Origin of the sequence: Selenomonas sp. WCT3 (assembly GCA_900100835.1) — a bacterium.
Classification (GTDB): domain Bacteria; phylum Bacillota; class Negativicutes; order Selenomonadales; family Selenomonadaceae; genus Selenomonas_A; species Selenomonas_A ruminantium_E.
This window is the reverse complement of sequence record FNCM01000007.1, coordinates 20,180-131,425: the sequence shown is the minus strand read 5'-3', so window position 1 is coordinate 131,425 and position 111,246 is coordinate 20,180. Positions and strand designations below refer to the sequence as shown.

Below are 111,246 nucleotides of genomic sequence, written 5' to 3'. Positions count from 1 at the left end.
TGAGGATAAAAATTTCGTTCTTCACGAAAAACATCAAACGCTTCGTTTATGGCACTGTCCCTAGCGGTGGCTGAGTCTGTGGCAAGTTTCGCGGGGCTACCCCCTCCGAGGGTGCAGCAATTCGTGCCGGCTTTAACCTAGGCGGCGGGGGCCCCAGTACCATAAGCGGAGCCTTGACGTTCCGCGTGAAGCAAGAAATTTTTGCCTGCGTTCTCGTTGGAAAAGCAGTTTCGTCCAAGCGAAGCGCGTTTAACTGTTTTCCAACTCTTAATTAAAAGGCAAAAATTTCTTGTAGCGGGTTGTCACCGGTGGAGCGTTGGTACTGGGGTCCCCGCCGCCGGCGACTTACCTCTAACACGAACGGGTACTACTCCCCTGCAAACTGTAATTTTCTTATACAAAAAGACCCGCTGTCTTTTCGACAACAGGTCTTTTCTATCGCAAACTGCTTTTATTTGACTTTTATCACGCCGGGCTGGATGATTTTCCAGGTTCCCTTGCGATTTTGAAATTTTGCCGGCAGGCGGACTTTGATTTCCTTACAGATGCCTGATTCATAATTTGAGGCAAAGGTCTCTTTCATACCGCCTTCCGTATGGAGCTTTTCATCGTAGTCATGGAGTGGATTCGGCACAACAACGAAGGCTCCCCCCGTTTCGGGGACCGCCCACGCCCAGTAGTTGCTTTCAGCCAACTGCTTGACCTCGCCAAACTTTGGCGATATCATGCCATTTTCCTGTGCGGCATGGTCAAGGCAAATCAAAAACGTAAGCTGGTGGGTGCCGGCAAAGGTTTCGCAGGCCTCCAAAGCCTTTGGCACATCCATGCTAGCCGCCAGATTGTTATAATCCTTCAAAAACTCCGCCCAGATTTCCTCAGCTCCTGTCGATTCCAACGGGTCGGGCTCCGGCGGCACAATCGCCACCGGCTGCGATTTCTCAACCGGCAGCTGCTTACTTTTTAGTTCCTTGATTTCCTGCTGGAGTTTTGCGATATTCTGCTCCAAGACTTCAATCTTCAAGAACTGCCTGCGACCACTGATAAGTATCGAACTGTTATAAGCACCTACCACTAAGCTCACAATTCCAATGACGCCCACCAATACCAACATCACCTGCGCCACTAACGGCGGGAATAACTCCATGAAATTCGCATCCTTTCTGAGGGAATTTTATTTTGTCTTGCCATTCAAACGATCCGCCAACTCGAGAATATTGCGGATACGCATGGCCTCGGTGGCCGTCAACATGCGGTCATCGTTCGAACCATTGACGCCGAGCATACTGATTTTCGCAGCCAGAACCGACGCGACTTCGCGCATGGCCTTGCCTGTCTCTGCATCGACGGGCTGGTCACACCATTCCATGATACCCGTATCCGTCTGGGTCGTTGTCACCGCCCCCTGGGCCCGGATATGGAACAGCTGGTCATCGGTGGGCTGCAAGTCTACCCCCTGGAACCCCATCGGCCGGCCGCCGCGATGGCGCAGGATTACATGCATGACGGCCACGCCGTCAGCCCCGCGAATCAGATAGGGCTGGAAGAAAATCCCGTCTTCCTCCGGGTCTTCATAGCGGTATGTGGTGGAGCCATCCGCTTCCTGTGTGACCTTCATATCGGCAATAAGTCCCCGGATGACCTGATCCGGCTCCTCACTGCGCCCCAAACGCTGGTCGAGAAGTTCCTGTTTCCGGCGGGCCTTCTCTCTGGCCGCCGCTTCCTTGGCTTCCCGTTCCTGTATGGCCGCCAGTTTTGCGGCCTCTTGTTTGTCCTTTTCCGCCTGCACTACCGCCCGGGTTTCATTGTAATGAATCGCTGCGACAGCGCCTGCACCACCGGCCACAGCTATGACCAGTAATCCCGCTACTGCATAGGATATCTTGCCCATGATGCCTCCCCCTTACCTTTACATCGAAATCTTCTTGCGAAGAAACTACTTTCCCATACTCTTCCTAATTCTCATATACGACAAACAGAAATTTTTTCCTGCTCATTCGGTAGATTTTGCTTACGCTTGAATCGTGCGGAAGCCGCTGGCCTTGTGGAGGCGGTTCATGATAGCCAGCCCCAAGCCATCGCTTGCCGTCCCTTCTCCCAAAAGGACATCCGCTGGTTTGTCATCAAAGCTTCGGAGGGCTTCATAGATATTGGCGGCAATGGCCGGCAAGTCCTGCTGATGGCCGTAATCGGCCATCAGGTCGTCAGCCACCACGCCTTTTAAATCCTGTAATACTTCGTGGCTGGCCACGATACCAACGATGTGTCCCTCCTGCTGGAGTCGTTCGATTTCCCGCTGGAACGCCCTCGCCATGCGGGTAGGCATGCCCTCAATCAGCGTCATTGGGGCCTTAGGGGCATAATGCGTGTATTTCATGCCCGGTGCCTTCGGTACCACTTTTTCTCCGACCAGCGCCGGGTCAAGGGTAACATTTTCCTCGCCGAGAAGTTCGGCGAGCATTTCCCGTGTCACCGCACCGGGCCGCAGGATAACCGCTTTTCCTCCCGTGCAATCGACAATCGTCGATTCCACGCCAAACCGGCAGGCCCCGCCATCGAGGATCAGCGGGATGCGTCCATCCATATCACGGGCAACCGATTCAGCGGTAGTCGGACTCGGCCGCCCCGAGATATTCGCCGAAGGCGCCGCCACCGGTACGCCAGCCTCTTTTATCATCGCCCGCGCCACATCGTTTTCGGGCATGCGGATACCAACGGTGTCGAGGCCACCCGTAATGCGGTCCGGCACGATGCTGCGCCGTTTCAGGATAAGCGTGATTGGCCCGGGGCAGAACGCCGCCATAAGCTTTTCTGCCATCGGCGGAATGACCGCCGCAATCTGATCCACCATCGAACGGTTCGCCACATGAAGGATCAGCGGATTGTCCGACGGCCGCCCCTTGGCATCGTAAATCTTGGCACAGGCATCGCCATCAAGCCCGTTGGCCCCCAGCCCATAGACCGTCTCGGTCGGGAAGGCCACCAGTCCGCCCTGCCGAAGGATTTCCCCGGCTCTTTGCAGGTCCTCTTTCTGTTCTTTTATCCGTTCAATCTTTACGATTTCCGTCTGCAAGTCACTCACTTCTTTCTCCACGCCACGACTACGCGGTCAATGCCGGCATAGTCCTTGATGATTTCCGTCCGCTCAATCAGTGGATGTTCTTGGGCAAGATTGGCTACCGCTTCGGCCTGATGAATCCCCACCTCAAAGGCCATAAAGCCGCCTGCCAGCAGCATATCCGGGGCCTCGGCACAGAGGCGGCGGTAAAAGTCTAAGCCATCCGCCCCGCCGCAAAGGGCTGTCATTGGCTCTTTGCAGCGCACCTCTGGTGCCAGCGTCTCAATATCTGCCTGCGGGATATACGGCGGATTGGAAAGAATCGCCGTGTAGGTCTTATCCTTGATCGGCTCCAGCAAATCTCCCGTATGGAAGGTGATGCGCTCCGTCAAGCCCAAGGCCGCCGCATTCTGTTCGGCCACCGCTCGCGCCCCCGGGCTGATGTCAACGGTATCCGCCTCGGTATTCTCCGTAAAGTGCAGGACCGACAGGCAAATCGCCCCACTGCCTGTGCCAATATCCGCAAAGCGATGAGCCTCCGGCGGCATCCCCTTCAAGGCGTCAACGGCGGCCTGAACCAGTATCTCTGTATCCGGTCTTGGCACCAGCGTATCCGCCGTGACTTGGAACGTCAGCCCCATAAATTCCTTCTCCCCCAGGATGTAGGCTACCGGAACATGCGCCACGCGTTTTTTTATCATTTCGCGATAGGCAGCCAGCTCCTCCGCCTGCAAAGGTTCATCAAAATGAACATAGAGATAGATTCGCTGTTTCTTGAGCAGATGGGAAAGCAGTACCTCTGCATCCAGGCGCGGAGATTCCACGCCTTTCTGCTCAAAGTACTGCTCGGTCCACTTGAGTATCCTGCCAATCGTCCATATTTCGTTATTTGCCATATCTTATTTCACCTGTTTCAGCCGTTCTGCCTGATCTGCCGTGATAAGTGCGTTTAAAATCTCCTCGAGTTCCCCATTCAGCACGGCATCGATTTTGTGCAGGGTCAAGCCGATGCGATGGTCCGTGACACGCCCCTGGGGGAAGTTATACGTGCGGATGCGCTCACTGCGGTCACCGGAACCGACCTGGCTCCGGCGGTCAGCAGCCACAGCATCCTCCTGCTCCTGGCGCGCCTTGTCGAGGATTCGCGCCCGCAAGACCTTCATGGCTTTTTCCTTGTTCTTGAGCTGGGATTTTTCATCCTGGCACTGCACGACGATACCCGTCGGCAGATGGGTGATGCGAATGGCCGTTTCCGTACGGTTTACGTACTGGCCGCCGGCACCAGAGGCACAATATGTATCGATGCGAAGCTCATTCGGGTTGATGTCTACCTCGACGTCCTCGACCTCGGGCAGTACGGCCACGGTAACTGCCGAAGTATGAATACGCCCACCGGACTCCGTAGCCGGCACGCGTTGGACGCGATGGGTACCGCTCTCGTATTTGAGGCGGCTGTAGGCGCCAAAGCCCTTGACCATAAAGGACACTTCCTTGAAGCCGCCAATTTCCGTGGCATTGGCATCGAGGAGCTCCGTGCGCCAGCCCTGTTTCTCGGCATAACGCGAATACATGCGGAACAAATCGCCGGCAAACAGTGCTGCTTCCTCGCCGCCGACACCGCCGCGAATCTCCACGATGACATTCTTATCGTCGTTGGGGTCCTTGGGCAGCAGCAGAATCGGCAGTTCCTGGTCGAGCGCCTCTTTTTTTCCCGTAAGTGCTGCCAATTCCTCTTCGACAAGCTTGCGCATTTCATCGTCCAGCGCTTCTTCAAACATCGCCTTGTCTTCTTCGATGCCCTTTACCACCTGCTTGTACTCGCGGAACTTTTCCACGATGGGCGTAAGGGAGGCATGCTCCTTGTTGTAGCGCTGCCAACGGTCAATATCTGCAATAGTGGCAGGGTCGCTTATCAGCGACTCCAATTCCAAATATTTATCTTCAACGGCCTGGAGTTTTTCCAGCACGAAATTCACCTCTTCTTCAGGGTACTAATACTTCTTCGGTTTTCCGGTATTCCCCGGAACCGGCTGTGATTTCCTCAGCGGGCAGTACGGCCTTTAACGACTCGATTGCCACCTCTACCATCTCATCCTCCGGCGGACGCGTGGTGAGGTACTGGAGCCACAATCCCGGCTTGATTGCCGTCTGGATGATGGCATTTTGACTGCGTCCTGCCAGGCGGATAATCTCGTAGGAAATTCCCGCTACCACTGGCAGCAGCAGGATGCGGCTGGCAATGCGCTCCCACAGGGAAGGCCAGCCTAAAAAGGCAAAGACAAAAATCGAAACCAACATGACAATGAGCAGAAAGTTGGTGCCACAGCGCGGATGCAGCCGCGAAAACTTCTGCACATTCTCCACCGTCAGCGGCAAGCCGGCCTCATAGCAATGGATTGTCTTGTGCTCAGCGCCATGATATTGGAACACCCGACGGATATCCTTCATGCGCGAAATTCCCCAGATATACAGCAGGAAAATCGCCAAGCGCAGAAATCCTTCCATGAGATTCAAAAAGAACGGATCCTCCGTGATGTCATGGAACAACTTCGCCGCTCCCGTGGGAATGGCGATAAAGAGAATGCTGGCCAATACCAGCGCGAACACAATAGTCCCTGCCAATTCTTTATCGGTCAGCTTCTCATCCTCTTCGCCAGCCATCTGGGCCGAATAGGAAAGGGATTTCATGCCGATTATCAGCGACTCGACCAAGGAGACCGAACCGCGCAGCATCGGTTTCTTGAGGATGGGGAAGCGCTCGGTGATGGAATGCACCGGATTCGCCTCGACCTGAATCTCGCCCTGCGGGTCACGAACGGCCGTAGCCGTCAGCTTGGGCCCGCGCATCATAACGCCTTCTATGACGGCCTGGCCGCCAACCATCAATCTATTCTGCAAAGGTAATTCCTCCTATCATTTTCGGAAGTACCGATTATTTCACTAATCTTATGAATTGCCTTAATCGGCTCACATAATAAAATAAGCAGAACAGATTGCTCTGCTCTGCTTACTTGTCGTTCGATTATTTCTTTGCGAGACGCTTGTTGAACTTCTCGATACGACCACCTGCCTGAACGTCACGCTGACGACCCGTGAAGAACGGATGGCATTTGGAGCAAACATCGATACGAAGATCTGCAACCGTAGAACCCGTTTTGAACGTGTTGCCGCAGCCGCAGGTTACCGTAGCCTCGTGGAATTCCGGATGGATACCCTGTTTCATTATTACACCTCGCTTTCACCCCAAGAAACTGGGAATTGATACAAGCTCACTATGCGCAAGCTTGGTTTAGACCTAGCTCCCCGTCGGGGTAAAGCCAGTCAATCTTTGACTTGGAAACAGACGTCATTACGTCCATTACTGGATTATTATATCACGGTGCCGTATACTGTGCAAGGGAATTTCAATGTTTTCCGCGCCCAGCTGCCTTCTGGCAATCGGGGCAAACGCCAAAGAAATAGTATTGATGATCCGTAATCGCATAACCAGTCTCGACGGCAGCCTGCTGCTCCATCGCCTCCGAGGACAAATCCTCCATGATGTCATCCACACGCCCGCAGCACGTGCAGCGGATATGCGGATGATGCGACGTGTTGGCATCGTAGCGGAAGGCCTCTTCCCCCAAATTGAGTTCCTGAGCCAGACCCACTTCGCAAAGAATCGCCAGCGCCTTGTAAACCGTTGCCAGACTCATCGTCGGATAATACGGCTGAAGCTCCTGATAAATCGTCTCCGCATTGGGATGAGCTGTCGTATGAGCGAGCACATCATAAACAGCCAGCCGCTGCGGGGTGACCTTAAAACCGCGTTCCCGCAAAAGAGCCGTCACTTCTTTGGGTTTCAACATTGTCTTCATGACAAAATCCTTTCTCCATGACATGATAACAAATAATGATTATCCATTTGTATTTATTTTATCCGATACCTGGCTCTTCTGTCAACAAAAAACACCACCGCCGGTCCCCCGGCAGTGGTGCTTCAGCGGCTCACAAAAATCAAGCAACCGCTGGTTTCTTATCGGCCTTCGGTTCAACTACAACGCCAGCATTCCGCAGCAGCGCAGCTGCGCGGCGAATCTGTACCGTGCGCTCAAAAAAGACGCACTCTTTGTTCCAGTTGATGCTAGTACGGGTCTTTTTCATGATAGTCTCTCCTTTGCGATAAATAAAGTATAAGTTCAAGATAACTTTATGGTATTGTAACACACTTCTTACGTTATGTCACCATAAAAATTAGTAATGGAAGTCGGCTTCAAACATACGATGCCACGGCAGGGAAACCTGCAGTTTATCCAGTCCCGGGTAAGGCGGCAAATTCCGATAAACGAACTGCCGCATGAGGCTTGTGATGCGATGGCTTACCCCCTGCTCATGATCGCCGAGATTTTCGTAGACATCGTTTCGGCGGAACAAGGCCACACTGTCAGCCACAGCAGTACGCACGTTAGCCTGATAGCCCCAGTCTTCCAGATAGCGGCGAGTCAGCAGCCGGTCACAGGCATCATTTTCCATGCGATTGGCCAAAAGCCCCGTTCCGATGACAAAGCCCGTACTGTTCGTCGGCGTATTCCAGCCGGAGTATGCCCGAATCTTATAGAGCAGATCTTTGTCCCGCAGCTGATTCATCAGGGCATTATCCGCGCCGTTGGCAAAGGCAATATCGGCAATGCCTACGGCATAGCCCTTATCCACATAGTTCGTCACCAGATTCACAAAGCCCTTGGTGGTGTTGCGGGGCGCCCCGTTATTGCGCAGGGGCACGCCTGGGGCCACGTCGTTGGCTTCACCAGTGCGGCCATTCTTATTGGTGTTCACCAGCAGCACGAAGTCCGCTTTCTCCGGCTGGGTCACCATCATGCCGCCAGCTACCAGTACCGAAGCGCGAATGGTATCGCCAATGGGGTTATCGGAATAACTGGGCACGGTGCCCGCCCCGGTTCCTTTATTATATTTGACGTAAATAAAGGGAATCTGATGCTCCAAGTCATTGACAGCACGGCTCAAAAGCAGCATGCCGAATTCATCAATGCCGGCCAGCATCTGAAATTTCGTTTCGGGAATATCCTTGGCATAGGCCTCCAGCTGGCGGCTTTCGCGATGGGTCTGGGAAAGGGGGGCATTATCGTCCTTGCCGATGACCAGATAGCTAAACGTCCCCTGCCGGGTCAAATCCAGCAGCTTTTTGGTAAGGACGAGATTTTTCTGACGGCGGGCTTTCCAATCCTGCCAAACCGCCTTAGGAACAGCTACCTTATGCCGTTCCATAGCCGCCATTTCGTCACTGCTCAGCCCTTGGACCTCGGCCTTGTCCTGCAGCGACGTCGCTTGGAAAATGTCGCCGCCATACTGCTGATAGTAGGCCGGCTCCTCATCGCCAGCATGGGCACCATCTATCGGCGTACGCATCAGAGAACTAAACACATAGAGCTTGAGCCCCGGATTTTCCCGATGAATCCTTTCAAATTCCTGCACCCGTTCTGCAAGTTTTTCTGCGGGAATCTCATGCTTACGGGAATTGATGAGTCCGCCGTATAGCAAAGCATCGGAGGAAACCATCGCCGCCTTGGCCCCGCGGATATTCGCATGAGTCCACTGCCAAAGCTTATCCGGATCCCCCGGCTGGTTGGTCCCGCGATTTAAATATTCCTCTGGTGGCATTACCACCTCATAACCGAGACTGCGCACCACATCGGCTGTCTCTTCCCCCGAAATGGGACGGTTATCCTGCGGGATAAAGAGCAATTTGCCCTTGGCCGCCTCAGCATTATGCCCCGGCCATACGCAAAACAGCCCCCACAGGAGCATCCCCAAAACCATTATGATCCGTTTCATTCGTCCACCTCTTCTGGCGAAACAATCTAACGCCGCTAATTATTCAGTAATTACACCATCGCCACTAGCCCGGCAATCCTCAGCGCTCCAGCTGCTTCCGTGCGTAGATGTCCGTCGCGAAGTCAATCATTTCCTTCCAGCTGCCAAAGCGGGTGTTTTTTTCTACATGCCGGTCCATCTGCTCTTCCGGCAGGTCTTCAAAATCCTGCTGGGACTCGATGCAGAATCTTCCCCCTTGCAGGAACTTTTCAAAGGTGCGATAGTTCGTATACTTGCGCATAAATGACTTGTCAAATAAATCCGCAAAATCCACCGGCTGTGGCATCGCCCCCGGCAGCTGGTAGTAGCCCGTCAGTTTTACCAATCCAATCACCTCAATTTGTGTTTATCCTTATCTTAACGCAACCACTGCAATCCCGCAATCAAAAAAGACTATTCGCTGCTATGAGCCAATAGTCTTTTTATCGCTATCGTTTATTCCACCAATACCGTGGGTTTGCTGCTGCCCTTGAACATCAGGAAATCATAGTCCTGGAAGTTGATGCAGCGGAAGGTTACTTTGTATTTTTCTGCCTTCGGCAGCTCGGCCAGGGGAATAATATCACTGGCCGAAGTCGAGCCCCCCGGCGCTACGAGCTGCTGGGCCTCAACGCTCTGGAAATCCCGTCCCGTTACGGGGCTTTTCAAGGGTTCGCCGACTTGATCCAAAGCCCGGACGGAAAGCTCAATGCTGGCAATGCCCTTTGGCATCTGGTTCGTGTAGAGCAGGCAAAGCTGCGGATGGCCGGCGGCATCCATGGTAATCTGTGCATCCTTGAGCATCAGGATGAGCTCATTGGTCTCGTTGTTGATGAGCTTGCGGTCCTTGTGCTTGAGGGAAAGCACTCCTGCCTGCGGCGTTTCGACCGCCGGTTTATCCTTGCCCTTTTCCGCTGGTTCTGTCTGCGTCGGCTGGGGCACATCGTTGGCACTGGAAGAGTTATGCACCGCCATAATGCCAAGGCCCAGCACGGCCACTACGCCCAGCGTAATTGCCACAATCTTGGCCGTCGAAGAACGTCTCTGCGGCTGCTGATAATAACCGCCCTGCATTCCCATCTGTGCATTTGGCGGCATCGCCATCCCACTATTGGGCTGCTGCGCCGCCCCCATCGGCTGCACTGGCTGCTGGGCCGATTGCTGAACCGACGGCTGTACCGGTGGCTGAGCTGGCTGCTGAGCAGCGGCACCAGGTTCCGGCGTTACCCGGGCACCACAGTTCTTGCAAAAGGTCGCATTATCCGGCAGTTGGGTGTTACAATTCTTGCAAAACATAATATAATCCTCCCTCAATCCATATCGTCCAATAGTTCCCTTCGTCCTCTAACGCGATTCCCATCCATAATTCTCAAAAAGTATTGCTGATTAAGCCACCGCCATCATGGTAGTGTCTGCGCGCCGCCAGCCGCTTTAGCCTGCTGTTGTATCGTCGAAATCTGCCGCAGCCCGGCATGGAGCATGACCAGCAAAAAAATCCACACAACAGCCATCAAACCGACCTGGGTGATAAGCGGCATGATATGCGACAGAAGCGGCATATCCCAAAGTCCATGAAGCACAATACTGACGGCCAGGAACTTCAAAAAGCGCATATCCATCAGATGGTCTATCCGCAGGGGCTTATCCCCTTTGACCATGGCCAGCGCCGCTCCCGTAAGTCCGGCCCAGGCCACATGGCCGCCCAGCGCCAGGGCGCCGCGCAGGTAGAGCACCGTCAAACTGTTGCTCTTGGCGATATATCCAGCCGTTTCGAATACGGCAAAGCCAGCGCCAACGGCAGCTCCAATCAGCAGGCCATTTAAGATATACTTCTTTTCCTGCCCCCGCAGGAAGTAGGCAATGACCATGACTTTTCCCACTTCTTCCGCCAGCCCCACCAGGAACGTGCTGGTATTGTTGAGCTTGTCAAAACCGATAAAGCCATAGACAAACATCGTCATAATCAGTGACATAACGCCGCCGATAAAGAAAACCTGGGTCGTCTCAAAGATACTGATATTTCGCGGTGCATTGACCTCAAAAAAGAAAATCAAGGCCGAAAAGGGTACCGCCAGCGCTCCGATGAAGATTACGCCCGGAGCCGCCAATTTATTGCCCAGCATCTGATTCATAAACAACAGGCCCAGCATGGTTACCGCCAGCACCAAAAACACCCGGGAATAAAGCCACGGATGCGGCCAATCGGTAGAAATCTGTTCCTCCGGCGGCGTGGTAGCCGCCGTTCCGTAAATGAAGATTTGTTCCGCTTCCTGTTTCGTATGCTTGCGAAATACATTCTCCACCAAGTCTTTCATCTTTAACTCAACGTGTTCCGTTCCACCGGTCATACGGTTGACGTTATCGATGAGGGAATCCAGTGTTCCCTTCTGCGGCGGCAAGCGCCGCCCATAATAGGGCCGCTGATACATCGGCTGTCCCCGAAACCCTGCGGCCATCCCCTGCATTCCCATGGGTGGTGGTGCCACAACCGGCTGACCACACTTCGTACAGAAGCGTTCATCCCCCGCCAGCTGTGTCCCACAATTCACACAGAACATGGTTCATCCCTCCCTAATTTCCATATTCTGATAGATACCATATCATGTACCCCAAACAAGTTCAATCCATTCTAATCCGATTTAACTGAGCTCTAATTGAAGATTAACGGACATCAAACAATTCATGGGTAACATGGATAAAGAAGACGTATGTTTACCTTGCAAAATCCGGTATCGGCATTAAAGATACCTAAATGAGAAATGAGGGATTTTATGTTTTGCATGAAATGTGGAAAAGAGATGCCAAACGACTCGAAATTCTGTATAAACTGCGGCGCACCAGTTGAAACATCCGAACCGGCCCCACCGCCCAAAACGGAGGAAGATGCGCCTGTCCGGGCACAGCAGCCTACCCCACAGCAGCCTACCCCGCAGCAACCGGTTCAGTTTGCAGCCGCTGCCCCCGGACAGAATTACTCCATGCCCTACGGTCCGTCAGCCAGTGGAATGGCACCGGGCTATATGAACCTGGCTCCTGACTTCACCCCGGAAGAAATCGCCTTGGTAAACAAGGGCTGGAACTTATGCAAGGCAGCCACTATTATGCCTATTGGCTACGGCTTCCTGCACGGCTTTTTTGACTTGCCCGACATCACCCGGGTTCTGTCGCTGGTTGCAGCTATCCTGCTCTGCATTGACAAGAGCTATCTGAGCCGCGTGGCCATCCCCATGTCCTCCTGGTACTATGTGGCGATTTTCTTCTGCCCGCCCCTCTACCTCTACAACCGCGAAAAATTGACCGGTCACGGCCACGCACTTTCCATCGTGTACGGAGCCCTTTATGCTATCGGCATCTTAGTCCTTCTGACAGCCATTGCCAAAATCTCTTAAAAACAAAAGTAATGAAAAACCTGCCGCCAGCTCGAAGCTGGCGGCAGGTTTTTCATTGAGGAATCACGGCAGGCGAAGCTGCTTTCCCGCTACATAGCGGGCCGTAATATCTTCCGGAGTACCATGATAGATAAAATGCTGCCAACGCTCCTGAACGGAACGCTCCGCCAAGGCTTTGGGAGTCTTTACCACCAGGAAATCGGCGGCATAATCCGGCTCAAAGCTGCCTACCTTGCCAAAGAAAGAGCCACCGCCCTTAGTGGCCAGATAGAAGGCTTCTGGCAGCGTCAGGGCTTTTTCCTCGGGATTGTCCATTGCTTGCACCTTGGAAACCTGTATAGCCCGCACGATGACATGGGGCATAAAGAGGTCATGCCCTGCCCCCACATCACTGCCCAGAGCCACCTTGGCCCCTGCCTGCAAGAACTTCCGGACCGGCATGATGCCGCTGGTAAGATTCAGATTGGATTCCGGACAAAAAACAGGATATACGCCCCGGCTGACCATCTCTTGGATTTGGGCATCGCTCATATGAATGCAATGTGCCATCAGCGTCGGCGTGTCTCCATAAAGGCCAAAATGTTCATATACCTTCGGGTACTCACGGATTTTGGGAAAGAGCTCTGCTACCCACTGGATTTCCGCCTTATTCTCCGATAAGTGCGTCTGCACCGGAAGGTTTTCCCGTTTTGCCAACGCGCCAAGGTCCTGCAAAAGCTTTGGCGTCACCGATGGCGCAAACCGGGGCGTGAGGATTGGCCGCACCAAATCCGTCCAGACCGGCGCCTTAATAAACCGCTCCGTTTCCGCCAACGAATCGGCACTTGTCTCACGCAGATAATCCGGCGCATTGCGGTCCATATTTACTTTGCCCACATAGGCCCCGAGACCGCGCTCTGCCAGTTTCTTGGCGAGTATTTCCGCACCCTGGCGATGAATGGTTCCATAAACGGCCGACCGGGTTGTACCGCACTTGGCCAGCTCGGCTGCAAAATCCCCATAGACCTGTTCGGCATAGGCAGTATCTGAAAATTTCCGTTCCTCGGGGAACGTATACTTCTCCAACCACTCCAAAAGGGCCTCATCCATCCCCAAGCCAATCTGCCGGTATTGGGCAGCATGGACATGCAGATCGCAAAAGCCTGGCAGGATGAGCTTTCCGCGGCAATCCTGTTTTTTCCAGCCCTCATAGTCCTGCGGCAGCTTATCATAAGCACCTTGTACCTTTCCTTCTTTTACCACCAGGTAGCCCTGGGGCAGAATCTTGGCCTCCCCGCAGGCCGGCGTATAAACGATATCGCCCTGCACGACATAATTCCGCGGTGCCGCGAATGCTGCCGAAGCCAAGGCCAGCCAGCAGACCAAAAGAACAAACAAACCTCCCGTAATGTGCCGCTTCATATCTTTCCCTCCCCCATATTCTGACCAATAAAAGTTACTCTAATATTCACGAAAGGCTGTGCATTATCCTGCACAGCCTTTCGTGTTTTTATTCTATTATCCCTTGGCCGAAACCTCGTTATAAACATCCTTAAGCAATGTTTCTTTGCGGAGGTCCAGGCACTCGCAGTGGCGGTCATTGGCATCGACATTGCGAATGGTCTCGAGGATGATTTCGCCGATCATCGGGGCATCGTCGTAGAAGATGTCCGACATGTCCTTATGGGACCATTTCTCGCGGATTCCTTCTCCATAATTTACCGTGAAGTAAAGGCCAGCATAGCAGGCACCAATTTCCCGGGCCAGATAGACCTCCGGGGCAATGCTCTGGCCGACGATATCGGCATGGCCGTTCATCATGGCGACTTCGGCGGGACTCTCGAAATGACGGCCATCGGTTACGGCATAAGTGCCGCGGATAAATACCCGGCCATCGAAGCGCTTCTTCGTCGATTCGATGAGGGCCTGCCGCATCTCGGGGCAGAGCGCATCCCGCATGATTAAGAGATAGCGGCCATCCAGCATGACATCCTTGCGGACCGAAAGGTCGAGGTAATCATCGGGAATGATGAAGTCCCGTAAATCCAACAGCTTGTTGACGGTGCCGACACCACCTTCGGAGATGATGCGCTTGACTCCGGCCTCGCGGAAGGTCCAGAACACCTGGCGGCTGGCATCGGCCCGGGTGACCCCCGAGCGCCAGCCATGCATCTTGACGGTCAATACCCGCTTTTCCCCCACCCGGAACAGGCGAATGGCCGGACTCGTGCCGTAGGGAGTCTCAAAATGCAGGTTGTCCGCTAAAATCTCCACATCTTCATCCGGCAGATTGGCCGGGAAATTGCTTGAAAGGGTACCCGAACCGCCCACCACGGCATAGTCGGCTTTCGGAATCTTGATTTCACTCATAATTTATCTCCTCAAAACCGGCGGATTACGTTGTATTCCGTATCGCGCTGGGCTGGCTGTTTGCCAGCGCCGCGAATCAGGTCCGCCATCTTGTTGATACTCATCTCATAGTTCGTGCCAGCGGCGCGCACAACGTTTTCCTCCAACATGATGCTGCCCAGGTCATCGGCACCAAAGCCCAGTGTCAGCTGGCCGATGCGCTCGCCCTGGGTGACCCAGGAGCCCTGGATATGCTTGATATTATCCATATAGAGGCGCGTCATCGCAAGGGTTTTCATGTAGTCCCAACCGCTGGTCTTTTCGCCCCCCAGCTCCGTGTTGCCTGGCTGGAAAGTCCAGGTGATGAAGGCGCGGAAGCCGCCGGTCTTGTCCTGCAGGCGGCGGATTTTTTCCATGTGCTCCATGCGCTGGGCCATGGTTTCCCCGAAGCCAATGACCATCGTAGCCGTACTCTCCATGCCAATGGAATGGGCACACTCCATGACATGGAGCCAGTCCTCGGTCATGATTTTCTTCGGGCTGACCCGCTGGCGGACTTCATCCACCAGGATTTCCGCGCCGCCTCCCGGCAGGCTGTCAAGGCCTGCCTCCTGCAGCCGCTTTAACGTATCCAAAATCGACAGGCCTGCCTGCTGGGCAAAATACTGGATTTCCGTCGCCGTGAAGGAGTGAATCGTAATGGAGGGATAGTTCTGCTTGATGAGCCTCAACATTTTCTCATAGTAATCCAGTCCTAAATCCGGATAGAGGCCCCCCTGAATCATGACCTGAGTTCCACCGCATTCCACCGTTTCCCGGACTTTTTCCAGAATTTCCTCATAGGTCAGCAAATAGGCATCTTTATGTTCCTTACGCCGGAAGAAAGCGCAGAACTTGCACTCATTCTTGCAGACGTTGGTATAGTTTATATTGCGATCCACGATGAACGTGACCGTATCGTCAAATAGCTTACGGCGCGCGGCATCTGCCTGCTGGCCGAGCTCAATCGGGTCGCCATGCAGCAAAAGCTCTTCGCCCTGCTTCGGAGTCAATCGCATCTTTATCCCTCCGCAATCTCGTGGTAAAAGGTATCGCGCTCTACCGGCTCGTACCCCGTTTCCCTTATCATCTTTTCCAGCATAGGCCGGGTAATGCCCGTATTGGTCTTGGCCCCTGCCGCGTGGATGATTTTCTCCTCACCGATGGTACCATCCAGATCATCAGCACCAAAGCCCAAGGCCAGCTGAGCAATGGGCATCGTCAACATAATCCAAAAGGCCTTGATGTGGTCGATGTTGTCGAGAATCAGGCGGGACAGGGCCATCATCTTCATATCCTCCCAGGACCCCACCCGTTTTAACTGCTGTTCCTCCCCCAGCTTCGTATTGCCCGGATGGAAGGGGAATAGCATAAAGGCCTGAAAGCCCTTGGTCTCATCCTGAATGTCCCGCAGCGTGAAGAGATGCTGCAAGCGTTCCCTTATGGTCTCCACATGACCGTACATGATGGAAGCATTGGTGCGAATGCCAAGGCTGTGGGCCGTCTTCATGGTCTCGATCCATTCAGCCGTGGTGGCCTTTTTCGGACAGATAATCTTCCGGACGCGGTCGGAAAGAATCTCAGCGCCGCCGCCCGGCAGGCTGTCCAGACCAGCCGCCTGCAGGATTTCCAGCACTTCGCGGATGGACTTGCCCGTCAGCTTGGAGAAATTCACGATTTCCACCGGCGTAAAGGCCTTCACATCAACCTGGGGCAGTGCCGCCTTGACCTGCCGCACCACTTCCACGTAATAGTCAAAGGACTTGTCCGGATGAAGGGCTGAGACGATATGAACCTCGGACAGGTTGCGGACTTTTTTGGCATCCGTCAAAATCCGGTCGATGTCCTCAGTCTCCAGTGTAAAACCGCGCTTATCCCCGGACTCAACCTGAAAGGCACACAGCGGGCAATTGGCACTGCAGATATTCGTGAGATTGATATGACGATTGACGGTGTAAAATACTTTTTTACCGCTCTTTTTCTCCTTGGCCTTCCGGGCGCACTGCGCCAAAAACAGGATATCGTTGTCTTCATATAAGGCCAGCGCATCCTCCAGCGTCAGGCGCTCGCCAAACGCCGCCTTGGCGCGGGCCGTTGCTATTTTCTCGTTCATGCCTATTCCCTCTTCGCTTTCTCCCGCTACCGAGAAAGCCTGTTACTCGTATTTCTTGATAATATTGAAGTTGCAATCACAGGACGCCGGAATTCTCCCCGCCTCTTTAACGATGCGGATAATCTGGTTCTCCGACAGGGCCGTCGGGCTCGTGGCTCCGGCATCGTGCAAAATGGTTTCCTTGTGGACTGTGCCATCAATGTCATTGGCACCAAAGCCCAGTGCTACCTGAGCCACTGGAACCGTCAACATGACCCAGTAGGCCTTGATGTTGGTGAAATTATCCAGCATCAACCGAGAAATCGCCATGGTGCGCAAATCATCCCACATGCTGGTCTGCTTGACCGACTTGCCCAGCTCCGTATTCTTCGGCAAGAACGGGAAACAGATAAAGGTCTGGAAACCGCCGGTTTCGTCCTGCAGCTCCCGCAGGCGCAGCAGATGGTCCACCCGCTCCTCTAACGTCTCGATATGACCGTAGAGCATGCTGGCATTGGACTTGATACCGAGCTTATGGGCCGTGCGGGCCACCTCTAGCCATTGGTCAGCCGTTGCCTTGTTCGGGCAAAGCTCCCCGCGAACCCGATCGGAGAGGATTTCCGCACCGCCGCCCGCAATGGCCTGAAGACCCCCTTCATCCCGCAGGCGAATCAGCACTTCTTCAATGGATAAGCCGGAAATCTGCGCAAAATGCGTAATTTCAACCCCAGTAAAGCCCTTCATATATAAATTCGGAAAGGTCTCGTGGAGTGCTTTGACAATCCCGAGATAGTGGTCGAAGGTCCAGGTCGGATGAAGGCCGCTGACCACATGAAGCCCGGCCAAATCCGGGTCCTTCATGGCATCGCGGACAACTGCCAGCGCCTGCTCCTTGCTCATGGAGTAGGCACCTTTATCCTCCAGCTCACGGCCGAAGGCGCAGAACTTGCATTTCGACGTGCAGACGTTGGTGAGATTCACGTGACAATTGACATTATAGTAGACAATATCGCCGCATTTCTTCTTGCGGACATAATCGGCCATAGCTCCCAGCCAGGCAATATCCGGGCAGTGAAAAAGCCGGATACCATCTTCACGGCTAAGTCGCTCTCCCTTTAGGATTTTCTCTTCTATATCCCGGTAGTTTTCCGCTGCTAACACTACATTCCCTCCAAAATGTACAATTCATATCTCCTAATTATAGCATCTATCCGCAGTATTTGCAGTTATTTATCGCAATACTTAGGTCTTTAATCATAAAATAATAGTTTGCTTAATCAACTTTTAACAGCCTGCTTCTTGTTTTCTAAAACAAGCCCGCTATACTGTTAACTGTAGTCAGGAAGGACACAAACACCAGTCTCTACGGATGGAGGCGCTCATAAACAACGCTGTCGCCGGTAATCCATGAACCGGCCCCACAACAAAGGAGATGTGTGTAATGTTCAAGAAAAGAAGTCTAAAAGTCACGGCTGTGGCCCTGGCCAGCTTCGTAAGCCTTGGCGTATTCGGCGCTACGGCCTCGGAAGCCAGCCCCTTCCACAGCGGTCATGACTATGAAATCACCCAGCTGGCCCACAAGCATCACAGCTATCACCCGAAGAAATATTCCGAGGGTGACCGCAACACCGCTGCGATTGCCGGTGCCGTAGCAGGTTATTTCATCGCCAAGAACACCTGATTACAGTTTCCCCAACTTCCTATTTTCCCTAATTTTTTCCCTAAATTTCTCACTTTCCCAAAAAATAGAACAAAAATGTGCAAAAGACCGTTGCCCGCTTTCCCCGCGGGCAACGGTCTTTTCGTCATGCTATGACCTTTTTCCCACAGGACTTCTGTCCTAACTAGTTTACTTAATCAACTTTTAATCTTATTCCTATTGTTTTTTAAAACTGCCTCAGTATACTGTTACATGTAGTCAGGAGATACCTGATGCAAACACACTTCGGTAATTCTTCTTCCCCAGAAGGATTTACATACATTCGATTCCTAAATCTCTAATTCTCTCGAAAAAAGCGACATGCCCCCACAGCATGTCGCTTTTTTCTGTTTACAGATATGACTCAAAGCGTTCCATGTCCAGCACACGGATATGCTTGCCATCGACCGCCAGGATTCCCTCCCGGTGCATCGCCGACAGTTCCCTCGACAGGGAAGGCCGCGTAGCCGCCAGATAAGCAGCCATGTATTCACGGCTGATGGAAAGCTCCACGCTCCCATCCTGCCCCAGGTTCTGGAACAGGAAGCGGATTATTTTTTCCCGCAAGCTGCCACTGGCCAGCACTTTGATCTTGCCCTGCATGAAATAAGCCTTGCGGGCAAAAATACGCATGAGATTCTGCTGGACCATCAAGGCGCTTTTCGACATGACGCCACCGGCACCGAAGCGCAGCAAGCGGCTGGAAATCTCCAAAACCTTCGACGGAGCCACGGCCTCTACATACATATCGTAGGGCTGCTCCAAAACATCGTAGACCTCGCCAAACATGTCCCCAGCTTCGTTGATTTCCGACAGGAAAATCTGCCGTCCAGAAAAGGTATCCTTTAGGATATGTACCTCCCCAGCCAGCAGAATGTAGATACAGCGGGGCATATCCCCATCGTGAAAGACGATATCCCCCTTGCTGTATTCCCGGATGCGCACCTGGGAGGAATCCAGCAGCTCACCAATCTCCGCTGCTCCCATGCCGGCGCAAAGGGTGCATTTCTGCAGCACCGCAATCAGCTTCTCTTTATTCTGCCCCATTCTTATTCCTCGATGAGAATCTTTTCAATCTCGACCACATACATCGTATGATAGTCGTTGTTGTTCCACTTTTCATCACTGGCTTTGTCCAGGAAGCATTTCTGCTCCATCTCCTGTGCATAAAGCTTGCGGCAGAACATGGTTACCCGCGCTTCATCGAAATAGGTCATGCCATTTTCATGCTTGACCGTCAGCCCGGATTTTGCAATCTTGTCCTCATCCCGGCCCGATACCGTACCGAAGTAACTCATCATCTTGCGACGGTCCTCTTTGAAGACCGACAGGGTAAAGCCGTCGGCTTTATCCACAAACTGCTTCGTATAGCGGCTCGGACGAATGAAGACAAAGGCCACCGGTTTGCCCCAGAGGATGCCCATGCCGCCCCAGGAGGCCGTCATGGCATTGGATTTACCCTCGGCTTCGCCAGTGACCAGCATCCATTCCTTGCCGATAACCTGAAATACATTTTCGTTAAACTCTTCGGGTTTGATTTCTTTTACTGCCATTTGCTATTCTTCCTTTCCTCGTCAAAGCCATCATCCACATTTTTATACAAGAAATCCACAAAACATTGTAGTTATCCACAGTTCTGCCGTGGATATCCTCAACATTTTGTGGATAAGTTATTCTTATTCGGTATTATTTATCCGATTTCAAGGCATCATCCAAGGTATGCCATGCCAACACCGCACATTTAACGCGGGCCGGCATATGGGCGACGTTTTTAAGCGCCAGGGCCTCATCGAGTTCCTCCAGCTCCTCTTCGTCGGTTATTTCCCCCTTAATCATGCTGATGAACTTCTGCGCCAACCCACGGGCTTCTTCCACGGATTTGCCGCGAATCAGTTCGGCCATGATATCCGTGCTGGCCTGGGAAATCGCGCAGCCAACGCCGGTGAAAGCAGCCTCTTTGACCACGCCGTCTTCCACGTTGAGCTCTAAGGTGATTTCATCACCGCAACTGGGGTTGTGCCCCTTCATCGTGCAGGTCGCACATGCCAGGTGGTGTTTGTGGTCCGGGTTGCGGCTGTGCTCCCCCAGTACCTCGGTATATACATCATCAAGCGCCATAGCCAAGAACACCTCTTACTTTCTTTAATGCGGCAATCCAACGGTCGATATCTTCCCGCGTGTTATACAGGTAGAAGCTGGCGCGGCAGCTTGCATTCTGCTGGAGATAACGATGGAGGGGCTGGGCACAATGGTGACCGGCCCGGACGGCTACGCCGTCGTTGTCGAGAATCGTCGCCACATCGTGGGGATGAACATCCTTGATGTTAAAGGCAATGATACCCGTCTTGTTATCCAGCTTGCTGTCGCAGCCATAGAGTTCGATGTAGGGCAGCTCCCGGAGCTGCGGCAGAGCATAATCCACCAGATCCTTTTCAATGGCCTCAATGCGGTCGAAGGTGATGCCCTCAAGGTAGTCGATAGCCGCCGTAAGGCCAGCTGCACCACCGACATTCTGGGTGCCAGCCTCGAACTTCGCCGGCAGCTCAGCCCAGGTGGATTCCTGTTCCTGCACGTATTCAATCATATCGCCACCGCGCAGGAATGGCTCCATGGCATCGAGAAGCTCGTACTTGCCATAGAGAACGCCAATACCCATGGGCGAAAGCATCTTATGCCCCGAGAAGGCAAAGAAATCGCAGTCGAGATCCTGAACATCCACCGCCATGTGGGCAACGCTCTGAGAACCATCCACAATGCAGACGGCACCGACGCTATGTGCCTTTTTGACAATAGACTTCACATCATTTTTGAGGCCCAGCACGTTGGAGACCTGGGTCACGGCGACAATCTTCGTGCGCTCGGTGATCTTGGTCTCAATATCCTCCTGTGAGAGGTTGCCATCGTCCTGCAAATAGATGTATTTGAGCACAGCCCCCTTGGCCTTGGCCACAAACTGCCAGGGAACCAGATTGCTGTGATGCTCGGAAATGCTGATGACGATTTCGTCACCGGCCTCCACATTATGCAGGCCATAGCTGTAGGCCACCAGGTTCAATGCCTCGGTGGCATTTTTCGTGAAGATGATTTCTTCCTGGCGTTTGGCCTTGATAAACTGAGCCGTGCGCTTGCGGGCCGACTCGTAGATATCCGTAGCCTTCACCGACAGGGCGTAGGCCCCGCGATGCGGGTTGGCATTACAGCCGCCATAATAACCGCAAATCGACTGAATCACCTGCTGCGGCTTCTGCGTCGTTGCGCCATTATCAAGATAGGCAATATGCTTGCCATCGATTTCTCCGTTCAACAGGGGGAAATCTTTTAGAAAATCCTGTACCTCAGCCATTTGCCAGCCTCCCCATCAATACCTTGTCGATCTCCTCTTTGAGCGCTTCATCTTCGATGCGGTCAAGGACCGGACGGAAGGACGCCTCGACAATCAATCGCTGGGCATCCGCCATATCGAGGCCACGACTCATGAGATAGAACAATTTTCCTTCGTCAATCTTGCCTACACTTACCGCATGGTGACCATCCACATCATCCTCATGGGAGAGCATGACCGGAACACTGCGGTTGCGAACCGTCGGGGAAAGCAGGACTACCTCCTCATTCTCACGGCCCACCGAGCCCTTGGAACCTTCGAGGAAGTCCAGGGTACCGCGGAAAATCTTATCGCTGTTGCCTAACAACGCACCGCGTACCTGCATATTGGCATCGGTACGGCGACCCTTCTGACGAATGACGTAGTTAAGGTCGATTTTGCTATCGCCATCGCCGAAATAAAGACCCCAGATATCACTGACGCTGTCATCGCCAGCCATATCCACCGAAAGCTCCGCCGCCGTATGACGGGCCCCGGCCTCTACCGTAGTATAGCTGAATTTTGCCCCTTTGCCCACGTATACCTTTACGCGGCTGGTGGCAGCCTTATCATCGGGTACCAGCTGAGCATTCACCAGGTGCAGCTCGCCGCCATCGGCAATATGTACCTGTACCTCCAGCTGGCCGCCCTCGCGGTTTACCAGGACAACTTCATCCTTCTGTCCGGTTTCCACGAGAATCTGTTGTTTCTTTACGTTATCACTGAGGTTTTCCGGAACCCGGGCTTCATTGACGCCCAGCCAGCGCCAGGTGCGCATCGGAATCTCAGAAAAAATTTTATCATCCATTAGCCGATAGTCCCTTCCAACTCAATATTTACCAGGTTATTCATCTCTAAAGCGTACTCTAACGGCAGCTCCTTGGCGATTGGTTCCACGAAGCCGCGGACAATCATAGCCCGGGCCTCTTCTTCATCGATGCCGCGGCTCGTGAGGTAGAAAATTGCCTCATCACTGATGCGGCCGATTTTTGCCTCATGGCCGATATCCGCCTCATCGCCTTCGATATCCATAACCGGCAGCGTGTCACTGCGGGAAAGGTTGTCCAGCATCAGCGATTCACAGTTGACCGAGCACTTGGCAAAGGGTGCATTCTTCGTAACCTTGACCGCACTACGGTAAGTTGCCATGCCGCCAGCCTTCGAAATCGTACGGGTGTTGATATTAGCTGACGTATGGGGGGCGGCGTGGATGACGCTGGCACCGGTGTCGAGATTCTGCCCCTTCGAAGCAAAAGTAACGCCCGTGAATTCACAGCGGGCATTTTCCCCGTGCAGGACACTGCATGGATAGAGGCAGGAAATATGGGAACCAAAGGAACCCGATACCCATTCAATGATGCCGTCTTTTTCCACCAAAGCACGCTTCGTATTGAGGTTCATCATATTGCGGGACCAGTTCTCAATGGTGGAATAACGAAGTCTTGCCCCGTCTTTGACGAAGAGTTCCACGCAGCCGGCATGAAGGTTCGTGACATTGTGTTTCGGAGCTGAGCAGCCTTCGATAAAGTGCAGGCTTGCCCCCGGCTCCACGATAATCAGCGTGTGCTCGAACTGGCCAGCACCAGCTGCATTGAGACGGAAATAGCTCTGCAGCGGCATCTCCACATGGACGCCAGCCGGCACATAGACGAAGGAGCCTCCCGACCAAACTGCACCGTGCAGGGCTGCAAATTTATGATCCTTAGGCGGGACCAGCGTCATGAAGTATTCTTTGACGATTTCTTCATGTTCGCGGACAGCCGTTTCCATATCGGTGTAGATGACGCCCTGCTTGACCATGTCTTCCTGAATGGAATGGTAAACGACCTCCGAATCGTACTGCGCACCGACACCGCCCAAGGAGGTCTTTTCAGCCTCGGGAATGCCCAGACGGTCAAAGGTATCTTTAATATCTTCCGGTACCTCTTCCCAGCTGCCGGTCATCTTAGCGTCCGGCTGCACATAGGTGACAATGTCGTCCATGTGAAGTTCCTCAAGGCTTGGGCCCCAAGTGGGCAGCTCCAGGGAATTATATACTTCCAAAGATTTCAAACGGAAATCCAACATCCACTGGGGCTCATGCTTGCGCGTAGAAATGTCGCGGACAACGTCTTCCGTCAAGCCGCTGTGGGCTTTGTAAACGGAACGGTCTTCATCTTTGATGTCATAGAGCGTGCGCTCAATATCTTCAATATATGTTTTCTTCTTCTCTGTCATCAAAAACGCCTCACTTTGCCTCGTTCTGCGCGTCAAGGATATGGGTGAAACCGCGGCTGTTGATATCCTCGATAAGTTCAGCGCCGCCCTCTTCGACAATCTGACCGTTCATCAGGACATGAACCTTATCCACTTTGAGTTTCTCGAGGATACGGGTATTATGGGTGATAATCAGGCAGCTGTTGTCTGCATTGTGGAACTTAGCCACACCCTCAGATACAATCTGGACGGCATCCACATCGAGGCCGGAATCCGTCTCATCCAGCAGGGCCAGTTTCGGCTGCAGCATCAAAAGCTGCAGAATCTCGTTGCGCTTTTTCTCACCGCCGGAAAAGCCGACGTTCATGTAACGCTGCGCGTATTCCGGTTTCATCTTGAGCTCCTGCATCTGAGCCTTGAGCTCCCTGCGGAAGGGAACAAGTTTTACCTTATCTCCCGTGATGGTCTGCTTCGCCGTGCGAATCATATTCTCCACCGTGATCCCCGGAATCTCCTCCGGCGTCTGGAAGGACAGGAAAAGACCCTTACGGGCACGCTCAAAGGTCTTGAGGCCGCTCATATCCTCACCCTCGAACTCCATGGTTCCACTGGTTACCTGATATTTTGGATGTCCCATAATGATATTCATAAGGGTGGATTTACCGGAACCATTCGGTCCGAGGATGACATGTACTTCTCCTTTATTTACCGAAAGGTTCAACCCTTTGAGGATTTCTTTGTCTTCCACGCCAGCGTGGAGATCCTTGATTTCCAAAAGCTTATCTGCCATTATATAAACTCTCCTTTTAATGAAGCAAATTCCATTCGCGTTAATCCTTAGTGTTTTACTCGGGATTGATGCTTTCATTGTAGGTGGTTTCATGCGAAAAGTCAATAGCAAGCATCACATACTATAAATAAAAAGCATAATTGATAACTATTTTCACAGTAACAACAACCCCGGTGTTTTTTCCCTGACGGAAGGAAATAATCCCATTGACAAGAATATATCTTATAGTATTATTAGAGAGATTTTATTTTACCAATCAAATCCAACGGATAATTAGGAGTGATATTATGGGCCATGCCAAAAGATGGTATTGCCACATTACCACATTACTGCTCGTGCTGAGCCTTATAACGTTTATCTCCCCCACCGCCTCCGCCTATGAACGTCCTGTTCTGCGCGTAGGTTTTTCGCATACCATCAACTATCTGAGCCGTGACGAAAAAGGATTTTATCATGGCATGACCTATGAGGCGTTGGAAAGCATCGCTACCTATATGAACGTCACCCTGGAGTATGTGCCGGGAACACAGGCAGAAAACCTGCAACGGCTCCATCAAGGAACCATCGATCTCATCGCTTGTGAAGAGGTCTCCCAGAATTTACTCCCGCCCCCCGCTCTGACTACACCACCAGCTGGTACCGTCTCGATTCCGCTCGGTTATGGGATTGGCTGGCTGCTCCTCAGCGATCAGCGGCCAGAACTGGCAGAAAATATCCTGACGAATCAAAAAGCCCTCAACTCTATCGATCCCTTATTCGGGCTGCATTTATTAGAGAAATATCGCGAAACAGGTGGTGCCTCCCTCGAACTAACCGCCGAGGAAAAGGCATATCTGCAAACGCATCCGGTCATTCATGCGATGGCCTCCCCAGGACAGCCGCCCTATACCTTCTTCGACCAGGCCGGCACCCATCAGGGCGTCATTGCCGAAATCATGAATATCATTGCTGCCGATTTAGGCATCACGATTGAAATCGGTGCAGAAACCGACCAAGCGCAGATGATGGAACACCTTACGCGCGGAGAAATCGACTTCGTAACAGATTTCTATTCTGACTATAACTGGGCCCATCAGCATAATGCGAATCTGACGATACCCTATCTGACACTCAACTACGTGGCCGTCCTGCGCAAAGACCAACCGCTGCCAGAAAAACCGGTTGTTGCCTGCCCGCGCAATCATTTCTATACCCATGATTACATCGAGAAAATGTACCCGGCCTCACAATTGCGCTACTACAACAATGTGGCGGAATGCATGGCTGCCGTCAACAACCGGGAAGCCGACATGACGCTGGTCAAGGCGATTACCGCGCAAAGCGATATCTACCAGGGCAACTATTATAACCTTTACATCACCGGCAATGTCGTATTCTCTCACGATGTCGCCATAGCTGTCAGCGAACAGGCCGACCCGATGCTCCTCCATATCCTCAATAAGGAAATCGCGCATCTTTCCCAGCAGCAAATCTCCAGCATCATCAACCGCCAGATTTATGCAATCCAAGGCAAGGATACCTTCCAATCGCTGATCTATCGCAACCCTATCGGATCGCTGTTTTTCATCAGCAGCCTGCTCTTGGCGATAATCCTCACCCTGCTGCTCATCATGCATCTGCGCCATAAGCACAGCGAAGAGCTCTATCGCGAGGCGCATTACATCAAAGAAATCCAGATGTACAATATCCGCTGGTTTACACAAAAACTACCAGAAAACCTCGCCAAATATGACGTACAGCGGAAGCAGGGACAGCTGTTCCTGATGGTTCTATCCGCCCAACGCATTGCCTTCATGCATGAGCTTTACAGCCGCAAGACCTTCAATACCGCTTTGCACGAACTGATTGTCCGCATCCGGCAAGATAATCCCTGGCTGCTCATCGATGCAATTTCCGGCGATCTATTCAATTTGATCATCCTCTGCCAGCTGCCGTCAGGGCTGACAATGGAACAGGCCGCGCAGAAAATTGCAGCTGAAGCCAGCACCTGTATCATCAACGATATGCCAACTACGGTACATTATCATATTGGCCTTTACGCCATCCCCCCAGCTGGCTCACTTGACCCAGAACGCATCATCGACTGCGTAATGCTCGCCCATATGGAAAGTGTTGCCAGCCATGAAATCAAAACCTATAACGCCTCACTGCATAACGAACTGCTCAAACAAAAGCGGATGGAAAACCTCATGAACAAGGCCTTGAAAAACAAGGAGTTCCAAGTCTATCTGCAGCCGAAATACGACTTGCACACTCATAAAATCCTTGCGGCTGAGGCCCTTGTCCGCTGGCAAAGCCCTGAACTGGGCTTCCTGACGCCGGCAAACTTCATCGACCTCTTTGAACACAATGGGTTTGCTATCCAGCTCGACTACTATATGCTGGAGACCGTCTGCCAGTATCAGCAAGCCCGCTTGGCGAAGGGCGCGCCCCTTTTCCCCATTTCCGTCAATCAAACGGGCCTGCACTTTACCGAGGAAAACTACCTCCATCGCATGCAGGCCATTGTGGACACCTATAAGCTACCCCAGGGCTGCCTCGAACTGGAAATCACCGAAACTGCTTTTATCGATTACCACGCACATGATGCCCGGGATGATGCCGCCACTATTGTCAGCGCGCTCAGCCAGATGGGTTTCAGCCTGTCGATGGATGATTTTTGCACAGGATATTCCTCTATTGCCATGTTGCAGAATCTCCCCATGGATGTCATGAAAATCGATCGGCAAATGCTCTTGAATGCAGAAGAATCCCCGCGGTCTTTAACCATCCTGCGCCACATCGTCGAACTCGGCCAAAGCCTTGACATGAAAGTTTTGACAGAAGGAATTGAAACCCCTCAGCAAGAGGAGCTGTTGCTGTCGATAGGTTGTCAATTGGGCCAGGGCTTCCTGTTTGCCCAGCCCATGCCCTTAGACGAATTTGACGCATTCCTCGAACAACACACCCAAGAATCGTAAAAGAGGTTTTACCATGCACTTTGTACAAAAGCTATGCTCGATCTTATCCGCACTGGTACTGCTGCTCTTTCCCGCAGCCAGCCTGGCTGCCGCCCCGGCCTATCAGACGATCCGCATCGGCGTCGCCAATGACCGGCGGCCAGGTTCTGCCAACGATGCTATCCGCTTGATGGCCAGTTATAACAGCAGTTACTTAGCAGAAATCGCCAAGATTACCCACTGGCAATACGAATTCTATCATGGTACTGCCACCGACTGCTTGAAACTCTTGCACGAAGGACAGTTAGACCTCATCGCGCCGGTCAGTTCCGCTGCCTTTCCGCCCGGAAGCTACCTGTTTTCCAACGGAAATTCCTGCGCGGCCATACTAGGACTATACACGGATGAAAACGACCAGACAATTACCGCCGATCGCGGCGCCACACTTAACGGCACCACTATCGGCGTACTTGACAACAACGACCTCAAGAACCGTTTGCAATTTTTTGCCAAAGCCAACGGCTGGAACGTCAACATCCGCCCTTATCCCAACACCAACGAATTGACGGAGGGACTGCACCGCGGAGAAGTCCAGCTCATAGCCTGCACGGTTTTTAACCTGACCGGCCATGAACGCTGGGTTACCTTTGTCGACACCATTCCCCAACAATATATGACGGATGCTGCCCATTCTGGCCTGATGGATCAATTGAATCAGGCCATCTTGAGCATTGAAATGACCAATCCGGCGTTCGAGACACGCCTCAAACGCGAGTATCTTGATCCCAGCATCTACAAGATGGCCCGCTACTCCGAGCACCAGCAAGCCTTCATCCGTACGGCCCCCACCGTCCGCGTCGTCTTTCCGGGGACCTTTCTCTCCCTCATCCAGCAAAACAGGGAGTTCGGCAACATCTACGGCATCGCCCCGGACATCCTGACCCTGCTGATGAACACCACCGGCATCACATTCCAGCCCGTAATTGCCGATTCGGCCGACACAGCAGCCAAAATGCTGCGTGAAGGAAATGCCGAAGCCGCCTTTGCCGTTTACGTCAATGATCCCAGGCTCCAGATGATGCAGTTTTCCAACAACATCCTCTGGATGCCATTTACCCCCATCATCCAGCGCACCCAATCGGAAACAGCCAGACCGTCGAGCATTGTCATCCCCACTTGTTATGCGGGCCTGCGCGAATTCTTCCAACGCCTCAACCCGCAGGCCAAAGTTGATGAAATCGACAATCCCGAAGAATGTCTCTATGCCGTCGAACAGGGGCTGTACGATTGTACCTATCTTCCCCAGCCCTACCTTTCCAAGAACCAGAACATCCTATTGCATTTCCAGCTGAAACCACTTGATTCTGCCACGGTATCTGTCCCGCTCTGCCTGATGTTCTGCCCCGACGCGCCAGAGATGCTCCGCCACACGGTCAACACCGCCCTGCTGGGATTACCGCAAAATCAGCTGACGCAGATTATCCAGCATAACAGCACTCCGGATGTCTCCTTTGGCTACTTACTGAGTCAACACCCACTGGCGCTCACCGTTGGCCTGCTGCTTAGTTTCAGCATCCTGGTCACCGCAATCTTCCTGCTTTACCGCAACCGGCTCGAGCAGGAAAAGAACCGCGCCCTTACCCTGCGGGAACTCGAACTACAGCAAGCACTTGATGCCGTGGAAATCCTGCAGGCAGACCGGGACAACTACAAGCGCAATGCCGAAACCGACCACCTAACCGGCTGTCTCAACAAAGCCGCGATGACGACACAGTGCCAGCTGCTCCTAGAAAGCCTGCCCGAAAACTGGACCGCCGCCTTCTTTATCATCGACCTCGACCACTTCAAAGAGGCCAATGATACCTATGGCCATCAGCACGGCGATGACATCCTCATTGAATTTGCCGCCATGCTGCGGGGCCTCTTGCCACCACGCACCCATATCGGCCGATTCGGCGGCGATGAATTCACCCTGTTCCTGTTCGAAGAAGACCGCGACATCTACGAAGCCTATGTCCGGCGGATTGCTGAACTCATCCTCGAACAGACCCGCGGGCTCATCGTTTGCGGGCAGCCGGCCAATGTCACAGCCAGCATCGGCATCGCCATCATCCCTGCCGGCGGCAAACGCGACCTGGCCACCATTTTCCGCCAAGCCGACCGCGCCCTCTACAACGTCAAGGAAACCTGCCGCGACAACTACGAAATTTATCAACATTAAAAAAGCCCCGTTGACTCTTACAAAAGTCAACGGGGCTTTGCCTTTCATTATCTGGCAGACACGGCTCGCACAATGAACAGTATTTATTTCTTGTCCACGAGATTTCCTTTTTTATCCAAGACAATAACTATAAGTTTATGGGCATCAACACCACAGCCCTGGTTATAAATCATTCCACCTTGGCTATATCGTTTGCTGATTTCTTCAATAAGTTTCTTGCGCTTACCAGGAGAACATCGTTTTGATTTAATAGCTTCATCAACTAATGCGCTGGCTGTTTTTTGAACGGCCAATCTATGCGCACGGCCTATTTTGGCGTCAATGGAATCCGTTCCTTCAATGTGAGCAGAGCTTGTTGCTACGATTTCGAGATTCCCATCATCCAACAGCTTCTGCTCTACTCCAGTATTATACACAGGTACTTCATGGGCAATGTATGGATTATATTGCGGTGCGTTTTTGATATGAGCTTTAGCCGTAACAAAATAACCTTTGATTATCTCCCCCTTACGCGTCTTTCGCATCCCAGGTCGACAACTTATAATTTCACTTTGGAATATATGCCTATCAACCTCATAGTTTTCTGGCGTAAGTTCAGGGATCGCTCCATAAATCTCCTCATTAAGCCGTACACTCCAACGATAATTCAACGACCAAGTGGCATAAAAACGCACATCTTTTTCCGAGCGCTCTTTCCCCATTGACTTAGAAGGAGAAAAAATAATTTCCACAGGCCAGTGTTCTACCTCCGCCAATATTTTATTGATTGCCTGAGCTTTTAGGCCGCTATTGTCTTTAAAGCAGGCTGGCCATACCTTCATTTCATAATTGGGACGTGCCGCCGCAGCCTGAGACTGCGCTAGCGAATAGCAAAGTAGGCACCCTAAAACAATAATAAAGGACTGTAAAAACCTACGAACAGTATTACTTGCCAAAATAAATCTCTCCCTTTCCCAAAAACAACAACATTATAAAGTGGAGTACAAAAAAAGAAACATCATATTACAGTTTGTAGGTTCGTATTAGCGAGTTCGTGTTCGAAGCAACTCGCCAGCGGCGGGGGACACAGTACCAACGCTCCACCGGTGACAACCCGCTACAAGAAATTTTTGCCTTTTAATTAAGAGTTGGAAAACAGTTAAACGCGCTTCGCTTGGACGAAACTGCTTTTCCAACGAGAACGCAGGCAAAAATTTCTTGCTTAACGCGGAACGTCAAGGCTCCGCTTATGGTACTGTGTCCCCCCGCCGCCTAGGTTAGAGCCGTCACAAAACTGCCTTCCCAAATGGGGAAGGCTTTTAGTTCCAAAAGTCAGCCGCCGCTAGGGGCAGTGCCATAAACGAAGCGTTTGATATTTTCCGTTAAGAACGAAATTTTTATCCTCACCGTTCGTCGAAAAATTGCTACAACGCGCTTCGCTTGAACGGTAGCAATTTCGATGCTTAATTAACGATAAAAATTTCGTTTAGGAAAATATCTCCCGCGTAGTGTTGGCACTGCCCCTAGCGGCGGCGAAGAGTTGCTTCGAATGAGATTCGTGTAACCTACAAACTGTAATTTGTAAGAAAAAGCCACTGACATATTTCCGTCAATGGCTTTGGGGTAAAAATAAATTTATTCCGCACCTTTTACCGCCCAACGCAATTTTGTCGAGTGGGCGCGGCTGTTGCGGTAGCATTCTTCTTTGGTGGGCCGGATTACCTCTTGGGCAATGTCGGCATATATCCCCTGTTGATGGAAGGCCTTGAAGGCTTTTTTGACGATGCGGTCTTCCCCCGAATGGAAGGTAAGAATAGCGGCACGACCGCCGGGGGCGAGGGCATCGGGAAGTTTTTCCATAAACTCGTAGAGCACTTCGTACTCGCGATTGATGTCAATGCGCAGAGCCTGGAATACGCGGGCACTGCTCTTCTTGATGAGCTCTGCCCGTGCCAGCGCCTGTTTCTTCGTGCTGTAACCAGCGCGCTCGGCCATCTCCTGAGGCAGTTTTACCTTAGATAGCGCCTGCCCGATGGCCTCGTGCAGATCCTTCGTCGTCTTTATCGGCCGGCGGCGGCGCGTCTTTACGATATAGCGGGCGATTTCGGCGGCATAGGGCTCGTCGGCATTTTCCTGCAAGAGGCCTTCCAGTTCATACTCGTCAATGTCCCGGAGCCGCTCGGCGGCCGTGATGCCTGCCTCGGGATTCAGCCGCAAATCAAGGGGACCTTCGCTCTTATAAGTGAAACCGCGCTCCGGATTGTCAATCTGCATGGAGGATACGCCAAGATCCGCGAGAATGAAGTCGAAAGGCCCCACCTCACGCGCCAGCTCGTCAATCTGGCAGAAGTTCATATTGCGCAGCTCCCAGATATCTTCGCCAAAGCCCTTGGCACGAATACGCGCCTCCGTCTTCTTCGACTCAATCGGGTCAATATCGCCACTTATAAGATGCCCCTTGCCTGCCAGTTTTTCGAGCATAGCACAAGTATGTCCGCCATACCCCAGCGTTGCATCGAAGCCGCGCTCTCCCGGCTTTATCGCCAGCACGTCCAAAATCTCATCGACCATGATAGGAATGTGCATCCCCGCCGGCGTATTGCCCTTTGCAATAACATGCGCAATCTCATCGCCATATTTTTCCGGATTAAGTTCCTTATATTTTTCCTCAAAACGCCGTGGATACTTACCACTATAATGAATCCGGCGTTTATGGTGCTTCTCTTCCATCCAATAATCCTTTCTATTGCCAATTACAGTTTATCGGTTCGTGAAACCTTATTCGAATCAGCTCTTCGCCACCGCTAGGGGCAGTGCCAACACTACGCGGGAGATGTTTTTCTAAACGAAATTTTTATCTTTAATTGGGCATCGAAAAAGTTGCAAAACGCGCTTCGCTTGAACGGTAGCAATTTTTCGACGAACGGTGAGGATAAAAATTTCGTTCTTCACGAAAAACATCAAACGCTTCGTTTATGGCACTGTCCCTAGCGGCGGCTGAGTCTGTGGCAAGTTTCGCGGGGCTACCCCCTCCGAGGGCGCAGCAATTCGTGCCGGCTCTAACCGAGGCGGCGGGGGCCCCAGTACCATAAGCGTAGCCTTGACGTTCCGCGTGAAGCAAGAAATTTTTGCCTGCGTTCTCGTTGGAAAAGCAGTTTCGTCCAAGCGAAGCGCGTTTAACTGTTTTCCAACTCTTAATTAAAAGGCAAAAATTTCTTGTAGCGGGTTGTCACCGGTGGAGCGTTGGTACTGGGGCCCCCGCCGCCGGCAACTTGCTTCGAACACGAACTCGCTAATACGAACCTACAAACTGTAATTTATATATCGAAGTGTTTCGCAATCGTAGCCGCAATCCCATCTTCGTTATTGGACAGCGTAACTTCATCGGCCATTTTCTTGAGCTCTTCACAGGCGTTGCCCATAGCGACGCCGTAGCCGGCGAATTCGAGCATGCTCATATCGTTCTGCGCATCTCCGAAGGCCATGACCTCACTGCGGTCGATGCCCAGCTTATCGCAGGCATGCTCGAGCGCACTGAGCTTCGAAACGCCTTTGATGGTTCCTTCGTAGAACCACGGTGCCGACTGAACGAACGACATCTTATCCTCAAAGCCACGGCGAATATCGGCCAGATGCGGCACTAGAATCTCATTGGGGGCCGCCGTCAGGATCTTTACCGGGTTGAATCCGCCCTGCGCTACGGCCTCCGCGATATTCTCGACAATCTTGATCTTGAGATTGTTGTTGCGGCTCTCATCCATGACTTTGTGGCGCTTGGCATCAGTCGTATAGATAGACACCCCATCGTCGACGATTGGCGACAGCTCCGGCCATTCTTCGAGATGGCGCAGGAACCGTACGGCTGTGTTATTATCGATGCTGCTGTCAAAGAGGATTTCCTTCGTCGTCGCATCCTCGATGCGGCCACCGTTATAGGAAATGCGCAGGCCATGATACTTCGAAAGCTCCAACGCCTCAGCCTCACGCTTCAGTCCCGGCGCCTGACGGCCCGAAACCAACGCTACGACCACGCCCTGCTTCTGCAGCGACATGATGGCCTCCCGCGTCTTCGGCGTAATCACTTTATCATCATTATTGAGCGTGCCATCGAGGTCAAATGCCAACATCTTATAGTCCATATTTCTGTCCTTTCTTGACTGCTATCTGTTCAGTAGGTATAATTAATATATAAAAGACGTCCTGCTGGTAACAGGACGCCAGAGGCTATCGCCAGACGGTCAGCCCCAATTGGATAAAAGGGAAATAACCGCGCTATTCGAGCAGGGCGGTTATTTTTATGCCTTGATTGCTAGAATGATCGCTAGTACAAGTATAAGCATCGAAAAAAAATCATATCTGCTCATGCAAAAGCCCCCTTTCAGGGGCCAGGATTAACCGCCTATCGTTTTGATAACACTCCGCCGACATTATAGCATAAAAGCCCATCTACTGACAATCCAGCAGATGGGCTTTCCTATTACGCAAAATCAAAAGATATCTTTGGCGATAACGATGGTCTCATCGCGGTTCGGACCAACGGAAACGATACCGAGGCCGATCCCCGTTACCTCAGCCATGCGCTCGAGGTACTTGCGAGCATTCTCCGGCAGGTCTTCGTACTTGCGGACCTTGCTGATATCGGTCTTCCAGCCCGGGAACGTCTCGTAAACCGGCTCGACTTCTGCCAGAACTTTGAGGCTGGCCGGAATCTCGTTCAAGATTTCGCCCTTGTACTTATAGGCAACGCACATCTTGATTTCATCGAAGCTGTCGAGGATATCGAGACGCGTCACGGCCATGTAATCGATGCCCGAAAGCAGTCCAGCATAACGGACGACACAGGCATCAAGCCAGCCCGTGCGGCGCGGACGGCCCGTGACAACACCATACTCATGGCCCTCCTCACGAATCCGGTCACCGATTTCGTTGAGCTGCTCCGTCGGGAACGGACCTTCACCAACGCGCGTGCAGTATGCCTTGACGATACCGACAACTTTGTCGATAGCGCGCGGTGCTACGCCACAGCCAACGCCGACGCCACCAGAAATCGGATGGGATGCCGTAACATACGGATACGTACCATAGTCGATATCGAGCATCGTAGCCTGCGCACCTTCGAACAGGATCTTGCGGCCTTCTTTAACTTCCTCGTTGAGAAGAGCAATCGTGTCACAGACATACGGACGCAGGCGGTCAGCATAGCCGTTGTACTCAGCCAGAATCTCCTCGTAGTCGAGCGGCTCGTGGTCATAGAGCAGTTTGAGTTCGCGGTTCTTGATTTCAAGGTTTGCCTTGAGTTTCTTGGCGAACTCCTCACGATCGATAAGGTCGCAGACGCGGATACCGATGCGGTTATCGCGGTCGATGTAGCAGGGGCCGATACCATTCTTCGTCGTACCGATTTTGTTCTCGCCACGTTTCTCATCGCCAAGACCATCCATCAGACAATGATACGGCAGAACGACATGCGCACGGTTCGAGATGCGGATACCCGAAAGGTCGATACCACGCTTAGCCAGGCCATCCATCTCCTCGAGCATAACCTTCGGACTGAAAGCAACACCATTGCCGACCACGCAATGCGTGCCCTTAAACAGGATGCCCGACGGCATCAAACGGAGCTTATATGCCTCGCCATCAACCACAACCGTATGGCCGGCATTGCTGCCGCCCTGGAAACGGACGACCGTTTCAGCCTGCTGAGCCAGATAGTCTACAATCTTGCCCTTGCCTTCATCGCCCCACTGGGTACCGGTAACTACTACTGTTGACATAAGATTTCTCTCCTTAATAACTACTGTCCGCCAGCTGGCAGACCAACTGGGGCAGTAAATCCTCCCGACAGGCAGTAAAAAAGCCCTTACGGGTATAATAACGCCGTAAGGGCTCAATATTTGAGCCCACGGCTCATCATAACATATTCAGCTTAAAGTCCAAAGCGTTCGAAAATCATATCGACGCGGCGGATGAAGAACTTGTAATCGAAGCAATCGTCGATTTCTTCCTTCGTCAGATACTTCGTGATATCCGGATCGTTTTCAACGCTCTCCTTGAAGTCCTTGCCTTCCATCCAGCGTTTCATGGCATTGCGCTGTACCCACTTGTAAGCTTCCTCACGCAGTACGCCCTTGCTGACAACTGCCAGCAACAGACGGGAGCTGTACATAAGACCGCCTGTGCGGTTCATGTCGTGCATCATCTTCTCCGGATACACGAGCAGCTTATCGATGATGTTGGTAAGCTTTCTCGTGCAATAGTCGAGGTTAATCGTCGTATCCGGCAGGATAACGCGCTCAACCGAGGAATGGGAAATGTCGCGCTCATGCCAGAGGGTGATGTCTTCCATAGCGGCTACGGCATTGCCACGGTTCAAGCGGGCCATACCTGAGATGCGCTCGCAGTTGATTGGATTGCGCTTATGCGGCATAGCCGAAGACCCCTTCTGCCCCGGGGAGAAATACTCCTCAGCCTCACGGATATCCGTACGCTGCAGGTTGCGGACTTCCGTCGCGATTTTCTCGAGCGTACTCGATACGATAGCCATCGTCGTCACGAACTCAGCATGGCGGTCACGCTGAATGACCTGCGTAGCCAGACGGACCGGCTGAAGTTCCAGCGTCTTGCCCACCATTTCCTCAATGCGCGGGTCAATATTGGAGTAAGTGCCCACAGCGCCCGAAAGCTTGCAGACCGAAACGATTTTCTTGGCATGCTCAACGCGTTCGATGTCACGCTCAATCTCAGCACTCCAGAGCAAAAGTTTCAGACCGAACGTCATCGGCTCCGCATGAATACCATGGGTACGGCCAATGCACGGCGTATGTTTGAACTCAACCGCACGACGGCGCAGTACCTCGCGGAACTTCTTGAGATCATCAAGGATGATGTCAGCGGCATCGCGCATCATCATGCAATAAGCCGTATCCTTGACATCACTCGAAGTCAATCCCTTATGGACGTACTTGGAATCATCACCAACATTTTCGGCGACGTTGGTCAGGAAAGCGATGATGTCATGATGCGTAACGGATTCAATTTCCTTGATGCGCTTAACATCAAACTTAGCCTTGGCGCGAATATTTTTCGCAGCCTCAACTGGAATCTCGCCGAGCTCAGCCATGGCGTCGCAGGCAGCCATTTCAACATTCAAAATCTGCTGCCATTCATTCTCGATGGACCACAGGTGACCCATCTCCGGGTTGGTGTAACGTTCGATCATTTTTGTGATTTCCTCCTCATCAATTCCTGGCGGCGTCACAGCACCGCGGAAGTGAAAACACGACGAAAAAACTCAAATTGACCTCTCCCCTTGGGGTACAGGCCTCATTTTGAGTCTGGAGAATCCCTTATTTCCCTTGACTATAATAGCAAACTCCCCTGCTACTGTCAACGAAAACTATATGGACAAATACAATAGTCCATGTTTGATGGATTCTGCCTCTATCACGCCACCAAAAAAGCCGTACGATTTCGTACGGCCCAATAAGCTATGGTGCTCGCTGAGGGATTCGAACCCCCGACCCCCTCCATGTGACGGAGATGCTCTAGCCAACTGAGCTAAGCGAGCGTTTCAACATATCCCATTATACGCTTATATTCGAAAAAAATCCATAGTTTTCGCATTTTTGTAAAAAAAATACAAAAAAACTCTCGCCAAAGCGAGAGCATAATTTCAAAATGGTGGGGTTAACAGGATTCGAACCTGTGACCTCCTCGATGTCAACGAGACACTCTAACCAACTGAGCTATAACCCCATGTCACAACGACATAATATATTATAACACACATAAATATTTCTTGGCAAGAGAAAATTTTATTTTTTTACAAAATACAGGTTGTGGGGTAGAGAGTCTTGGTTCGAAGCAGCTCTTCGCCGCCGCTAGGGGCAGTGCCAACACTACGCCAAGATGTTTTCCTAAGCGAAATTTTTATCCTAAATTAAGCATCGGAAAAATTCAAAACGCGCTTCGCTTGGACGGTAGAATTTTTCCGACGAAGGGGGAGGATAAAAATTTCGTTCTTAACGGAAAACATCAAAGCTTCGTTTATGGCACTGCCCCTAGCGTCGACTGACTTCTGGAACCAAAAAGCCTTCCCCTCTGGGGAAGGTGCCCCGTCAGGGGCGGATGAGGTAGCACCTTAAGTTATTATGCTTATCGTAATGCGTATAAAGGGACTTCATCCGAGCGCTTCGCGCCCACCGCCCGGGATGTCCACCGGACATCCGCAACTTCGTTGCCCCCAGAGGGGAAGGCAGTTTTGTGACGGCTCTAACCTAGGCGGCGGGGGACACAGTACCATAAGCGTAGCCTTGACGTTCCGCGTGAAGCGTTGGTACTGTGTCCCTCGCCGCCGGAGTAATGTTTCGAACCCGCCCCCTCTCGAATCCTACAACCTGCAATTTTGTCTTCGACAAAGGTTACACAACAGCGTTATAATAGAAGGCAGTGATTTTTACAAAGCAGGAGGTTTTTCGTTCATGAAAGATTTATTGGACGTTCATACGCATACCATCGCCAGCGTGCATGCCTACAGCACGCTGCGCGAAATGATTACCGCCGCCAAGGAAAAAGGCCTGGAACTTATCGGTATCGCCGACCATGCGCCTTCCATGCCCGGCGCATTCCACGAATTCTATTTCTGCAATTTCAAAGTCATCCGGCCGGAAGCTTATGGCATCGATGTGGTCATGGGGGTCGAACTCAACATTCTCGACTTTGCCGGTTCTGTTGACCTCAAAGAGCACCTGTTATCGCGATTGGATTACGCCATTGCCAGCCTCCACGACCCTTGCATCCGCCCTGGAAGCCGCGAGGAAAATACCGCCGCCCTGATCAGCGCCATGCGTCACCCCAAAGTCAAAATCATCGGTCATCCAGACAATCCCCTCTACCCGGTCGATTTTGATAAACTAGCCCAGGCAGCGAAAGAAAGCCACGTCCTCCTCGAAATCAACAACAGCTCCTACACCCCTGGTGGCAGCCGTGAGGGTTCCCGTAAGCTTGCCGGTGAGCTGCTGACCGCCTGCCAAAAATACGGTACCACGGTCATTCTCGGCAGTGACGCCCATATTGATTTAGATGTAGGCAACCATACATACTCCCAGGAAATGATTGCCCAGTATGACTTCCCTGAGGAACTCGTCATCAACAGCAATCCGAAAAAATTCCGTGACTGGATTGCCGAATAATTTCCTAATTATATGCAGATTATACTTCGAAAGGAATGTACTATCCTATGAATCTTTTCCGCACCAAAAGCATCGAGCAGATGCGCGCTGCTGCCGAAAACTCCGGCATGGCCAAGACCCTCGGCGCCTTTGACCTCATCCTCTTAGGCATCGGCTGCGTTATCGGCACCGGCATCTTCGTCTTGACCGGCGTTGCCGCGGCCAAATACGCCGGCCCGGCGGTCACGATTTCCTTTATTCTGTCGGGGCTTGCCTGTGCACTGGCAGGGCTTGCCTATGCCGAGTTCTCCTCCATTGTTCCCGCATCGGGCAGCGCCTATACCTATACCTATGCCTCCCTGGGCGAATTCATCGCCTTTATTGTCGGCTGGAATCTGATTCTGGAGTACACCGTTACCGCCAGTGCCGTAGCCTCAGGCTGGTCCGGTTATGTCACGGGACTTCTACAAAGTGCCGGCATCGAAGTCAGTCATGCACTGACTCATGTCCCGGCTGACGGCGGCATCATCAATGTACCCGCCATTTTGATCACCCTGCTGTTAACCTTCTTCTTGATTCGCGGCACGCAGGAAAGCACGAAACTCAACCGGATTTTAGTCTTTATCAAGTTAGCGGCCGTTTTCATCTTCCTGCTGCTGGCCGGTCCTCATGTCAACACGGCCAATTGGGAACCCTTTATGCCCTTTGGCGCATCGGGCATTGCCGCTGGTGCTGCTATCGTATTCTTCGCTTATATCGGCTTTGATGCCGTTGCCACCTCCGCCGAGGAGTGCAAAAATCCATCCCGTGACCTGCCGATTGGCATCATCGGATCGCTTATCGTCTGCACTGCCCTTTACGTCATTGTCGCCGGGGTTCTAACCGGTGTCGTTCCCTACACGGAACTCAACAACCCGGAGCCAGTAGCCTTTGCCCTGCGCTATATCGGTTACAACCTCGGCTCTGCCATAGTCGGTGTCGGCGCCATCGCTGGCATCACCACGGTGCTTCTGGTCCTGCTCTACGGACAGGCCCGCATCTTCTTTGCCATGAGCCGTGACGGCATGGTTCCGGCCCGGGTCTGCAAGATTCACAAACGCTATCATACGCCTTACATCGTCACCGTCCTCGGGGCTATCTTCGTCTCGCTGATTGCCGGCTTTGCCCCCATTGGCCTCATCGCCGAAATGGCCAATATCGGTACCCTGTCCGCCTTCCTGGTGGCAGCCATCGGTGTCATGGTCCTGCGCGTCACAAAACCCGATGTACCGCGTGCCTTCCGATGCCCCATTGTCTGGCTGATTGCTCCGCTGGCCGTTCTCGCCTGCGGGTATCTCATGGCTCACCTGCCTCTCGACACTTGGATTCGTTTCCTGGTCTGGTGTGCCTTTGGCTGTCTGGTCTACTTCGGCTACAGCTATCAGCACAGCACCGTCGGCATCCAGCAGCGCAAAATCCGCAAGCTCAAAAAACTGCGTACCGATGCCTGATTTTTGCTTTGACAAAAATTAGTACCTAGTATAAAATTAACGCAAGCAGAAAACCTGCCCGTATTTTTATTGAACCAGAAAGAAAGAGTGATGAAATGTTTATTCATGACCTTATTCGTCAGGGTGCACCTGACGCCTTGGCCATCGTTGACCACGAGCGCCGCTTCACCTATACAGAATTCCAGGAATGTGTGAACAACTGCCGCGACCGGCTCTATGCTGCCGGTGTCCGCCAGGGCGACCGCGTCGGCCTGTTCACGCGCAACAGCGCCGAGTTCGTCTTTGCCTTCATGGGCATCACGTCGCTGGGTGCTATCGTCGTTCCCATTAACTTCCAGCTCAGCAGCCGCGAGATTGCCTACATCATCAAAGATGCCGGCATCGAGACGGTACTGACCTACCAGCCGCTGAACCTGGCCGACGCTATGGCCCAGCTGCGCTGCAACCTCAAAGTCACCCAGATGGATATCCGCAACATCGGCCAGAAAAAAGACGGCATTCCTGCCGCACCGGTTCTGACCGAATACTTCAGCGAAGATAATCCGTGCGAAATCATCTACACGTCCGGCACCACGGGCAATCCAAAAGGCGCTGTGCTCTCGCACCGCAATGTCGTGGCCAACACGCGTCAGATGTCCTTCATGGGCTGCAAAGCTGAGCACACCGTTCTCTGCGTCCTGCCGATGTATCACGTATTCGGCCTGACCTGCTCGGTATTCTATCCCTTCAGCGTCGGTGCAACGGTTGTCATCCTCGACTCCTTCACGCCGAAGGAGACCATCAGCACCATCCGCGACGAAAAGGTCACGGACCTCTACATCGTACCGTCCATCTGCAGCCTGCTGACGAAGCTGGCCAGCGAAGAGGATATGAAAACGGTCCGCCTCGTCGTCAGCGGCGGCACCACGCTTCCACTCAAAATCCAGCAGGACTTCATGGGCAAATTCGGCGTCGATATCTGCGAGGGCTATGGCCTCTCCGAAACGTCGCCCGTTGTCACCATGAACCCGCCGGAAAAACCGAAAGTAGGCTCCTGCGGCCCGATTGTACCAGGCCTCAAATGGCGCCTCATCGATGCCGAAGGCAACGACGTTCCGCAGGGTGAGGCCGGCGAGCTGGTCGTAAAAGGCGACAACGTCATGCTCGGCTACTGGAATCTGCCGGATGTCACCCATGACGCCATGCGCGGCGGCTGGTTCCACACCGGCGACGTTGCCCGCGCCGATGAAGACGGCTATCTCTTCATCGTCGACCGCATCAAGGATATGATTATCAGCATGGGCGAAAACATCTATCCGCGCGAAGTCGAAGAGCTCATCTACCAATTCCCGGGCATCTACGAAGCAGCCGTTGTCGGCATCGAGGATAAACTCCGCGGCCAGGCTGGCGCCTGCTTCTACAGCGTTCAGGAAGGCTGCACGGTAAACGTCCGCGAACTCAAGAAGTTCCTGCAGGCCAACCTGGCTCTCTACAAGATTCCGCGCGAATTCCATATCATGGACAAACTGCCACGTACCACCACCGGCAAGATCGCGAAAAAGACCATCCTGACCGAATTCCAGGCTGGTAAAATCAAATAAACAACAAAAAAGGGACTGTGAAAAATCCCTTTATATTGACATAAATTCGTAAAAGCCTCCATAAGGTAGATTGATTTACCTTATGGAGGCTTTTACGAATTTATCAACGAACTTTTACCAATTACAGTTTGTAGGGTAGCAGTACCAAGTTCGTATTCGAGACAAATCGCCGGCGGCGGGGGCCCCAGTACCAACGCTCCACCGATGACAACCCGCTACAAGAAATTTTTGCCTTTTAATTAAGAGTTGGAAAACAGTTAAACGCGCTTCGCTTGAACGAAACTGCTTTTCCAACGAGAACGCAGGCAAAAATTTCTTGCTTCACGCGGAACGTCAAGGCTTCGCTTATGGTACTGTGTCCCCCGCCGCCTAGGTTAGAGCCGGCACGAAAAAACTACGCTCTCGGAGGGCGAAGTACTTCGAACCCCGGCACATCCTCAGCCGCCGCTAGTGGCAGTGCCATAAACGAAGCTTTGATGTTTTCCGTTAAGAACGAAATTTTTATCTTCCCCCTTCGTCGGAAAAATTCTACCGTCCAAGCGAAGCGCGTTTTGGATTTTTCCGATGCTTAATTAACGATAAAAATTTCGTTTAGGAAAACATCTTGGCGTAGTGTTGGCACTGCCACTAGCGGCGGCGAAGAGCTGCCTCGAACTTGAACGCACTAACCGATAAACTGCAATTTCATAGTCCCTTTTTTATCGCCCACTATTGACCCAGGTCAGTAAAATCAGTATACTACCCTTAAGAAAAATCAACGAAAGGATTACTGACAACTATATGCACACGGAAATATTTATCAAACTGCCACCGCGGAAATTATTCTTCCACTGCGCAGTTCCTGCCGCTGTCACCTCCGTCGCCGGCGCCCTCTATGCCGTAGTTGACGGCATGTTCGTCGGCCGCTTCATCGGCGAAGCTGCCCTGGCGGCCATCAGCATCACCATGCCCATTGTCTTAATGGTAGAAGCACTGGCCAATATGATTGCCACGGGAGCCTCCGTAAACATCGCCATCCTCTTGGGGCAGAAGGACCGGGCTGCTGCCTCCCGGCTCTTCTCCTTTTCCGTCAAATTTATCCTGGCCTGCTCCTGCCTGGTTGGCCTAGGGGGCTTTTTCTTCGCCCGCCCCTTGGTAATGCTGCTGGCTCCCAATGCCAGCCCGGAGGTTATTGCCCTCTGTACCACCTATCTGCAAATCTATGCAATTTTTGCGCCCCTCATCCCAATTTACTTTGCCACGGACAACTTCCTGCGGGACTGCGGCCAACAGCGAATCAGCATGGGCATCAACATCGCCACCCAACTCTTGAATGTCGCCTTGGACTATCTCCTCATCGTCGTGCTGGGGCAGGGCATTGCCGGAGCAGCCATCGGCAGCTGCCTTTCGCTGGCATTGGGCTCACTGCTGACCCTCGTCCTGTTCTTAGGCCGCCGTCTTGACCTGTACTATACCTCTGGCAGTATTCCCTTAGGCAAATTTTTCCGGCTGATCTTAAACGGCGCCAGCGAATTTTTCAGCAACATCGCCACCTCCATCATGAGCCTTGTCCTCAATATTTTCCTGCTCCAATACGGTGGTACCACCGCCGTCGCAGCCTTCTCCATCGTCATGTATATCGACAGCATGCTCGGCATGCTGAATTTCGGCATCTGCGAAGCCCTGCAGCCAGCCATCAGCTATTGCTACGGTGCCAGGCGCTTCCTGCGCATGACTATCCTCTTCCGTATCGTGCGCATCGCAATGATGACGATTGCCGCCATCTCCTTCCTGCTCATGTTATTGGCTGGCCCCTTTGCTGTCCAGCTTTTTATCCGCCCCGAAGATAGCGGGCTTATGGAAATCAGCCTGACCGCCATCACGATTTTTGCCTTCTCCTACCTGCCCGGCTGGATCGACATGTGCTACTCCTCCTACTTCACCGCTCTTGACCGGCCAGCCATCTCCCTGATTGTCTCCATCTGCGGAACCCTGCTGTTTCCACTCACGATTCTCTTCCTCTTTTCCCACCTCTGGGGCCTAATGGGCATCTGGCTCATGTTCCCCGCCTCCGCCCTTGCCAGCAGTATATTAACGCTGTTTCTTCACCGGACCTCCTGCGCCAAAACGCCCTTGCGCCGGAAAGATATTCCCGTATAAACAGCCACCACCAACAAACCGATGCCAAAGGGCAGGAAAATTATATTCAGCTTCAGATATTCTCCCAAAGCCCCAGCCGCCACAACACCCAAAGGACTTGCTATATACGAGGTGCATTTAAAAACACTGAAAACTCTGGCCATCATTTCTTGCGGCGTTTTTATCTGTATGAGACTGGCATTCAGCACCGAAACAAAACCTTCCGACAGGCCGATTAACCATGCGCATACATAAGGCACCAGCCCTCGATTGACATACAGGCCAGCGATACCAAGCCCGCCTAGCAAAAAGCCTCCCGCCAGCATTCCCCCTAATCTAGATACCTCCAATTTCGCATTTACTTTCGCCACCCAACAGCTCCCCATAACACTTCCCAGTGCTGCCAGCAGCATATACCGGGAAAAAGCGGCCGTATCAAATTGACTCTCAGAAAAATAAGCCGGCATCACGGATTCTGTCGGCGCGGAAAAGAAATTTCCGCCAAAGGTCACCAGCATGACGGCCAGGATAATCTTTTCCTTCTTGATAAAAGCAAAACCACGGTTCAGCTCTTCCCGGAAGGAAAAATCCTGCCGACCCATTTCTGCTTTTTCCTCTGCTGGCAACTTAATTTTCAGTAAGGACAGGGCTGCCAGGACAAACGATAGGCTATCGATAGCCATGGCTCCCGTAACATCGAAGCGGGCAATCAGGATTCCGGCAAAAAAATACGCGGTAATCTGCAAAACCTGCATGACTACACTAAGGGATGCGCTGGCCTTTACCAAGTCCTCCCTAGGAACCAGCAAGGGAATAATCGCATTCCTGGCCGATATGGAAAGGATACTGAACAGTGTCTGAACCACAATAAAGAGGAACAGCAAGCCTACATTCAAGCTGTCCTGGACGTATAAGCAAAACAAAACCATCAGATTGACAGCCTGTACCAAAGACGACAGTACCAATATTCTCTTTTTCTTCCACCGGTCTACCAAAACCGAGGTAAACAGGGATACGACAAGAAACAGGATTTTTATGACGAAAACACAGCTCATGAGAAGGGTTGATTTCGTTACATAAAACGTCAACTGGGCTAAGGCGACATCATCAATAAAATCACCACCGGAACTAATGAAATTTCCCATAAAGTAATAGAAAAAATTTTTATTATTCCTCAACAAACCTATCATTTTACCTGCCCCTATCTTCAAATCTTTTCCCTGTCGCAGGTAGGGGTATCAAGTATCAAGCCCCTGTTCCTAAATCCTATCCTACTCCTTTTTTATTTTTTCGTAAATGTGACTTGCCATCATTCAATATTTTAGTTGATAAATATTATCAAATATACTAAAATACTAATGTTGATAGCATTTCTCATTTACCTATTTATATGCAGGAGGTACAACATGAAGGAATATTTGAAAATCATGCAGGTCATCGGCCGGGAGATTATTGACTCCCGCGGCAATCCGACCGTCGAGGCCGAGGTCATTCTCGCTGACGGCACCATGGGCCGTGCAGCTGCACCGAGCGGTGCTTCCACGGGCGAGTTTGAAGCTCTGGAATTGCGCGACGGCGATAAGGCAAAATTCGGCGGCAAGGGCGTTTCGAAGGCTGTGGCCAATGTCAATGAGATAATTGCACCGGCACTCATCGGCGCCGATGCTTCGGACGGCTATGCCCTCGATGCCATCATGTTCGAACTTGACGGCACCGAGGACAAATCAAAACTCGGCGCCAACGCCATCCTGGCCGTTTCGCTGGCAGCTGCCAAGGCGGCCGCTAAAGCCGAGGATATCCCGCTCTACCGCTACTTTGGCGGCATCAACGGCAACCAGCTCCCTGTCCCGATGATGAACATCTTAAACGGCGGCGCCCATGCCTCTAACTCCGTCGACACCCAGGAATTCATGATCATGCCTGCCGGCGCCCCGAGCTTCCGCGAAGCCCTGCGCTGGTCGACAGAGGTGTTCCATGCCTTGCAGTCCCTGCTCAAAAAAGAGGGCGAGACAACGGCCGTTGGCGATGAAGGCGGCTTTGCCCCGAACCTCAAATCCGACGAAGACGCCATCGAGCACATCCTGCAGGCCATCAAGGACGCAGGCTATGAACCGGGCCGCGACTTCGTACTCGCTATGGATGCCGCTGCCTCCGAGTGGAAGAGCGAAAAAGGCAAAGGCTTCTACAAACAGCCGAAATCCGGCCGCGAGTACACCTCCGATGAGCTTATCGCCCATTGGGAATCCCTCGTGGACAAATACCCCATCTACTCCATCGAGGACGGCCTGGATGAGGAAGATTGGGACGGCTGGCAGAAGATGACGGAAAAACTCGGCCACAAAGTCCAGCTCGTGGGCGATGACCTCTTCGTCACGAACACGAAACGCCTCAAGAAGGGCATCGAGCTTGGCTGCGGCAATTCCATCCTCATCAAACTCAACCAGATTGGCTCCCTCTCCGAGACCCTAGAAGCCATCAAGATGGCCCACAAGGCCGGCTACACAGCCATTGTCTCCCACCGTTCTGGAGAGACCGAGGACACGACGATTGCCGACTTGGCCGTAGCGCTTAACACCGCCCAGATCAAGACCGGTGCCCCGTCCCGCTCCGAGCGCGTAGCCAAATACAACCAGCTGCTGCGCATCGAAGAGCAGCTCAATAGCAGCGCTGTCTATCCGGGCAAGAATGCCTTCGGCTTTAATCGTTAATATATAAGAGTCTGTCCCTAACCCCTATTCTCAACCAAAAAACGCAATGGAGAAAACTCCATTGCGTTTTTTTGCATTGCCCATCAGCCAAACCGGACAAAGGATGCCTGCTTATCCATCTGCCAGCGGGTCGCCATCTCCGGTTCAAGGCTTCGATTATAGGATACACAGACAGCCTGTCCCGACCCCCAGTTTTTCTCCTGCAGCCGTTCCCGTAAAGCCTCCATGAAATCCCTGGTCGCCTGCGGGCTGGCGCCATCCGAAAGCTGCTCCAGTGAGATGGAATCCGTCACCCTGTCATAATGAATCCGTCCATCGAGATTCATGTCCGTCCCCAGGCTGTAGGCGATATCCATCCCATTATTTTTCGCTGCTAAAACCTCTACCCAAGCAAACATGTCCGTCACGCTCCTCTGCTCGTTCTTGCTCTTGTATACAGTATACTACCATTGGCACTGTTGTACAATTATTTTTTATGAATGTTTATTATTCGCTATCATATATAGCAACTATACAATGGTTTTCTGCTCCCTCCCGATAAAAACTCCCCCGCACTTTACCTATAGCCAAACCAGCACAATGGCGTTATAATTACGCCTATGAGAAGTTTTCCAGCTGACAGGAAGAGAAGGTCCATTATGAATCATGATGAAGTAAAGCGTCTCGAAACAATCGTCAAAAAACTCCAATCCAAGGATGGCTGCCCTTGGGACAGTACCCAAACCCACGAAAGCGTAAAACCGGGCTGCATCGAAGAAGCCTGCGAAGTTTTGGCCGGTATCAATATCCTGCGGGAAACCGGCAACGCCGAAAACCTGAAGGAAGAACTAGGGGATCTGCTGTTGCAGGTGATTTTCCATGCCTGCCTGGCCGAGAAAGAAGGGCTCTTTACCTTGCAGGATGTGGCCAAAGCCTCGGCGGACAAAATGATTCGCCGTCACCCGCATATCTTCCACGAACCGCTGAAAGATGAACAGGGCAATCCCGTCACCGATTGGAAGGAAATCAAGAAAATCGAAAAACGCGGCCGAGAATGGGAAGAAGATTTCCTGCCCGCCGCTTTCCGCGAAGGCCGGGAACTCATCGCCCGGGCTGAAAAGAGAAAAGGCCTGCTATAAGCCTTTATAAATTGCACACAAAAATGGCGATTCGCATGAGCAGTACGAATCGCCATTTTTGCTGTGTATTATATTTTAGGAGAGCTTGGTGCTAAATGCACCCGACAACCGGAAGCGCCTCCACGCTCCAACCAATTGCCTTAACGAAAGCCTATAGATAATATACCCCAATTGATAATCATTGTCAATAGTGTAATGAAAATTTTTCTCACTTTTTTACAAATTTCTACACCAAAGAATCCATTGCACAAATACAGGACAACCTGTTAAACTATTATGCGTGAAACAAGACTTAGGAGTGTATAATCTGTGAAAACAAACCTTACTTGGGGAGAAACCCTTTCCATCACCAGTATGTTGTTCGGCCTGTTCTTTGGCGCCGGCAACTTGATTTTTCCAGCCTTTATGGGGCAGGAAGCCGGCAGCAATGTCTGGTATGCCCTGGCCGGCTTTCTCATTACCGGCGTAGGCATGCCTATGCTGGCCGTGACGGCACTGGGCATAACCGGCAGCAGCGGCCTCTTGAATCTAAGCCAGCGCATTGGCCGCCGGTTTGGGCTAATCTTTACCTGCGCCCTGTATCTCACCATCGGGCCGTTCTTTGCCAGCCCCCGCTGTGTTACCGTCCCTTTTGAAATCGGCGCTAAAGCCTTGCTGCCAGCCGGCTTTAACGAGCAGCTGGCCTTGTTCCTCTTTTCCCTGGCCTTTATGGCCGCCGCCCTTTGGTTCTCCCTGCGTCCCGGCAAGATCCTTGTCTGGACCGGAAAAATCCTGACACCGCTATTCCTCGTTGTTCTCGGCGTCCTGTTGGCGGCAGCCCTTACCCAGCCCACCAGCACCATCACGGCCTTTACCCCGACACCGGCGTATACCACGGCCCCGGTCCTCCAGGGCCTGCTTGACGGCTATAACACCATGGATACCTTGGCAGGGCTTGCCTTTGGCATCATCGTCGTCGACGTCATCCGTGAGTTGGGCATCAAGAATTCTGGCGCTATCGCCAAGAACACCATCAAAGCCGGGGTATTCAGCTGCCTGCTCATGGGTATCATCTACATCCTCGTGGCTATTGCCGGCGCGGAAAGCCGTGGCTACGCCCCTATAAACGGCAATGGCGGCGCCGTCCTCGCGTCCATTTCCGCTTATTATTTCTCTGATGCAGGTGCAGCCTTGCTGGCGTTGATTGTACTGTTTGCCTGCCTCAAGACCGTCATCGGACTGATTACCAGTTGTTCCGAAGCCTTCTTGAAGATGTTCCCCGGCAAATTTTCCTATCACCAGCTGGCTACAGTCTTTGCTGTCATTACCTTCTTGATTGCCAATGTGGGCCTATCCGCCATCATCCAGTTCTCCCTTCCTGTTCTCATGATGCTTTATCCCATTGCCATCATGCTGACGCTGACCGCCCTGGCCGGCCATATCTGCGGCCTTGACCGCTTGATTATCCGCAGCATCATGACCGCGGTAGTGCTGAGCTCTATCTTCGACTTCATGAAGGCTCTGCCGCCAAACTGGCTCACGACGCTCGGCCTTCACGGTTTTCTTTCGCAGCTGGCAACGATCCTGCCCTTCTTCAGCCAAGGATTCGGCTGGATTTGCCCTGCGCTGGCTGGCCTTGCTGCCGGCTTCATCTTAAAACTTCTCCGCGCAAAATCAAATAATTCCCAATAAAAAAACAGGGCGTAAACGCCCTGTTTTTTTTAGAATCAATGATGAAGTGCCGGTTCCATTTCGGCACGTTTTTCATCCCGGAAGCGGTCAACGATCGTAGCACAAGCGGCATCGCCCGTGATGTTAACGGCGGTACGGAGCATATCGAAGATACGGTCCACACCGAAGAGAATCGGCAGTGCCTCGATGGGGATATTCGCAGCAGCCAGCACGGCTACCACCAGCAGCGTCGGCCCCGGGACACCAGCCTGACCGACAGCGCCCAGCGTACTCGTAATGATGATGGCCATGTACTGGGAGAAGGACAGCTCCATGCCATACATCTGGGCGATGAAGGTTGCCGCCATTGCGTAGTAGGCAGCATTACCATTCATGTTGATGGTAGCCCCCAGCGGCAGGGCAAAGGACGTGGTTTCCTTGGAGACTCCCAGCTCTTTCATGGCCGTATTCATGTTAAGGGGCAGCGTTGCCATGGAAGATGCCGTCGAAAAAGCAAATACCTGAACTTTCCACATGCTCTTGAAGAAATTCTTATAGGTCGTGCATTTGGAGAACAGGGCCACCGAGCCGCCAATCATGCCATAAGTAACGATGGCCAGAACCACCACATAGAGCAGAATCAGATAAGCAATCTTAGCCAACACCGCATAACCGAAGGTACCCGTTGCATCGGCCATGAGGCAGAAAACGCCCAGCGGTGCCACATACATGATAGCCGTCATAATTTTGATGAAGAGTTCCGTCATATAATTGAAGAAGTTGATGATGGTCTTCTTCTTGCTTTCCTCAAGATAGGTCGAAGCAAACCCCATGAACATGGCAAAGACGATGATCTGCAGGATATTGCCATCCACTAGTGCTTTGAACGGATTAGCCGGAACAAAGCCCGTTATCGTGTCCCAAAAGCCTGGAATCTTTGTGCTTTCCTCCATGTGCTCCACCTGTACAGCGGCACCAGAGAGTGCTGCCATATCGATGCCCGTGCCCGGACGAAAAAGCTCACTAAAGAACAAGCCCAAGGCAACGGCTACGGCCGTGGTGATACCGTAATAGATAAAGGTGAATCCACCGATCTTTCCCGCACTGCTCGATTTCCCCAGCGAAGCAGCGCCGCCAATCAGTGAGAACAGTACCAAAGGAACAACCACCATCTTAATCAGCTGCATAAAGAGATTGCCTGCTGGAGCGAACATGCTCGCAGACTTTCCCATGAGTAGACCAACAGCTGCGCCCAGAATGGTCGCGCCAATGATCCAGATGCCCAGTTTATCCAGGCTCATACCAGATTTCTTTTCTGCCATATTATAATTCCTCCAACTAGCAAAAAGGAACCGCATTCACACCTTATTGGGATATGAGATACGGCCCCTTTGCCTGAAAATTTATGATAAATTCATGATAACACATTTCTTCCATTATGTACATAACCAAGAGACAGATTATTATGTATACATGTTATCCTGTATCTTTTGCCGATTATACATAAATAATAGCTTATCATTTAATTGCGTGATATTATCTTTGTTTTTTGTTTACACTGGATAAAATGCGGTTGACCAGGTCAATTACTAACACATTTTTGCATTTTTGTTGGTTTTAGACTAAAATACAAAGACAATAAATACGAAAGGAAGTACCTATGAAACGTCGCGATTTTATCCGTCTGTCGGCAGCTGTTTCCCTTGGCTTCAACCTGATGCCCCTGTTCCCCTTGGCAAAAATCGAAGCCAGCCACCGCATTGAAGGCTGGGAACCGCCCATATACCGCCGTTTCCTGCAATTTACAGAATATGAAAAGCGCCCGGGAACCGATAGGATTGTCATCCATAACACGGGCTTTCCCACGGATAAAGACTCCACCGCCGCCGAAATCCACGAATTTCATCAAAACCATAACGGTTGGGCCGGCATCGGCTATCATTATCTCATCCGCAAAAATGGCATGATTGAGCAGGGCCGCCGCCCGGGTATGGTAGGGGCTCATGCCTACCACTATAACCAGACCTCTGTCGGCATCTGCCTGGCTGGCAACTTCAATCTGGGCCAGCCCACCAAAGAGCAGCTGGACTCCCTGAAACTGCTGACTGCCTGGCTCTGTGAAAAGTATCACCTCGACCCGATGAAAAAGGGCGTCATTGTAGGCCATCGTGACCTTAACGACACCGACTGCCCCGGCAATAACCTCTATTCCCGGCTGCCGGAAATCCGCCACTATTGCCGCGATTTCGAGCACTAAAAAACATCCCCATATGGGGATGCTTTTTTATGCCGTAGCCCGGCCAATGATGGCGCCAATAACAGCACCGACAATGGCGGCCGTATTTACTTCACCCTGGGAATGCCCTTTATCCACCTCCGAGTCGTCACGGTCGTGGCGGCGATGCGCATTCTCCCGTTCATAGCGATCATGCTCCCGGCGAATCTGGTCTTCCCGCTGCTGCTGGCGGCGGATTTCCTCCATGCGCTGGTTATGACGCGCTTCCTCTTCGCGGCGTTCCTGGTCGATTTTCGCCTGACGTTCCCGCTGTTTCTTGATATCGCGCTCGGTCTGACGCTCCCGCTCGTAACGCTCCTGAATCTCCCGCTGACGCCGCTCATGACGGCGGTTCTCCGCCTCAATCGAGCTGTCACGGTTCTCACGGGCACTCCAGCTCGATGTTGCATCCAATGAGGAAGCATACGCCGTTGCGGTAACCGTCGTGCTGACAATCCCAAAACTCATCACACCAGCCAACAGGCCGGCCATACCTTTTTGCCAACATTTCGCTTTCATGATTGTTCTCCTTATCCCTATATCATTACCACTATCTTGGTTTTGTTTTTAGTTTACAGAGTCAACCTTTTATTGTGCTTAAGCGAAAATTGGAGTTTGATTAATTATTTCAAGGACTTCGTGATTTTCTGGAGGTAATCCATCAGAATCTTCTCGTCATCGTAAATTTGCCGCCCCTTCTTCGTCACGATGCCGGAATTGATATAAAAGGGTTCCGTCAACGGGATGAGCACCAGATTATCATCCGGAAGGATTGCCTGCCGCGTCAAAAAGGTCGACATAATGCCGCTCTTTACCAGCGTCTTGATGGTGTGCAGATACGGCGAATAGTGGATGATATTGGCCTTCTTTCCCTCTTTGGCAAACATATCATGAACCATGTGATAGACAAAGAAACTGCTGTCCAGCATGACCAGCGGCTCATCGACAAAATCCTCCAAGGACACGGACTCCCGCCCAGCCAACCGGTGTTCCGGATAGGTGACAAAGCAGCATTCACAGGTAAAGAGTTTCTGGTAGTTGAGTTTATTGCTGAAGCCGCTCTCGTAGTTGGTAAGGGCTATGTCGAGCTTCTCATCCTCCACCATATGCAGGGCGCTGATACCGCCCGACTCGATGATATCCAGCCGAATCTCCGGATGCAGCCAGCGAAAATCCCCCAGCACCAGCGGCAGAAACTGTGTTCCAAGCTGGAGCGGCAGCGCCATGCGGATATGGTTGCGATTGTGAGCCATATCCTGGATTTCGTCCTCTAAGAGGTCCATCTGGTCAAGGATATGCTTGATTTTCCCCAACAGCTTACTGCCGTCGTGGGTGATGATAATCTTGCGGCCTTCACGATGAAAAAGATTCAACCCGGTTTCCGTTTCTAAAGCCTGCATGGCAACACTGACCGTCGGCTGTGAGACATGCAAATGCTCCGCTGCTTTGGTGATGTTTTGCCACTGGCAGACCTCGTAGAAATAGCGCATCTGGATAAGCGTCATATTCTTCCCCCTATTCTCTTCTCCCATTTTTCTAAAGTATAGCACACATTAATAGGAAAAAGCTATAAGTTATCAAAACTTGATATTTCACAAATTTAAATCGCCATGTCATAATATAGACAAATCAAACAACCCTTTAGAGATAAATCCGATAAATACTTTTTTGTATCGTAAAGGAGATTTACTATGAAAGACATGTGGAAAAGATATGTAGAACATTACACGAATGACCTCATGGATTCTGCCTCCGATTATATGAAAAGCTATGAGGTAAGACCGGGTATCTACTCCAACGTAGATCCAACCAGTCTTATCGATGTCAAAGCAGCAGATTTTGACATCAACAAATAATCGAATTTTCTCTTCCTTTTCATTACACAACATCACATCTGGAAAAAGCGCCCGATTCCCCTCGGGCGCTTTTTCATGGGCAAAAATAAAACGTGCACTACCAATGCATCGACATATTCCAGTTTGCAGGGGAGTAGTACCCAGTTCGTATTCGAGGTAAGTCGCCGGCGGCGGGGGCCCCAGTACCAACGCTCCACCGGTGACAACCCGCTACAAGAAATTTTTGCCTTTTAATTAAGAATTGGAAAACAGTTAAACGCGCTTCGCTTGGACGAAACTGCTTTTCCAACGAGAACGCAGGCAAAAATTTCTTGCTTCACGCGGAACGTCAAGGCTACGCTTATGGTACTGGGGCCCCCGCCGCCTCGGTTAGAGCCGGTACGAATTGCTGCGCCCTCGGAGGGGGTAGCACGACGAAACTTGCCACAGACTCAGCCGCCGCTAGGGGCAGTGCCATAAACGAAGCGTTTGATGTTTTTCGTGAAGAACGAAATTTTTATCCTCACCGTTCGTCGAAAAATTGCTACCGTTCAAGCGAAGCGCGTTTTGCAACTTTTTCGATGCTTAATTAAAGATAAAAATTTCGTTTAGGAAAACATCTCCCGTGTAGTGTTGGCACTGCCTCTAGCGGCGGCGAAGAGTTGCTTCGAATGAGATTCGTGTAACCTACAAACTGCAATTTGTACCCCAAAAAGGTCCGCCATTATCAGCGGACCTTTTCTTTGTATACTATGAAATTATTAGCTGCCTGCCCCGCTTGGCGTTGGCTGGACTGGCGGCTCACTGCCATCTTCCATAGAGCTCTTAGAGGAAAGCTTGCTCTTTTGCTCTGTGATGAAGGCCTGCATAATGATGAATACGCAGAGCAAGGCACCGACCACGATCTTCGTCCACCAGGCCGAAAGTGTTCCCTGGAAGCTGATGAACGTCAGGATAACGCCTTGAATCAGCACACCGACGAGTGCCCCGGGGATGAAGCCTACACCACCAGTCAAAAGCGTACCGCCGATGACAGAGGAAGCGATGGCATCCATCTCCATGCCGAGACCGTGCAGGTTATAGCCCGTCAGCATAATCAAGCTGTAGGCAAGGCCGCCCAAAGACGAGCAGAAGCCCGAAATCGCATAGACCATAACCTTCGTGCGAAATACCGGCAGCCCCATGAGGGCCGAGGAGGACTCACTGCCACCGATGGCAAATACCGTGCGCCCAAATTTCGTATACCCCAGCACGATAGCGGCCACGACAATCGTCAGCAAGGCGACGATGGCACCAATCGATACAAAGCCGACGCCAAGGTCTACCCGGTAACTGGCCAACGCGACCCAGGTTGGATTCTCAATCTGAATCGTATCCTGCGAGATAACGGCCGTCAGGCCGCGGCAGAAAAACATGCCGGCCAGCGTAATGATAAAGGGCTGCAAATCAAACTTCGATATGATATAGCCCTGCGCGGCGCCAAACACCGTGCCCATCACCATGACGAGCAGGACACAGAGCCCCACGGGCAGGCCCGTATTGGCGAGCAGCCAAGCGAGCACCATGCATACCAGAGCGAGCACTGCGCCCACCGACAAATCGATACCGGCAATGATCAACGTGAACGTAATGCCCACCGTGACGATAATCAGCGCCGCATTATCGATGAACAGATTCAAAAATACCTGCGGACGCATAAAGCCTTTGTACATGGCAATGCCCGCTCCATAGAGGATTGCGAACAGCAAGACCGTAACGAAGAAAGAAAAATACTTGGATGCAATGAGATGGTTCAACTTGTTTTTCATGCCTGCTCCGCCACCTTTCCATCAACGGAAGCTTTTTTCCCGTTCTGTTTTGACATCCGGCGCGCCTTCCACGCATCAAACATCTCCTGGGCCTTCTTGGACTGGATCAGGCAGATGATAACTACCGCAATGGCCTTGACCACCGGCAGCTGGTCAGCCGATACGCCCAGCGCATACATCGTCGTCGTAAGGGTCTGAATCGTAATCGCACCGATAACCGAACCACCGATGTAGAACTTGCCACCCGAAAGCAGCGTACCGCCGAGTGCGACAGCCAAAATCGCATCCATCTCCATGTTGAGGCCGGCATTATTGGCATCAGCGGCGCGAATCAACGAGCTTTCAATCAGCCCCGAAACTCCGGCACAAAGCCCCGAAAAGGCGTAGACGAGAAAAATGACCAACGTTACGTTGATGCCGGCATACCTTGCCGCCGTCGCATTGATGCCGACGGACTGAACGAACAGTCCAATGCTGGTCTTCTTCATCAGCACCGCTACCAGCAAAACCATTGCGAGCGCAATGAAAATATTCGTCGGCAGCGGCATCCCCGGCAAGAAGCCAGCAATGTACTCAAAGGGCTTATAATAAACCGTGATAATCTGTCCCTCGGTCATGAGTTGGGCCACGCCACGTCCGGCCGTCATAAGGATAAGCGTCGCTACCACGGCCTGAATCTTGAATTTCGCGACCAATAAGCCGTTCCACATGCCGCAGAGTACGCCAACACCGATAGCGGCCAGCACAGCCAGGGCCATCGGCATTTGAGCCACGCCATCCCCGCGGCCGCCAATCATCGTGCAGACTACAGCGGCCGAGATAGCCACCACCGCACCAACCGAAATATCGATACCGCTCGTCGCAATAACGAAGGTCATGCCGAGAGCCAAAATGATGAGCGAACACGAACGGTTCAAAATATCCACGAGACGTCCATAAAGCCTGCCATCCTCGGTCAGCTGTATCGACAGGAACCCATCGACAAAAATCGTATTGAATACGAGCAGCACCAGCAGGGCTACTACCGGCAAAAACAGCGAGCTTCCCGCAAATTTTTTCAGCATATCCATCAGGCCGCACCTCCTGCAATTGCTTTCATGACACCGTCGGAACTGATATCATCGCCGGTCAGCTCTGCCACCTTGCGGCGGTCGCGCATGACCACCAGTTTGGTGCAGGTACGGACCATCTCATCCATCTCCGAGGAGATGAATACGACCGACATTCCGCGCTGCTTGGCCAAGGAAATCGCCATCTTCTGGATTTCCGTCTTGGTCCCCACATCGATACCGCGCGTCGGTTCATCGAGGATCAACAGATTCGGCTGGGTAGCCAGCCAGCGGGCAATGATTACCTTTTGCTGGTTCCCGCCCGACAGGTTCTTTACCAGCTGTTCCCGGTCCGAAACCTTGATCTTGAGCAGCTTGATGCAGTCATCGGCAATCTTGCACTGTTCCTCGTAGGGAATATGGTGCATGATGCCATCTTTGGCCTGCATGGCCAAAATGATATTTTCCCGCACCGACAAGTCGCCAATGATGCCCGAGCGCTTCCGGTCTTCGGGACAGAAGCCAATTTTTTCTTTCATGGCATCCATGGGGGTCTTCAAATTGATTTTCTTGCCATTGATGCGAATGGACCCCTTATGAATCTGTTCAATGCCGAAGAGCAATTCGGCGGTTTCGGTACGACCGGAACCTAACAGGCCCGCAAAACCGATAACCTCACCTTTGTGGATGGTGACATCCACCTCCCGGAGTTTGCCAACGGCACCAATCCCCTTGGCCTCAAGGAATACCTCCTCTGCCGGCGTGCTCTTTTCGGCGAATTTATCCATATCCTTAACCGCGCTCAAATCTTTGCCCACCATCTTGGCGATGAGCTCCAGCCGCGGCAGTTTCGCAATCTCATAGGCCCCCACCAACTCTCCATTGCGCAGCACCGTAACGTGGTCACAGATTTCATAAATCTGGTCCAAAAAATGGGAGATAAAGACAATGCCCATCCCCTGTTTTTGCAGCTGCCGCATGATCTTGAACAGATGCTTGGTCTCCTCCTCGTTGAGCGACGACGTCGGCTCGTCAAGAATCAAGATTTTCGCATCGACATCGACCGCCCGGGCAATGGCAATCATTTGCTGCAAGGCGACCGAATAGTTATCGAGGGTCTTGGTCACATCAATATGAACATCCAGCTTCGCGAGCAGCTGCTCCGACCGCTGGTTGATTGTTTTCCAGTCAATAAAGCCGTGTTTTTTCGGCTCACGGCCAATAAAGATATTCTCTGCTACCGTGAGATTCGAGCAGAGATTTACCTCCTGATACACCGTCGAAATGCCGCATTCCTGCGCCTCTTTCGGCGTTTTCGGTGAAATGGGCTTGCCATTCATCACAATCGTACCGCCATCGCGCTGATATACCCCGGTCAAAACCTTGACCAGTGTCGATTTGCCAGCGCCATTTTCCCCCATCAGGGAGTGGATTTCCCCAGCGTGGAGCGTAAAATTGACGTTTGATAATGCCTTAACGCCTGGGAATACCTTATCTATATACCGCATCTCCAATAAAGCTTGTGCCATAATCGTCACCCCTAACCAGGAAACTGAATGATCATCGGAATAAGATAGGACTAAGGAAAATGATTGCTATCTGTTCGATATGGATAAAACGGCCGCGTCCGAACTCATACGAAGCGGGCGCGGCCCTTTATCCTAACCTATATGAATGGATGAAAACAGGTATTAGTATTTGCGATCCGGAAGGGTCTTAGCGGCAACATCTGCCGGGAATACGCCTTCATCGACATAGACAAGTTTTTCGACTTTCTCACCAGCGAGGATTTTCTTAGCCGTTTCCATGAGCAGCGGTCCCTGCAGCGGGTTGCACTCAACCGTGCAGTTAGCCTTGCCATCAATCATAGCCTGGAACATGCCTTTTACGCCATCGATGGAGATAATCGTGATATCTTTGCCCGGTTTGAGGCCGGCTTTCTCGATTGCCTGGATGGCACCGAGAGCCATGTCATCGTTATGCGCAAAGAGGATATCGATTTTCGGACCATAGGATTTGAGGAAGGACTCCATGACTTCCTGGCCTTTCTGACGCGTGAATTCACCCGTCTGAGAAGCCAGCAGGTTGTATTTACCAGCATTGGCCGATTTTGCCATAGCATCTTTAAAGCCTTCCTGGCGGCGGATTGCTACGGAGGAACCAACCGTACCTTCAAGGACTACGACATTGTACTGGCTGCCGCCATCACGCGGAGTCTTTTTCTCTTTGGCCATGTACTCATCGATCCATTTGAAGACGTTGTTGCCCTCTTTAACGGAATCCGTACCGATTTTGGCCACATAGAGAGAATCGTCGCTGAGTTTGACGTCACGGTCAACAACGATGACCGGAATCTTGGCATCTTTTGCCTCTTTCAGGACCGTATCCCAGCCCGTCTCGACGATTGGTACGAAAGCGATGATATCAACGCCCTGGGCAATAAAGGAACGAATTGCCTTAATCTGGTTCTCCTGCTTCTGCTGTGCATCCGAGAACTGCAGGTTGATGCCTGCATCTTTAGCTGCCTGTTTGATGGATTCCGTATTCGCCGTTCTCCATTCGGATTCCGCTCCGATCTGGGAGAAGCCCATCGTAATCTGTTTCCCACCTGAACCTGAGCCGCTGCCACTGCTTGCTGACTGTTCACCGCCACAGCCAGCGACAACGACCATCATAGCTGCTGCCAAAAGTAATGCAATGATCTTTTTCATGTTTTCGTCTCCTTTGCTTTTCGTACTAAAAACCAGTACATTTTTTTCGGCTCTGCTCCGAATCTTTCCCGCTGCCCTTCACCTCATTTCTCCAGGAAAGACCTCTTCGCCGGTTTCAGGATTCCCGTTTCTCTGTTTTCTGTTCTCGTGCACAGAATAGTTTACAAACAATCCTGTTTATTGCCAATAATCAGACGATATAAAAAACAGTACTGCCCCCAACGGTAAAAATAACCCCTTATCCTTGCCACAGAACCATTTTTGTTCTCTGCTATTACAATACACGTTCCCCTTTTTGTTGTCAACACATTTTTTATTCTTTGTTACCGTTTAGAAAACGTTTTATCTTGTTTTTTATCGTGTGCACGAACACCATCCTTCCAGCGCCAGCGCCGCCTGCGGATAAATTTTGATTTTTTGCCATTTCGCCGAAAAAAATTTTTTCTCCGCGTCTTTTCGAAAAAATAACTGTGCTCGTGCAGGATTATCCTTCGAACACAGCGAAAAATGTATTCTATCATCATTTTTGTAATAGACCTGTTTTTATAAAAAATCATTATTATGCACGGAGGTTCGTCCCCATGGTTACGATAAAACAAATCGCCGAACTGTGCGGTGTTTCCCGCGGAACCGTCGACCGCGTCCTCAACAATCGCGGCAACGTAAAACCCGAGAAACGTCAGCTGGTCCTGGAAACCGCAAAAAAGCTGAACTATCAGCCAAACCCCGCTGGCAAGGCGCTGGCTGCCCGCAAGAAGAATCCCGTTGTCGGTGTTCTGATTGCCTCCGATGGAGTTCCCTTCTTCGACGATGTGCTGCTGCCCATGCGAAAAGCAGCGCTAAAATACGAAAACTACGGCATGAAAGTCCTTTGGCGCAGCATGCGCGGCTTTAACGTCGAGGAGCAATGCAGCATCATCGACGAGCTCGCCAGCGAAGTCAATGCGCTGATTATCAACCCGGTAAACGAGCCGCGCGTTATCGAAAAACTCAACAACCTCGTAGCTCGCGGAATATTCGTCGTGACCATCAACAACGACGTGGATGACTGCCGCCGCCACTGCTATGTGGGCACGGATTACCTGCAGGGCGGCCGCACCGCCGGCGCACTGCTCAAGATGATTGCCCCGCCGGGCATCCATGCCGGCGTCCTGATGGGCTCTCTAAGCATGCAGGGCCATCGCCAGCGGTTGCAGGGATTCCTCGAAGTCCTCGAAAAGACCGAAGACTTCCAGCTTACGGGGGTTCACGAAAACGAAGACGATGACATGATTTCCTATGAAAAAACCCGGCAGCTCTTGGAGGAACACCCGGAAACCAATGCGCTGTTCATCATTTCTTCCGGTGCGTACGGCGCCGCCCGGGCTGTCATGGCCAAAAACCGCCGCGATATCGTGATGGTCGTATTTGACACCATCCCCTCCACCATCCGGATGATGCGCGACCATATCATCCAGGCCGCCATCTACCAGCACCCGCGCCAGCAGGGGCGCCGGGCCATGCAGGTCGTATTCGACTATCTGGTGAATGGCTTCCGCCCGGACCAGAAAAAATATCTGATGCGCAACGAAATCCGCATCCTTGAAAATGTAGAAGAATAAGACGAAAATAGCCTCGGGATGCTTTCACATCCCGAGGCTATTTTTGTTAGGAAGCAGGAAAAATCATTTATAGTTTTCACCCGCAGTGAAGGGGAACATCACTGGTAGTGGAAACCTCTTCAGAATTGCTGTCCGCTTTTTCTTCCGCCAGCATGTGACGGTCCTGAGCACGGACAAAGGGCAGATAAACGGCCGTTGCCATAACCAGGTTCACAATCTGGATGACGGCGCCCTGCCAGCCATCCAGCAGCAGGCCTGCCAAGATTGGCGGCGTTGTCCAAGGAACCTGAACCGCAGAGAAAGGTGCCATAAAGCCAACGGCAATCGCGCCATAGGTGATAAAGAGCGCAAACAGCGGCACCAGCACAAACGGCACGAGCAGGAACGGATTGAATACGATTGGCAAGCCGAAGATAATCGGCTCATTGATGTTGAAGAATCCCGGCACGGTAGCCAGTTTCGTAAGCGATTTCATCTGGGAAGATTTGGAACTAAGCCAGGAGGCTATGAGCAGGCCGAAGGTCAACCCGCAGCCGCCGGATTTGATGAATACATCATTGACCTGGCACGTGATGATTTTAGCGGCCGGATTGTCCATGAGCTGCTGACCAGCATCGAGCAGCGCCTGATTATCCAGGGAATTGGCAATAAGAATTGGGCTCACAACGCCACCGACAACGTTCGGGCCATGGATACCAGCCCAGAACAGGATAGACTGAAGGGCTGCGATAATCGAACCGCCAATAATGGTATCAGACAAGCCCTGCAGCGGCGTCTGCAATACTTTGAAGATAAACTCCGGGAACGTCGTTGCGCCCACATAATGGAAAACGCCATAGATGACGGAACCGCCTAAGAACAGCAGGAATGCCGGCGTTAAAGCCTCAAAAGCCCGGGTGACACCAGAAGGAACCGTGCTGGGCATCTTGATGCCCAAATGATGCTTCTCGCAGTAGCAGAAGATAGCCGAAACGGCAAAACTTACGAGAATCGCCGTGATAACACCGTTGCTGCCAGCCCAGGCCTTGGGAATGACATCTCCCACAGCTTCGCCGCCCTTCGACATGACCGTTGGCGGCAAAACAATTAGGAAGGTTGACAGGGAAAGGATGGACGCCATAATGGCATCACAGCCCTCGGCCTCCACGTATTTATAGGTGATAGCCAAAACCGCAATAAGTGCTAATACACTGAACGTGCCACCAGCCACTGCATTGAGCGGTGCCGTCCAATCTTTGCCAAACAGATTCGCCATGAATTCCGGATACCCCGGGATTGGAAGATTCGCAATAAGCAGGAAAACCGACCCACAGACGGTAAACGGCGTCGTCATGATAAAACCATCACGCAGCGCTGCCACGGCCCGGATTTCTGCGAAGCGTCCCATAAACTCTACAAACTTATCGAAAATCGCTTGTTTGTCCATGATAAGTGCTCCTTTTTCATTCTCCAATTCAATTTCGCTGGCAAAGCGAGTGCGAATGAGGCCAAAGCCTCTTGACAAGAACAATATAACAAAACACTTTCGTGTTTTCAATGGTTTTGGATTCTTCTGTTCGTTTGTTTCGCAAAAAATATCAAAACGGCTCTTGGTTTCGAAACAACGCCCCGATATCACCAAATCCGGCGTTTGTCATCGTACTGGCTGCCACAGGCATCATCGAACTGGTCGGTAAAGGATTCGATCTCATCATAACGGCGTGCCAGCCGCATCGCAAAAATCGTATCGATGAAATAACGGACCCCTACCGAAAAGAGCATGCCGCCCAGATCCAGGAAATTCGTCGTGTTAGCGATATAGACATATTCACTGCAAAGGCTGACCAGCGGCGAATGCGGCGACACGGTCAAGAGCACCGTATGAACGCCGCGGCGCTTTAAAATCTCAGCCAGCCGTATCAGCCGGCGATTTTCCCCGGAACGGGAGATGATGATGGCCAGGTGTTTTTTATCGGCCAGCAGCGCCGAGGAAATCTGACTGTTCATGGAGTTATAGGCCACGACAGGAAGTTTCGCCTGCATAAAATTGTAAACCGCCATCTGCGCCAAGGCATAGTTCTGGTCATACGCATAGATATCGATCACCTCCGCCTTTTCCATGCGGGTTAAGATTGCTTCAAGCTGGCCGATGTCAAATTCATTCTTCGTTTCTTCAATCGCCTCAACTTCAAGAGCTGCAATCTTGCGGACAACATCTTCCGGCTTATCCTTCTGCGTGACCGGACGATGACGGATGCTGAATGACTCTGGATTCACGCGGCTGATTTCACTGGTAAACTTGATGCGGAATTCGTTATACCCCTTGAGCCCCAATTTTTGGGTCAGACGAAAAACAGCTGCCGGGCTGGTATAAGTTTTCGCGGCAATTTCCCGTGTTGTCAGCTCAGCAACTTCCTTGGGATGTTCGAGCATATATTGTACGATAGCCTGTTCCGTTTGCGAAAAACGTTCATTTTCCTGCATAATCTTGAGTAATCGCATAAATACCTCCAGTCGAACCTCTCATCCTCTCAAATTCACATTCATTATAGCATAACCGACTTTATTTATAACAAGATTAAAGCAAACCCCGCTTCATACGAAAGATTTTGAAACGCGGTTTATAAGTTCTATGCACATTCGTATTTTTTTCTGAAACAAACACTCACAATCGCTTCGTCGTATTGCCTATTGCTTTTCCGCGTGTTATGATTCGTTTTGTCACAGGCAAAGCGACATGCGCTCCAAACCTCTTGACCAAATGAGCATGAAATTGGTAACGAAGAAATTAAGGAGCGATTCACAATGAAAAAACAGACACTCAGCCTTCTTACGGCAATGGCGATTACGGCAGCAGTCAGCGGACAGGCCATGGCAGCACCGGAAACAGGCGCCGCCAGCTTCACGGATGTCCCGGCCGGACACTGGAGCTATGCCGCTATCGACCAGCTCGTAAAGGATGGAGTTCTGGAGGGCAACGGTGACGGCACCTTCGCCGGCAACCGTTCCATGAGCCGCTATGAAATGGCCGCCGTCGTCGCACGGGCCATGAATAAAATGGGCAGTGTCAACCCCGCCGATCAGGCATTACTGGAAAAACTCGAGCGTGAATATCATGGCGAATTATCGCGGATGGATGAACGCATGACGAGCCTCGAGAAGAAAGTGGATAAAATCCAGCTTTCGGGTTTTGTCCGGGCAAAATATGACCACGATTCCTCGACGAAAGATGTGGGCTCCCAAAACAACAACAAGCACTTCTATATGAATCTCGAAGGCCGCATGAAAGTCGGCAATCAGTGGGAAGCCCACTTCCAGTCCGAGACGCGTAAAGGGTATACGGTAAACCAGTCCTGGCGAAAAGATGCCAAATCCGACGATCAGGATGGTACCTTCCAGCGCATCTGGGTCGAGGGGCAGCCGACGAAAAAACTCGGCGCGGTACTCGGTACGAAATGGTGGGGCTACGGCTATCAGAATGTCATCTTCGGCCATGCCGCTGACGGTGCACAGCTCACCTATAACTTCACGCCGCAATGGAGCCTCTCTGGCTTTGGCCTGCGTCCGCGTCAAGGCGATCTCATCACCATGCCAGACGGCGAAGAAACGCATCTCTACGGTGCCAACATCACCGGCCGCCTCGGCATTGTCGATGGGTCACTCACGTATATGAGCAACAAGAATTACCGAGGCGAGCACGGCACCCGCGGCAATCAGATGATGAGCCGGGCGGCAGGACTTGATTTGCGCGCCAAAGTAGCCAAAGATGTGACGCTCTACGGTACCTATGTCCGCACGAATGCCTACGACTTCAAGACCAGTAAGGAATTCCGCGTCGACTACCGCGATGTCGATTCGACCAAACGCGGCGACTGGGGCCTCTATGCCCGCTATATCGACTTTGGCCGCTATGGCGATGTCTCCCACGATGACGAATGGGGCTCCCTGCCAACGGATACCAAAGGATATATCCTCGGTGTTAAATACATCCCCTGGAAAGATGTGGTATGGGAGACCTTCTACTCCGATCAGAAATACAACCACTCCGGAAGCATCGCCGGCGTAGCCAAAGATGCCAAACGCCACCTCTTCCGCACCCAATTCGATTTCCACTTCTAATCCCCTAACAGCAAAAGGCCTTTGCAGGCCCTCACCTGCAAAGGCCTTTTGTATTAAGAATCCAAAGATCCGAACAAAGAACTAATATATTCATTCACCTTTTGGTTCTGAGAACCCAGTACACAAGCGAAGTATTCGAAAAATACCTTGCTGAAAATAAAATTCTTCATTCGTTCAGCCGTAAGGGCTGCCCGTATGACAATGCCTGTATAGAATCCTTTCATTCTTTGATTAAAAAGGAAGAAATCTATCGGCGTTTTTACAAAGATTCAAAAGAAGCTTATAAAAGCATCTTTGAATATATCGAGTCCTGGTACAATCGCCAGCGAACTCATAGTAGCTTAGGCTACAAGACACCGGCTGCAGTTCATGCAGAAGGTGCGGCGTAAAGTCGCACTTTCGGTGTCCACTTTATTGACTTAAGACCAAAATAGTGATTATGAATAGAAACAGATTTGAATAAAAAAAGGAGAAATCATGGATATTTTACCTGAAATTCTGAATCGAAGAAGTATCAGAAAGTATAAATCAACAAGAGTTACAGATGAGCAAATAAGTGATTTGATATTAGCTGCTTCATTGGCACCTTCCGGTTCTAATGAACAGCCATGGGATTTCATTGTTGTGAAATCAAAAGAAATGAAAGAGAAGATTTGTGAGCTAGACCATAATCAAAAGTGGATGCTTCAAGCACCTGTGTTTATTGTTTGTGTAGGAAAATCAACATATCGTAAAGACGATAGTATGGAGCGTACCATTAGAGATAGCGCAATAGCTATTACTCATATTTTATTACAGGCACAACATATGGGATTAGCTACATGCTGGACAGGTTGGTATGAGCAGGATGAAATGAGAAATTTACTAGGATTAACGGATAAAGATTATGTAACTGGAATCATAATAGTGGGCTATGCAGATGAAAATCCAGATGCAAGACCGCGAAGGAAAGCTACGTATACGGAAATCTGATTTAGATGAATCTTTTTTTCCTGTTCTGCAGAACAGGATTCTTGATAACAATATGATTGTAATATTCTCAGAAGGAGTATTCAGTATAAATGGACAGACCAGAATTTGATAACATAAAGGATTTTGAAGAATTCAGTAAGTATTATTGGTATAGGGATGAGCTAATAAAAATATGTAAGGCCCATGGTTTAAAAGCTCCAAGTAGTAAGGTACAGTTGAACGCAGTTATTAAAGCTTATTTTTCTGGAGAGAAGATTTCACCTGCAAAGAAAGTCGTAAGACCAAAAAAGAAGGCTGTAGTTACAAATCTTACTTTAGATACAGGAGTGATCGAGTGTGGGTTTAATTGCGGTAACAGATTTAGAGAATTTTTTAGACAACAGACTGGGAAAGAAAGTTTTAGTTTCAAGGTAGATATGGTTGCTACTGCAAAAGCAGTAAAGGAAAATGGTGATGAAAGCTTTACACTTGGTGATTTGCTAGATGTCTATTATGGTAAAAAATCGTATGTTGTTTATGACAAATCTGCTCTTCAATGGAACAAGTTTGTCAAAGACTTTTGTGAAGATGAGGCAACTAAAGTATATAACGAGAGGTTGAAGGCAGCGGCTACATTATGGAAGATTGTCAGAGATTCTGATATGAAGAAAGAATATTCCCGTGAGTTGCTGGAGGAATATAAGCATATTTTAGGATGATATAAAGGAAAAAGTTGTATGGTCATAGGCGTTAGTGCATGTTTACTAGGCGAAAATTGCAAATATAACGGGGGCAATAACATACCAATGACCACATTCATGCGCATAATCGGCAGCAATAACACTTAAAGCATAAATATTATAATCTTTTGGGGTGGTAGTTCCATCACCACTTCTATAAGCAGAACCAGCGTTTACTAACAAACTACCTTTCGTAAGACTGATATAACCGCCACCGTAGTTAGAACCACCAATCGCACTATTTCTAGTATCACCGATAGGATTAATATATACTCCTTTTAACCCATCCTCATATTTCGAATGAGCTTTCTTTAATTTCTATAGATACTGTGTCCCCTACCGCTAGAGACTTTCTTCGTACCAGCCTTCCCCAATATAAAAAGGGCCGCTGGTTTATACCAACGGCCCTCCTCAGGGGAACTTAGGAAAGTTTTAGGGTAAATCAACAGATTTCAACGAGGTCCGTGCCAAACATCATGGCAAGATCGTGAATCTGGGATTCTTTAATCGTGAAGCTCAGGACAGTATGGTGACCGCCACCAGCTTTAATCCACTGGGTTGCGCCCTCCTTGAGGCCGACTTTCGGCGTCCAGAGCTGTTTAGCAACCGGAAGATGCGGCGTCTCTGCCTCAGCTTTGCGGCACTCAACCGGATAGCTGATGATGCGGAAACCATCACGGAAATCGGCAATCGTCACATCGATGCCATCCCCATCGGCGCCCGTGAATACGAGACGAGCCGGGTCTTCCTTATCGCCGATATCCAGCGGATGAACCTCAACACGCGGTTTGTCGCTGGCAATCGTCGGGTCAACCTCGAGCATATGCGCACCGAGAATAGCCTCATGGCCTTTGCGCAGGTCGAGCGTGTAATCTTCCATGAATACCGTGCGGTCATTATGGGAGAGGATCTTCAGCAGGCGCGTAAGAGCTGCATGTTTCCAATCGCCCTCAGCAGCAAAGCCATAGCCGTCACGCATCAGCAGCTGTGCAGCCAGACCCGGCAGCTGTTTGAGGCCCTTGAGGTCCTGGAAGTTCGTGCAGAAGGCATTGTAGCCCTTGTCATCAAGGAATTTCTTGATGCCGAGGTATTCACGCAGCTGATAGCGAACCGACTCTTCGAATTTCTCGGCGCTGTTGTGCTGGATATTGAGGGTGTAGTTCTGCTGCAGTTTTGCATACTCCGTGTCAACGTCTTTCTCATCAATGGCATCGATGACATCGACCAGCTCGCCCACCGGCCAGTAATCGACCGTCCAGCCCAGCTGAATCTGAGCCTCGACCTTATCGCCTTCGGTAACAGCGACGTCACGCATCGTATCGCCGAAACGGCAGACGCGGATATTGAAGCTCTCATTATAGGCAACGGCTACATCCTGCCAGTCCGCAATTTCCTGCTGGACTTCTTCATCGCCCCAGTAGCCATAGACAATCTTGTTGTTGATGCCGAGACGGGAGTTCAGATACCCATACTCGCGGTCACCATGCGCACTCTGGTTGAGGTTCATGTAGTCAAAATCAATCGTATCATACGGAATGTTGTTGAGATACTGCGTAGCCAGATGCAGCAGCGGTTTCTGCAGGAGCTTCGTCCCGCGAATCCAGTTTTTAGCCGGAGAGAAGGTGTGCATCCAGGTGATTACACCAGCGACTTCATCATGATAATTGACTTCCTTCATGAAGTTCGTGATGCCCTCAGCCGTCGTCATAACGCCCTTGCAAACTACTTTATACGGAAGCTTGCCGCTGGCATTGAGCTTCTCCGTCATATCTTCCACATCACGGGCAACTTCTTTCAACGTCTCCTCACCATAGAGGAACTGGCTGCCGGCAACAAACCAAAATTCATAATTTTTCGTCTCTAACATGATAACGCTTCCCTTCAGTTTATAGATAGATACTCGTCATTACGACTGTTTAACGATGCGTTGCACCGCTATTGGACTTGGCATTATTCTGTCCATAGTAGGCATTGGCACCATGTTTGCGATAATAATGTTTATCCAGTAGGTACTGCGGTACCCGGATATCGCCGCGCGTGAGCTGCAGCGCATGGTAGTTCATCTCGGCTACCACATCAAGGATTTTGGCCGTCTCCACAGCTTTCTTCGGATTCGGGCCCCAGGTAAACGGCCCATGCTGTTTGACCAGCACCGCCGGAACGGCCTCGGGGTCAATTCCCTGGTCCTTAAAGGTACGGACAATGACATGGCCCGTATTTTCCTCATAATCGGATTCAATTTCTTCTTTCGTCAAGGCCTCAGTCACCGGTACATCCCCAAAGAACGTATCCGCATGAGTCGTACCGAGGGCTTCCAACGGCAGCCCTGCTTCAGCAAAGGAAACAGCCCAGGAAGAATGCGTGTGAACCACTGCCCCAATCGTCGGAAACTCCTTATAAAGAACCAGATGCGTCATCGTATCACTGGACGGATTCATATCGCCCTCTACAACATGACCGTTCATATCGACAACCACCATGTCCTCTGGTTTCAATTCCTCATAGGGAACTCCTGATGGTTTGATGACAAAGAGGCCCTGCTTGCGGTCAATACCGGAGACATTGCCCCAGGTAAAGGTTACAATGCCGAGTTTCGGCAACATCATATTCGCTTCATAGACCTCTTGTTTCAACGCTTCTAACATGACCAAAATCCTTTCTTACTGAGATACCTTATAACGTTCAAGCCGTTTCCTGAACCGCCGTACCGGCTTCCTTCTCAACGGCAAGACCGGCGCGATATGCTTTGATAAACTGCTGGCAGCCAGCGACGCCCTGCGCATTCGGCGTAAGCGTCGTGCTCTCCGGATTGCGGAAAACATGGGTGTCGAGGAAGTCTGCCAAAGTCTCCTCCGGCATGCCCCATTTGGCAAATACAGCCAGGACTGCCATGCCCCATGGGCCGCCTTCTCCCGCCGTTTCCATAACCGTAATCGGGATGTTCAGCGCATCCGCCAAAACCTGCTGGCCGATGACCGGGGTCTGGAACAAACCGCCCTGGGCAATCATCACATCCGTCTTGACGCCTTCCTCGCGGACGAGGATATCCATGCCGATTTTCAGCGGTGCAAAGGCTGCATAAAGCTGGGACAGCATGAAGTTTGCCAGATTCATATGGCTGTGCGGCGTGCGCATAAAGAGCGGACGTCCCTGCTCCACCCGGGTGATATTCTCACCGGATAGGCAGCTGTAATTGAGCAGCCCACCGGCATCCTTATCGGCCAGGCGAGTCTGGTTAAAGAGCAGGCCATAGAGTTTATCCGGCTTTAACCCGTGCCCCATAGCCTCAGCGAACTCCCCAAACAGGGAAACCCAGGCATTGAGGTCTGAAGAACAGTTATTGGTATGAACCATGGCTACGGGAGCGCCATCCGGCGTCGTTACCATATCGATATCCTGATGGACTTCCTTCAGCGGTGCATCGAGAACATTCATCGAGAAAGCCGAGGTGCCTACTGAGATATTGCCCGTGCGTTTGCGAACGCTGTTGGTACCGACCATACCGGTTCCGGCATCGCCCTCTGGCGGAGCCATCAGGCTGCCCCATTCGAGCTTGCCCGAAGGATCGAGCAGCTTTGCGCCCTCCGGCGTGAGAACGCCAGCCTTCTCGCCAGCCGAAAGCACCTGAGGCAGAATCTCTTTAAGCGACCAAGCAAAGGGCTTCACATCATCCAGCGCCGCAAATTTTGCCAGCATGCCTTCATCATAGTCACCTGTAGCACTGTCAATGGGGAACATGCCCGAGGCATCTCCGATACCCAGAACCTTCTCGCCCGACAGTTTCCAATGAACATAACCAGCCAGCGTCGTCAGGAACGCAATGTCTTTTACATGCTCTTCTTTATTGCGGATTGCCTGATAAAGATGAGCAATGCTCCAGCGCTGGGGAATGTTAAAGGCAAATTCCTTCGTCAGCGCATCGGCAGCCTCGCCTGTGATGTTGTTGCGCCAGGTACGGAACCCTGCCAGCTGCTTGCCGTCCTTGTCAAAGGGCAGGTAGCCATGCATCATAGCACTGACACCAATGGCACCAATCTTCGTAAACGGCACATGATAGCGGCTGCGCACATCAGCGGCCACCTGAGTGAAGCAGGTCTGAATGCCCGCCCAAGCCCGGTCCAAATCATACGTCCAGATGCCGTTCTCGAGCTGATTTTCCCATTCATAACTTGCGGAAGCCAGCGTTTCACAATTTCTGTTTACGAGCACAGTTTTGATTCTGGTGGACCCCAGTTCAATGCCCAGGGCCGTCTCACCATTCTCAATACTGGCTGCATTTTTCATAAGTTCCATCAGCGAACTCTCCCCTCGTAGCCAGGTAAATAAATCAATGCGTCATTGCTGCTTTGCCTTCTACTTCATGCTGGCGAATACCAGCTGCCTCGATTTCCTCCAGCGTATGACCGCGCGTCTCCGGCACGCAGTTACGGATGAAGGCTACGCCCAGCAGGCAGATAACACCGAAAATCGCGAATACTGCTGCCTGGGAAATCGTCGCCGTCATAATCGGGAACAGCAGCCCGACTAGGAAGGAACCAATCCAGTTGAACGAAGAAGCAACGCCAGAAGCACGGCCGCGGATAGCCAGCGGGAAAATCTCACCGACAATAACCCACGTAAGCGGTGCCCAAGTGAAGGAATAAAATGCAACATAGATGCAAAGGAAGAAGACAATCATCATGGGGTCCATTCCCGGAATCAAGCTGTTGAGAACTGCCGGAAGAATAAAGGAAAGACCCATAACCGTGCCGCCTACCGTCAGCAGCGTACGGCGATTGAAACGATCGGCAATGCCGAGGAATACCAAAGAACCAAGTACCAGGATAATGCCCTGGATAATCGGCCACATGAGCTGCGAGCTGGCAGCCTGACCCGTAGCCTGTTCCACAATCATCGGAATGTAATAGAAAATTGCATTAGCGCCCTGGAACTGCTGGAAGGCAGCCACGCCAACACCAGCCGTAACCAGATAACGATATTTGCCCGATACCAACGTCGAAAGAGACGTGGACTGTTTTGCCTGCTGTTCATCGCGGGCCGTGTTCTGGATATCCATAAGCTCTGCTTCCACTTCCGATTCCGGACGGATGCAGGAAAGCACCTGACGAGCCTCGTCCAGCTTGCCGCCACGAACCAGGAAGCGCGGCGATTCCGGAAGATGGAGAACGCCGAAGAACAGGATGACAGCCGGTACAGCGGCCAAGCTCAGCATCAGACGCCAAGCAATCATTTCCGGCATATCTTTGAGCAGATAGTCAACGACATAAGAAAGAAGCATACCAGAGACAATCATGGTCTGATTGATACCGGACAAGCGTCCGCGCAACCGGGCCGGCGCCATCTCCGACATATAAGCCGGAACCAGTGCCGATGCAGCACCAACAGCCAAGCCCAACAGCGTGCGGACAGCGATAAGATAAAGCGAACCATCCTGCGGTGCGATACCCGAAAGAATCGAACCGATGATAAAGATAAGTGCTGAAAGCAGAATCATCTTGCGGCGGCCCAGACGGTCGGAAAGCTGACCAGCCAAAGCTCCACCAAAAATTGCACCAAACATAACGGCGGAAGTAATCCAGCCAATGACACTGGCATTGCCCTGCAATCCCCAGTCGTTCTGCAGGAACGGAAGGGCACCGGTCATAACACCAATATCATAACCGAATAAAATACCTCCAAAGGAACCAAAGAAATATATGAACTTGCTAGAAATTTTCTTTCCTGCACTTTTATTCGTGCTTGTTTTCATTCCATATCCCTCCATATAGGTTTTGAGTGGTATCCTTAAAATTGTGTTCGAGCACATTTCATGGTATTAATATAACACAGTTATATCATTCTGTCAACTTTTTTATTGCTCTTTATTTATTACATATTTATAAGAACCTGCCCTATATTCTGATAATTTAAAAAACAGCAACTCCCTGGCGGATACCAGCATGACGCCTCATTGACAAAGTAGTATAATGAGACCGTATCATATTCGAAAGGACGATAAAACTATGAATCATCGCATTGAATGCGTCATCAAAAATATGGAGTCCTTGGGACTTTCCCAGCTCCTCGTATCAGACCCGATGAGTATCCGCTATCTCACAGGTATCTATGTAGAACCCTTCGAACGGCTCTACGCCTTCCTCATCCGCAGCGATGGAAAGCATACCTTTTTCCTGAACCATCTCTTCTCCGTTGCAGAAACGGGCTATAACGAAGTTCGCTTCAGCGATATGGATGACCAGATTGCCCTGCTGGCCGCCCATATCCAAAAGGGAAAACTGGGCATCGACAAGACCTTCACCGCCCGCTTTTTGATTCCTCTGCTAGAGCGCACGGGTGTCACCCCGGTACTGGCTTCCCAGGCCGTCGATGACTGCCGTGCCATAAAAGACGAAGCGGAATTAGCCCTGATGCGAACTGCTTCCCGCATCAACGACAAAGTCATAACTCAGGCCTTTGCCCACGCGAAGGCTGGCATGACCGAAAAGGAACTGGCGGACTTCATCGATAAAACCTTCCTGGCCGAAGGTGCCTCAGGGCCCAGTTTTCCCACCATTGTCTCTGTGGGTGCCAATGCCGCCGACCCACACCACGAGCCCGATGACACGACCATAAAAGACGGCGAATGCGTGCTCATCGATATGGGCTGTGTTTATAAGGGCTACTGCTCCGATATGACCCGAACCTTTGTAATCGGTGAGCCTGCCGACGCAGAATTTACCAAGGTACACGACCTGGTCCGCCAGGCCAACGAAAAAGCTGAAGCCATCATCCGCCCCGGCATCCCCTTAGCAGCCATCGATGCAGCCGCCCGGGATTTTCTGGCGGAAAATGGCTACGAAAAAGAATTCAACCACCGCCTCGGCCACTTCATCGGCCAAACCGACCACGAACAGGGCGACGTGAGCGCCACCAATGAAAACCTGACCGTACCCGGCATGGTCTTTTCCATCGAACCCGGTGTATACCTGCCGGACCGCTTCGGCGTCCGCATTGAAGACCTCGTTATCGTCACCGATGACGGCTGTGAAATCCTCAATCACGTCGAGAAAAAACTACAAAAAATCGCCCACTGAAAAACAGGCTGTGAAAACCTCGCTCTACCAACATTTGGTACAAGGTCTTCACAGCCTGTTTATTATCTTCCTTCCACTGCTCAACGCTTAGGAATCATTTCTCGTCATTCCACGATGCTTGCAATTGGAGGTCACTACATATTATCTAAGATAGGTTCACTTTTCCAAAACATTTTGGACATAGCATCCCCTCCTCACAGCTGGCAAAGATTTCCTGTTCCAGGAACTTCGCCAGTCCGTCTTCGGCATTAGATGCGGTGATATCGGTTGCCAATTTCTTGATATCGTCCGGAGCATTTCCCATGGCAACACTGCGGCCTGTGAGAGCCAGCATCTCCGTATCGTTATAATTATCCCCAAAAGAAAGCGATTCCTCCGCGCGGAAACCAAAATGCTTTAACATCACTTCAATGCCGCTGGCCTTCGATACGGAGACATCCATGATTTCCAGTAAAAATGCTGCCGAGCGGACTACATGGAACATTGGGAAGCGCGCCGAAAGCTCCCGCTCCGCCCGCTCACAAAGTTCTGGTTCGGCCATCAGCAGAATCTTATGAGGTACTTCCCCCGCCGCCAGCCGTTCTTCAAAGCTGGCATTCTGCGGCTGTGCCGAGGTGATACGCACCTCCGTCTGAACACGCGCATTGGTCACATCTTTTACATACCAATGATGACCAGCATAGTAGTTGACTACTGCATCGGAGTATTCCTCTGCCAGCACTTTCAGCAGGCGGGCAGTATCCGCCCCAGCCATCGTTACACTGCCAAGCTCTTCCCCCGTCTCCGTGAGTGCCAGCGCCCCGCTATAGCTGATGATGGGAATCTTGATGCCAATTGCATCGGTCAAGGGATAGATTGCCTCCGGCATCCGGGCTGAAACCAGCACCAACGGAATTTCCCTGCCCAAAAGCTTTTTGACGGCCGCCGCGGTCACTGGACTAACCTTGCTGTCCGGCGTCAAAAACGTACCATCAATATCCGAAAATACAATTTTTATCATAGATCCCGCCTCCAACTGTTCTTTTTACTGTAAGTATAATTTCTTTCCTAGGAAAGAACAATTGATATCTGTCACATGTACGCAAAAACGTAACCCTGGTTACATCTTTTTCTCCTCATTTCCGTTAAACTAGCCACGAAATGAAAAAAAAAGGAGTGTTTTCTATGTATCTGGAAATTTTAAAAGACCACCATGCCGGAATCTATGAGCTTATCGATACGATAACCTGCGCCAAGACAGCCAGCGAGGTCACCCAGCAAGCCGACACCATTGCCCGGGCACTCTCCCGCCTGGCAGGCCTTATCTCCATTCATCTGGCCGCCGAAGATAAATTTCTCTATCCCAATCTGAAGAAAAGCGGCCTTGAAAAAGTTCGCGATACCGCTTCCCGCTTTGATCTGGAAATGGGGCATCTGGCGGATACCTTCAAAGGGTACAAGGAAGCCTTCATGACGCCAACCAAAATAAAAAATAATCCCGCTGACTTTCTGCAAGAAACCAAGCAAGTTATCGGTGCCCTGCTGGAGCGCCTTCGCCGCGAAGATAACGAACTGTATCCCCTCGTGGAAGAATAACCTGTCCCCACCCCCTCCTCTCCTCATCCCTTGACAAGCCTTATAACCTCCGTTAAAATATGTAGGATTTCATATCAACCGCTAGTTGTGTATTTTTTTCTGGAGGTTCATTCATGTTGACTATCTTTCAAAAATCTCTGGCTGTGCCACGCTATGTAAAAAAGCTCTTCCTGCTCCTGACCATAACGATCAGCCTGATAGGAACTGGCATTACCACTTGCATGGCGAGTCCCAAGATTGACTTCACATGTACCAAAGTTGATTTGAAGGATTTAGAATCCGGCCTTGTTCATTACGAGGGAGTTCTTTATAACTCCGGGGATGAAGGGGCCTATGTCGAAAGTGGCGAATTTTCCCTTGTGGTCAAAGCCCCTAACGGCTATGTGATTTTCGAAGATACGGCCTTCTACCCGTCTTTGGGCAATGTGTATCTGGCCCCGGGCGAATCGTGCAAAAAGTATCTGGCCTTTCGTAAATGGCATTCGACAACGCCGCCCTATACCGGTGATTTTACCTACCACTGCCAGTACAAAATCAATTGGCATAAATAAAACGATATTCTCTATATCGCTCCCCATCATTAATATATAAGCTTATACCGAAAAACGAGGCCATGAGAATCAACTTCTCATGGCCTCGTTTTGTTGCACGTGAAACAATGAATATTTTACGCTTTTGCTCCCGTCGAATACATAGCGATTTTTTCTGGATTGTCGTTGATGCTCCAGACGCCGCAGGGGCAGACACCCGCGCAGATTCCACAGCCGATGCAGCGATCCGGGTCGGATACGTACTCCCAGCTGCCATCTTCCTTCTGAATACGGGTGATGGCTTTTTCTGGGCAGGATTCCAGACACATCTTGCAGTCACGGCAGGTACCACAGCTTACGCAGCGCGTGTGGTCATCCACCGGGTCACCCAGCAGGCAGTGATGGCATTTGTCAAAATAGGCTTTCGACAGGCGCTCGGCAGGGATCTGCTGCTTCTCAGGGAAGTCCGCAGTCTCTTGGCCCATGACATACTGATCGACATACCAGGCTGCTTTGCGGCCACTGCCGATAGCATCGGTCAGACGGCCTGGTTTAATCGTATCACCAGCGGTGAATACGCCTTTGGCAATGCTCTGGTCTTTCTTGGGTACCAGCCAGCTCTTGCGGAAGAACTCGATTCCCTCGTCTTCCGGCAGGAAGTCAAGCTCCGGTTCCTCACCGATGCTGACGATTACCTGATCGGCCGGGATGAAGCGGCCATCGTTGCCATAAACGCCCTCCGGCGTGATTTTATTCGTAAAGAACGGCCAGACGAGCTTGCCGCCGAGATTTTCGATGTACTCGATTTCATCAGCAAAAGCTGCCGGTTTCTGCACATCGACAGCTACGACCGTCTCCGCGCCCATTTCATAAGCACCACGGCAGGTATCCATACCGGAGTTACCCGCACCGATTACCACGACATGTTTGCCCGTTGCCGGTTTTTCGCCGCGATTGATCGCCTTGAGGTACTCCAGCCCCATCGTGAGGTGTTCTGCTCCTTCCCACGGGAAGAAGCGGGATTTCGTGCCGCCCGTAGCGACAACAACGGCATCGTTTTCCTGGCGCAGGGCCGCAAATTTTTCTTTATCGACTTTGCAGGCCGTGACAAATTCGACGCCAACGCTCTGAATGCGTTTGAGTTCTGCCTCGAGAAGCTCATGCGCCAGACGGCCGCGCGGGATTACCTGCTCGAGCTTACCACCGATGTGGTCCGCATCATCATAGACCGTAACGCTATGGCCTTTGCGCGCAAGCTGCCAAGCCGTCGAGAGACCGGCCACACCACCGCCGATGACGGCAATCTTTTTGCCCGTCTTTACTTTCGGCGGCTCCACCTTCAAGAAGGCGGAACGATAGCCGAGGTCACCGATCTGGATGGGCTCATCAATCGTACCGCGCGTACAGTGATCCATGCAGGGGTTCGGGCAGACCGAACCACAAACCGAACCGGGGAATGGCGTGTACTGCAATTCCAGCTGGAACGCCTCATCGAGCTTGCCCTGACGAATCAGGTCATAGCGGCGCTGCGTCGGGATGCCCGTCGGGCAGTTGAATTCGCACGGTGCGGCGAATTTCGCATTATCCCAGCTCGGCACCCGGAGGCGGTAAAGTCCCGTCGAAAGCGTGTTATGAACAGCAAAATCATCATGAGCAACATCGCTGAAGATACCGCCCTTTACCCAGTCATTCAAACGGAATGCCTTGAGGTCGTGTTTTTTCTTGCCCTTCTTTTCCGCAGCCGTCAGCGGGCGCAGTTTCTTCCACTGGCTCCAATCCGACAGTTCCTGACGCAAGTCTTCGCGCTCGATATGCTGGAGGAATTCATCCATGCCGCCATCGAGGAAGGCAATATCGTCCTCATCCAGATCCAGATATTTGATATCTGCCGGATAGGTATCGATAGTACCGCGTACATAGACCACGCCGCCTACCATACCAACGCAGGCGCGCTCGCCGAGCACCGAGGCGAACTGCTCGCTGTCATAACCACAAACGATTGCACGGCCGCCGCCCATGAACTCAAAGGAGAAGGAACCGACATTCTTGAGAATCCAAAGCTCCGGCTCCTCATAGAGCGGATCGTGTTTCATCAACGAACCCGTACGGGTGCCGCCACGGCCGCCGATGAAAATCTTACCACCGGAAGAACAGTGACCTGCCGTATCACCGGCATCGCCTTTAACCGTAATCGTACCGCCGGAGTTCAGCCAGCCGACATCGGCCGATACGGAACCCTCCGCGATAATCTCCGTGCCCGGCAGGCACATGGAGCCGAGACGCTGCCCGGCATTGGTAACATGGAAGTGCAGCGTCTTGCCTTCCGGATGCCATAATGGACCGCCGATATCATGTTGGCCCGAAGCCTCAATCTCGAACTCGGTCTCGCCCTGCTTTACCGCATCGCCAATGGCGAGCAGCAGGTCCTGAGTGGACATGCGATCATGTCCCTGCATTGTTTCTATCTTAAACATAAGTTATTGCCTCCTGTTACGCCATCGTTAGCATACATACTGGATGCCGAGTTTTTCTGCCACAGCCTTATCCGTCGATACCAGTGCATCACTGCGGCCAATCGGCAGCGAGCTGTTGCCAATCGGTGCCATGAGCTTCTTGAGCTCCGCATCGAAAGCCAGTACATAGTCGACGATTTTCTGTGCGCCGCGATCGATATCGAGGCGTTTCACGAGGCGCGGATCCTGGGAGCAGATACCCATCGGGCATTTACCCGTGTTGCAGGAATTGCAGCGGCCCTGCTCGTTACCAACGCAGCCCAGGAGCTGAATCAATACCTTACCCACGAATACGCCGTTAGCACCAAGGCACATCATCTTGAAGGCATCTGCTGCCGCATTGCCAGTCATGCCGATACCACCACCGCCATAAAGCGGAATCTGGCCCTGCAAGCCCTGTTTGACAGCGGCATTGTAGCAGTCGCGAATCTTGGAAACCACCGGATGGCCCGTGTGGTCAAGGGATACCTCATTGGCTGCACCAGTACCGCCCTGAATACCATCCAGGAAGAAGCCGCCGCAGATTTTGTACGGGTCACGCAGCAGGTTGTTGTATACGGAAACAGAAGTTGCCGAAGCAGCGCACTTGATACCAACGGGAACGCGGAAGCCAAAGGCTGCATTCATGGAAAGGTGCATCTTCTGGACCGATTCCTCGATGGAATACAGGCCCTGATGGTTCGGCGGCGAAGCCAGTGTCGCTTTCGGAACGCCACGGATAGCCTGGACATGCTCGGCTACCTTGGCCTCCGGCAGCAGGCCGCCGTCACCTGGTTTTGCACCCTGACCGATTTTAATGAGGATACCCGCCGGGTCTGTAACCATATGCGGCATTGCCTTGATGATACGGTTCCAGCCAAAGTGACCGGAAGCAATCTGTATAATGAAGTATTTGAGATATTCTGATTCCAAAAGTTTTACCGGCATACCGCCCTCACCAGAGCTCATGCGTACCGGCAGGCCGCATTTCTCATTGAGGTAGCCAACAGCCAGGGCTACAGCTTCCCAAGCACGGGTCGACAGGGCACCGATGGACATATCCGAGAAAATCAGCGGATAAATCCAATCGACTGGCGGCGTATGGCTTGCCTGTACCAGCTTGCCATCCTTGAGCTCAAAGGGAAGCTCTTTAGCGGAAAGGACACGACCAAAGGGCGAACGAATATCGAAGGTATGGCGGGCAGCATCAAGGGACGGGTCCGTCATCTGGGAGATGCGGCCAACAACGATGCTGTCAAGCGTACGCTGGGCATTGAGATTCGTGCGTCCACCGCGTTTGATGGGGCCATTATCCTTTGCCAGCAGCGTGCGGCGGCTGTCCGGATTGCGAACCGGACGAATGGCGTTGTTCGGGCAGATTTTCTCGCACATGCCACAGCCCCGGCAGAAATCCGTGAGGCTTGCCACCTGTTTGATGATGGGGCGCGCGACATGCGTATGCTTCGGTTCGGGCTGACTCCCCTCCGAAATCGTCAAAGACTGGCTCTGCGTAACCACTTTGATGGCCTTGAACGAGCAGCCAGCAACGCAGCTGCCGCACATCGTACAGCGGTCAGCATGATATTCGATTTTCCATGGCAGGTCATTTACTGCCACGTCCTGAGTTTTTACTGCTTCCATCTCTGTACCTCCAGCTCATCGTTGATTACTATGATTTCCCGTTCATTCGGATAAATATCCTTCGTCTGGTCACGATCCGGCATGATTTCATTGATGCCGCAAACCTCCGAAGAGATTGCCAGCATATCATCGGTGCGGCCGATGACAACCGGACGAAGTTTCTTCGAGTCGCAGCAGGTAATCATGCGATTATCCGGCAGCACACCGATGACGGTATTCGGCCCGTTAATCTCAAGATTTGCCAGCGACTGACGGATTGCCGTAAGGACTTCTTTATCCTCCCGCTGTTCAATTTCCTCGAAAGGCAGCGGGGTAATGACATGCTTATAATAGGTAAGCGGCCATTTGAGCTCATGATGTACATAATGAAGGGTATTGAGGAAGCACTGGGAATCGGACTCGAAGCCGATATAACCACGGTGCAGCGATTTCTGGAATTCCTTGTTCTTCGTATAGAAGGTATTCTCACCGTTTGCACAGAGCGTGTATCCCTGCAGGAAGAAAGGATGAGCAGCATACCGAACGATATCGTAGTTGGTATTCTGACGACACTGAGCTACGATGGACTTAGCTGCCAGGCAGCCGTTGTCATCCCAAAGGTGGAAATAGGTAGCAATATCGCGCGGGTCACCGATTTCCTTGAGGGTCAGAACATCCGGCCAGAAGGAATAGACAAAGCCCTCCCCTGCCTCTTCCAGCAGTTTTCTGAGTGCCAGACGGGTATCGAGCAGCAGGTTTTCCTTCTGCTCCTTCGTCATCTTTTCAGCATCCTCCGGATAATCGTAGTTACGGAAAATGTAGTATGGCATAGCCTGAATATCAAGCCCCGGACGTTTATCCGGAATTGGAATCCATTCTGCCAGCTGCACGAAGTTGTGCGCATCCATGTATTCCTCTACAAGCTGGGCACCACGCTGCGTGCAAGCCAGGGATAACAGCGGCTTATCCTTATAATCGGAAAAGATGCCGTACAGGTCCTGCATGACCATGGCAAATCCGGAGTTATCATGCCCTTCCTGCTGCGGAAGCATCAAACGCAGCGCCGTTGATGGCTGAATGGGTACTTTGCTCTTGATTGAACCAATTCTACACATATCCGTCTCTCCTTTGAGATTGTCCTTTGTATATAATACATTGTCCCTATACAATACATTTCGACTGTAATGTATCTCCTATTATAGGAAGACTGTAAACCAATGTCAATATGCATATTCAAGCATAATATTCTGAAAAATACCGTGTTTTCCTTGATTTTGCGCCATCTTAGCCAAAAAACAATATTATAATTATACATTATTGCATAATTATGTATGTATACAGTTTACAGTTTTATCATTTGTTATACTTATTCTGCCAATAAAAAAGCCCTATGCAGTTGTTTGCATAGAGCTTACTCTTATTATTCCCTTTTGTTATGTTATGTATTTTTTTACTGTATACACGCATACAACGCCGTGAAACAATCCCTCTTCGTCCATGAAAGTATACATAATACTTACTTTCAGGGCTTATCAATGAAGGTAAGATGCGGGATTTACCGGCTCACCGCCAATGCGAACCTCGTAGTGAACATGCGGGCCCGTAGAGAATCCCGTACTGCCCATGTAAGCGATAACCTGACCGCGGCGGACATACTGGCCGGGAGTAACCACAACCTGCATCGCATGACCATAGCGGGTCATGATGCCATTGCCATGATCAATATCCACCATATTGCCATAGCCGCCATCATTCCAACCAGCCGTCGTAACGACACCATCAGCAGCCGCCAGGATTGGCGTTCCGGCATCATTTGCAATGTCGATGCCCGGATGGAAGTCTGAACCATTCCAGCGCAGGCCGAAGGGCGAAGTAACCACACCATGTGCCGGCCAGATAGAGGGCGTCGTACTACTGCCCATAAGCGGGTTATAGCCGAGCTTTTCCTGACGTTCTTTGATATGCTGCTGCAAATCCATAAGGGACTCACGGCGCTGGGTAATCCCCTGCTCCACCATGGTGAGTACCTGGCCGATATTGTTCAAATCCGGCTGAACGACTGGGCCGCCCTGACCGTCGTGTTTGCCATCGCCGTTGCCACTGGCATCCGGGTTCTGCTCAGCCGGTGCATTGGCATCCTTCGCCGGAGTCATCCCCGTCATTTGGCGCAGTTCGTTTTCAATCTGTTTCAACTGCTCCATCTCATCCTGCAGGTCATTGGCCTTCTTGGAAAGCTGCAGCAGCTGTTCCTGCTGAATCGTATTGACTTCCCGAAGTTCGCGAATCTCACTTTGCCCACTCTGAGCCGCAAAGGTACTGTATACCGAGTAGCTGAACGCCCCCACAAAGAGCAGCGCACCAACAGCCAGCGAAGCAACCCCAATCTTGAGGTTGCGTTCGGACAAATGGATTTTCTTGACATCGCCGCCATTAGGCGGAATGAATTTAATCGTATACTCCGGTGATTCCTTTATCTCTGGTTTCTTCTCGTCTGCCAAAGTAAAGCCTCCAAACACTTTCAATAAAATAATCCACGGACCTACAAATTCCCTGGATTGCTTCACCAATAAATAAAAAACCTTATGCCATTATAGCATAAGGTTTTTGTTTTTTAAAGGTTTTTCTACTATATAATATACCCTTACTGGGCCTTTGCCATGGCATCGTGCAGGGCCTGTTCCTCTTCCTGCGTCAGCGTGTAAGAGGAAGTTCCGTTCTCAATTGGCTTTACATAACTGCGGGAATCCTCACGGCCAAAGATACTGGACAGTATCACACCGTTATTGTAGGAATCCAGCAAAGCCACCGCATAGCTCAAATCACTGCCCATGTCTTCAAAGGCCCGGAAACGGACAACGCCTACCCGCGTAACCGCAGTCTGGAGCAGTGCATCCATTCGCTTGTTCTCGTTATCGATGCGCTGATTCTCCTCTACCACATGACGAACCTCGTCGATATGCCCCATGAGCAGACGCTCGAGATTCGCACCATCAACGCCAGTCATCATCTTGCGATAGCGCTTCTTCATATAACTGAGCTTCATCGCCTGGTTAATCATAATCCCCAACATAATTACCATAATCACCGCCATAGCGGCAACAATAAACGGCATATTATTCGTCATTATCTTCATGAACTGCTGAATATCCATTGTTTATTGAATGCTCCCTTTCTCTGCTTCCCGTTTCAGGCATCCGATTGTTGCACGTGAAACAAATTTGCGAACCTTTAATCGCAGACCTCTAATATTATAACGCCTTTATTCCGAATTTGCTATAAGCAAATTTTCCCATCACACGGTAAATTTCTGAGATAAAGAGATTTGCCGCAGAGCGTCAATCTTCTTTTTCTTGACCTGTTCTTCCCGCTCAAGAATCAACCCCATGATGCGTTCCAAATCCTCCGGGGAGTAGAACTCAATTTCAATCTTGCTCTTTTTCTTGCCCGGATGAATTTTGACCTGGGTACCAAAAAGATGGGTGAGTTTATCCACGGCATCTGTCAAAAATACATCCTGCTGTTTTTTATCTTTCTGCACAGCCTCCGGTTTATCCTTGAAATAATCCGGATTATCCTGCAATTTCTTTACTAAGGCCTCACATTGACGCGCCGAAAGGTCTTCTGCCTGAATGTATTCGGCGGCTTCCCGCTGCAACTTCTGATTCTCGATGGAAAGCAGCGGTTTTGCCTGTCCCATAGACAGAGCACCATTAGCCACGTAATCCTGTACTTGTGGTTCCAGCTTCAGCAAGCGCAGGAAATTGGCGATATGGGAACGGCTGCGGCCAATTTTCTTGGCCATATCGTCCTGGGTCATGCCGAACTCTTTCATCAAGCGATTATAGGCCTTGGCCTCTTCGATAGCATTCAAGTCTTCGCGCTGGATGTTTTCAATCAGGGCGATTTCACTGACTTCGGCATCGTTGTATTCACGAATCATAGCCGGTACCGTCTTTAATCCAGCCAGTTTGGCAGCCCGCAGGCGGCGCTCACCAGCAATTAATTCATAGCCTGTACCAGGGAGTTTGCGAACCAGCAGCGGCTCTAAGATACCAATCCGCTTCACGGATTCCTTCAGCGTGTCCAATGCCGACTCGTCAAATTCCTGACGGGGCTGGTAGCGATTGGCCTTGATATCCGCTACATTCAGTTCCTGGACTTTATCCTTGGCCGGTGTAAGTTTCGTATCCTTGAGCAGTGCTCCCAGACCTTTGCCCAAGCCACCATGTGCCTTATTTGCCACGAGCAATCACCTCTTTCGCCAATTTCAAGTATACCTCGGCCCCTTTGGAGCGCTTATCGTAGTAGAGAATCGGCTCCCCATAGGACGGGGCCTCTGACAAGCGAACCGTACGCGGAATCATCGTCTTATAGACCGTATCGCCAAAGTTATTGCGCACTTCATCTACCACTTGCTCCGACAGCTTCGTGCGGGAATCAAACATCGTCATAAGAACGCCCTCAACCTCCAGCTGGGGATTGAGATTGCTGCGCACCAGTTCAATTGTATTCATGAGCTGGGATACACCCTCCAGGGCATAAAATTCGCACTGGATTGGCATCAGCACAGAATCGGCAGCTGCCAGGGAATTCAGCGTCAACAGTCCCAAGGATGGCGGGCAGTCGATGATGATGTAATCATAATTTTCCTTTACGCTGTCCAAGGCCTTCTTGAGACGGGTCTCTCGGGAGATAGCCGCCACCAGTTCAACCTCAGCACCAGCCAGTTCGATGTTAGCCGGCAGCACATCCACCTTGAACTCCGTTTTCTGGATGACATCCTGAACGGCCACATTATCAATCAAGACATGATAGATAGTCTGCTCCAACGCCGATTTATCAATACCGTAACCACTGCTGGCATTGCCCTGAGGATCACAGTCCACCAGCAATACTTTTTTCTTCTTTTCGGCCAGGCAGGCTGCCAGATTAACGGATGTGGTCGTCTTGCCGACGCCGCCTTTCTGATTTGCCACCGCAATAATCTTTGTCAACGAATCCACCACTTTCTCTAGGTTAAAAACATTACAGTTTTTCTTGTAAAATCTTGCTGAAATAAGTATAATTGTTACGATAATATTAACTAGATAAACAGTTGTTATTATATGTTTTCAGCAGGAAACTTCGCTTCATTTCACTACTTTATATAATAATATGAAATGACGGAAAAGCCAATGTTTCACGTGAAACATTTCCAAAAAAATATTTCTGCCCAGGTGCGAAAGGATGTGAAGCGAATGCCTATCTACAATGCACCACTATTAGCCATCGATGCCAAAGAAACCAGACGGTATGCCGGCCTGATGAAGGCGGAGAACTTTGACGAAAGCAAAATCGAGGAAGCCTGCCAGGACGCCCGGCTTCTGGCTTCCCCCAAGGGAATCTGGGAAGTTTACGACTACGACTGTGAAAACCAGGAAGTAAAAGCCGCACCAACCTGCATTCTGAAAGGGGTAAAAATTGGCGCCCATCTTGCCGGCTGTGAAAAAGTCATCGCCCTGGCAACAACCGTGGGCGAAACCATCGAAGAAACCGTGACCCAGCGCTTTGAGGAAGGGCAATATGCCTCCTCAGTGCTGCTAGACGCTGCCGCCACTGCGGCCGTAGAACAAGTCGCCGATGCCATGGAAAAGGCCATCCGCCCCAAAGCTGCTGCAAAAGGCTATGGCATGCGCTGGCGGTTCAGCCCCGGCTACGGCGATTGGCCCATCGAGCAGCAGCCGGAACTCATCCGTCTCACCGGTGCGGCCAATATCGGTATTCAACTATCCTCATCGATGATGCTGATTCCCCGAAAAAGCATAACGGCTATAATTGGACTATATAAGGAAGACAAATCAAAACCAGAAGCAGCCGTTACTCACAAAAAAGGCTGTGCAGCCTGTCCGAAAACAGACTGTCCTTCCCGAAAAGTATAAGGAGCGTGACCTTTTTGATTCATATTTTCGACGGTGCTATGGGCACCATGCTTCAAGCCGGTGGACTTGAACCAGGCGGCTGCCCGGAACTCATGAATGTGGAAAATCCGGAAGTCGTAAAAAATATTCACCGTGCCTATATCGAAGCCGGCTCCACCATCATTGAGACCAACACCTTCGGCGCCAGTGCCTTGAAGCTCGACCACTACGGCCTTGCTGATCGGGTAGGCGAACTCAATACCGCAGCGGTAAAAATTGCCAAAGAGGCCGCCGCCGGCCGTGCCAAGGTAGCAGGTTCCATGGGGCCCACAGGCCGTTTTGTCGTCCCCCTAGGGGATTTGGAATTTGAAGCTGCCTATCAGTGTTTTGCCGAACAGGCAAAGGCCTTGGCAGAGGCTGGCGCCGATTACCTGATTATCGAGACCTGCATCGACATCCAGGAAATGCGTGCCGCCCTGCTGGCGGCTAAAGATGTCGCCCCCAACGTCCCCGTTATCTGCCAGCTTTCCTACAGCGAAGATGGCCGCACAGTCACGGGTACTGACCCACAGTCAGCAGCCATTATCCTCGAAGCCATGGGGGCTGATATCATCGGCGTTAACTGTTCGCTGGGACCGGAACAGCTGGTTCCCATTGTCCGCACCCTAGCGGAGAACTGCGATGTGCCGATAAGCGTCCAGCCAAATGCCGGCATGCCTTATCTAGAAAACGGCGAAACGGTCTTTCCGATGGGGCCCGAGGATTTCGGTCGCTGGGGTACAAAACTCCTGGAAGCCGGCGCTACCTTCCTCGGCGGCTGCTGCGGCACCACCCCAGCCCATATTGCCGCCCTGGCCAACACGTTAAAGGGTGCCCGGGAACCCGAACGGGCTAAGCGGCCCAAAAAGCTCTGGCTGGCCAGCCGCAGCAAAGCCGTCTGCATCGACAAAGAACTGCCCACACGCCTCATCGGTGAGCGCATCAATCCCACGGGCCGCAAGAAGCTCGCCGCCGAAATCCGGGAAGGCTCCTTCCTATCGGTAAAAAAAGAAGCCATCAATCAGGTAAAAGCCGGTGCCCACCTGCTGGATGTGAATATGGGCGTCGGCGGCATCGACCAGCCTGCTGCCATGAAACACGCCGTTACGGAAATATCCCAGCTGACTGATGCCCCACTGGCAATCGATACCAGCGATGCCAAGGCTTTGGAAGCCGGTCTTCGCGCTTACCCGGGCCGGGCCCTCATCAACTCGGTCAGTGCCGAAAAGGACCGCATTGCCGAATTTCTGCCGCTGGCGAAAAAATACGGTGCGGCCATCCTCTGCCTGCCTATTACCGATGATGGTGTCCCCAAAACAGCCAAAGCTCGCCTGGAAACCATCCAGGGCATTATCAAGGCCGCTAAGAAGCAGGGACTAGACGATGGCGATTTCCTGCTGGATGCCTTGGTTATGACCATTTCCGCGGATGCCAATGCCTGCCATGAAGTTCTCCGGACTCTGGCCCTCTATCGCCAGGAACTTGGCTATCCTTCCACCATGGGACTTTCCAACATCTCCTTCGGCCTGCCCAACAGACCCCTCATCAACAGCACCTTTTTCACCATGTGTCTAGCGGCAGGCCTCGATGCCCCCATCATGAATCCCTATGACGATTCCATGCAGCAGGCCTTAAAGGCCAGTGCGGCTCTTTTGGGACACGACCCCAATGGCCTGGCCTTCAGCAAAGACGAAGCCAATCTCAGCGTGCCCAAAAAGGCCGCCGTGGCCAAGGAAACCGTCCTGGCCACCCTGCCGGCCATCAAGCAGGCCGTTATCGAGGGCGAAAAAGACGATGTTGCCCCACTGGTCGAAAAGGCCATCCAGGAAGGTCACAGCGCCAACGAAATCACCGAACAGGCCTTGACCGCCGCCATGACGGAAATCGGCGAAGATTTCGGCGCTGGCCGCATGTTCCTGCCACAGGTGCTGCTCTCAGCTGAGACGATGCGCGCAGCCTTCAACAAGCTAAAAGAACTGATTCCGGCCAGTGCCAATGCCGAAAACGGCACCGTAGTCATCGCCACGGTCAAGGGTGATGTCCACGACCTTGGCAAAAACATCACTGGTGCCCTGCTGGCCAACAGCGGCTTCAAACTCATCGATCTCGGCAAAGATGTCGATTCCACGGATATTGTCAAAGCTGCCATAGAAAACAACGCCGACATTGTCGGCCTCTGTGCGCTCATGACCACCACCATGGTCCAAATCGACAAAGTCATCGCTGACCTAAAGGCCGCTGGCTGCAACGCCAAAGTCATGGTCGGCGGCGCTGCGGTCACCCAGGAATACGCTGACAGCGCCGGTGCCGATGCCTATGCCCCCGACGGGGTCAAAGCCGTCGAACTGGCCAAAGGACTCGTAAAATAGCAATCAAAAAGGGAGATGCCCAAACGTGGCATCTCCCTTTTTGACTAGTCAAAAATCACTCAGCAATCGTAATGGTACTTGGAGAAATAGTGGTCTGTGCTCTCATTATACTATACACACAAAGTTTTGTAACTATTTTTTATTTTCTGATAAATAACCACAAATAAAAGGCTGCACGGCTCGTGCAGCCTTAATTATCACGTTTTTAGAACAAAACTTTTGCCAGATGCAAATACTCTGGATCGAGTTTTTTCTTGTTATTGACCGAATCATGCAGGTCGATGGAAACGACGCGGCCCTTGCTGAAGCCGAAAACGATGTCCGAAAGACCGGAGATGAGAGCCAAAGCAGCCTGCTCGCCGAGCTGGCTGGCGCGAACACGGTCGATAACCGACGGCGAGCCCCCACGCTGGATATGGCCCAGTACCGATACACGGGTATCCAGTTCCGTCTTCTGGGCGATGTAATCACCGATTTCCTGACCACTACCAGCACCCTCGGCAACAACGACGAGGATGTAGCGTTTGCCCTTCTGATAAGCAGCCTTCATATCTTCACAGATTTTATCAAGATCGAAGGGGGACTCCGGTACGAGGATATACTCTGCACCGCCAGAAATGCCCGAAACCAGAGCCAGCCAACCAGAGTTGCGGCCCATTACCTCCATGACAATGACGCGGCGATGTGCCGAAGCCGTATCACGGAGCTTGTTGATGGCATCGATGATGGTGTTGGCAGCCGTATCGCAGCCAATCGTATAATCAGAACCCCAGACATCGTTATCAATGGTGCCCGGAAGACCTACGATAGGAATACCGGTCTCCTGGGAAAGCAGGGAAGCACCGCGCAGGGAACCGTCACCACCGATGACGCAAAGGCCCTGAATGCCGCGGTCAACCAGGTGCTGATAGCCCAGCATACGACCTTCCGGCGTCTTCCAACGCTTACAGCGGGCCGTTCCCAGGAACGTACCACCACGCTGGATAATATCGCCAACGTCTTTGGACTGCATCTCAAACATATCTTCTTCAAGCAGACCATGATACCCATCACGGATACCCCAGACTTTAACGCCTTCATAGAGCGCCGTACGAACAACTGCACGAGCTGCTGCGTTCATTCCCGGGCTATCGCCACCGCTGGTCATGACTGCAATGCTTTTTAACATAACTGAAGTCCCCCTTGAATATGAGAAATGTGTAACATAGTACGTCTAGTATAAAACCTTACTATCCCATATCATACCATAAATCTTGCAAATCTAACAGAGGTTTCGTATAGGATTGTTCGCTAAACTGCAATTTTTTGATTACGTGATTCGTTCCCCTTTTCCCCTCTTGACAAACGTGTCTGCTCTATGATAGATTGACAATAGATGCTGTGCAACTGACGGAAGTGGATTACCACAGGGAGCACAGGGAAGAAAAGCCGACCGTCTGGGCGATGCCTGGATTTGTGTCGGCTTTTTTCGTATATGTTTTTAAAAAAGGAGAAACCTGCAATGAATGAAATGGAACTCAAGTATGGCTGCAATCCGAACCAGAAACCAGCTCGTGTCTTCATGGAAAAGGGTGACCTGCCCTTTACGGTCCTCAACGGCAAACCGGGCTATATCAACCTGCTTGATGCAATGAACAGCTGGCAGCTGGTTCAGGAGCTCAAAAAGGCTACGGGCCTGCCGGCAGCCGCTTCCTTCAAGCACGTCAGCCCGGCTGGTGCTGCCGTAGCCGTTCCACTCTCCGAAACACTGCAGAAAACATATTTCGTTGAGGGTATCGAGCTTTCGCCAGTCGCCACGGCCTACATCCGTGCCCGCGGCGCTGACCGCATGTCTTCCTATGGCGATTTTGTTGCCCTGTCCGATGAATGTGATGCCCAGACGGCCTCCTTCCTTAAACGCGAGGTATCCGATGGTATCATTGCACCGTCCTATTCTGAGGCCGCACTGGAGATTCTCAAGACGAAGCGCAAGGGCACGTATCTGGTTCTCCAGATGGACCCAAACTACCAGCCAGAAAAAATCGAGAAAAAACAGGTATTCGGCATTACCTTTGAGCAGCAGCGCAACGAGGTCGAGCTGACAGAGGAATGCCTCAAGGAAATCCCGACGAAAAACAAAGACATCCCGGCAGCAGCGAAACGCGACCTGCTGATTTCCCTGATTACGCTTAAATATACCCAGTCCAATTCCGTCTGCTATGCTAAGGATGGGCAGGCCATTGGCATCGGTGCAGGCCAGCAATCCCGCGTCCACTGTACGCGCCTTGCCGGCAATAAAGCCGATATCTGGTATCTGCGCCAGGCACCACAGGTTCTCTCCCTGCCTTTCCGTGACGATGTCCGCCGCCCGGACCGCGACAATGCCATCGACGTCTATGTTGGTGACGAATACATGGACCTGTTAGGCGGCGACAACTGGAAGCGGGTATTCACCGAAAAACCGCCCATATTCACCCTGGAGGAAAAAAAGGCCTGGCTGGCTACCCAGACTGGCGTCTCCCTTGGCTCTGACGCCTTCTTCCCCTTCGGCGACAACATCGAGCGCGCCCACAAGAGCGGTGTCGCCTACGTCGCCCAAGCTGGCGGTTCCATCCGCGACGACAATGTCATCGAGACCTGTGACAAATACAACATGGCCATGGCGATGACCCACATCCGCCTGTTCCATCACTGATTTTTACCATTTGTTACCCCATTCTTACATTTACATACACATACAAGAAAGAGGAGCAATATCCAGCTGGATATTGCTCCTCTTTCTCATTCAATCCTTTACCTCACCAGGAGATACCTGCATCAACTGGCTGCGGCCATCCATATCCCTTACACAGGAAAGCCAGCACTCCACCCCACCTAATAGGAAAGGTATAATGATATATATCTTCAAAGAAACCTTTCCGTCATCGTTATAGGTATGGAAAAACGCCGTAAAGTGGTCCCGATTTATTTCTTTCTGCCGCTCGATAAGAGACGGCAAATCGTAGAAGCGCATGAAAAGCTCCCGTTCCTCGGCCACGATATACCGTTCCGCATAAAGTTTCAAACTTCCCTCCACCGTGGGATTTTCACAAGTAATGCGATTCTGGTTCTCATCAATATAGATATTTTCGGCATGCCCATCGATGGAAAAAAAATCCACCCGCGAAAAAATCCCCATGATATGGCGGAGTGCAGTATGAAAATCAACGGTCTGGGGATTTTCTGCCGAAAGCATCACGATGACAAAAACAAAAGCATCCACCTTTTTATCTGGATTACTGGCGATATAACGGCAACTTATGTTGCACAGCTTACCGTTCATCGTATAATCCACCGATAACTCTTTACGCAGGCTGCGGCAGCGATTCAGCAGCCGGGCAAACATCCGCTGAAAATGTTCTTTTCCCTGCTGGTAGTATTGAATTTCTTCGTCCAAGCTCTCAAAGCCCTGACTTTTCACATAATCCTGGTAAGCCTGGTTGGTATAGATATAGCGGAAACTGGACAAGGATTCTCCCTGTTCGCAAATCGCCATCGGCGTCGCACTGATGTAGTTCCGCCGCTCCTCAAAGGAAAGAAGTGGCGATATACTCAACAGGTTGATATTGCCGATTTTGCGGAAATAGTCCGAGCTGATAAGCGGTTCAAAGGATAAAGTTGCTTCAGAGCCAGCATAAGAAGCCGCCGCAAGCCGCAAAGGCTGTGGCTTACCAAACAAATAGCCCTGACACAGTTCACAGCCAATATCCTTCAAGAACTGGTACTGTTCCTCTGTTTCTACCCCCTCAGCCAAAGTGTGGATTCCCAACTCCTTAGCCATATTGACCAACGACTTCAGGATAACCTCTGTTTTATGTTTCTTGCCAAAATCCCGCAAAAAACGCATATCAAATTTTATGAGATCGAAGTCATAATCCTTCAGCGTATTCAAGGAAGAATAGCCACTGCCAAAATCATCCATCCATACTTCATAACCGGCTTCCCGGAAACGCATAATCTGCTTGATGATATGGTCATCATCAACGCTGAAAGCCCCTTCGGTGATCTCTATATGCAGCCTGTCGCAGGAAACCTGATATTCCTGGCGGATTCTCTCCACATCAGCAAAAATATCCGTCAGCTGGAAATCCATCCGGGAAAGATTCAGCGAAATCCTAGCTTCCTGCCAACCCTCGCCATGCTCCCGGACCCGGCGGAAATCCTCACAGGCCTCCCGGATTACATACAGATCCAACTTATGGATGAGATGGGCATCCTCCAGTACCTCGATAAACACCCCAGGCGATATCATGCCATACTCCGGGGAATTCCAGCGGGCCAGCGCCTCAAAGCCCATAACCTGCCGCGTCATCGTGCGGATTTCCGGCTGATACCACACCTCAATATCGTGGTGTTCCAGTGCCCGGTAAAAATTGCTCACGATGTAATTCTTGATCCGGATCTTCTTTTCCAAGGCCTCATCAAAAACGCCCCAGCCCTTATCGTAAGTGCCCTTTACGCTTTCACAAGCCAGCTTGGCCCGATCGAGGATCAGCGCCGTATCCTGGATACCGGCCGCTGGCACATAAATTCCCACCTTGACCTCTAAGGCGAGATTCTGATCAAAATCATGAACGGCCTGACGGACGTAGTCGATTCGCCCCTCGATATTCTCGTTTTCCACGGCGGCGACAAAGTGGTCATCGTTTAACCGAGCCAAAATCCCATTGGGAAAGGCGTCCCGCAGAATACCCGCAATGCGCCGCAGGAATTTATTTCCATCTTGAAAGCCATATTTCCGATTATAACCTTTGAAATTCTCTACATCAAAATACAGGAAGGTGATGTTCCCATTGCCTGCATCTTTCAGCAGATAATAGGAATCTTCCATAAAGTACATCATGTTGAACAACCCGGTGACTTCATCGATTTGATTTTTACGAATTACATTCTTCATAATCGCACTCTCATAGCGGACTTATCCACAAATATATCCACAAAACCGTGGATATGTCAATATTTTTGTGGATAAGTTGCGCTTTTATTCCTTAGTTATCCACTTCCTCTGAGAATCTGGCCGAAAATTTTAGAGTGAAATCCTCAGATACTCTTCTACCATGTCACGGACACTCATGCCATTACTGGATTTGCCGCCCAGTCGATTTTTCTTCATATTTTTGACGATGCCATGATAGAGCTCATCTTCCACTGACCCCGGCACCAGATTTTCCCAGTTCTGCATGCTGTAGGGGCGCTCCTTGATGGCGTTATCCGGGCGGCCCGTAACCTCCAGTTCACTCAGGAACTGGATCTGCTGAGTATTCGGACGGACATAGTAATGAGCCAGGAAATACTTCGGCGGATAGCTGTACTCCGCATTCTCATCCGTCTGAACCAGTTTCACCCACACATCCGCGATATACTCATTGCCCGAATGCGGCATGCGAATCCAGCGGGCATTCTTCGTATCCAAATAATAGGTAAACCCATTATCCTTCAATAACTCCACAAAGCGCTTTTCCTCTGGATCTACCTTTTTCTTCTTCTCGTCCTTTTTCGCATTATCTTCATTTTCTTCCTGCGACTTGGATGCCTTTTTTACTTTTTTCTTTTCCTGCTGTTCCTTGAGAGCCTGTTTTTCGCGTGCTTGCTTCATAGCCCGGTCAAAGATTTCCTTAGCCTCCTTTTCTGCTTCCTCTTCGCTCATAGTAGTGGAAGCAGTTGTATTAGTTGCCGTAGCTCCTGCCGAAGCGGCAGCAAACGAAGCACTGACGGAAAAAACCATCAAACCTACACCTAATAACGCAATTTTCTTTTTCCAGTTCATTTTGTCTCCCTACAATCTTTTTGCATAAAAACGTTTCTTATATTATATACATATTCCCTTTACTATTTCGCCCTACTGCCAAAAAATCCCTGCCTATCAAGCAGATGCTAATAATTATTTGACCTAAAAAGGGGCTGTAAAATTACCGTTTGCCGGGGAGTAATACCCAGTTCGTATTCGAGGTAAGTCGCCGGCGGCGGGGGCCCCAGTACCAACGCTCCACCGGTGACAACCCGCTACAAGAAATTTTTGCCTTTTAATTAAGAGTTGGAAAACAGTTAAACGCGCTTCGCTTGGACGAAACTGCTTTTCCAACGAGAACGCCGGCAAAAATTTCTTGCTTCACGCGGAACGTCAAGGCTTCGCTTATGATACTGTGTCCCCCGCCGCCTAGGTTAGAGCCGACACGAAAAAACTACGCTCTCGGAGGACGAAGTACTTCGAACCCCGGCACATCCTCAGCCGCCGCTAGGGGCAGTGCCATAAACGAAGCGTTTGATGGTTTCCGTGAAGAACGAAATTTTTATCCTCACTATCCGTCGAAAAATTGCTACCGTTCAAGCGAAGCGCGTTTTGCAACTTTTTCGATGCTTAATTAAGGATAAAAATTCCGTTTAGGAAACCATCTCCCGCGTAGTGTTGGCACTGCCCCTAGCGGCGGCGAAGAGCTGCTTCGAATAAGGCCCCTCTACCCGGCAAACGGTAATTTGTAAAAAGAAGCGGAATGTTTCACGTGGAACATTCCGCTTCGCGTTATAATGGATTTTTTACTGGCGTTCCGGCTTTGCGCGGATAGGCTTTGGGAGTTGGCATCCCCTTGGTGATTTCCACCACAGCCCGCACATCGTCAAGGCCTGGAAGCTTGACCGGGCGCGTTGTTACGTTACTGCCCCCCATTACCTTGATGGCTTTGGCTGCTTCCTGTTCTTCTTCCTGATACTGCATTCCCTTTAGGGCCAGGAATTTGCCGCCGCGTTTGACAAACGGCATGCAATATTCGCAGAGAATTGGCAGCCGGGCCACGGCGCGGGATACGGCAATATCGAACTGCTCCCGGTATTTCTTATTGCGGGCACCTTCTTCCGCCCGGGCATGGACGCATTCCACATCCTGCAGCCCCAGTTCATCGACGACAGTCTGCAGGAATTTTACCCGTTTGTTGAGGGAATCCATCAGCGTCAGCTTGATGGTGGGGTCAAAAATCTTCAAGGGAAGTCCCGGAAAACCAGCCCCAGTACCCACATCGATTACCGATACTCCCTCAGCAAAGTATTCCTTATCGTAAGCCGTAAGGGAGTCAATCATATGCTTGATGGCCACTTCATGGGGTTCGGTAATCGCCGTGAGGTTCATTACCTTATTCCACTCCACCAGCAGTTCATAATAACGATTGAACTGCTCCAACTGCCCTTCCGTCAGCGAAATTCCGTAAGCCTCGGCGGCTTTTTTCATCTCTTCCCGAAACATCTTCAACCCTCTTTCTTATCCTGAATGCGGCGCTGCTGTTCGAGCCATACGAGCAGCACCGATATATCCGCCGGCGAAACGCCGCTGATGCGGCTGGCCTGCCCAACAGAACGCGGACGGATTTTGGCCAGCTTTTCCCGGCCTTCATCGCGCAGGCTCGGCACTTGCTGATAGTCGATATCCTCTGGCAGGAGTTTTTCTTCCAATTTTTCCATATGCTCGACCTGCTCCAGCTGTTTTTTGATATAGCCTTCATAGGTAATGGAAATCTCTACCTGCTGCTGTACCTCCGGGGCTAATTCCGGCAGATTGAAGACAGCCTGCAATTTGGCATAGTCCACATCCGGACGGCGCAATAGCTCATAAAAACTCGTTGCATTGCGGATTGGCTCAATTCCGGCAGCTGCCAGCTTGTCCTTGATTTCCTGGGTCGGATTAATGGAATTCTTCTTGAGATATTCCATGGCCTGCTGGATTGCCGCCTGCTTTTTCGTGAATCGTTCCCAGCGCTCATCCGTTACGAGGCCCACGCGGCGGCCCATTGGCGTCAGCCGCTGATCGGCATTATCCTGACGCAAGAGCAGACGATACTCGGCCCGGCTGGTCATGATGCGGTAAGGCTCACTGGTCCCCTTGGTGACCAGGTCGTCAATCAGCACGCCCAGATAGGCATCACTGCGCTTCAATACCAGGGGTTCTTCCCCCTTTACGAACATCGCCGCATTGATACCGGCAATGATGCCCTGACCAGCAGCCTCCTCATAGCCCGAGGTACCGTTGGCCTGACCAGCCGAGAAGAAACCATGGATATCCTTGAACTCCAGCGTCGGTTTGAGCTGGGTCGGGTCGATGCAATCATACTCGATGGCATAACCAGCCCGCATGACTTTCGCATGCTCCAGCCCCGGGATTGTCCGCAAAAATTCCAGCTGGACGTCCATGGGCATACTGGTGGACATGCCCTGTACATAGACCTCATTGGTGTTGAGTCCTTCCGGCTCTAAGAAGAGCTGATGGCGTTCCTTGTCCGGGAAGCGCAGGATTTTCGTCTCGATTGATGGGCAATAACGGGGGCCAATACCTTCAATGATGCCGTTGGCCATCGGTGCCCGGTGCATATTATCCCGCAGGATTTTATGAGTCTTTTCGTTGGTATAGGTCAGCCAGCAGGGAATCTGCTCACGAGTTCTTTCGTCACTCATAAAGGAGAAATTCCGGCATTCTTCATCCCCCGGCTGTATTTCCATCTTGTCATAGTCCAGGGTCCGGGCATCCACCCGGGCCGGGGTGCCTGTCTTGAACCGCATTAGGCGGACGCCAGCCTCCAGCAGGGAATCGGAGAACTTCATTGCCGCCCGCTGGCCATTAGGCCCGCCGGTATAGGTATGCTCACCGATGATGATACGGCCCTTGAGATAGGTTCCCGTAGCCATGATGACGGCCTTGGCTTCGTAGATTTCCCCGGTCTCGACCTGAACGCCCTTTACCTTGTCCCCCTCTAAAAGCAGCTTGTCGATGAGAATCTGTTTGACGTCGAGATTCTCCGTATCCTCGCAGGTCTTCTTCATGGTAAACTGGTAAAGCTTTTTATCCGCCTGGGCACGCAGGGCATGAACCGCCGGCCCCTTGCCCGTATTTAGCATGCGAAACTGGATGCAGGTCTTATCGGCGTTGACACCCATTTCGCCCCCCAGGGCGTCGAGTTCACGAACTAGATGGCCTTTAGCCGGCCCGCCCACCGAGGGGTTGCAGGGCATCATGGCGATATTATCCATGGACAGCGTGGCCAACAGCGTGCGGCAGCCAATACGGGCAGCAGCCAGAGCTGCCTCGACACCAGCATGACCGGCACCAACTACAATCACATCGTAGCGATCCGCTACGAACACATTTTTATCCAAAATCATCAACCTTCTTTTTTATTTGCCAATACAGAACTTCGAGAAAATCTCATTGATGATATCTTCTCCCACCGTCTCGCCTGTGAGCTCACCGAGTTTCTCCCAGGCTGACCGCAAGTCAATGGAGATGAAATCAAGGCCCAGCTGGGCTTCGATGGTCCGCAAGGCCGCCGCCAGATGGCCATCGGCCTGCCGCAGGATTTCCGCCTGCCGCTCATCATTGACAAAGGCACCTTCATCCCCGGCATCCAAACCGCCGTCGTAAACCTTCTGGCGGATGGCATCGGCCAGATTATCCAGACCATGTTCCGTTACCGTGGAAATAACCAACACCTTCGCCCCAGTCTTTTCCTGCAGCATTTCTTCGGTCAGCACCGGCTGCAAATCCGATTTATTAAGAAGAACGATGGCATCTCGGCCCTCAATCAATGAAAAAATTTCCTCATCCTCAGTCGTAAGTTCCCGGGAGGCATCGAACAGGGCTAGTACCAGTGCCGCTTGATTGACATAGGAACGAGCCTTATCTACGCCAATCTGCTCCACCAAGTCATCAGTGGCCCGAATGCCGGCAGTATCGATGATGCGCAGGGGCACTCCGCCCACATTGGCATATTCCTCGATGGAGTCACGCGTCGTTCCCGGGATATCCGTTACGATTGCCCGTTCCTCCCGCAGCAACGCATTAAGTAGCGAGGATTTCCCCACGTTTGGCTTGCCGACGATAGCTGTCATCAAACCATCCTTTAGAATACGGCCAGTCTGGGCTGTCTTTAAGAGCTTCTGGATTTGGTTGCGTACATCAACCACATTATGCTCCACCTCGTACATCACCACATCGTCCACTTCATCCTCAGGAAAATCAATGGCGGCTTCCAAATGGGCAATCTGCCCAAGAATGGCATGGCGCATGGCCCGTATCCCCTCGGAAAAATGTCCGGAAAGATGTCCCGTGGCCATTTTTAAAGAGCGCTCGGTCTTGGCACTGATGACATCCATAACGGCTTGGGCCTGGGAAAGATCCAGGCGGCCATTTAAAAAGGCCCGCTTGGTAAATTCCCCTCGCTCAGCGGGTCTGGCACCAGCCTGCCAGGTAAGGGCCAAAGTCTTGCGAAGGGGCATAAGGCCGCCATGGCACTGCAATTCCACCACATCTTCCTTCGTATAGGAATGGGGGGCACGCATCAAAAGCACCATGGCTTCATCCACCACTTCTTCCCCTTCATCGACAATATGGCCAAATACCGCCCGCTGGGTCTCATAATCGGCCAGTTTCCTGCCGCTGGCAGCCCGAAAGACTTTGTCGGCCGTCGCAATGGCGTTTACACCGCTTATCCGTATAATGCCAATACCGCCCTCGCCTTGGGCCGTGGCAATGGCACTTATCGTATCACCTTGTTGCATGATTATTACCTCTCATATACACAAAAGGGCAGCCTCAAAATGAGACAGCCCTTTCACAGCTCTCTTGCCTGATAGCTATTTTATTCTTCATCAAAACGCGGTTCGCTGTAATTCCTCCGGGAACGGCGGCGGCGTTTCGGTGCAATCACCACATAGCGGCGGGGTTCGTCGCCAGCACTGTAAGTGCTGACCCGACGGTTGTCCTGAAGGGCCATATGGATGATTTTACGCTCGTGGCGGTTCATGGGTTCCAGATGAACCTCTTCCCCGATGCGGCAGGCCTTCTCTGCCAGATGGCCAGCCAGCCGTACCAGCGTATCCTCACGCCGCGAACGGTAATTTTCAATATCGATGATGATGCGGGCCCGATTCTCGGAAATACCGCGATTGGCGGCCAAATTCGCCAGATACTGAAGAGAATCCAGGGTCTGGCCGTGCTTGCCAATCAAAATGCCAAGATTTTCCCCGATGAGCTGGAACAGAACGCCTTCTTCGGACTCCCCGCGCTCAATCTTTACATCCAGCTTCATAGTCTGGAATACATCCTGCAGGAATTTCTCCGCAATCTTTGCCTGTTCCTCAATCGATACGGTTTCCCCAATGGAAACCGACTCCTCAGCGGCTTCCGTTACCACAGCCGGCTCCTTGCTGGAAGCTGGCTGGGACTTTACCACCGCCTCAATGCGGGCCGGCTTAGTTCCAAATAAACCAAAGAAACCGTTGGATGGCTGCTGAATGACTTTATAGTCGAGCAGGTCCGTTGTGACACCAAGTTGGGAAGCAGCCAAAGCAATTGCTTCTTCGACTGTTTTCCCCGATGCTTCTAATACCTCTGCCATATCAGGCAGCCTCCTTCGTTTTATCCTCACCACGATACATCCACCACTGCTGAACAATCTGGACGATATTCATCGTTACCCAGTACAGAACAAGACCCGAGGGGAAGTTCAAGCTAATCCAGCCAATGAAGAGCGGCATAACCGTCATCATGACCTTCATCTGCTGATTCATTTCCGTCGTCGTCATCTTCTGCTGGAGGAAAGTCGTCAGTGCCGACAGAATGGGCAGCACATAGATAGGATCCGGGTCCGACATACTCGGCAGCCACATAAACTGAGCGGCCTCAGCCGAGGGATAGGTGAAATTGAAAAGCGCATAATACATCCCCATCAGAATCGGCATCTGAATCAGCAGCGGCAGGCAGCCAGCCAATGGATTTACCCCCGCATCCTTATAGAGGGCACCGATTTTCTGCTGCATAACCTGGGGATTATCCTTATACTTCTCCTGAAGCTTCTTCATCTTCGGCGAAAGTTCCTGCATCGCCTTCATGGATTTTACCTGTTTTACCGTCAGCGGATACATCAACATCTTGATGATAATGGTGAGCAAAATGATTGCCATACCATAGCTGCCAATCCCCGCCATACTCGTCAACGAATATAACAGCTCAAGCACAAAATGCAGGAGATTCTCAATCGGTGCAAATAATGTTCCAAAGAAACCCAAACCATCACGTCCTAATCTAAAAAAAACTAAACCAACAACTTATGGAACAGGGTCATAGCCGCCCTTATGTAAGGGATGGCAGCGCAAAATGCGCTTCAAAGCCAGCCAGCCACCACGGCGCGCCCCGTATCTTTCCACGGCAATCATCGCATACTCCGAACAGGTCGGAATATAACGGCAGGAAGGCGGCTTCAGCGGCGAAATAAAGTTTCGATAGAACTTAATCAGCAGCAGCAGCGCCTTTTTCATCCTTTATCCTTCTTTCTATCCGGAGAAGCAGCATCCACAAAGATTCCTGCCTTACGCCCTAATGAGACAAACGATTTTTCCACCACATCGCATTTCACATCGACCATACCCTTGCGTCCGACGAGCAATAGTGCCAGCCCCGGACGAAGCAGCGACTGATTCTTGCGATAGCTCTCGCGCAGCAGTCTTTTTACACGGTTGCGAACTACAGCACAACCCAGTTTCTTGCCAGCAGCAAAACCGACCTTGCCATCGAGGCTGTCTGTCTTAAATACATACAACACGAAATACCGATTGGCCCAAGAGCGGCCAGTACGATACACCCGCTGAAAATCACTGCGACGCTTAAGCATTTTCTTTCTCGGTAATGTAAGCATTCGTAATTTCACCAATATCTATAAAAACGATTCGGATTTGCTCCGAAACCAAATGATAACTAAAAGAAAAGGCCACCTAAGTGACCTTACTGTAAAATTTATGCCGAAAGCTTCTTTCTACCGCGCTGGCGTCTTCTCTTCAGAACGAGACGACCGCCTTTCGTCTTCATGCGCTCACGGAAGCCATGGGTCTTCTTTCTCCAATGGTTGTTCGGCTGATAAGTCTGTTTCATTCGTTAAACACCTCCTTATGCTGATTTCTGATTTTTCTATTCGTATAGAAGCAAAGCATCAGATCTTCTTTATGCTCGTGCAGGTGTCCCCCGCACTAAGACTCACCGTAAATTATAGCCTACGCCCTAAGAGGTGTCAAGATTTTCCCTGTGCATTTTTTGCCCCTAATTGTGGATAAAATATTACTTTTAACCAGTTATCCCCTTAAAAACTGTTGATAACTTGATTTTATTCTGATAAGATATTGTTGATTATTGTGCGGAAAACTCCACAGCACTTGAAAATCGCGGAAACAGAAAGTCCCGTGAACTTATCCATATTTCCCGCCTCTTCTCCTGGGGAAACCTTCATTTATCCACACCTGTGGATAAAAATGTGGATAAAAATATTCACCTGTGGAAAAAGCTTTCTACATATTCTATAAGCAGAAAGGGTTATTTTAATGGAGCAAGCAGAATTGCAGGCAATCTGGGAGCAGATTCTCAATAATATGAGAGACCAGCTCGCAGGCTCTGCCTTCAAATGGCTCGATCCGATTCAGCCTATCTCCCTGACGGAATCGGACTTAGTCCTCGGCACGCAAACGGCTATGGCCAAGGACTGGATTACCAGCCATTACCTGACGATACTTGAGGATGCAGTTGCGGCTGTTGTGGGCAGCCCCCGAAAAATCGTCATGAAAGTAGTTGAAACGGAGAAAACGCCGGAACCAGAGCAAGAACCAGTTCGCCGCGGTCCGAAGGAGCCCCCCGACCAGGGTACCCTTTTCAGCCACAACGGAGATACGAACACCAGCACCGAAAATAGCGATATGCACATTCTTGCCGCTGGCGACAGTTCCTCTTTAAATCCAAAATATACCTTCGATACCTTCGTAACAGGCAGCAGCAACCGCTTTGCCCATGCAGCCGCTATGGCTGTCGCCGAATCGCCAGGAAAGGTCTACAACCCCTTTTTCATGTACGGCGGGGTTGGTCTCGGAAAAACCCATCTGATGCATGCCATCGGCAACCGGGTTCTCCACAACCATCCGGAGATGCGGGTTCTTTATGTCTCCAGTGAACAATTCACCAATGAGATTATCCGCAGCATCCAGGAAGGTAACGCGGAGAAGTTCCGCCAAAAATACCGGAACATCGACGTCCTGCTGGTCGACGATATCCAGTTCCTGTCTGGCAAGACCAGTACTCAGGAGGAATTCTTCCATACCTTCAACACCCTGCACGACGCCGAGAAACAGATTATTCTGTCCTCCGACCGTCCGCCCCGGGAAGTTGAACGCTTAGAAGACCGCCTGCGTTCCCGCTTTGAATGGGGACTTATCACCGACATTCAGGCCCCGGACCTTGAGACGCGTATTGCCATCTTAAAAAACAAGGCACAGCTTGATCATTTCAGCGTACCAAATGACGTCATGGTCTACATTGCCAGCCGCATCGACAGCAATATCCGTGAACTTGAAGGCGCGTTGACCCGCGTCGTTGCCTATGCTTCCCTGATTAAGAAGCCAGTCACCACGGATTTAGTGGCTGAGGCCCTAAAAGATGTGTTCCCGAACAACAAGACGAAAGAGATTACCATGGAAGTAATCCAGGAAATCGTAGCGTCTTACTTCAAGATAAAGATTGACGATTTGCACGCTAAGAAGCGTACCCGCAGCATTGCCTACCCACGGCAGATTGCCATGTACCTCTGCCGCGAGCTCACCGATACGTCCCTGCCCCAGATTGGCAATTTCTTCGGTGGCCGTGACCACACCACGGTACTGCATGCTTGCGATAAAATCAGCAAAGAAAAAGAATCCGACATCAAACTCGGCGGTATCCTAAACGAACTCGTCGAGCGAATCCAGAAGATGTAACGTCATTTTATGAACAGAATCGTCGTGGATAACTCTGTGGAAAGTCCTGCGGATTTCTTGTCGACAGAATGTGGATAAAATACAGGGGAGGTTTTCACCGTGGATTGTGTGGATAACCTCCCCTCTTGTTATGAACATATTACCCACAGGTTAATCGTTGATAACATTGGGATTTTTGCACTTTTCAACATTTCCACAAGCCCTACTACTACGACGGCTATTTATTTAAAAATACTCCGAGTAATAATAAAAAAAAGAGAGGACCACCAAAATGAAAATCACCTGTGCCAAAAATGAACTGGTCAGCGCCTTGCAGATTGTATCCAAGGCCGTAGCCACCAAGCCCCAGACCCCAATCCTTTCCGGTATTTACCTGAAAGCAGAGGCCGGTATCTTGGAACTTCAGGCAACAAATTATGAAATCGGCATGGTCTGCCGCATCCCAGCTGAAATTGAAGAACCTGGCCAAATTGCCCTTTCCGGTCGTTATTTCCAGGAAGTTATCCGCAAACTGCCTGGGGATAGTGTCTCTCTTTCCTTTAATCGCGAAGAGAAGATTGTCCACATCCAGTCGAATCAGGCAAACTTTACCCTTCTTAGCATGAACGCTTCCGAGTTCCCAACCATCAAACCGATGGAAGGCAACCTTCAGTTCAAGATCAAGGATAACGTTTTGCGTTCTTTGGTTAAGAAGACGGTATTTGCCTGCTCCAACGACGAGTCTCGCCCCGTATTTACGGGCTGCTATTTGGAAGTAGCCGACACGAAAGTCACCATGGCAGCTACCAACACCCATCGTCTCGCCGTCAAATTCGAGACCTTTGATGAGAGCATCGGCAACATCAAAATCATTATTCCGTCCCGCATTTTGCAGGAACTTCTCCACAATATGACCTCGGAAATTCCCACGGACGTGACGGTTACCTGCACCTACAACCAGATTAGCTTCGCCTTTGAGAACCTCTACATGACTTCCCGTCTAATTGAAGGGGCTTTCCCAGATTATCACCGGGTTATTCCGCCGGAGTTTGCTACGGTGGTTACCCTCGATGCTGGAGAATTCAGCTCGGCCGTTGACCGCGTTTCGCTGATTTCCCGGGCTGGTGATTACAACATCATCAAATTGGAATTTGCCAACAATCAGGTTCACATTACCTCCAACAACCCGGATATCGGTAATGCTGAAGAGTCGGTGGCCGCTTCCATTGAAGGGCCGGAGCTGACCATTGCCTTCAACGCCCAGTACATCATGGATGTAATGAAGAATATCGATAGCGATACCTGCCAGATTAAACTCAATCAGCCCCTCTCCCCGGCAGCTGTCCGCGAAGCGGATGATGAGGAGTTTATCTACATCGTAACGCCGGTTCGTACGGCTCACTAAGGAGGTTTTCCACATGCAGATTGAGGATATCGCAATCGAAACCGAAGAAATCCAGCTGGACCAGTTCTTAAAATGGGCTGGCGTGCTGCAATCTGGCGGCGAAGTCAAGATGCTTATTGAGGAGCGTCGCATCAAGCGCAACGGCGAGACGGAAAGTGCCCGCCGCCGCAAACTGCATCCTGGGGATGTAGTGGAAATCGAAGGCATGGGTGCCTGGCGAGTAACCAAGGAGTAACGTCAGGCCGCCTGGGCTGACAGGAGATTATAAGAGAATGTATGTACGTTCTATTTTACTGAGAAATTATCGGAACTATTCCGAGATACAGCTGGACTTTGACCCGAATATCAATGTCTTTTTGGGCCAGAATGCTCAGGGAAAGACGAATATCCTCGAGGCGGTTTACTATGCCTCCTTGGGCCATTCCCACCGCACCCACAGCGATACGGATTTGATACGCTGGGAACAGCCGGCGGCATCGGTTCAGTTGGATTTCGACCGCCTGGGGGTGGGAAATCATTTGGAATTTCAGTTCAGCCGGGAAAAACGGCGTCGGATTCTCCTCAATGAACATCCCATCCGTCCTAAGGAATTAATCGGCAGTATCAATACCGTTCTATTTTCTCCCGAAGATTTATTTTTGATAAAAGGAGCGCCGGCTGGACGCCGGCGCTTTTTAGACGGTGAGATTTCCCAGGCAAGTCCTGCTTACTATCATGAGCTTCAGCAGTACAACCGCATCGTTACCCAGCGCAATACCCTGTTAAAACGCATTCGGGAACGGAAGGCTTCGGCGGAAATGCTGGACCTCTGGGACCCCCAGCTCATCGAAAGTGCTGTCAAAATCACGAAAAAGCGTCAGGAGGCCGTAAAGAAACTCAATATGCTGGCTAACCTCATGCAGCGCCGCATATCGGACAACCGGGAGAATCTGTCGATTGCCTATGCGATTCACGGCATGGAAGAGGGGGATATGACAAACGACCTCGCTTCATGGTATAATAAAGAGCTGGCTTCTCATCGTGAGGTGGACATCCTGCGCGGTTCAACGACCCGGGGGCCCCATCATGATGACATCGTGCTCACGGTCAACGGCATCAATCTGCGGAATTTCGGTTCCCAAGGACAGCAGCGCACTGGCGTGTTGTCCTTGAAATTGTCGGAGCTGGAATTTCTGCGTTCCGAAACAGGTGAATACCCAATCCTGCTGCTGGATGATGTCATGAGTGAGCTGGATGCTTCCCGGCGCCAGCAATTGATGGCGTATATTCGCCGGGAGCGGATTCAGACGATGATTACCGCCACGGATGCAGCGTATTTCCCGCAGGAGCGTATTGGTACTTATTTTTACGTTAAGGCGGGCCAGATTACGAGGTAATAGAATGGCAAAGCGCACACCAGGACTGGAAAAAGTAAAATCCGTCATCCCCCGCTGGGTTCACACCAAAGGAGCGGCCTTTGAAAAGAAATTTTTCATGCATTGGGTGCTCTGGCACTGGGAGGATATTGTCGGTTCCTTTAATGCCAAGCATACGGAGCCCCAGGGAATCCGCAAGGAAATCCTGTATCTTTACTGTGGAAATCCGTCTCTGCGCAACAATCTGGTGATGATGCAGGAGCAAATCACCCAGCTGGTCAACAATTACGCTGGCCAGAAGATGATTGCTGGGATTGCCTTCAGCCGCCGCTGGGAGCATCCGGATACCGATGGGATTGATGAAATCCGCATCGCGCATACGAAGCGGGAATATAACTGGGGCAAAAATCGCCAGCAGGTTCTGCTCACCGCTGAGGAAGTGCAGGCCTCTGAGCAAATTGGCAGGGAAGACATGGATGGGGATATTGTGGCCAAGGCCAGAGAGCTTTTCCGCAAACATATGCAAATGGAAAAACTTAGGGCCACGAAAGAATGGCATCCCTGTGCAGACTGCGGTACCCTATGCCCCAAAGAGGAATTGCGCTGTCCGGTATGCGGGCGCAAGCAGCGGGAAGCTTTAGCGGCAAGAGTCCGTCAAGTCCTGCGGGATATCCCCTGGGCCCGCTGCAAGGAAGTGCGGGAATACGTACCAGAATGCACGCCAAAGCTTTTGAATGATCAACGTGCTTCAATGGTACAGCAGCTGGCAACTGAGGTGGATGTGAACGATACGCAAAGTATCAAGGCCAAGAACCTCGTGATGCTCTATCGCTGCCTGCCACCGGAGCAGCTTACGGAGGATGAAATCGTAAGGACGATATACCGCCTGCGGTTCAATCTTCATCGGCCCAAGGACTATAAAGCACCAAAGCGTTACTCGGTCATTAAGCTGGGCAAGAAAGGCAGAGGTGAACACTGATGTTTTTACATTTAGGAAATGGCGTATCGGTTCGGACCAAAGACGTCATAGCCATTCAGGATTTTGCACTCTTTCAGAATGGTCCAGGGAAAAAAATGCTGGCAGCGAAACGAAAAGCCGGCCGGGTGGTAAATACGCTGGAACTTGGCCCGGAGGATGATCATGAGTCCATTAAGGCCTTGGTATTGACCGAAGATAAAATATACCTGTCAGTAATATCGCCGCTCACTTTAAAGCGGCGCTCAGAGCTGGCGTTTACGACGATAGATGCAGTGGATGCAACGAAGAAAATAACGGAAACAAGATTGGTTACGGAATGATGGGAGCGTAGGATTTTTATGGCAAATGACAAGGAAACGAAAGTAATTGACCTGACTCCAAACGAGGTTCAGGCGCCTAGCGATGAATTTGCGGATAAAGATCTCGATACTACTGGTGTCGAAATCCATACAGATGAAAGCAGTGCCGAGGTAACGGCTGTTGAGGCGGATTACGGTGCAGAGCAGATTCAGATTCTCGAGGGTCTGGAGGCCGTCCGCATGCGTCCGGGTATGTATATCGGCAGCACGTCGGAACGCGGCCTGCACCATCTGGTATACGAGGTCGTCGACAACTCTATCGATGAGGCTTTGGCTGGTTACTGCGATAAGATTGATGTGACCATCAATAAGGACAACAGCATCACGGTTGTCGATAATGGCCGTGGTATTCCGGTTGATATGCACGAAAGCGGCATGCCGGCCGTTGAGGTCGTTTTGACGGTCCTCCATGCCGGTGGTAAATTCGGCGGCGACGGTTATAAGGTATCGGGCGGCCTGCATGGCGTCGGTGTTTCTGTCGTCAATGCGCTTTCGACTTCGATGGATGTTCAGGTAAAACGCGATGGTAAAATCCATGAGATTTCCTTCAAACGCGGTGTCACCCAGCAGCCGCTGACGGTTACGGGCGATACGGAGACTACGGGTACACGCGTCCACTTTGTACCGGACCCGGAGATTTTCTCGGTTACGACCTACAGCTATGAGACCCTTCGTCACCGTCTGCGCGAGCTGGCTTTCCTCAACCATGGCATTACGATTGCCCTGCATGACGAGCGCGGCGAAGAAGTTCGCAGTGAAACGTTCCATTTCGAGGGCGGCATCAGTTCCTTTGTGGAGCATCTGAACCGCAAAAAAGAAAAAATCAATCCGCAGCCGATTTATTTCAACGGCGTAAAGGATGATACGGTGGTAGAAGTTGCGCTGCAGTATAACGACAGCTACCAGGAGAACATCTACTCGTTCGTAAACAATATCAACACGGAGGAGGGCGGCACGCATCTGGCTGGCTTCAAACTGGCACTCACGCGTGCAGCTAATGATTTTGCCCGCAAACAGGGCATCCTCAAGGACAAAGACGGCAACCTCTCCGGTGATGATGTCCGCGAGGGCCTTACCTGTGTCATCAGCCTTAAAATCCGCGAGCCGCAGTTTGAGGGTCAGACCAAGACCAAACTGGGGAACAGTGAGGTTCGTGGTATTGTCGACAGCATCGTGAGTGAAGGACTGTCGGAATACTTCGAGGAGAACCCGGTCATCACGAAGAAATTCATCGAGAAGGCTATCATGGCCGCTCGTGCCCGTGAGGCTGCCCGCAAGGCCCGTGAGCTCACCCGCCGCAAGAATGCACTGGAGGTATCCAGCCTGCCGGGCAAACTGGCAGACTGCTCGGTCAAAGATCCGGAGCAGGCCGAGATTTACCTCGTCGAGGGTGATTCGGCAGGCGGTTCGGCAAAACAGGGACGTGACCGCCGTTTCCAGGCTATCCTGCCGCTGCGCGGTAAAATCCTCAACGTCGAAAAGGCACGCCTGGACAAGATTTTTGCCAATGCCGAAATCCGTACGATGATAACGGCTTTTGGTACGGGTATCAGTGAGGATTTCGACCTGGCAAAACGCCGTTACGGCAAGATCATTATCATGACCGATGCCGATGTCGATGGTGCGCATATCCGTACGCTGCTCCTCACCTTCCTCTATCGCTATATGAAACCGCTGATTGAGCATGGCCATGTATTTATTGCGCAGCCGCCGCTCTATCAGATTCGCAAGGCCAAGAAACATTGGTACACGTACAGCGATGAAGAGCTCGCCAAGAAACTCGATGAAGTCGGCCGCGATGGCGTTACGGTTCAGCGCTACAAAGGTCTGGGCGAGATGAACCCAGAACAGCTTTGGGAGACGACCATGGACCCGGAGACGCGCACGATGCTGCGAGTGGATATGGAAGATGCCGAAGCGGCGGATGAACTGTTCACGATTCTCATGGGCGACAAAGTTGAGCCGCGTCGTCAGTTTATCGAGGAAAATGCAAAACTCGTCCGCAATTTGGATATTTAATCGAATTTTTAGCTGACGTTTTGACATTTTTGCTTGCAAAGTCAAAACGGCTATGGTATATTATAGCCATAGTCAACTAAATCTATACCCCACAAGGGGAGTAGCTGAACGGCCTGATATCGTCAGTACGGATGCTGGAGCATCCCGGTACGGCCGGCTAATCGTTAGTAAGCGAGACCTTGATCTTATATAAAGTCATATTACGACTGTATATAGGTCAAGGTCTTTTTGGTACAGAAAGAAGAAGTGATAACGAAGATGGAAAATTTATTTACTGGTATGTTTTCACCGGAATGGCTGGCAGCTTTTTCGGGAATCTTGCTCTTGGATTTACTGCTGTCCGGGGATAATGCGATTCTTATCGCCTTGGCGTGCAAGAATCTGCCGCATCATAACCGGCGCAAAGCTATCCTGATCGGTGGTTTTGGTGCGGTGTTTATCCGCATTGTCTGCACGCTGTTTGCTACGGGGATTTTGGCAACGCCCTATATTGAGGCAATCGGTGGTGCGGCGCTCTTGTACATCGCGGTAAAGCTGGTCACAGACCACCGGGAAGAAAAGGGCGAAGATGCCGGCCAGCCGACGACCTTTATGGCGGCGGTGCGGACGATTTTGATTGCCGACTTTATCATGAGCATCGACAATATATTATCGCTGGCTGGTGTCGCCAATACCGTACCCGATGGAAAATGGAGCCTGATTATATGCGGCTTGCTGATTTCCATCCCCATCGTGCTTTTCGGTGCTCAGGTTTTCCTGATGATCATGTTGAAAGTGCCGGCGCTGATTTATGCTGGTGCGGCCATCCTCGGCTATACCGCAGCGGAACTCATGGTTGCGGATAAGGCAGTTGGTGCCCTTCTCCTCCCCTACGCCCTGTATATGAAAATTATTTTTGTAGCAGCCGTTTTAGCGATTGGCTGGTATATCAATCATCACAATAAGGAGTGACGAAATCATGAATAATCTCAAGACTCTTTTCTTAATGGTTCTATTGGCAGCCCTGATGATGTTTGTGGGCGGCCTGATTGGCGGCAAAGCCGGTCTTATGGCTATGCTGATCCTGTCGCTGGGTATGGATATGTTCATGTACTGGTTCAGCGATACGATGGCATTGAAATCCGCCGGTGCGCAGGAAATCTCCCGGGAAGATGCTCCGCAGCTTTTCCAGCTGGTGGAGAAACTGGCCGCTAATGCCAACCTCCCCATGCCGAAGGTGTGCATCATCAACAGCGATGTTCCCAACGCCTTTGCCACGGGCCGTAATCCGGATCATGCAGCTGTGGCCGTTACGACGGGAATCATGAATGTGCTCGATTATAATGAGCTTTCCGGCGTCTTGGCCCATGAGCTCTCCCATGTTAAGAATCGCGACATCCTGACGGGAACGATTGCGGCTATGATGGCAACGGTTATCACCTACTCGGCACAGTTCCTGGCCTTCTTTGGCAACTCGGATGACGAGGATGGCGGCAACCCGATTGCCGCTTTGGCAATGGTTATTCTGGCACCGATTGCCGCTATGCTGATTCAGATGGCCATCAGCCGTTCGCGTGAGTATGAGGCCGACCATGATGGCGGTGAAATTTGCGGCAATCCGAATTATTTGGCTGATGCCCTGGAGAAAATCGAGTATTATGCAACGCATGCTCAGCCGATGGCACAGGCACAGCCAGCTACGGCCCATATGTATATCGTCAACCCGCTGAAAGGGTCTGGCAAAGCCATTGCCAACTTGTTCAGCACGCATCCGGAAACCGCTGAGCGTATCGCCCGTCTGCGTCAGCAGGCCGCTGAAGCCCATATCCGCTAAAAAAGCGTGAAATTACAGTTTATCGGTTAGCGGAGCCTTATTCGAAGCAGCTCTTCGCCGCCGCTAGGGGCAGTGCCAACACTACGCGGGAGATGTTTTTCTAAACGAAATTTTTATC

Annotated in this window: 96 protein-coding genes, 2 tRNA genes, 1 pseudogene and 1 riboswitch; of the genes and pseudogenes, 33 read left to right on the top strand and 66 right to left on the bottom strand. The window is 51.3% G+C overall.

The window, feature by feature from the left end; all coding sequences use genetic code 11:
- Window positions 1-451: 451 nt before the first annotated feature.
- From BLQ36_RS08160 to BLQ36_RS08105, 13 genes are all read right to left on the bottom strand, one after another.
- A complete protein-coding gene (locus tag BLQ36_RS08160; protein WP_074515129.1) occupies window positions 452-1,144 on the bottom strand; it encodes a hypothetical protein in 693 nt (230 codons plus the stop codon).
- 27 nt (window positions 1,145-1,171) lie between these two features.
- A complete protein-coding gene (locus tag BLQ36_RS08155) occupies window positions 1,172-1,888 on the bottom strand; it encodes a hypothetical protein (RefSeq protein WP_074515128.1) in 717 nt (238 codons plus the stop codon).
- 120 nt (window positions 1,889-2,008) lie between these two features.
- Entirely contained in the window at window positions 2,009-3,070 is a 1,062-nt protein-coding gene (locus BLQ36_RS08150) for an L-threonylcarbamoyladenylate synthase (RefSeq protein WP_033171215.1), read from the bottom strand.
- Window positions 3,071-3,075: 5 nt separating this feature from the next.
- Complete coding sequence (gene prmC, locus BLQ36_RS08145) at window positions 3,076-3,951, bottom strand: peptide chain release factor N(5)-glutamine methyltransferase (protein ID WP_074515127.1); 876 nt, start codon at window positions 3,949-3,951, stop codon at window positions 3,076-3,078.
- Between the two features lie 3 nt (window positions 3,952-3,954).
- A complete protein-coding gene (gene prfA / locus BLQ36_RS08140) occupies window positions 3,955-5,022 on the bottom strand; it encodes a peptide chain release factor 1 (RefSeq protein ID WP_033171210.1) in 1,068 nt (355 codons plus the stop codon).
- Window positions 5,023-5,038: 16 nt separating this feature from the next.
- On the bottom strand, window positions 5,039-5,938 hold the full coding sequence (locus BLQ36_RS08135) for a DUF1385 domain-containing protein (protein ID WP_033171214.1): 900 nt from the start codon (window positions 5,936-5,938) through the stop codon (window positions 5,039-5,041).
- Between the two features lie 139 nt (window positions 5,939-6,077).
- A complete protein-coding gene (gene rpmE / locus BLQ36_RS08130; RefSeq protein WP_033171209.1) occupies window positions 6,078-6,278 on the bottom strand; it encodes a 50S ribosomal protein L31 in 201 nt (66 codons plus the stop codon).
- Window positions 6,279-6,459: 181 nt separating this feature from the next.
- Window positions 6,460-6,903 carry a Fur family transcriptional regulator gene (locus tag BLQ36_RS08125; RefSeq protein ID WP_074515136.1) on the bottom strand — a complete coding sequence of 148 codons (444 nt, stop codon included), beginning with the start codon at window positions 6,901-6,903 and terminating at the stop codon, window positions 6,460-6,462.
- Window positions 6,904-7,051: 148 nt separating this feature from the next.
- On the bottom strand, window positions 7,052-7,198 hold the full coding sequence (locus BLQ36_RS13420; RefSeq protein ID WP_156033536.1) for a hypothetical protein: 147 nt from the start codon (window positions 7,196-7,198) through the stop codon (window positions 7,052-7,054).
- Window positions 7,199-7,288: 90 nt separating this feature from the next.
- Entirely contained in the window at window positions 7,289-8,887 is a 1,599-nt protein-coding gene (locus BLQ36_RS08120; protein ID WP_074515126.1) for a DUF4127 family protein, read from the bottom strand.
- Window positions 8,888-8,966: 79 nt separating this feature from the next.
- On the bottom strand, window positions 8,967-9,260 hold the full coding sequence (locus BLQ36_RS08115) for a hypothetical protein (RefSeq protein ID WP_318260954.1): 294 nt from the start codon (window positions 9,258-9,260) through the stop codon (window positions 8,967-8,969).
- Window positions 9,261-9,361: 101 nt separating this feature from the next.
- Window positions 9,362-10,201, bottom strand: a complete 840-nt coding sequence (locus tag BLQ36_RS08110) for a zinc ribbon domain-containing protein (RefSeq protein ID WP_074515125.1) — start codon at window positions 10,199-10,201, stop codon at window positions 9,362-9,364.
- A gap of 104 nt (window positions 10,202-10,305) precedes the next feature.
- Window positions 10,306-11,463, bottom strand: a complete 1,158-nt coding sequence (locus BLQ36_RS08105) for a PrsW family glutamic-type intramembrane protease (RefSeq protein ID WP_074515124.1) — start codon at window positions 11,461-11,463, stop codon at window positions 10,306-10,308.
- A gap of 213 nt (window positions 11,464-11,676) precedes the next feature.
- On the opposite strand from BLQ36_RS08105, the gene BLQ36_RS08100 reads away from it, so the two are divergent.
- Window positions 11,677-12,294, top strand: a complete 618-nt coding sequence (locus tag BLQ36_RS08100; RefSeq protein ID WP_180364847.1) for a zinc ribbon domain-containing protein — start codon at window positions 11,677-11,679, stop codon at window positions 12,292-12,294.
- A gap of 63 nt (window positions 12,295-12,357) precedes the next feature.
- On the opposite strand, the gene BLQ36_RS08095 is transcribed toward BLQ36_RS08100, so the two are convergent.
- The 5 genes from BLQ36_RS08095 to mqnE form a co-directional block, all read right to left on the bottom strand.
- Window positions 12,358-13,695, bottom strand: coding sequence for an amidohydrolase family protein (locus BLQ36_RS08095; protein WP_081342281.1), 1,338 nt, complete (start codon window positions 13,693-13,695; stop codon window positions 12,358-12,360).
- Window positions 13,696-13,791: 96 nt separating this feature from the next.
- A complete protein-coding gene (locus BLQ36_RS08090; RefSeq protein ID WP_074515122.1) occupies window positions 13,792-14,643 on the bottom strand; it encodes an MTAP family purine nucleoside phosphorylase in 852 nt (283 codons plus the stop codon).
- 11 nt (window positions 14,644-14,654) lie between these two features.
- The gene (gene mqnC / locus BLQ36_RS08085; protein ID WP_074515121.1) at window positions 14,655-15,680 is read right to left on the bottom strand and encodes a cyclic dehypoxanthinyl futalosine synthase; all 1,026 of its coding nucleotides are present in this window, start codon (window positions 15,678-15,680) and stop codon (window positions 14,655-14,657) included.
- A gap of 2 nt (window positions 15,681-15,682) precedes the next feature.
- Window positions 15,683-16,774: a radical SAM protein gene (locus BLQ36_RS08080; protein WP_074515120.1), complete on the bottom strand. Its 1,092-nt coding sequence runs from the start codon at window positions 16,772-16,774 to the stop codon at window positions 15,683-15,685.
- A gap of 42 nt (window positions 16,775-16,816) precedes the next feature.
- Complete coding sequence (gene mqnE / locus BLQ36_RS08075; protein WP_074515119.1) at window positions 16,817-17,914, bottom strand: aminofutalosine synthase MqnE; 1,098 nt, start codon at window positions 17,912-17,914, stop codon at window positions 16,817-16,819.
- A gap of 280 nt (window positions 17,915-18,194) precedes the next feature.
- Here mqnE and BLQ36_RS08070 point away from each other — a divergent pair, with 280 nt between their 5' ends.
- Window positions 18,195-18,434: a hypothetical protein gene (locus BLQ36_RS08070; protein ID WP_074515118.1), complete on the top strand. Its 240-nt coding sequence runs from the start codon at window positions 18,195-18,197 to the stop codon at window positions 18,432-18,434.
- Window positions 18,435-18,803: 369 nt separating this feature from the next.
- Here the strand turns inward: BLQ36_RS08070 and BLQ36_RS08065 are convergent, their stop codons facing one another.
- The 7 genes from BLQ36_RS08065 to sufC form a co-directional block, all read right to left on the bottom strand.
- Window positions 18,804-19,499 carry a Crp/Fnr family transcriptional regulator gene (locus BLQ36_RS08065; protein ID WP_074515117.1) on the bottom strand — a complete coding sequence of 232 codons (696 nt, stop codon included), beginning with the start codon at window positions 19,497-19,499 and terminating at the stop codon, window positions 18,804-18,806.
- Window positions 19,500-19,501: 2 nt separating this feature from the next.
- A complete protein-coding gene (locus tag BLQ36_RS08060; RefSeq protein WP_074515116.1) occupies window positions 19,502-20,005 on the bottom strand; it encodes a flavin reductase family protein in 504 nt (167 codons plus the stop codon).
- Between the two features lie 133 nt (window positions 20,006-20,138).
- Complete coding sequence (gene sufU / locus BLQ36_RS08055) at window positions 20,139-20,570, bottom strand: Fe-S cluster assembly sulfur transfer protein SufU (RefSeq protein WP_074515115.1); 432 nt, start codon at window positions 20,568-20,570, stop codon at window positions 20,139-20,141.
- Window positions 20,560-21,795 carry a cysteine desulfurase gene (locus BLQ36_RS08050; protein ID WP_074515114.1) on the bottom strand — a complete coding sequence of 412 codons (1,236 nt, stop codon included), beginning with the start codon at window positions 21,793-21,795 and terminating at the stop codon, window positions 20,560-20,562. The genes sufU and BLQ36_RS08050 overlap by 11 nt, the downstream gene beginning before the upstream one ends.
- Window positions 21,788-22,621 carry a SufB/SufD family protein gene (locus BLQ36_RS08045; protein WP_074515113.1) on the bottom strand — a complete coding sequence of 278 codons (834 nt, stop codon included), beginning with the start codon at window positions 22,619-22,621 and terminating at the stop codon, window positions 21,788-21,790. The genes BLQ36_RS08050 and BLQ36_RS08045 overlap by 8 nt, the downstream gene beginning before the upstream one ends.
- Window positions 22,621-24,030 (bottom strand): Fe-S cluster assembly protein SufB, encoded by a 1,410-nt coding sequence (gene sufB, locus BLQ36_RS08040; RefSeq protein ID WP_074515112.1) that lies wholly within the window; start codon window positions 24,028-24,030, stop codon window positions 22,621-22,623. Before sufB ends, BLQ36_RS08045 begins: the two co-directional genes overlap by 1 nt.
- Window positions 24,031-24,040: 10 nt before the next feature.
- Complete coding sequence (sufC, locus tag BLQ36_RS08035) at window positions 24,041-24,799, bottom strand: Fe-S cluster assembly ATPase SufC (protein ID WP_074515111.1); 759 nt, start codon at window positions 24,797-24,799, stop codon at window positions 24,041-24,043.
- Between the two features lie 287 nt (window positions 24,800-25,086).
- On the opposite strand from sufC, the gene BLQ36_RS08030 reads away from it, so the two are divergent.
- Together BLQ36_RS08030 and BLQ36_RS08025 are read left to right on the top strand one after the other, a co-directional pair.
- Window positions 25,087-27,759, top strand: a complete 2,673-nt coding sequence (locus tag BLQ36_RS08030) for an EAL domain-containing protein (RefSeq protein WP_074515110.1) — start codon at window positions 25,087-25,089, stop codon at window positions 27,757-27,759.
- 13 nt (window positions 27,760-27,772) lie between these two features.
- Window positions 27,773-29,959, top strand: coding sequence for a GGDEF domain-containing protein (locus BLQ36_RS08025; RefSeq protein ID WP_074515109.1), 2,187 nt, complete (start codon window positions 27,773-27,775; stop codon window positions 29,957-29,959).
- Between the two features lie 83 nt (window positions 29,960-30,042).
- On the opposite strand, the gene BLQ36_RS08020 is transcribed toward BLQ36_RS08025, so the two are convergent.
- From BLQ36_RS08020 to BLQ36_RS07990, 7 genes are all read right to left on the bottom strand, one after another.
- Complete coding sequence (locus tag BLQ36_RS08020; RefSeq protein ID WP_074515108.1) at window positions 30,043-30,894, bottom strand: hypothetical protein; 852 nt, start codon at window positions 30,892-30,894, stop codon at window positions 30,043-30,045.
- A 679-nt stretch (window positions 30,895-31,573) separates the two neighbouring features.
- Complete coding sequence (gene rsmH, locus BLQ36_RS08015) at window positions 31,574-32,668, bottom strand: 16S rRNA (cytosine(1402)-N(4))-methyltransferase RsmH (protein ID WP_074515107.1); 1,095 nt, start codon at window positions 32,666-32,668, stop codon at window positions 31,574-31,576.
- A 587-nt stretch (window positions 32,669-33,255) separates the two neighbouring features.
- Window positions 33,256-34,077, bottom strand: coding sequence for a Cof-type HAD-IIB family hydrolase (locus BLQ36_RS08010; RefSeq protein WP_074515106.1), 822 nt, complete (start codon window positions 34,075-34,077; stop codon window positions 33,256-33,258).
- Between the two features lie 348 nt (window positions 34,078-34,425).
- Complete coding sequence (locus tag BLQ36_RS08005; protein ID WP_033171246.1) at window positions 34,426-35,712, bottom strand: adenylosuccinate synthase; 1,287 nt, start codon at window positions 35,710-35,712, stop codon at window positions 34,426-34,428.
- A 152-nt stretch (window positions 35,713-35,864) separates the two neighbouring features.
- On the bottom strand, window positions 35,865-37,157 hold the full coding sequence (gene purB, locus BLQ36_RS08000) for an adenylosuccinate lyase (protein ID WP_074515105.1): 1,293 nt from the start codon (window positions 37,155-37,157) through the stop codon (window positions 35,865-35,867).
- Window positions 37,158-37,428: 271 nt separating this feature from the next.
- Window positions 37,429-37,505 (bottom strand) — tRNA-Val (locus tag BLQ36_RS07995).
- A 111-nt stretch (window positions 37,506-37,616) separates the two neighbouring features.
- Window positions 37,617-37,693 (bottom strand) — tRNA-Val (locus tag BLQ36_RS07990).
- A gap of 725 nt (window positions 37,694-38,418) precedes the next feature.
- On the opposite strand from BLQ36_RS07990, the gene BLQ36_RS07985 reads away from it, so the two are divergent.
- The 4 genes from BLQ36_RS07985 to BLQ36_RS07970 all read left to right on the top strand — a co-directional run bounded on the left by BLQ36_RS07985 (window position 38,419) and on the right by BLQ36_RS07970 (window position 44,317).
- Entirely contained in the window at window positions 38,419-39,129 is a 711-nt protein-coding gene (locus BLQ36_RS07985) for a phosphatase (protein WP_074515104.1), read from the top strand.
- Window positions 39,130-39,176: 47 nt separating this feature from the next.
- On the top strand, window positions 39,177-40,598 hold the full coding sequence (locus tag BLQ36_RS07980; RefSeq protein WP_074515103.1) for an amino acid permease: 1,422 nt from the start codon (window positions 39,177-39,179) through the stop codon (window positions 40,596-40,598).
- A gap of 95 nt (window positions 40,599-40,693) precedes the next feature.
- Window positions 40,694-42,178, top strand: a complete 1,485-nt coding sequence (locus BLQ36_RS07975) for a class I adenylate-forming enzyme family protein (protein WP_033171250.1) — start codon at window positions 40,694-40,696, stop codon at window positions 42,176-42,178.
- A 780-nt stretch (window positions 42,179-42,958) separates the two neighbouring features.
- Window positions 42,959-44,317 (top strand): MATE family efflux transporter, encoded by a 1,359-nt coding sequence (locus tag BLQ36_RS07970; RefSeq protein WP_074515102.1) that lies wholly within the window; start codon window positions 42,959-42,961, stop codon window positions 44,315-44,317.
- Here BLQ36_RS07970 and BLQ36_RS07965 read toward each other — a convergent pair.
- Window positions 44,263-45,486, bottom strand: coding sequence for an MFS transporter (locus BLQ36_RS07965; RefSeq protein ID WP_074515101.1), 1,224 nt, complete (start codon window positions 45,484-45,486; stop codon window positions 44,263-44,265). The genes BLQ36_RS07970 and BLQ36_RS07965 overlap by 55 nt on opposite strands.
- A 216-nt stretch (window positions 45,487-45,702) precedes the next feature.
- Here BLQ36_RS07965 and eno point away from each other — a divergent pair, with 216 nt between their 5' ends.
- Entirely contained in the window at window positions 45,703-47,004 is a 1,302-nt protein-coding gene (gene eno / locus BLQ36_RS07960) for a phosphopyruvate hydratase (protein WP_074515100.1), read from the top strand.
- 83 nt (window positions 47,005-47,087) lie between these two features.
- Here the strand turns inward: eno and BLQ36_RS07955 are convergent, their stop codons facing one another.
- A complete protein-coding gene (locus tag BLQ36_RS07955; protein ID WP_074515099.1) occupies window positions 47,088-47,402 on the bottom strand; it encodes a hypothetical protein in 315 nt (104 codons plus the stop codon).
- A gap of 240 nt (window positions 47,403-47,642) precedes the next feature.
- Here BLQ36_RS07955 and BLQ36_RS07950 point away from each other — a divergent pair, with 240 nt between their 5' ends.
- Window positions 47,643-48,122: a MazG nucleotide pyrophosphohydrolase domain-containing protein gene (locus BLQ36_RS07950; RefSeq protein WP_074515098.1), complete on the top strand. Its 480-nt coding sequence runs from the start codon at window positions 47,643-47,645 to the stop codon at window positions 48,120-48,122.
- A 309-nt stretch (window positions 48,123-48,431) separates the two neighbouring features.
- Complete coding sequence (gene brnQ / locus BLQ36_RS07945; RefSeq protein ID WP_074515097.1) at window positions 48,432-49,793, top strand: branched-chain amino acid transport system II carrier protein; 1,362 nt, start codon at window positions 48,432-48,434, stop codon at window positions 49,791-49,793.
- 35 nt (window positions 49,794-49,828) lie between these two features.
- On the opposite strand, the gene BLQ36_RS07940 is transcribed toward brnQ, so the two are convergent.
- Complete coding sequence (locus BLQ36_RS07940) at window positions 49,829-51,094, bottom strand: dicarboxylate/amino acid:cation symporter (protein ID WP_074515096.1); 1,266 nt, start codon at window positions 51,092-51,094, stop codon at window positions 49,829-49,831.
- 338 nt (window positions 51,095-51,432) lie between these two features.
- Between BLQ36_RS07940 and BLQ36_RS07935 the strand changes: the two genes are divergently transcribed.
- Window positions 51,433-52,029, top strand: a complete 597-nt coding sequence (locus BLQ36_RS07935) for a peptidoglycan recognition family protein (RefSeq protein ID WP_074515095.1) — start codon at window positions 51,433-51,435, stop codon at window positions 52,027-52,029.
- 27 nt (window positions 52,030-52,056) lie between these two features.
- Here BLQ36_RS07935 and BLQ36_RS07930 read toward each other — a convergent pair whose 3' ends face one another.
- Together BLQ36_RS07930 and BLQ36_RS07925 are read right to left on the bottom strand one after the other, a co-directional pair.
- Window positions 52,057-52,566 (bottom strand): hypothetical protein, encoded by a 510-nt coding sequence (locus BLQ36_RS07930; protein WP_074515094.1) that lies wholly within the window; start codon window positions 52,564-52,566, stop codon window positions 52,057-52,059.
- Window positions 52,567-52,670: 104 nt separating this feature from the next.
- On the bottom strand, window positions 52,671-53,552 hold the full coding sequence (locus tag BLQ36_RS07925; protein ID WP_074515093.1) for a LysR family transcriptional regulator: 882 nt from the start codon (window positions 53,550-53,552) through the stop codon (window positions 52,671-52,673).
- A gap of 186 nt (window positions 53,553-53,738) precedes the next feature.
- Between BLQ36_RS07925 and BLQ36_RS13415 the strand changes: the two genes are divergently transcribed.
- Window positions 53,739-53,903, top strand: a complete 165-nt coding sequence (locus BLQ36_RS13415; RefSeq protein WP_180364846.1) for a hypothetical protein — start codon at window positions 53,739-53,741, stop codon at window positions 53,901-53,903.
- A 740-nt stretch (window positions 53,904-54,643) separates the two neighbouring features.
- On the opposite strand, the gene yjfF is transcribed toward BLQ36_RS13415, so the two are convergent.
- From yjfF to BLQ36_RS07905, 4 genes are all read right to left on the bottom strand, one after another.
- Entirely contained in the window at window positions 54,644-55,690 is a 1,047-nt protein-coding gene (gene yjfF / locus BLQ36_RS07920; protein WP_074515092.1) for a galactofuranose ABC transporter, permease protein YjfF, read from the bottom strand.
- Window positions 55,687-56,760 (bottom strand): ABC transporter permease, encoded by a 1,074-nt coding sequence (locus tag BLQ36_RS07915; RefSeq protein WP_074515091.1) that lies wholly within the window; start codon window positions 56,758-56,760, stop codon window positions 55,687-55,689. The genes yjfF and BLQ36_RS07915 overlap by 4 nt, the downstream gene beginning before the upstream one ends.
- Window positions 56,760-58,268 (bottom strand): sugar ABC transporter ATP-binding protein, encoded by a 1,509-nt coding sequence (locus BLQ36_RS07910; RefSeq protein WP_074515090.1) that lies wholly within the window; start codon window positions 58,266-58,268, stop codon window positions 56,760-56,762. Before BLQ36_RS07910 ends, BLQ36_RS07915 begins: the two co-directional genes overlap by 1 nt.
- 162 nt (window positions 58,269-58,430) lie before the next feature.
- Window positions 58,431-59,450 (bottom strand): ABC transporter substrate-binding protein, encoded by a 1,020-nt coding sequence (locus tag BLQ36_RS07905; RefSeq protein ID WP_033171098.1) that lies wholly within the window; start codon window positions 59,448-59,450, stop codon window positions 58,431-58,433.
- A 581-nt stretch (window positions 59,451-60,031) separates the two neighbouring features.
- Here BLQ36_RS07905 and BLQ36_RS07900 point away from each other — a divergent pair.
- Complete coding sequence (locus tag BLQ36_RS07900; protein ID WP_074515089.1) at window positions 60,032-61,051, top strand: LacI family DNA-binding transcriptional regulator; 1,020 nt, start codon at window positions 60,032-60,034, stop codon at window positions 61,049-61,051.
- Between the two features lie 76 nt (window positions 61,052-61,127).
- Here BLQ36_RS07900 and BLQ36_RS07895 read toward each other — a convergent pair whose 3' ends face one another.
- Entirely contained in the window at window positions 61,128-62,477 is a 1,350-nt protein-coding gene (locus BLQ36_RS07895; protein ID WP_074515088.1) for a PTS sugar transporter subunit IIC, read from the bottom strand.
- Window positions 62,478-62,665: 188 nt separating this feature from the next.
- Entirely contained in the window at window positions 62,666-63,532 is an 867-nt protein-coding gene (locus tag BLQ36_RS07890) for a MurR/RpiR family transcriptional regulator (protein ID WP_033171096.1), read from the bottom strand.
- A gap of 303 nt (window positions 63,533-63,835) precedes the next feature.
- Between BLQ36_RS07890 and BLQ36_RS07885 the strand changes: the two genes are divergently transcribed.
- From BLQ36_RS07885 to BLQ36_RS07870, 4 genes and pseudogenes are all read left to right on the top strand, one after another.
- Window positions 63,836-65,149 carry an S-layer homology domain-containing protein gene (locus tag BLQ36_RS07885; RefSeq protein ID WP_074515087.1) on the top strand — a complete coding sequence of 438 codons (1,314 nt, stop codon included), beginning with the start codon at window positions 63,836-63,838 and terminating at the stop codon, window positions 65,147-65,149.
- A 107-nt stretch (window positions 65,150-65,256) separates the two neighbouring features.
- A pseudogene (locus BLQ36_RS07880) lies at window positions 65,257-65,538 on the top strand (transposase); the annotation flags it as partial.
- Window positions 65,539-65,626: 88 nt separating this feature from the next.
- On the top strand, window positions 65,627-66,121 hold the full coding sequence (locus tag BLQ36_RS07875; protein ID WP_231473903.1) for a nitroreductase family protein: 495 nt from the start codon (window positions 65,627-65,629) through the stop codon (window positions 66,119-66,121).
- 89 nt (window positions 66,122-66,210) lie between these two features.
- On the top strand, window positions 66,211-66,819 hold the full coding sequence (locus tag BLQ36_RS07870) for an SAP domain-containing protein (RefSeq protein WP_074515086.1): 609 nt from the start codon (window positions 66,211-66,213) through the stop codon (window positions 66,817-66,819).
- A 463-nt stretch (window positions 66,820-67,282) separates the two neighbouring features.
- Here the strand turns inward: BLQ36_RS07870 and araA are convergent, their stop codons facing one another.
- Genes araA through BLQ36_RS07845 form a run of 4 tightly spaced genes read right to left on the bottom strand, consistent with a single transcriptional unit; the run spans window position 67,283 to window position 72,589 of the window.
- A complete protein-coding gene (gene araA / locus BLQ36_RS07860; RefSeq protein ID WP_074515085.1) occupies window positions 67,283-68,707 on the bottom strand; it encodes an L-arabinose isomerase in 1,425 nt (474 codons plus the stop codon).
- A 49-nt stretch (window positions 68,708-68,756) separates the two neighbouring features.
- Window positions 68,757-69,485, bottom strand: a complete 729-nt coding sequence (locus tag BLQ36_RS07855; RefSeq protein WP_074515084.1) for an L-ribulose-5-phosphate 4-epimerase — start codon at window positions 69,483-69,485, stop codon at window positions 68,757-68,759.
- Window positions 69,486-69,522: 37 nt separating this feature from the next.
- Window positions 69,523-71,133 (bottom strand): xylulokinase, encoded by a 1,611-nt coding sequence (locus BLQ36_RS07850; RefSeq protein ID WP_074515083.1) that lies wholly within the window; start codon window positions 71,131-71,133, stop codon window positions 69,523-69,525.
- 34 nt (window positions 71,134-71,167) lie between these two features.
- Window positions 71,168-72,589 carry a sugar porter family MFS transporter gene (locus tag BLQ36_RS07845; RefSeq protein WP_074515082.1) on the bottom strand — a complete coding sequence of 474 codons (1,422 nt, stop codon included), beginning with the start codon at window positions 72,587-72,589 and terminating at the stop codon, window positions 71,168-71,170.
- 253 nt (window positions 72,590-72,842) lie between these two features.
- Here BLQ36_RS07845 and BLQ36_RS07840 point away from each other — a divergent pair, with 253 nt between their 5' ends.
- Entirely contained in the window at window positions 72,843-73,913 is a 1,071-nt protein-coding gene (locus tag BLQ36_RS07840) for a M24 family metallopeptidase (protein WP_074515081.1), read from the top strand.
- A gap of 145 nt (window positions 73,914-74,058) precedes the next feature.
- On the opposite strand, the gene BLQ36_RS07835 is transcribed toward BLQ36_RS07840, so the two are convergent.
- Entirely contained in the window at window positions 74,059-74,913 is an 855-nt protein-coding gene (locus tag BLQ36_RS07835; protein ID WP_074515080.1) for a Cof-type HAD-IIB family hydrolase, read from the bottom strand.
- 164 nt (window positions 74,914-75,077) lie between these two features.
- On the opposite strand from BLQ36_RS07835, the gene BLQ36_RS07830 reads away from it, so the two are divergent.
- Window positions 75,078-75,488 carry a hemerythrin domain-containing protein gene (locus BLQ36_RS07830; protein WP_074515079.1) on the top strand — a complete coding sequence of 137 codons (411 nt, stop codon included), beginning with the start codon at window positions 75,078-75,080 and terminating at the stop codon, window positions 75,486-75,488.
- Between the two features lie 113 nt (window positions 75,489-75,601).
- Complete coding sequence (locus BLQ36_RS07825; protein ID WP_074515078.1) at window positions 75,602-76,039, top strand: hypothetical protein; 438 nt, start codon at window positions 75,602-75,604, stop codon at window positions 76,037-76,039.
- Window positions 76,040-76,155: 116 nt separating this feature from the next.
- Here the strand turns inward: BLQ36_RS07825 and BLQ36_RS07820 are convergent, their stop codons facing one another.
- The 7 genes from BLQ36_RS07820 to BLQ36_RS07790 form a co-directional block, all read right to left on the bottom strand.
- On the bottom strand, window positions 76,156-78,492 hold the full coding sequence (locus BLQ36_RS07820; protein ID WP_074515077.1) for an FAD-dependent oxidoreductase: 2,337 nt from the start codon (window positions 78,490-78,492) through the stop codon (window positions 76,156-76,158).
- Between the two features lie 27 nt (window positions 78,493-78,519).
- Window positions 78,520-80,151, bottom strand: a complete 1,632-nt coding sequence (locus BLQ36_RS07815; RefSeq protein WP_033170591.1) for a glutamate synthase-related protein — start codon at window positions 80,149-80,151, stop codon at window positions 78,520-78,522.
- A complete protein-coding gene (locus BLQ36_RS07810; protein WP_074515076.1) occupies window positions 80,139-81,245 on the bottom strand; it encodes a class II glutamine amidotransferase in 1,107 nt (368 codons plus the stop codon). Before BLQ36_RS07810 ends, BLQ36_RS07815 begins: the two co-directional genes overlap by 13 nt.
- A gap of 417 nt (window positions 81,246-81,662) precedes the next feature.
- A complete protein-coding gene (locus BLQ36_RS07805; RefSeq protein WP_074515075.1) occupies window positions 81,663-82,628 on the bottom strand; it encodes a M23 family metallopeptidase in 966 nt (321 codons plus the stop codon).
- Window positions 82,629-82,771: 143 nt separating this feature from the next.
- Window positions 82,772-83,281 (bottom strand): DUF4446 family protein, encoded by a 510-nt coding sequence (locus BLQ36_RS07800; RefSeq protein WP_074515074.1) that lies wholly within the window; start codon window positions 83,279-83,281, stop codon window positions 82,772-82,774.
- Between the two features lie 141 nt (window positions 83,282-83,422).
- Entirely contained in the window at window positions 83,423-84,373 is a 951-nt protein-coding gene (locus tag BLQ36_RS07795) for a ParB/RepB/Spo0J family partition protein (protein ID WP_074515073.1), read from the bottom strand.
- Entirely contained in the window at window positions 84,363-85,133 is a 771-nt protein-coding gene (locus tag BLQ36_RS07790; protein ID WP_074515072.1) for a ParA family protein, read from the bottom strand. Before BLQ36_RS07790 ends, BLQ36_RS07795 begins: the two co-directional genes overlap by 11 nt.
- A gap of 234 nt (window positions 85,134-85,367) precedes the next feature.
- On the opposite strand from BLQ36_RS07790, the gene BLQ36_RS07785 reads away from it, so the two are divergent.
- On the top strand, window positions 85,368-86,048 hold the full coding sequence (locus BLQ36_RS07785) for a vitamin B12 dependent-methionine synthase activation domain-containing protein (RefSeq protein ID WP_074515071.1): 681 nt from the start codon (window positions 85,368-85,370) through the stop codon (window positions 86,046-86,048).
- 14 nt (window positions 86,049-86,062) lie between these two features.
- Complete coding sequence (locus tag BLQ36_RS07780; protein WP_074515070.1) at window positions 86,063-88,435, top strand: homocysteine S-methyltransferase family protein; 2,373 nt, start codon at window positions 86,063-86,065, stop codon at window positions 88,433-88,435.
- A 205-nt stretch (window positions 88,436-88,640) separates the two neighbouring features.
- Here BLQ36_RS07780 and pfkA read toward each other — a convergent pair whose 3' ends face one another.
- Window positions 88,641-89,603 (bottom strand): 6-phosphofructokinase, encoded by a 963-nt coding sequence (gene pfkA / locus BLQ36_RS07775; RefSeq protein WP_074515069.1) that lies wholly within the window; start codon window positions 89,601-89,603, stop codon window positions 88,641-88,643.
- Between the two features lie 204 nt (window positions 89,604-89,807).
- Window positions 89,808-89,884: riboswitch (ZMP/ZTP riboswitch) on the top strand.
- Window positions 89,885-89,936: 52 nt separating this feature from the next.
- On the opposite strand from pfkA, the gene BLQ36_RS07770 reads away from it, so the two are divergent.
- Window positions 89,937-91,109 (top strand): phosphoribosylaminoimidazolecarboxamide formyltransferase, encoded by a 1,173-nt coding sequence (locus BLQ36_RS07770; RefSeq protein WP_074515068.1) that lies wholly within the window; start codon window positions 89,937-89,939, stop codon window positions 91,107-91,109.
- 90 nt (window positions 91,110-91,199) lie between these two features.
- Here the strand turns inward: BLQ36_RS07770 and BLQ36_RS07765 are convergent, their stop codons facing one another.
- The 10 genes from BLQ36_RS07765 to rpmH form a co-directional block, all read right to left on the bottom strand.
- Window positions 91,200-93,350, bottom strand: coding sequence for a putative bifunctional diguanylate cyclase/phosphodiesterase (locus BLQ36_RS07765; RefSeq protein WP_074515067.1), 2,151 nt, complete (start codon window positions 93,348-93,350; stop codon window positions 91,200-91,202).
- A gap of 129 nt (window positions 93,351-93,479) precedes the next feature.
- Window positions 93,480-94,220, bottom strand: a complete 741-nt coding sequence (locus BLQ36_RS07760; protein ID WP_074515066.1) for a hypothetical protein — start codon at window positions 94,218-94,220, stop codon at window positions 93,480-93,482.
- A gap of 753 nt (window positions 94,221-94,973) precedes the next feature.
- Entirely contained in the window at window positions 94,974-95,687 is a 714-nt protein-coding gene (gene rsmG / locus BLQ36_RS07755) for a 16S rRNA (guanine(527)-N(7))-methyltransferase RsmG (RefSeq protein ID WP_074515065.1), read from the bottom strand.
- A gap of 2 nt (window positions 95,688-95,689) precedes the next feature.
- Window positions 95,690-97,576 carry a tRNA uridine-5-carboxymethylaminomethyl(34) synthesis enzyme MnmG gene (mnmG, locus tag BLQ36_RS07750; protein ID WP_074515133.1) on the bottom strand — a complete coding sequence of 629 codons (1,887 nt, stop codon included), beginning with the start codon at window positions 97,574-97,576 and terminating at the stop codon, window positions 95,690-95,692.
- Window positions 97,577-97,606: 30 nt separating this feature from the next.
- Window positions 97,607-98,989, bottom strand: coding sequence for a tRNA uridine-5-carboxymethylaminomethyl(34) synthesis GTPase MnmE (gene mnmE, locus BLQ36_RS07745; protein ID WP_074515064.1), 1,383 nt, complete (start codon window positions 98,987-98,989; stop codon window positions 97,607-97,609).
- An 80-nt stretch (window positions 98,990-99,069) separates the two neighbouring features.
- The gene (gene jag / locus BLQ36_RS07740) at window positions 99,070-99,828 is read right to left on the bottom strand and encodes an RNA-binding cell elongation regulator Jag/EloR (RefSeq protein WP_074515063.1); all 759 of its coding nucleotides are present in this window, start codon (window positions 99,826-99,828) and stop codon (window positions 99,070-99,072) included.
- A 1-nt stretch (window position 99,829) separates the two neighbouring features.
- Window positions 99,830-100,498, bottom strand: a complete 669-nt coding sequence (locus tag BLQ36_RS07735; RefSeq protein WP_074515062.1) for a YidC/Oxa1 family membrane protein insertase — start codon at window positions 100,496-100,498, stop codon at window positions 99,830-99,832.
- 39 nt (window positions 100,499-100,537) lie between these two features.
- A complete protein-coding gene (yidD, locus tag BLQ36_RS07730) occupies window positions 100,538-100,747 on the bottom strand; it encodes a membrane protein insertion efficiency factor YidD (RefSeq protein WP_074515061.1) in 210 nt (69 codons plus the stop codon).
- The gene (rnpA, locus tag BLQ36_RS07725; RefSeq protein WP_074515060.1) at window positions 100,744-101,124 is read right to left on the bottom strand and encodes a ribonuclease P protein component; all 381 of its coding nucleotides are present in this window, start codon (window positions 101,122-101,124) and stop codon (window positions 100,744-100,746) included. Before rnpA ends, yidD begins: the two co-directional genes overlap by 4 nt.
- Before the next feature lie 98 nt (window positions 101,125-101,222).
- Entirely contained in the window at window positions 101,223-101,357 is a 135-nt protein-coding gene (rpmH, locus tag BLQ36_RS07720) for a 50S ribosomal protein L34 (protein ID WP_033170574.1), read from the bottom strand.
- 443 nt (window positions 101,358-101,800) lie between these two features.
- Here rpmH and dnaA point away from each other — a divergent pair, with 443 nt between their 5' ends.
- From dnaA to htpX, 9 genes are all read left to right on the top strand, one after another.
- Complete coding sequence (gene dnaA, locus BLQ36_RS07715; RefSeq protein WP_074515059.1) at window positions 101,801-103,219, top strand: chromosomal replication initiator protein DnaA; 1,419 nt, start codon at window positions 101,801-101,803, stop codon at window positions 103,217-103,219.
- A gap of 271 nt (window positions 103,220-103,490) precedes the next feature.
- Window positions 103,491-104,603: a DNA polymerase III subunit beta gene (gene dnaN / locus BLQ36_RS07710; RefSeq protein ID WP_074515058.1), complete on the top strand. Its 1,113-nt coding sequence runs from the start codon at window positions 103,491-103,493 to the stop codon at window positions 104,601-104,603.
- Between the two features lie 13 nt (window positions 104,604-104,616).
- Window positions 104,617-104,838 (top strand): RNA-binding S4 domain-containing protein, encoded by a 222-nt coding sequence (locus BLQ36_RS07705; protein WP_180364843.1) that lies wholly within the window; start codon window positions 104,617-104,619, stop codon window positions 104,836-104,838.
- Window positions 104,839-104,875: 37 nt separating this feature from the next.
- On the top strand, window positions 104,876-105,979 hold the full coding sequence (recF, locus tag BLQ36_RS07700) for a DNA replication/repair protein RecF (protein WP_074515057.1): 1,104 nt from the start codon (window positions 104,876-104,878) through the stop codon (window positions 105,977-105,979).
- Between the two features lie 4 nt (window positions 105,980-105,983).
- Window positions 105,984-106,937, top strand: coding sequence for a DUF721 domain-containing protein (locus BLQ36_RS07695; protein WP_074515056.1), 954 nt, complete (start codon window positions 105,984-105,986; stop codon window positions 106,935-106,937).
- Window positions 106,937-107,257 (top strand): extracellular matrix regulator RemB, encoded by a 321-nt coding sequence (gene remB / locus BLQ36_RS07690; RefSeq protein ID WP_051635273.1) that lies wholly within the window; start codon window positions 106,937-106,939, stop codon window positions 107,255-107,257. Before BLQ36_RS07695 ends, remB begins: the two co-directional genes overlap by 1 nt.
- 18 nt (window positions 107,258-107,275) lie before the next feature.
- Window positions 107,276-109,315, top strand: a complete 2,040-nt coding sequence (gene gyrB, locus BLQ36_RS07685; protein WP_033170569.1) for a DNA topoisomerase (ATP-hydrolyzing) subunit B — start codon at window positions 107,276-107,278, stop codon at window positions 109,313-109,315.
- Between the two features lie 258 nt (window positions 109,316-109,573).
- On the top strand, window positions 109,574-110,266 hold the full coding sequence (locus BLQ36_RS07680) for a TerC family protein (RefSeq protein ID WP_074515055.1): 693 nt from the start codon (window positions 109,574-109,576) through the stop codon (window positions 110,264-110,266).
- A gap of 7 nt (window positions 110,267-110,273) precedes the next feature.
- Window positions 110,274-111,128 (top strand): zinc metalloprotease HtpX, encoded by an 855-nt coding sequence (gene htpX / locus BLQ36_RS07675; RefSeq protein WP_074515054.1) that lies wholly within the window; start codon window positions 110,274-110,276, stop codon window positions 111,126-111,128.
- Window positions 111,129-111,246 lie beyond the last annotated feature (118 nt).

Bases quoted from the DNA above. Each gene is read 5' to 3' on its own strand.
- BLQ36_RS07845 (WP_074515082.1), bottom strand. From the start codon at position 72,589: ATGAAAACAAGCACGAATAAAAGTGCAGGAAAGAAAATTTCTAGCAAG.
- eno (WP_074515100.1), top strand. From the start codon at position 45,703: ATGAAGGAATATTTGAAAATCATGCAGGTCATCGGCCGGGAGATTATT.
- BLQ36_RS07950 (WP_074515098.1), top strand. From the start codon at position 47,643: ATGAATCATGATGAAGTAAAGCGTCTCGAAACAATCGTCAAAAAACTC.
- BLQ36_RS08030 (WP_074515110.1), top strand. From the start codon at position 25,087: ATGGGCCATGCCAAAAGATGGTATTGCCACATTACCACATTACTGCTC.
- BLQ36_RS08065 (WP_074515117.1), bottom strand. From the start codon at position 19,499: ATGGGGCAGAATAAAGAGAAGCTGATTGCGGTGCTGCAGAAATGCACC.
- BLQ36_RS08120 (WP_074515126.1), bottom strand. From the start codon at position 8,887: ATGAAACGGATCATAATGGTTTTGGGGATGCTCCTGTGGGGGCTGTTT.
- rsmH (WP_074515107.1), bottom strand. From the start codon at position 32,668: ATGGAAGAGAAGCACCATAAACGCCGGATTCATTATAGTGGTAAGTAT.
- BLQ36_RS08100 (WP_180364847.1), top strand. From the start codon at position 11,677: ATGTTTTGCATGAAATGTGGAAAAGAGATGCCAAACGACTCGAAATTC.
- BLQ36_RS07930 (WP_074515094.1), bottom strand. From the start codon at position 52,566: ATGAAAGCGAAATGTTGGCAAAAAGGTATGGCCGGCCTGTTGGCTGGT.
- BLQ36_RS08045 (WP_074515113.1), bottom strand. From the start codon at position 22,621: ATGGATGATAAAATTTTTTCTGAGATTCCGATGCGCACCTGGCGCTGG.
- pfkA (WP_074515069.1), bottom strand. From the start codon at position 89,603: ATGTTAAAAAGCATTGCAGTCATGACCAGCGGTGGCGATAGCCCGGGA.
- BLQ36_RS08155 (WP_074515128.1), bottom strand. From the start codon at position 1,888: ATGGGCAAGATATCCTATGCAGTAGCGGGATTACTGGTCATAGCTGTG.
- BLQ36_RS07885 (WP_074515087.1), top strand. From the start codon at position 63,836: ATGAAAAAACAGACACTCAGCCTTCTTACGGCAATGGCGATTACGGCA.
- BLQ36_RS08010 (WP_074515106.1), bottom strand. From the start codon at position 34,077: ATGGACTATAAGATGTTGGCATTTGACCTCGATGGCACGCTCAATAAT.
- BLQ36_RS07765 (WP_074515067.1), bottom strand. From the start codon at position 93,350: ATGAAGAATGTAATTCGTAAAAATCAAATCGATGAAGTCACCGGGTTG.
- BLQ36_RS07900 (WP_074515089.1), top strand. From the start codon at position 60,032: ATGGTTACGATAAAACAAATCGCCGAACTGTGCGGTGTTTCCCGCGGA.
- dnaN (WP_074515058.1), top strand. From the start codon at position 103,491: ATGAAAATCACCTGTGCCAAAAATGAACTGGTCAGCGCCTTGCAGATT.
- mqnC (WP_074515121.1), bottom strand. From the start codon at position 15,680: ATGCGATTGACTCCGAAGCAGGGCGAAGAGCTTTTGCTGCATGGCGAC.
- BLQ36_RS08110 (WP_074515125.1), bottom strand. From the start codon at position 10,201: ATGTTTTGCAAGAATTGTAACACCCAACTGCCGGATAATGCGACCTTT.
- BLQ36_RS07695 (WP_074515056.1), top strand. From the start codon at position 105,984: ATGGCAAAGCGCACACCAGGACTGGAAAAAGTAAAATCCGTCATCCCC.
- araA (WP_074515085.1), bottom strand. From the start codon at position 68,707: ATGTTAGAGACGAAAAATTATGAATTTTGGTTTGTTGCCGGCAGCCAG.
- rsmG (WP_074515065.1), bottom strand. From the start codon at position 95,687: ATGTTTCGGGAAGAGATGAAAAAAGCCGCCGAGGCTTACGGAATTTCG.
- BLQ36_RS13415 (WP_180364846.1), top strand. From the start codon at position 53,739: ATGAAAGACATGTGGAAAAGATATGTAGAACATTACACGAATGACCTC.
- sufU (WP_074515115.1), bottom strand. From the start codon at position 20,570: ATGGCGCTTGATGATGTATATACCGAGGTACTGGGGGAGCACAGCCGC.
- BLQ36_RS07925 (WP_074515093.1), bottom strand. From the start codon at position 53,552: ATGACGCTTATCCAGATGCGCTATTTCTACGAGGTCTGCCAGTGGCAA.
- BLQ36_RS07705 (WP_180364843.1), top strand. From the start codon at position 104,617: ATGCAGATTGAGGATATCGCAATCGAAACCGAAGAAATCCAGCTGGAC.
- BLQ36_RS07835 (WP_074515080.1), bottom strand. From the start codon at position 74,913: ATGATAAAAATTGTATTTTCGGATATTGATGGTACGTTTTTGACGCCG.
- prmC (WP_074515127.1), bottom strand. From the start codon at position 3,951: ATGGCAAATAACGAAATATGGACGATTGGCAGGATACTCAAGTGGACC.
- rpmE (WP_033171209.1), bottom strand. From the start codon at position 6,278: ATGAAACAGGGTATCCATCCGGAATTCCACGAGGCTACGGTAACCTGC.
- BLQ36_RS07980 (WP_074515103.1), top strand. From the start codon at position 39,177: ATGAATCTTTTCCGCACCAAAAGCATCGAGCAGATGCGCGCTGCTGCC.
- BLQ36_RS08005 (WP_033171246.1), bottom strand. From the start codon at position 35,712: ATGTCAACAGTAGTAGTTACCGGTACCCAGTGGGGCGATGAAGGCAAG.
- BLQ36_RS07820 (WP_074515077.1), bottom strand. From the start codon at position 78,492: ATGTTTAAGATAGAAACAATGCAGGGACATGATCGCATGTCCACTCAG.
- BLQ36_RS07895 (WP_074515088.1), bottom strand. From the start codon at position 62,477: ATGGACAAACAAGCGATTTTCGATAAGTTTGTAGAGTTTATGGGACGC.
- BLQ36_RS08105 (WP_074515124.1), bottom strand. From the start codon at position 11,463: ATGTTCTGTGTGAATTGTGGGACACAGCTGGCGGGGGATGAACGCTTC.
- yidD (WP_074515061.1), bottom strand. From the start codon at position 100,747: ATGAAAAAGGCGCTGCTGCTGCTGATTAAGTTCTATCGAAACTTTATT.
- BLQ36_RS07680 (WP_074515055.1), top strand. From the start codon at position 109,574: ATGGAAAATTTATTTACTGGTATGTTTTCACCGGAATGGCTGGCAGCT.
- BLQ36_RS07800 (WP_074515074.1), bottom strand. From the start codon at position 83,281: ATGGATATTCAGCAGTTCATGAAGATAATGACGAATAATATGCCGTTT.
- BLQ36_RS08090 (WP_074515122.1), bottom strand. From the start codon at position 14,643: ATGAGTGAAATCAAGATTCCGAAAGCCGACTATGCCGTGGTGGGCGGT.
- BLQ36_RS07825 (WP_074515078.1), top strand. From the start codon at position 75,602: ATGTTGACTATCTTTCAAAAATCTCTGGCTGTGCCACGCTATGTAAAA.
- BLQ36_RS08080 (WP_074515120.1), bottom strand. From the start codon at position 16,774: ATGAACGAGAAAATAGCAACGGCCCGCGCCAAGGCGGCGTTTGGCGAG.
- BLQ36_RS08050 (WP_074515114.1), bottom strand. From the start codon at position 21,795: ATGGCTGAGGTACAGGATTTTCTAAAAGATTTCCCCCTGTTGAACGGA.
- BLQ36_RS07940 (WP_074515096.1), bottom strand. From the start codon at position 51,094: ATGGCAGAAAAGAAATCTGGTATGAGCCTGGATAAACTGGGCATCTGG.
- jag (WP_074515063.1), bottom strand. From the start codon at position 99,828: ATGGCAGAGGTATTAGAAGCATCGGGGAAAACAGTCGAAGAAGCAATT.
- BLQ36_RS07760 (WP_074515066.1), bottom strand. From the start codon at position 94,220: ATGAACTGGAAAAAGAAAATTGCGTTATTAGGTGTAGGTTTGATGGTT.
- BLQ36_RS08095 (WP_081342281.1), bottom strand. From the start codon at position 13,695: ATGAAGCGGCACATTACGGGAGGTTTGTTTGTTCTTTTGGTCTGCTGG.
- BLQ36_RS07830 (WP_074515079.1), top strand. From the start codon at position 75,078: ATGTATCTGGAAATTTTAAAAGACCACCATGCCGGAATCTATGAGCTT.
- BLQ36_RS08125 (WP_074515136.1), bottom strand. From the start codon at position 6,903: ATGTTGAAACCCAAAGAAGTGACGGCTCTTTTGCGGGAACGCGGTTTT.
- BLQ36_RS07985 (WP_074515104.1), top strand. From the start codon at position 38,419: ATGAAAGATTTATTGGACGTTCATACGCATACCATCGCCAGCGTGCAT.
- BLQ36_RS07815 (WP_033170591.1), bottom strand. From the start codon at position 80,151: ATGGAAGCAGTAAAAACTCAGGACGTGGCAGTAAATGACCTGCCATGG.
- BLQ36_RS07905 (WP_033171098.1), bottom strand. From the start codon at position 59,450: ATGAAAAAGATCATTGCATTACTTTTGGCAGCAGCTATGATGGTCGTT.
- dnaA (WP_074515059.1), top strand. From the start codon at position 101,801: ATGGAGCAAGCAGAATTGCAGGCAATCTGGGAGCAGATTCTCAATAAT.
- BLQ36_RS07970 (WP_074515102.1), top strand. From the start codon at position 42,959: ATGCACACGGAAATATTTATCAAACTGCCACCGCGGAAATTATTCTTC.
- rpmH (WP_033170574.1), bottom strand. From the start codon at position 101,357: ATGAAACAGACTTATCAGCCGAACAACCATTGGAGAAAGAAGACCCAT.
- remB (WP_051635273.1), top strand. From the start codon at position 106,937: ATGTTTTTACATTTAGGAAATGGCGTATCGGTTCGGACCAAAGACGTC.
- BLQ36_RS08060 (WP_074515116.1), bottom strand. From the start codon at position 20,005: ATGGCAGTAAAAGAAATCAAACCCGAAGAGTTTAACGAAAATGTATTT.
- BLQ36_RS07875 (WP_231473903.1), top strand. From the start codon at position 65,627: ATGGATATTTTACCTGAAATTCTGAATCGAAGAAGTATCAGAAAGTAT.
- BLQ36_RS07965 (WP_074515101.1), bottom strand. From the start codon at position 45,486: ATGATAGGTTTGTTGAGGAATAATAAAAATTTTTTCTATTACTTTATG.
- htpX (WP_074515054.1), top strand. From the start codon at position 110,274: ATGAATAATCTCAAGACTCTTTTCTTAATGGTTCTATTGGCAGCCCTG.
- purB (WP_074515105.1), bottom strand. From the start codon at position 37,157: ATGATCGAACGTTACACCAACCCGGAGATGGGTCACCTGTGGTCCATC.
- BLQ36_RS07850 (WP_074515083.1), bottom strand. From the start codon at position 71,133: ATGGAACTTATGAAAAATGCAGCCAGTATTGAGAATGGTGAGACGGCC.
- rnpA (WP_074515060.1), bottom strand. From the start codon at position 101,124: ATGCTTACATTACCGAGAAAGAAAATGCTTAAGCGTCGCAGTGATTTT.
- sufB (WP_074515112.1), bottom strand. From the start codon at position 24,030: ATGACAGAGAAGAAGAAAACATATATTGAAGATATTGAGCGCACGCTC.
- BLQ36_RS07855 (WP_074515084.1), bottom strand. From the start codon at position 69,485: ATGTTAGAAGCGTTGAAACAAGAGGTCTATGAAGCGAATATGATGTTG.
- yjfF (WP_074515092.1), bottom strand. From the start codon at position 55,690: ATGAAAAACAAGTTGAACCATCTCATTGCATCCAAGTATTTTTCTTTC.
- BLQ36_RS07910 (WP_074515090.1), bottom strand. From the start codon at position 58,268: ATGGCACAAGCTTTATTGGAGATGCGGTATATAGATAAGGTATTCCCA.
- BLQ36_RS07955 (WP_074515099.1), bottom strand. From the start codon at position 47,402: ATGTTTGCTTGGGTAGAGGTTTTAGCAGCGAAAAATAATGGGATGGAT.
- sufC (WP_074515111.1), bottom strand. From the start codon at position 24,799: ATGGCAGATAAGCTTTTGGAAATCAAGGATCTCCACGCTGGCGTGGAA.
- BLQ36_RS13420 (WP_156033536.1), bottom strand. From the start codon at position 7,198: ATGAAAAAGACCCGTACTAGCATCAACTGGAACAAAGAGTGCGTCTTT.
- BLQ36_RS07915 (WP_074515091.1), bottom strand. From the start codon at position 56,760: ATGGATATGCTGAAAAAATTTGCGGGAAGCTCGCTGTTTTTGCCGGTA.
- BLQ36_RS07890 (WP_033171096.1), bottom strand. From the start codon at position 63,532: ATGCGATTACTCAAGATTATGCAGGAAAATGAACGTTTTTCGCAAACG.
- BLQ36_RS08160 (WP_074515129.1), bottom strand. From the start codon at position 1,144: ATGGAGTTATTCCCGCCGTTAGTGGCGCAGGTGATGTTGGTATTGGTG.
- BLQ36_RS07840 (WP_074515081.1), top strand. From the start codon at position 72,843: ATGAATCATCGCATTGAATGCGTCATCAAAAATATGGAGTCCTTGGGA.
- BLQ36_RS08025 (WP_074515109.1), top strand. From the start codon at position 27,773: ATGCACTTTGTACAAAAGCTATGCTCGATCTTATCCGCACTGGTACTG.
- BLQ36_RS07935 (WP_074515095.1), top strand. From the start codon at position 51,433: ATGAAACGTCGCGATTTTATCCGTCTGTCGGCAGCTGTTTCCCTTGGC.
- BLQ36_RS07975 (WP_033171250.1), top strand. From the start codon at position 40,694: ATGTTTATTCATGACCTTATTCGTCAGGGTGCACCTGACGCCTTGGCC.
- BLQ36_RS08135 (WP_033171214.1), bottom strand. From the start codon at position 5,938: ATGGTTGGCGGCCAGGCCGTCATAGAAGGCGTTATGATGCGCGGGCCC.
- mnmE (WP_074515064.1), bottom strand. From the start codon at position 98,989: ATGCAACAAGGTGATACGATAAGTGCCATTGCCACGGCCCAAGGCGAG.
- recF (WP_074515057.1), top strand. From the start codon at position 104,876: ATGTATGTACGTTCTATTTTACTGAGAAATTATCGGAACTATTCCGAG.
- BLQ36_RS07810 (WP_074515076.1), bottom strand. From the start codon at position 81,245: ATGTGTAGAATTGGTTCAATCAAGAGCAAAGTACCCATTCAGCCATCA.
- BLQ36_RS08070 (WP_074515118.1), top strand. From the start codon at position 18,195: ATGTTCAAGAAAAGAAGTCTAAAAGTCACGGCTGTGGCCCTGGCCAGC.
- BLQ36_RS07770 (WP_074515068.1), top strand. From the start codon at position 89,937: ATGAATGAAATGGAACTCAAGTATGGCTGCAATCCGAACCAGAAACCA.
- gyrB (WP_033170569.1), top strand. From the start codon at position 107,276: ATGGCAAATGACAAGGAAACGAAAGTAATTGACCTGACTCCAAACGAG.
- BLQ36_RS07785 (WP_074515071.1), top strand. From the start codon at position 85,368: ATGCCTATCTACAATGCACCACTATTAGCCATCGATGCCAAAGAAACC.
- BLQ36_RS07870 (WP_074515086.1), top strand. From the start codon at position 66,211: ATGGACAGACCAGAATTTGATAACATAAAGGATTTTGAAGAATTCAGT.